The following is a 99,924-nucleotide window of genomic DNA, read 5'->3' as shown; positions in this document are numbered from 1 at the left end:
TTTGAGCAATTTTGCAATAAAAATGCAAGCCCAATTACTAGTGCAAATAAGCACAGATTAAGTTTCTTTTTCATAATATATTAAATTTAAAGTTTCTGCATTTAGCAATTATTTGGAGTATACCTGAGAGGAAGATTGTAAATTCTTACTTAAAGTTAGTGTTCAAATAGCTGAATTCTAATGACATAAGTCAATAATGATGTTGGTATTTAATGATTGTTATCAGTTATTTAATTGATATTAATTAGTTTTTAGTGAAGTGTAATGACTATTGTGATGCTTTAAAATAGAAGTATTGCGTATCAGAAGCGGCGGGTCTGATGATACCGTTAAGGTCTGCGAATTTCAAACCGAAAACGTCTTTCAAATCGGGTACGGGGTCATTTTTAGCAGCATTTTCTGTCAACTTTTAGCTTTTTTTATTGCCGATTCAACCTGCAACACGCCTTGTGATTCAGTTCACCATTACAAATTCTAATGCATAACATCATGCGTTAGTTATTAGTATTAGAGAACGATTTAAAGTGTTGTTATTTAATAGCTTATGATAATTTAGAGTATGTCACTATAAGCGAATTAAACCCTGCTTAAAACCTGTTATTTGTAAGGTAGATTTTGGGGCTTAAAAAAACTTTCTTTACTGTAAAAAATAACAGTCCAAATGCAATAAAATATTCTTATTTCCACTTTTCATATCTAGTATCTTTAAAAAAAGTAAAAAAAATTTAAACCGATAATTGAATTTTTGTAATTTTGTGCAACACCACAACCTTCAAAGTTGAATTATTTGCTTTAAAATTAGAGTTCGGGGGTGCTGACAGGGGTGCTATAAAAAAAGAACCCTTATAAAGTATTAATTTATAAGGGAATATCTAATTTGCTAGTTGACCCACAAGGACTCGAACCTTGACTGACGATACCAAAAACCGGAGTGCTACCATTACACCATGGGTCATTTTGCGGGTGCAAATTTAGCCTAAAGTTTTAATTCGGCAAATAATTTGAAGTGTTTTTTTATAAAACTTCCTTTAAAAACACTTTAAGAGTTATTTAGCATTGCATATCATCATAACTTTCCATAATTAATTTTTATTTTACTAAATTCGCTTCGGTTTAAAAATTTAATATGAACGCTTTCAATTTTACTAAATGGAACACCATTCTTGGATGGTTTACTTTTGCAATAGCCTTAATAACCTATATATTAACACTCGAACCTACAGTGAGTTACTGGGATTGCGGCGAATATATCGCCACTTCCGTAAAACTTCAGGTTGGCCATCCGCCAGGAGCGCCTTTATTCCAAATGTTGGGTGCGTTTTTTGCTTTATTTACAGGTGATGTGACAGAAATTGCAAAAATGGTAAACTTTATGTCGGCATTGGCCAGCGCGTTCACCATTTTATTTTTGTTTTGGACCATCACCATATTGGCTAAAAAATTAGTGAATAGTGGCTCAGAATTAACCAAAAGTACTTCAATCGCAATTTTAGGAAGTGCTGTTGTTGGCGCTTTAACCTATACTTTTTCAGATAGTTTTTGGTTTAGTGCGGTGGAAGCGGAAGTTTACGCCATGTCTTCATTTTTAATGGCGCTTTTATTTTGGCTGGGATTGCGCTGGGAAGCGGAAATGGATCAGCCTAGAGGAAATAAATGGCTCCTCATCATTAGTTTTGTGGTCGGATTGTCATTTGGCGTGCATATTTTATCATTGCTGGTAATCCCTTCCATTGTATTTCTTTATATCTTCAAAAAATATAAAAATTTAAACTTTAAGCAATTTGTCGTTGCCAATATTGCAGCAGTACTTGTATTGTTGCTTGTTTTTAAATTTTTATTTCCATTTACACTAAAATATTTCAGTGCTTTAGAATTATTTTTTGTGAACTCAATGGGAATGCCATTTAATTCGGGAAGTATTATTGCAGCAATTTTATTAATTGCCTTTTTTTACTTTGCATTGCAATACACGCGAAAAAAACAGCAGGTTGAAGTAAATACGATTATCCTTTCTGTGCTATTTATAATGATTGGCTTTTCATCATGGACGATGCTTCCTATTAGAGCAAATGCCAATACCACCATTAATGAAAATAATCCGTCAAGCGCCCGCGAATTGTTGGCCTATTACAATCGAGAACAATATGGAGACACCAATGTTTTTTATGACACCTATTATTCCATTATTTACGACAGGGAAGCCGACAAAAGCAATCCAACAAAAGACGACAAACCGAAATATGAAAAGGATGAAGAAGCCGGTAAATATATTATTGTAAATAATTACAAAGACGCGTTGACAAATTGGAGTAGCAAACACAAAGGATTTATCCCAAGAATGGTAAATACCGATGCTTCCGTAATTAAAAATTATAAAGCCATTGCCGGTATCCCACAAAGCAGCAAAAGCCGACCTTCTTTTATTGAAAATATAAAATATATGATCGATTTTCAATTTGGTTATATGTATGGCAGGTATTTTATGTGGAATTTTGTTGGAAGGCAAAATGATGAACAAGGGAACCTCGATTTACAAAATGGAAATTGGCTGAGCGGCATTAAATTTATTGACGAATTTAGATTGGGCTCACAAACGGATTTACCTTCTGATGTACTCGATAACAAAGGCAGAAACACCTATTATTTTCTTCCTTTTCTGCTGGGAATTATTGGCCTGTTTTTTCATGTTAAAAAAGACAAGAACGATTTTTATATCTTATTTCTCTTTTTCATTTTCACAGGTTTAGCTATCATATTTTATACCAATCCAAGACCATTTGAACCTCGAGAACGTGATTATGCAGTGGTAGGTTCGTTCTATATTTTTGCTATTTGGGTAGGATTTGGGGTGTTGGCTTTGTTTGAAAAATTAAAAAAATACGCCACAGAAAACTTGGTTGCCATTGCGGTTACGCTTGTTGCCTTGGTTGCTGTTCCTATGCTGATGGCTTTTCAGAATTGGGACGACCACGACCGGTCAAATCGCTATACTTCTCGCCTAAATGCTACGGCTTATTTAGATTCTTGTGCAGAAAACGCAATTTTATTTACTATTGGTGACAATGATACTTTCCCGCTTTGGTATATGCAGGAAGTTGAAAATTACAGAACTGACATTAAATTGATTAATACCAGCCTTTTTCAAACTGATTGGTATATTGATCAGATGAAGCGAAAAACCTATGAGGCCGCCCCTATTCCGTCGCAATTAACCCACGATAAATACAAGTGGGGAACGCTGGATGTTGCCTATTATTTTCCTGAAATTATTCCGCAATTGAAAGATTCTGTGGTGGATATTAAATATTTTATGAAATGGATTGAAAGCGACCAGGACATTACTTACTACGATTTAGATGATGACGGCATTAACGAAAAAATATTGCCAACGAACAAAATCAGAATTCCTGTTGATAAAGAAATGGTTTTAAAAAACGGCATTGTTGCCCAAAAAGATTCCGCTCTTATTGTACCTTATATTGATATTCAATTTAATGGCGCTCTTACAAAAGCCAGAATTTTAATGCTCGACATATTGGCTAATAACAATTGGAAACAACCTATTTATTTCACAGGAGGCGCACAGGCTGATGAGGAATATATTTGGCTGAAAAATTATTTGCAATTGGATGGAATGACCTACAAACTGGTACCAATTTTAACCAAGGATGAAGGAAATTTCTTCGAAATGGGACGTATTAATACCGATGTCATGTACAAAAATGTAAAAAAATGGGATTGGGGGAATATTACAAACGATAACATTTATTTAGATACAGAAACACGAAAAAACTCGGTAACCTATCGCAATAATATGGAGCGTTTGGCTAGAGCTTTAATGGAGGAAAAGAAATTTGACAAGGCTGAAGAAATTGTAGACCTTTCCTTAGAAAAAATGCCTGTAAATAAATTTGGACATTACAGCATGCTCCTAGGTTACGTAGATTTATACTATGGATTAGACAAAAAAGAAAAAGCCAGAAAATTAACTGCGGAATTAAAAATTGTTTTACAGGAAAACTTAAGGTATTACAGCCAGTTTGATGAATCAAATGTTGAAACCATTTTCAATGACATTGAACGCAGCCTATTAATGTATGACCAGTTGATTAAAACAGCCATTAGTTTTGATGACGAAAAATATGCCAATAACCTTAAAGAAGAATATGTTGGTTATCTAAAATTATTTGATTTTTTAATCAGCGATGAAGATGAATAGAGTTTTGACTTCACCTTCCTGCTTAGGAAGGTGAGGTTGAGATACTAAAATAATCCCAAACTCATGAAGCCCTATTTTATAAAAACCCCAAGCCTTTTAAAATTTATTTTTAAAAATTGGGTTTGGCGTTTATCCTCAAAAGATAAAGTGCTTTATCTTACTTTTGACGACGGTCCGACTCCGGAAATTACAGAATGGACTTTAAATGAACTCAAAAAATACAAGGCGAAAGCCACCTTTTTTTGTATCGGGAAAAATATTGCGGAACACCCTGAAATATTCCAAAAAATTATTGAAGAAAAACACGCTGTAGGAAATCACACCAACAACCATTTAAATGGCTGGAAAAACCCAACTTCAGATTACCTCAAAAACATAGAAGATGCTGAAAAATATTTTGAAGGAAACTTAAAACTTAAAACTCAAAACTCAAAACTTTTTAGGCCTCCTTATGGCAGACTTACTCTTAAACAATCAATAAAAATTAGAAAAAAAGGCTATAAAATAGTGATGTGGGACGTTTTAAGTGCCGACTTTGCCCCTGTAGTTTCCAATGAAAAATGTTTAGAAAATGTAATTCGAAATATCCAAAATGGAAGCATCATTGTTTTTCATGACAGCGTTAAGGCTTCAGAAAAACTGCAATTTGTATTGCCAAAAGTATTGGAATATTATACTGCTAAAGGGTTTTCTTTTGAGAGAATTTAGAAAAGAGAGAAGAGAAAAAAGACTGTCTTTTCAATTTTAAACATCAACATTTAACTTTAACCCTTCGGCTTAAAAATACTGTTGCACCAAACTTATTAAGGTATTTGCATCCTGATCACCAGATTGACGCCATTTCATTTCCCCTCCTTTATAAATTATAAAAGTAGGAATTCCTTTGATTCTGAGCGCATTGGCAAGCGTCTCATTTTTTTCAATATCAATTTTTATAACTTTTGCCTTATCTCCAAGAGCTGCAGCCACATCTCGTAAAATATCATTAAAATCATCAGATGTTTCTTCGTCCCATTCTGTGTAAAAATCGATTAACACAGGAATCTCTGAACTAATTAATTCTCCGAATTTTGCCATAACATAACATTTTTTTTGTGGAATGTTTAAAAAATAAATGCCTTATACCTACAAATGTAACATTTTTATTTAAACAAACGACACCTACTTCTTTTTCAGTGTAATTACCGTTATTTCAGGCCAAATTCCTACACGGCCAGGGAAAGCCAAAAAGCCAAAACCTCGGTTTACATTGATGTATTTTCCTAACGCTGTATAAATACCCGCCCATTGTTCGTAAACATATTGTGCCGGGCTCCATTTTATACCGGGAATTTCAATGCCAAATTGCATTCCGTGCGTATGGCCGCTTAAAGTAAGATGGAAATTACTTTCATGGTTTTTTATTTCGGCATCCCAATGAGATGGGTCGTGACTCATTAAAATTTTAAAATCTTCCTTTTTAATTTTTGCTGAAGCCAAATTTAAATCACCTGCTTTTTTAAATCGTTTCCCCCAGTTTTCAACACCAACCAAGGCAATTTTATCGTCGCCTTTTTCTACATAAACACTGTCATTCAACAATAAATTAAATCCAATTTGAGGATGCAAATCTTTTATGTCCTGAAAATTTTTCCTTTTCTCTTCTTCAGAATTAAAATGAACATATTCCCCATAATCGTGATTTCCCAATATAGAATATTTTCCAAGTTTGGCTTTCAATTTGCTAAAATGAGAAATCCATGGAATCATTTCATCGGCGGTATTGTTCACCAAATCTCCTGTGAATAAAATTAAATCGGAGTCCTGTTCATTAATTAATTCAATACCTGCATCTATTTTCTCGGCATCATCAAAACTTCCGCTGTGAATATCAGAAATATGAGTGAGTTTAAACCCGTCAAAATCCTCGGGCAAATCATCAAAATACAAAGTGTGGTTTATGACCTGGTAATTGTATTTTCCGCGAGCCATTCCATACAAAACAGAAGTAAACGGAATTGCCGCAAGCGCCAAAGCAACTTTGCTCACAAATGCCCTTCTATCTGCCAAAAATGTTTTTGACTCTGCCTTTGAAAAGTAATTAAAAAAAACTTTAAAAACCCTGAAAACATCTTCTCCAAACAAAACCGCCAACATAATAATTTTTGGCATAATGAATAAAATAAGCAACCCGAAAGCCAACATCATAGGTTGTGTCAATCCTCTGGAATCATTAAAAACCAATAATTTATAAACCAAATTGATTAATATACCAATGGATACTACCCAATAAAGAATCTTAACAATTTTATTTTTAGTGAGTGTTTTTATGGTTTGGTAAGCATAAAAATCCACGAATAAAATAAATGCCACAAAAATAATCCAACGTATCATAAAGCAAAATTAATTCTATTTTATCATTGTTAAAATAATGAAGAAAAAATTAAGAGGGTTTAACAGTTTCTCCTCATCATTAGTTTTACAAGATAATTAATATCATGTTAAAATTGATTTTAGTACTTTTACTCAAATTATTTATAGCTTATATTGAAACAATGTCAACACAAAAACGCCTTTTCCTTTTAGATGCCTACGCCTTAATTTTTCGCGGTTATTATGCGCTTATTAAAAACCCGAGAATAAATTCAAAAGGAATGGATACTTCGGCCATATTGGGATTTACAAATTCTTTACTTGATGTGATAAAACGCGAAAAGCCAGATCATTTGGCCGTTGCTTTTGACAATGGCGGTTCCCTTATGCGGTCTGAAGCGTTTCCGGAATATAAAATGAACCGTTTACAAACGCCTGAAGCCATTAAAATTGCGATTCCTTATATTCATAAAATTTTGGAAGCCATGCACATTCCAATTATTGAAAAAGAAGGTTTTGAGGCCGATGATTTAATTGGCACACTTGCAAAACAAGCTGAAAAAGAGGGTTTTAAAACGTACATGGTAACGCCAGATAAAGATTTCGCCCAACTCGTTTCCGAGAATATATTTATGTACAAACCTTCACGAATGGGTAATGGTATTGAGATTTGGGGAATTCCCGAAGTTCAGAAAAAATTTGAAGTTGAACGTCCGGAACAGGTGATTGATTTCCTTGGAATGATGGGAGATGCCATTGACAATATTCCTGGATTGCCGGGTGTTGGAGAAAAAACTGCCAAAAAATTTATTAAAGAATACGGCAGTATGGAAAATCTTTTGGAGCATACCCATGAGCTAAAAGGTAAAATGAGGGAAAAAGTTGAAGAAAACAAAGAACTGGGCTTGCTTTCCAAAAAATTGGCAACTATTATGTTGGATTGCCCGGTTGAATTTCATGAAAAAGATTATGAGTTAAATCATCCCGATTTTGAAAAGGTAAATGAAATTTTAAAAGAATTGGAATTCAGAAGAATTGCCGATAGCCTCAATACTATTTTTAAATTGCCTTCTGAAACAAAAAGCATTCAGAAAGAAGATGAAATAGTTGATTCTAATAAACAGCTACCTACAGCAGAACATCAATTCGATTTATTTTCAACATCAGAAAATGTTACCCCAAATGACACCTTTTCCGCAGGAGATAAAACCACCGAAAACACAAATCATTTATACCAATCTGTAAATTCCAGTTTCTCCAGAAAACTGCTTCTCGAAAAATTATTGACCCAAAAGTCGGTTAGTTTTCACATAGAAACCATTGGGGAAGAATTATTTGAAACCGATTTGGCAGGTATCGCATTTTCTTACGAAAAAGGAAAGGGTTATTATGTGTCTCTTCCTGAAAAAAAGGAGGAAACACAAGGGATATTAGAAGAATTTCGTCCGTTTTTTGAAAATAAAACCATAGAAAAAATTGGCCACGACCTAAAAAATAGTGTTAAAGTTTTAAGCAATCACAAAATTGAAATCAAAGGGAAATTGTTTGATATTATGTTGGCGCATTATTTAATAAATCCTGATATGCGCCATGATTTAATAGTGCTCTCTGAAACTTATTTAAATTACAAACCTATTAATATAAACGCTTTTGTTGGAAAAAAAGGAAAAAATAAAATTTCCATTCGTGAATTAGATCTCAAAAACCAAACGGAATATGCGGTTGAAAATACCGATGTTGCCTTTCAGCTTAAAGATTTTTTCGAAAAAGAATTGGGCGAATTAAACCTTGCCAAACTTTTTAATGACATTGAAATGCCACTTCTTCGCGTATTGGCAGCAATGGAGTTGGAAGGAATAAAAGTGGATGCCGAATTTTTAAATTCCCTTTCGGAAAAATTAACTGAAGATATTCAACATTTAGAAAAGCAGATTTACAAAGAAGCTACTATCGAGTTTAATCTGGCCTCCCCAAAACAATTGGGCGATGTTTTGTTTGACCATTTAAAATTAGTTGACAAGCCTAAAAAAACCAAAACCGGACAATATGCAACCGGTGAAGAAATTTTATCAAAATTGGCAGCAAAACATCAAATTGTAAAGGACATTTTAGAATGGCGCGGATTGGTAAAATTAAAAAACACCTATGTTGATGCGTTGCCAAATCAAATAAATAAAAAAACAGGAAGAATTCACACCACCTACAGCCAGGCTGTTGCTGCAACAGGAAGGTTAAGTTCCGTCAACCCGAACCTTCAAAATATTCCTATGAGAACGGAACGCGGTCGTCAGGTAAGAAAAGCCTTTGTTGCCAGAGATGAAAATTATACGTTAGTGTCTGCCGATTATTCTCAAATTGAGCTACGTATTATTGCTGCTTTGAGCAATGATGAGAGTATGATTGAATCTTTTAAAAATATGGAAGACATTCACGCTGCGACAGCTGCTAAAATTTTCGGGGTTCCTTTAAATGAAGTATCCAGGACACAACGTGGTGAGGCAAAAGCTGTAAATTTCGGCATTATTTACGGACAAGGTGCTTTTACATTAGCCGAACAATTAAACAAATCAAGAACCGAAGCAAAAGAACTGATAGACAATTACTACAAAACATTTCCAAAATTAAAAGAATTTATTGCCAGTCAAATGGAATTGGCCCGTGAGCAAGGTTATGTGGAAACAATTTTAGGGCGTCGCCGATATTTGAAAAACATCAATTCACAAAATGCTGTTGTTAGAGCCGGAGATGAACGAAATGCCGTAAATGCCCCTATTCAGGGAAGTGCCGCCGATATTATTAAAATTGCGATGATTAATATTTATAAGATGCTGAATGACGGAAATTATAAATCGAAAATGTTATTGCAGGTTCATGATGAGTTGGTTTTTGATGTTCATAAAGATGAACTTGACGATTTAGAACCAAAAATTAAACAGGAAATGGAACATGCATTTACCCTTGCTGTTCCGTTAACCGTTGAACTGGGTGAAGGAAAAAACTGGCTGGAAGCACATTAATTGTTTAATTGTGGCTGAAAATGGAATAGTGAGAAATTTCAGGAATGCAAATTTTGACTTTCGACTTTGAGAATCAGAAACACTGCAACATTCTGTATTTGTGACTTTTAACTTTTAAACTTTGAAGCTACCCAACGATTCAACAGTTAAACGATTCAACAAATAAACTTTTTTAAAAACACTGTTTGTTATCACTAAAATAGTTTGTACATTTGCACTCCCTTTTTAGGGAGAAAAATGAATGTTTAACTATAACAAAGAATTTAATTGTGAGTAAATTAAGTTACAAAACAGTATCAGCTAACAAAAATACCGTTACTAAGGAGTGGGTATTGGTTGATGCAGACGGCCAAACGTTGGGTCGTATAGCTTCTAGAATAGCGATGCTAATTAGAGGTAAATACAAAACAAATTACACGCCTCACGTAGATTGCGGAGACAATGTAGTTGTTATCAACGCCGAAAAAATTAATCTAACAGGTAAAAAATGGGGTGACAAAACCTATATTCGTCACACTGGCTATCCTGGCGGACAACGATCGTTAACTGCTATTGAAGTATTCGAGAAAGACCCTACGCGTCTTATTGAAAAAGCAGTAAAAGGAATGTTACCTAAAAACAAATTAGGAAGCGCCCTTTTCAGAAATTTATATGTTTATGCAGGTACTGAGCACCAACAAACAGCTCAAACACCAAGAACCATTAACCTTAACGATCTAAAATAATAATGGAAACAATACACAAAATAGGTAGAAGAAAAACGGCAGTTGCTCGTGTTTATGTTTCTGACGGTACTGGAAACATTACTATCAATAAAAGAGAATTTAAAAACTACTTTACAACAGCAGCTTTACAGTATAAAGTTTTACAGGCGCTTAATTTAACAGATCACGTAACTTCATTTGACATTAAAGTAACTGTTTTTGGAGGCGGAATAACCGGACAAGCGGAAGCTATACGTTTGGCGATTTCAAGAGTTTTGGTTGAGTTAAATCCTGAAAACAGACTAATACTTAAACCAGAAGGATTGCTTACAAGAGACCCAAGAATGGTTGAACGTAAAAAATTCGGTCAAAAGAAAGCAAGAAAAAAATTCCAATTCTCAAAACGTTAATCGTTTACTTGAATTGTTACACCAAATTTTTTGGTGGTTCATTGAAATTAAAATTAATAACAAAGTTGTCGTTGATCAGTCAATGATTGACAAAAGTTTAGCATCCAAATAGGTAAGATCGGGTTTCCGCTACTTACCTATTGCTAGCTCAACGGAACGTAAACTAAATTACAAAATGGCAAAAATTGAAATTAAAGAATTATTAGACGCAGGTGTACACTTTGGTCACCTAACAAGAAAATGGAACCCAAATATGGCTCCATACATTTACGGAGAACGTAACGGAATTCATATTATTGACCTTTACAAAACCGCTGCAAAAATTGAAGAAGCTGCTGAAGCACTTCAAAAAATCGCAAACTCAGGCAGAAAAATCCTTTTTGTTGCTACAAAAAAACAAGCAAAAGAAATTATTGCAGAAAAATCTGCCAGTATCAACATGCCTTACATCACTGAAAGATGGTTTGGCGGAATGTTGACAAATTTTGTTACTATTAGAAAGGCTGTTAAAAAAATGACAGTTATTGACAGAATGAAATTAGATGGTTCTTTTGATGCACTTTCAAAAAGAGAAAAATTACAAATTAACCGTCAAAGAGAAAAATTAGAAAAAAACTTAGGTTCTGTTTCTGATATGACTCGTTTGCCAGGTGCAATTTTTGTAATTGACGTTAAAAAAGAACACATTGCAGTAGCTGAAGCCAAAAACTTAAATATTCCAATTTTCGCAATGGTTGACACAAACTCTGACCCAAGAGGTTTAGATTATGTTATTCCATCAAATGATGATGCTTCAAAATCAATCAATAAAGTTTTAGGCTTTATAGTTGATGCAATTGCAGAAGGTTTAGCAGACAGAAAAACAACAAAAGATAAAACTGTTGATGCTGAAGTAGTAGCTGAAGTTAAAGTTAAAGAAACAAAATAATTAATGTATCACCGTTGAATTTTAAAATTCAACAAAAATTATAAAATAATGGCAAAAATTACAGCCGCAGAAGTAAATAATTTAAGAAAATCGACCGGAGCCGGCATGATGGATTGCAAAAATGCACTTGTTGAAGCGGAGGGAAATTTTGATAAAGCAATTGAAATTTTACGTAAAAAAGGACAAAAAGTTGCTGCAAACAGAGCTGACAGAGATTCATCAGAAGGTGCTGTTATCGCTAATGTTAATGACGACAATACGGAAGGTGTTATCGTTTCATTAAACTGCGAAACAGATTTTGTTGCAAAAAACGACTCTTTTGTTGCTTTAGCAACTAAATTTGCTGAAATAGCAAATAACTATAATTCAAAAGAAGACTTTTTAAATGCTGATTTTGGAGGAATGACCGTTGCTGAAAAATTAATTGAGCAAACTGGTGTTATTGGTGAAAAATTGGAAATAGGCGCTTTTGAAAAAGTGACTGGTAAATTTGTGGGATCTTACATTCACGCAGGTAATAAAATTGCTTCGTTAGTTGCATTATCCGAAAACGTTGATGGCGCAAGTGTTGTTGCAAGAGATGTCTCTATGCAAGCTGCCGCAATGGGCGCAACTACTTTATCTTACAAAGATTTCGATCCAAATTTTGTTGCTTCTGAAACTGAAGCAAGAATTGCAGTGATAGAAAAAGAGAATATTGAACTTGGCCGATTGGGAAAAACCCTTAAACATGTGCCAATTTATATTTCTAGAATGCAATTAACCGATGAAATAATTGCCCAAGCTAAAGAAGATTTAAAAGCTGAACTTAAAGCTGAAGGCAAACCTGAACAAATTTGGGATAAAATTCTTCCTGGAAAATTGGAAAGGTTTATTTCTGACAATACTACGTTAGACCAAGAACTTTGTCTTCTTGACCAAGTTTTTATCAAGGACGATAAATTAACTGTTGCGGATTACGTAAAAACTATTGGTGTTACAGTAACCGATTTTAAAAGAGTTTCTTTAGCGTAATTGCACACTACATAAATTTAAAAAACTCGCTTTAAGCGAGTTTTTTTTGTTCTAAATATCCTTACTGAATGGTTTTTCATTTATCCTTTTTTCAAGCCCAATTTATGCCCTGCAAATGCATAATATAAAATGATTAAATAACAAGGAAGTAAAATCCAGTAGCCAGTTGTTGCCGCTTGCGCAGAAGCAGAAGCCTCATTTATTCCCTTCGCAATCAAATCGGCCTTAGTCCCATCAACAAATCTTCCGTATAAAGGTGGAATAATTGCCCCCCCGGAAATTGCCATAATCAATAACGCGGAAGCTGTTTTGGTGAATTTCCCTAATCCCTTTAAAGTTAAAGGCCAAACTGCAGGCCAAACCAATGCATTTGCAATACCTAATAAAGCCACAAATAATATTGACACATATCCTGAAGAAAATACAATCCCAAAAGTAAATACAATTCCTAATATGGCACTTGCTTTCAATGCGAAAGCCTGATTGATGTATTTAGGAATTAAAAATATACCCAGTGCATATGTCGCAACCATTGCCAACAAGGTATAAGTGGTAAAGAATTTGGCATCCGCGGCAGGAAACCCTAAAGAAATTCCATAGGCAATAATGGTGTCACCAGCAATAACTTCTACACCCACATAAACAAAAAGCGTTAAAACGCCCAACCATAGATGTGGAAATTGGAAAATACTTGTTTTGGTTGTTTTCCCTTCTTTTGTTTCCTCAATTGGTTCTGCTTCTACGTGTGGTAGTGGCGCACGTCTTATTAAAATACCCAACACCACTAACATTACCGCCATGACAACATAGGGAATCACAACGCTATCAGCCATAACATCTAACAACTGAGATTTTTCATCATCGCTAACGATACTTAGTTTGTCCTTTATTTCATCAATTCCCGATAACAAAATTGCGCCAAAAATAAGGGAGCCTAAAGCGCCCGCCACTTTATTTGAAATTCCCATAATTGCAATTCGTTTTGCTGCACTTTCAATAGGACCTAAAATGGTTATGTAAGGATTTGAAGCTGTTTGCAACAAAGTCATTCCCAAACCCTGAATAAAAATTCCCGCTAAAAACACCCAATACGTTCTTGCTTCTGCAGCAGGAATGAAAAGCAATGCACCAATTGCCATCACAAATAAACCCAATGACATTCCTTTCCGATACCCTATTTTAGTTAAAATATAAGATGCTGGCAAAGCCATAACCACAAAAGAAATATAAGATGCAGAAGCCACCAAATAGGATTGCGCAGTCGTTAACTCGTTTATGGTTTTCATAAAAGGAATTAACGCACCATTAATCCAGGTTACAAATCCGAAAATAAAAAATAATCCCGCTATAATAAGAATTGGAACAAATGAATTGTTTTTTGCATTGGTGGTTGAACTTACCGTATTTGACATAGTTAATAAATTTTATGAATAAAATTTTAAATTTATCGTATTTTCTTTTAAAACAATACATTTATCTTAAAACATTTTAAGCAATATTTTGAAGAAAACCAATATAAAATTTAAGGTTGATTTTTATATGGAAAAAATGTATTCTTTTATAATTTTGTTATTTTTATTCCTATGCAACATTGCCTTCCTACTTATAAAGTATTTCATATATTTGCATAACTTTCAAATAAATTATGGCTTATAAAAGAATTCTACTAAAATTAAGTGGTGAAGCACTTATGGGTGATCGCCAATACGGTATAGATCCAAAACGTTTATCGGCCTATGCTGAAGAAATCAAAAAAATTGTTGAAAACGGTATAGAAGTCGCCATTGTAATAGGAGGCGGAAATATTTTTAGAGGTGTTTCTGGAGCCAGTAATGGCATTGACAGGGTTCAGGGAGATTATATGGGTATGCTTGCCACCATTATTAACGGTTTGGCCTTACAAAGCGCCATTGAAGCAATAGGTATAAAAACCAGACTGCTCACAGCCATTAAAATGGAACAAGTTGCAGAACCCTTTATCAAAAGAAGGGCAGTTCGCCATTTGGAAAAAGGACGTGTGGTAATATTTGGAGGAGGAACCGGAAATCCTTATTTCACTACAGATACAGCTGCCGTTTTGAGGGCCATTGAAATTGGTGCAGATGTTATTTTAAAAGGCACCCGTGTTGACGGAATTTACAATTCTGACCCGGAAATAAACAAAGACGCCATTAAATTCGACTCCATTACCTATGAAGACGTTTTAAGGAAAGGATTAAAAATAATGGATACAACGGCATTTACTTTGAGCCAGGAAAATAATTTGCCTATTATTGTTTTTGACATGAATAAGGAAGGTAATTTGGAAAAAGTGATTTCAGGAGAAACTATTGGAACAAAAGTTGATAAATAAACGTATAATTTATAGTTAACAAGTTATGAATGAGGAATTAGACTTTATTATAGACAGCACAAAAGAATTAATGGCAAATGCCATTCTGCATTTAGAAAAAGAGTTCAGAAATATCAGGGCGGGAAAAGCAAGCCCGGCAATGCTGGGAAATGTTACCGTTGATTACTATGGTTCCCAAACGCCTCTTGCGCAAATTGCAAACGTAAGCACCATGGATGCACACACCATTACCGTTCAGCCTTGGGAAAAAAATATGTTACAGGGCATCGAAAAAGCGATTATGCTTGCCAATCTAGGATTTAACCCGATGAATAATGGTGACATCATTATTATTAATGTTCCTGTTTTGACAGAAGAAAGACGAAGAGAACTTTCCAAACAGGCAAAAGCAGCCACTGAATTTGCTAAGGTGAGCATCAGAAACGGTCGTAGAGAAGCCATGAGTGAAATTAAAAAAATAGAAGAAGCTTCTGAAGACATGAAGGCAAACGCCGAAATTGACATTCAAAAATTAACAGATGACTTTATTATTGAAGTTGACAATCATTATAAAAATAAAGATCAAGAAATAATGAAAGTTTAATTTTTTTTTCTAAAAGTTAAATTTATCAAAAAAAATAAAAGCACTCTTAAGAGTGCTTTTTTAAAGTTTAAAACGGCTATTTTGAAAGTAGTTTAGCATTTAAACATCTGTTTAAAGGTTTCGGATTAAGCACATTTTACAGATACTGTGCCTTTACAAGCCCCGAATGGGTAATTTGGCCTTAAAAATATCCTACAAAATTAGTCTGGGATTTTAAAAATCAAATACTTATAGCACGAACTATTTTTATACCTTTGCAAAAATTTTTTTAAATGGATTTTTGGTCAAGTCTCTCTCGGTTTATTTTAAAAAGAAGATATATCATCTTAGTTGTAATAGCCGCCATCACCTATTTTTTAGCTTCACAAATGCAGTACATGCGTTTTTCTTACACAGAAGCTAATTTACTTCCAGAAAATCATAAAGTTAACGTTGAATATAATAAATTTCTAAAACTTTTTGGTGAAGAAGGCAATCTTATCATTTTAGCAGTTGAAGATTCAACCCTGTTTACGCCAAAAAAATTCATTGACTGGAATAACTTAACAAAGGAGTTAAACCATTATCCAGAGGTAGATTTTACGGTTGGCATTGGCGATATTAAAGAACTGAAAAAAAATAAAAAAGAAGAAAAATTTGATTTTGTACCTCTTTATGAAGATGTCCCAAAAACCAAGGAAGAAATATTAAAAATCAAAACCGAACTTTTTGAAAATCTGCCATTTTACGACAATATCTTATTCAATAAAAAAACAGGAACTATTAGATCTGTTATTTATTTAAAGAAGGATATTGTAAATACAGCTGCGCGTAAAGACTTTGTTTTCAACGTATTAAATCCTGCTGTTGAGAAATTTGAAGCAGAAAACAATATTAATGTAAGAGTTTCCGGCATGCCGTACATCCGTACCATGAATGCCCAAAATATTATTGATGAAATTGGACTTTTTGTTGGTTTGGCTTTGGCAGTTACCGCATTAATTTTCTTTTTCTTTTTCCGTTCCGTAAGAGCGACCATGATAACGCTTTTGGTAGTGAGTATTTGTGTCACATGGGCATTCGGATTTATCGGTTTATTTCGTTATGAAATTACGGTTTTAATGGCGTTAATTCCGCCTTTAATTATTGTAATTGGTGTCCCAAATGCCATATTTTTAATTAACAAATACCAACAAGAAGTAAAGAAGCATGGGAACCAGGCGAAGTCCTTGCAAAGGGTTATTTCAAAAGTAGGAAATGCCACGTTAATGACAAATGTTACAACAGCTTCAGGGTTTGCAACATTTATTTTCACAAAAAGCCAACTTTTAAAAGAATTTGGGATTGTAGCTTCAATCAATATTATAGGGATATTTTTAGTTGCTTTATTCATTGTACCCATCGTGTATAGTTTTCTACCATTGCCAAAAGAAAAACACCTGAAACATTTGGAACGAAGATGGATTGATACTATTGTTAAATCGATGGAGTCTATTGTTAGAAATCACAGAATTTCAGTTTATGCAGTAACAATTGTGTTGATTATTGTCAGTATGATTGGAATTTTTATGATAAAAGTTTCAGGGAGTATCATTGAAGATATGCCAAAAGGCGAGCAATTCTATAAAGATATTGTATTTTTTGAAGAAGAATTTGGTGGTATTATGCCTTTAGAAATAATAATTGATACCAAAAAAGAAAAAGGCGTCATGAATTTGGGTACTTTGAAGCGAATGAATGAACTGGAAGAAACTATTGATGAAATTCCCCAATTGTCAAAATCAATTTCAGTTCTAAATATTGTAAAGTACTCAAAGCAAGCTTTTTACGGAGGCAATCCGAAATTTTATCAGTTACCTACCAACCAGGAAAAAAACTGGATATTGTCTTATGCCAAAAACGCAACTTCAAATACCAATTTACTAAATAGTTATGTTGATTCTACAGGCAGATATGCAAGAATAACAACATTTATGAAGGATATTGGGACGGATAAAATGGAAATTATTGAAGAGCGAGTGCAACAAAAAATTGACAAAGAGTTTCCCAAAGAAAATTATCAAGTTTCTATGACAGGTAAAGCATTGGTGTTTTTAAAAGGAACCAACTATTTAATCAATAATTTGGTGATTTCACTTACGCTGGCCATTTTTCTGATTGCCATTTTTATGGCGTTTTTGTTTCGCTCCTTCAAAATGATATTAATATCTTTAATTCCAAATATGTTCCCCCTATTAATAACCGCAGGTTTAATGGGCTATTTAGGAATTCCAATAAAACCATCAACAATTTTGGTGTTTAGTATTGCCTTTGGTATTTCGGTTGATGATACCATTCACTTTTTGGCAAAATATCGCCAAGAATTAAAAGCAAACAATTGGAGAATTAAACAATCTGTGTACAATGCCCTACGCGAAACCGGCGTAAGTATGTTTTATACTTCTATCGTTTTATTTTTTGGATTTTTAGTCTTTACCGCGTCAAGTTTTGGTGGCACTATTGCTTTAGGAGGTTTGGTATCTATAACACTATTATTTGCTATGGCTTCAAACTTACTTTTATTGCCTTCCCTATTGCTTTCATTAGAAAAAACAATTGCAAACAAGGACGATTTTAAAGAACCTGCACTTTCTATTCTTGATCCTGATGATGAAACTGGAGATAAATAGTTGTAAATAGTTGAAAGTTGAAAGTTCTGAATTTTTTAATTGTTCATTATTAATTGTTAATTGTCAATTATCAATTGATAACGTATCTTTGCAAGGCTAAAATATTAGAAATATGACAAGAAGCAATGTGGCTGAACTTTTAAATTCAACCAATTTTTTACAAGAAGTAAACCTTAAAGGTTGGGTTAGAACATTTAGGGCAAATCGTTTTATTGCATTAAATGATGGGTCAACAATTAATACAATTCAATGTATTGTTGATTTTGAGAATACTGATGAACGCATTTTAAAACGCATTACAACAGGTGCTGCAATTTCAATAAAAGGAATATTAATAGAAAGCCTTGGAAAGGGGCAACAAGTTGAAATTCAGGTTTCCAAAATTGAAATTTTAGGCGACTCTAACCCTGAAGAATATCCTATTCAACCCAAAAAACATAGTTTAGAATTTTTACGTGAAAATGCGCATTTACGAATAAGAACAAATACGTTTAGTGCCGTAATGCGTGTACGTTCGGCATTGTCTTTTGCTGTGCATAAATATTTTGTCAAAAATGGATTTTACAATTTTCATGCACCGATAATTACAGGTTCTGATGCTGAAGGCGCTGGAGAAATGTTTAACGTTACGACGCTTGATGCCAATAATCCGCCAAGAAATGAAGCAGGAAAAATTGATTATTCTAAAGATTTCTTCGGAAAATTAACGAATTTAACAGTGTCAGGTCAATTAGAAGCTGAAACCTATGCCATGGCATTGGGAAAGGTATATACTTTCGGTCCAACTTTTAGGGCAGAAAACTCGAATACAACACGTCATTTGGCCGAATTTTGGATGATTGAGCCGGAAGTTGCTTTTAATAATTTAGATGATAATATGGACTTAGCAGAAGATTTTATTAAATCGGTTATTTCCTATGTTCTAAAAAACTGCAAGGACGATTTGGCATTTTTAAATGACAGGTTAGCCGATGAAGAAAAATCGAAACCGGCTTTGGAACGCAGTGAAATGCCACTTATAGAAAAACTGAAGTTCATTGTTGAAAATAATTTTATACGTGTAAGTTATACCGACGCAATTGATATTTTAAAAAATTCAACTCCAAACAAAAAGAAAAAATTTCAGTATTTAATTAATGAATGGGGCACCGATCTTCAAAGCGAACACGAACGTTTTTTGGTTGAAAAACACTTTAAATGCCCAGTAATTTTATTTGATTATCCGGCAAAAATAAAGGCATTTTATATGCGTTTAAATGATGATGGAAAAACCGTTAGAGCCATGGATGTTTTATTTCCGGGAATTGGCGAAATTGTTGGTGGTAGCCAGCGAGAAGAACGTTTGGATGTTTTGCAACAAAAAATGCTGGAGCTAGGAATTGACGAGAAAGAATTATGGTGGTATTTGGATACCAGAAAATTTGGAACAGCTGTCCATAGCGGATTCGGACTTGGATTTGAACGATTGGTTCAATTTACAACAGGAATGGGCAATATTCGAGATGTTATTCCATATCCAAGAACTCCGCAAAACGCGGAATTTTAATTAATTATTGCCAAAAAAAATATCATGCAATTAATGCTGTGTTTTTTTGTATTTTTATAAAAAGCTATCCTAATTTATGCTTAAACAGGGTTTACAATTCAAATTATCGCAAAAGCTGTCTCCACAGCAAATTCAACTCATGAAGTTGATTCAATTGCCGACGCAAGAATTTGAACAACGCCTAAAACAAGAATTAGAGGAAAATCCGGCTTTAGAAATCGAGGATGAAAATACTGATGATTATGAAAACTCACAGTTAAGCGACTCTTATGATGAGTATGACGATTCCGGGAATGAAAGCATAAACACTGAAGATATTAATATAGATGAATATTTAAGTGACGATGAAATTCCAAACTATAAAACACAAGCCAATAACTATTCGTCAGATGATGAAGAAAAGGATATTCCTTTTGCTTCCGGTCCTTCATTTACGCAACATCTAAAAAATCAAATGAATACTTACCGTTTAACGGAAGAAGAGGAAATTATTACTGATTTTTTGATTGGAAGCATTGACGACAGCGGTTATATCAGGCGAGATTTGGTCGATATTTTAGATGATTTGGCCTTTACAGAAAATATCTTTACGACCGAAATAGAATTGGAACGATTGCTGAAAATTGTACACCAATTAGATCCAGCCGGAGTTGGAGCTCGCGATTTAAGAGAATGCTTAATCTTGCAATTAAAGCGAAAAGACGAAAAACCCAGCATAAACTTATCTATCGATATTTTAGAAAATGGTTTTGATCATTTTGTCAAAAAACATTATGTCAAATTATTACAAAAGTTTCATGTCTCCGAAGAAGCGTTAAAAGATGCCATAAAACAAATTGAGCGACTAAATCCTAAACCGGGAGGTTCCTTTGTTGGCAATAGTAAAGTAACGGAACAAATTGTACCCGATTTTACCATTAGGATTGTTGAAGGAGAGCTGGAACTTACACTTAATTCGAGAAATGCACCAGAACTTCATGTTTCAAATGAATATAATAATTTAATGCGTGGCTACAAGGATTCGAGTGAAAAATCGAAATCCCAAAAAGAAGCTGTTATGTTTATAAAGCATAAACTTGATGCGGCCAAATGGTTTATAGATGCCATAAAACAACGTCAGCAAACATTGCTTTTAAATATGAACGCTATAATGCAACATCAAAAAGAATATTTTTTAACAGGTGATGAGCGCAAATTAAAACCTATGATTTTAAAAGATATTGCAGATGTAATAGATATGGACGTTTCAACCGTTTCTCGTGTGGCAAGCAGCAAATATGTGTCAACACCCTACGGGACAAAATTAATTAAAGAGTTTTTCTCTGAATCTATGAAAAATGATCAAGGAGAAGATGTTTCAACAAGAGAAATAAAAAATATATTAGAAACCGTTATTAAAGAAGAGGATAAAAAGAAACCGCTAACGGATGATAAACTGGCACTTATTTTAAAAGAAAAAGGATATCCTATTGCAAGAAGAACCATTGCAAAATATAGAGAACAATTGGATATCCCAGTTGCACGTTTAAGAAAAATATTTTAGCAAAAAGCCTTAAAATGACAATAAAATTTTCAAAATTTATTTCCTATTTTTTTCATCCCATAAATTTTCCCATAATTGGCACCCTTTTATTCTTTCTTTTCATCCCGAAATTCATTTTTAAACCACAAGAATATACTATTTTAATTGTCATTTTTATTGGCACCTATATATTTCCTTTGTTGTTGCTTGCTCTTTTAAAACGTTTTGGGATGATAAACAGTTACCATATGATTACTATTGAAGAGCGGAAATTCCCCACATTGCTATTTATTTCCATCTCCTTTATCATTGGAAATTGGCTATACAAATCATCAATAGTAAATCTTTTGGCTTTACTTTTTATTGGTTATGGCTTAAGTTTAATATTCACATCATTATTTTTATACTTAAAACTAAAAATAAGTTTGCATACCTTGGCAATTACCGGATTAATAGGATTTTTATTTTATTTTAGTTATTTCTATAAAATAAATTTAATACCACTTATGGCACTATTATTTGTTTTAAGTGGATTAATAGCCTCTGCCAGGTTAAGGCTTCAGGCACATACGTTAAATGAGGTTATATTGGGGTATGTGGTTGGTGTAGCTTCACAGTTTATTGTTTACATTATTTACATGATGTAAAATTTCAAACCTATATTAATATCTTTTAAATCAAGATTCTTCCCCTCAAAAATAGCATTTTTAAATAAAGGGCTTAAACCATAATAGCAGTAAATGTTCCAGGTGCTATATCCTGCCGCCAATATTACGCCATATTGAATTCTATTTAATTCTGGTATATTTTTAGTGGTTTTTAGAACGTCTGCATCCCCAAATTTAGTTTTATACCCCACTAAGTATGAGAATTTTACACCACCATAAACTCTCCAAAAACTATATTTTTGCGGCGTAGAAGTTCTCCACCTCAATTCAATCGGCATTTCTATAGCATTAATTCCCAATCTATTCGTTTTATAATCTTCGGCAAGTTCAAATACTGTTGTTTGATTGTCTCTGGATATTTTTAAATTTTGCACATAAACTTTATAGGCATATCCTGCTCCTATACCAAGTCCAACATTTCGCTGTTCATTTAGAGGAATATCTTTTATGAACCCCATAGAAAATCCGCCTGAAAACCCATTTTGCGAAATTTCAGCAGGTTTGTTATTTAAAATGGAATAGGTTAATGACAGGTATAACTGATCTTCTAAATATTTTAAATCAATTATTGAATCATTATTAACCTGAGCTTGTGGTTTCACAAAGCAAAGCAGAAAAAAAAATATTAAACAATACTTACCCATACTAACAAAGGTACTTTATAAAAATAAAAAAGGCAATCATAAAATTATGATTGCCTTTTTTATTTTTATTAGAATTATACATTCTAATAGTTACTAGAAATTCTTCGATAAATCTGTGCCTTTTGAAGTTGAAAAACTAATTTTCAAGGCATTAATATCTCTTAATTGCTCTTTAATATCTATAACTGTACCTACACTGGCTTCTTTATCAGCTTTAATAGAAGTCGTCATAAATTTAACATCTTCTTCTGGTCTTAAAGCTCTTTCAGAATAGATAAAACTTGGAACATCATTAACATCGATAATTTTATCATTTACCTGAATTTTATCTCCAGATATTCTAGCATCTTTTGATTTACCGATATAAATAGTGCTTACCAAACTTTTATGTTCTAACTTTTTCACTTCACTAGCGACAGGAAGTGCAGGCTTTTTTATTAATAAATCTGTTTCCCTCATGGTAGTAGATACCATAAAAAAGAATAATAACATAAATACAATATCAGGTAAAGATGCCGTAGAAATTCCAGGCGTTCCTTTTTTCTTTTTTTTAAATTTACTCATATTCTGATATTATTTTATCGGTTCAGGTTCAGTTATGATTTGAGGATATTTATCTTTCAAATCATCAATTTTCACTTTTAAACTTTCTGTAGGATTATCATTATAATCTTGAAGTAAAGCGTCATAGGATCTTCCATACCTTTTTACAGCCAGTTTATTCCTCAACTCGTTATATGCACCTTCAATTTCATTTTGAATTGACACATACATACCGTAAGTTGTGCCTCTATCGCTTTGTAAAGATATAACGGCCTTTGATGGATGATCCGATGAGTTTGGATCCTTATCTCCGCCGCAATAATCACATGGTTCTCCCGGTTTATCATCAATCGGAGTTCCTAATCCACCTCCGTTATCTATAAACTTTATAGCCAAACGTTTCACGTCTGTTACTTTTACATATTCGTTTTCAACTAACAACTGGTTGTTTCTATTAACAACAATATCCAAAACGTTTTTTTCTTTTACAATTACATCGGATTGCTCATCTGTTTTTTCAGGCAATTTACGTGCAATCCCAGAATCTACGTCCATAGTTGTAGTTACTAAGAAAAATATTAAAAGCAAGAACGCAATGTCTGCCATTGAACCAGCATTAATTTCTGCATTTTCTCTTCTTGCCATAATTTAATTAATTTTTTACAAGTGATTTTACAAAGTCATATAAGAAGAATACTAAACCAATAGACCCTAAAATAAAACTGTAATTAATTAAAGCACTTACCCATTTAGAAACACTTCCGGCTTCACCGCCTTTTATTATTTTTCCCATTCCGTCAGTGACAGCCTCATCAGTAGCAAAAAAGTAAGCTAACACTAATAAAACGGCCATAACGGCAACTCCCAGCAATGTTCTTTTTAACACATCTGGATGCTTGGCCATGTTCAGCAATGAAAAAATTACCGAAATCGCAGCAGTCGCAATCAATAAAAATATTGCAAATGATATAAATGGAGACAAAATGCTTGCCTGTAAATCAGCACTTTCAGTTATTGGGTCATCACCCTCCATTACAATTCTAACGAAAAAATAGAAACCTATTAATCCAATTATACCTGTAACGTAAGTTAATATTTTTGATTTTTTATCATCCATGATTATTATTTTTTAAGTCTAACCAAAAGGTCAACTAGTGAAATTGAAGCGTCTTCCATATTATTTACAATGCTATCTACCTTAGAGATAATATAATTATAAAAAACTTGGAGAATAATTGCTACAACTAAACCAAATACGGTTGTTAACAAGGCCACTTTAATACCACCGGCAACAACTGTTGGAGAAATATCTCCTGCAGCCTGAATAGAGTCAAAAGCACTAATCATTCCGATTACAGTACCCATGAAACCAAGCATTGGCGCCAAAGCAATAAATAAAGATAACCAAGAAATATTTTTTTCCAATAGTCCCATTTGAACTCCACCATAAGCCACAACTGCTTTTTCAGCTGCTTCTACACCTTCATCCATTCTGTCTAATCCTTGATAAAATATGGATGCAACAGGGCCTTTAGTATTTCTACAAACTTCTTTTGCTGCTTCTACTCCACCTGAAGATAATGCTTCATCAACATTACTAACTAATTTATTCGTGTTAGTAGTCGCCATATTAAGGTAAATAATTCTTTCAATTGCAATTGCCAACCCTAATATTAAGGTTACCAATACAATTCCCATAAAGAAAGGTCCACCTTCAATAAAACGTTGTTTTAATTCTTGATGAAATGTTTTTGATTCGGTTGCGTCAGCAACTTGTTCAGTTTTTGCGGCATCTTGTGCAATAGCTTTAGGTGCTGCTCCAAATAACAATAATCCTGTAATTGCAAGGATAGTAAATAATCTTTTCATTGTCTAAATAGTTAATTTATTAATTTCACGGGTTAAATATATAATAATTTTCACAAAACAAACAAGTCATCGAAGAGAAAGATTTTAAAGTCAATAACTTATCTAAATACCTCTACGTTTAGACATCTTTTGCGTATGGCAAGTAACAAAAAAATGTTGAGTTGTAAAAATTTTATAACAATTTTAAAATGATTTTTTTTTAGTTGTTAGTTTTTTTTTGAATCAGCAAAAAAATCGTGATTTAAGATAAAATATTAAAAAGATAATTGATAAACACCGACTTTAGTACAAAAAATTCACTCAAATGCGCTTATTTCACCTCTAAGTTGGGTTTCGAAAATTGATTTAAATTCATTTTTAGGAATATTTTCGCCCAATAAATACATAAGTTTTGCCAAAGCAGATTCCGTAGTTATATCTCCGCCATTAATAATTCCAACTTTTTTTAACGCAATACTGGTTTCATATTGCCCCATAATTACATTTCCTCCTATGCATTGGGTTACATTTATTATATGAATTCCTTTATCAATTGTTTCTTTCATTAAATTAATGAACCATTTATCAGTGGGTGCATTCCCTGAACCAAATGTTTCTAAAATTACCCCTTTTAATCCTTCAATATTCAAAATACTGCTCACAACTTTTTCAGTGATTCCGGGAAAAATTTTTAATATCACAATATTATTGTCTAATCTCTTTCTGACCTTAAATGATTTAAGTTCCTTTGGTTTGTAAATTAATTGTTTATAAAATTTTAAATGAACCCCGCTTTCTCCCAATGCAGGAAAATTAGGCGAAGTGAATGCTTCAAAATGTTCTGCATTAATTTTTGTGGTTCTGTTTGCCCGATATAATTTGTATTCAAAATATAAACAGACTTCCGAAATGATTGGCGCTCCATCTTCTTGAGAAGCAGCAATTTCAATAGAAGTAATTAAATTTTCCTTGGCGTCGGTTCTTAAATCGCCTATGGGCAATTGTGAACCCGTAAAAATGACGGGCTTTGAGAGATTTTCAAACATAAAACTTATTGCAGAAGCCGTATAAGACATGGTGTCTGAACCGTGCAATATTACAAATCCATCAAATTGCTCATAATTTTTTTCAATTATTTCTGCAATGAAAACCCAATTATCCGGATTCATGTTTGAGGAATCAATAGGCTCGTCGAGTGAAATGCTCTTTATGGCGCAATTCAATTGGTTAAGTTCCGGAATATGCTTTAAAAGTTTATCAAAATTGAATGTTTTTAAAGCTCCTGTTTTATAATCTTTAACCATACCTATGGTTCCGCCAGTATAAATTAAGAGGATATTAGGGATTTTTGCCATTTTGTCTGTTCCTGAATTTTGGAATAATTTATGATGTAAATTTACCAAAAAAAAACACATTAATTAAAAAGAAACCTATGGGATTTTATATTATTATTGGCTTGGTATCATTAATTAGCTGGTTGGTGAGCCAAAAGTTGAAAAAGAAATTTAAGTATTACTCCACTTTACAATTAGAAAATGGTTTAAGCGGAAGGGAAATTGCCGAAAAAATGCTACATGACAATGGTATTTATGATGTAAAAATTATATCAACACCCGGTCAATTAACTGATCATTACAATCCGTTAACAAAAACCGTAAATTTAAGCGAATCGGTTTATGAACAACGGAATGCAGCCTCTGCTTGCGTAGCCGCTCATGAAGTTGGGCATGCCGTTCAACATGCGCAAGCCTACCAATGGCTGCAAATGCGTTCGTCTTTAGTGCCGGCAGTAAATATTTCTTCAAAATTTTCACAATGGCTGGTTATTGGAGGTTTAATTTTGGGTGCAGTTTCAGGCAATACAGGTATTGGTTTTACCATTGCAATTATTGGACTTGCCATGATGGCGCTTGCAACCTTATTTAGCTTTATCACTTTGCCAGTCGAATATGACGCCAGCAATAGGGCTTTGGCTTGGCTAAAAACGAATAATATGCTCACCAACAGAGAGCAAGATGGCGCTAAAGATGCTTTAAAATGGGCAGCAAGGACATACTTGGTGGCGGCAATAGGATCATTGGCGATGTTGCTTTATTGGGGCTTGACTATTTTTGGATCCCGAGATTAAGAAAGATTGAAATACTATAAAAAAGGCCGTTTTAAACGGCTTTTTTTATAGTTTAATTTGACGGTCAATTTGTTGGTCGAGCGAAATAAACGTTTCTGTTCTTGCAACACCTTCAATAGATTGAATTTCCTGATTGAGCAAATTCATTAGATGCTCATTGTCTTTACATATAATTTTTATGAAGATGGCGTAATTCCCAGTTGTATAATGACTTTCAATAACTTCAGGAATCTCTTTTAATCGAATAAGAGCCGCGGAATATTTACTGGCAGAATCCAGAAAAATTCCAACAAAGGCCAACGTTTTGTATCCCAATACTTTCGGATTGATCATAAATTTTGAGCCTATAATTAACCCGGCCGCTTCTAATTTTCGCAACCTTTGATGAATTGCAGCGCCAGATATTCCAATTTCACGGGCAATACTTAAAATTGGCGTTCGGGCATCCTCCATTAAATGTTTTAAAATAATTTTATCAATCCCGTCGAAGTGTAATTCTTTTTCTTTCATTTTATAAAAATATGAAAGTAAATTTAAAAAAATAAAGGATATGAAAAATCATATCCTTTATTTTTATTTCAATTTTAAATTTTATTTATCTTCCTCCCGTTGAATTTCAAAATCTTCCATAAATTTTGTAGTGTAATTACCGGCTATATAATCAGGATGATCCATTAATTGCCTGTGAAAAGGAATGGTGGTTTTTATTCCTTCAATCACAAATTCGTCCAAGGCTCTTTTCATTTTACTGATTGCCTCTTCACGTGTTTGTGCCGTTGTGATTAATTTTGCAATCATAGAATCATAATTTGGCGGTATTGTATAACCAGCATAAACATGAGTGTCTACTCTAATCCCATGGCCTCCAGGAATATGTAATGTTGTAATTTTACCCGGTGAAGGCCTAAAATCTTTATAGGGATCTTCCGCATTTATTCGGCATTCAATAGAGTGCAATTTAGGAAAATAGTTTTTACCTGAAATAGGAATTCCGGCAGCTACTTTAATTTGTTCATAAATTAAATCATAATCCATTACCTGCTCCGTTATTGGATGTTCCACCTGAATACGGGTGTTCATTTCCATAAAGTAGAAATTTTTATGTTTATCCACCAAAAATTCAATGGTACCGGCTCCTTCATAAGAGATATATTCTGCAGCTTTCACGGCAGCTTCACCCATTTTTTTTCTTAATTGCGTCGTCATAAAAGGCGAAGGTGCTTCTTCCGTAAGTTTTTGGTGACGGCGTTGAATAGAACAATCTCTTTCCGATAAATGACATGCTTTTCCGAAGGAATCTCCAATAATTTGAATTTCAATATGGCGAGGTTCTTCAATCAATTTCTCCATATACATGCCGTCATTTCCAAAACAGGCAAACGCTTCTTGCCTGGCTGCATCCCAAGCATTTTTAAGGTCGCTTTTATTATAAACAGCTCTCATTCCTTTTCCTCCACCTCCTGCAGTTGCTTTTAGCATTACGGGATATTTCATTTCATCTGCCAACTTTTCAGCATCTTCATATAATTCCAATATACCTTCTGAGCCTGGAATAATTGGTACCCCTGCCGCTTTCATAGTAGCACGGGCTGAGGCCTTATCACCCATTTTGCTAATCATATCTGAAGTTGCTCCAATAAATTTTATACCATGTTCTTCACATAATTTTGAAAATTTAGCATTTTCAGACAAAAAACCATAACCGGGATGAATGGCATCGGCATTTGTTATTTCGGCGGCGGCCAATATAGCCGACATTTTTAAATAAGATTCATTGCTTGGAGGCGGTCCAATGCACACCGCTTCATCGGCAAAACGAACATGTAAACTTTCTGAATCGGCAGTTGAATATACAGCCACCGTTTTAACTCCTATTTCTCGGCAGGTGCGAATAACTCTTAAAGCTATTTCACCTCTGTTTGCAATTAATATTTTTTTAAACATACTGTTTTCAATTATTATAACCAACAATCCATTTCAAATAAATTTTGAAACTTATATGATGAAAATTGGAATTAAAATTATATAGGCTCAACTAAAAATATTGGTTGTCCATACTCAACCGGAGTTCCGTCTTCCACTAATATTTTTACTATTTTCCCTGAAACTTCAGATTCAATTTCATTAAATAATTTCATTGCCTCAACCATACATACAATTGTATTTGGGGTTACAATATCTCCAACTTCAACAAAAACAGGTTTATCCGGTGACGGTCTTCTGTAAAATGTACCAATTATCGGTGAAGTAATTTCTATGTATTGATTTTCTTTTCCCGAAACAGAATCTTCATTTGTAGATTCTCCAGAAGGCGTAACCGGCAATGCTTGTAATGCTCCCTGCAACTGAGGAATCCCTTGAGGTGACTGTTGAACAATTGTTGTTTCTGTTTTTTCAACTCCAGTTTTTATGGTGATTTTAATATCTTCCATTTCTAACTTAACTTCACTTGCGCCAGATTTGGCTACAAATTTTATCAGATTTTGAATATCTTTTAAATCCATACTCATTTGGTTTTAATTGTTAATTGATTAAGAATTGTATGCCCATTTAAAGTAAATTGATCCCCAAGTGAAACCACCTCCAAATGCTGCGAAAATTATATTATCTCCTTTTTTAAGTTGTTGCTCATAATCGGCCAAAAGCAATGGCAATGTTGCCGATGTTGTGTTACCATAATTTTGAATGTTCATCATTACTTTTGAACTGTCTAATTCAATTCTGTTTGCCGTTGCCTCAATAATACGTTTGTTTGCCTGATGGGCGGCAAGCCAATTGATGTCGTCTTTTGTTAAATTATTGCGTTCCAAAATTTTAACCGTTGCGTCTGCCATATTGAAAACTGCATTTTTAAAAACAGTTTTGCCGTCCTGAAAAACAAAATTTTCCTTATTGTCTATAGCTTCTTTTGTCATTGGATACATTGAACCGCCAGCTTTTACTTGTAAAAACGCTCTTCCTGTACCATCGCTTCTCAAATATTCGTCCTGCAATCCTAAACCTTCTTCATTTGGTTCAAATAAAACTGCTCCGGCTCCATCACCAAATATAATACAAGTCGCCCTGTCTGTATAATCAATCATGGAAGAACATTTGTCGGCTCCAATAAGCAAAACCTTTTTGTATTTTCCAGATTCAATATATCTTGCAGCAACAGTCATTCCATATAAAAAACTTGAACAAGCCGCTTCCAAATCAAAACCAAAAGCATTTGTTGCACCAATTTCGGTAGCAACATAAACAGCCGTTGCTGCTGCCTGCATATCTGGTGTGGCTGTTGCCACTATAACCAATTCAATTTCTTTTGGATCTAATTTTTTCTTATCCAGCAACTGTTGGGCTGCTTTAATTGCCATAAAAGAAGTTCCTTTACCCTCTCCTTTTAAAATTCTTCGTTCTTTAATTCCGGTTCTGGCCATAATCCATTCATCATGAGTATCCACCATTTTTTCTAACATTTCATTTGTTAGAATATCCTCAGGAACATATTTTCCAACTGCAGTTATCACCGCGGTAATTTTCGCCATATTTTGCTTTCTTTTAATCAAAACAGCGTTTCAAAGAAATGAAATTTATTTCGATTTTTTAGTGTTTTTTATCAATTTTGATTGATTTTAACCTAAAAAGTAAAAAAAAACTCTCAAAATGAGAGTTTTTTAAATTTTTACATGAAAATGATTAAGCTTGAACTACTTCTGCTGAATCAATTACTATTTGACCTCTGTAATACAATTTTCCTTCATGCCAGTGAGCTCTGTGATATAAATGAGCTTCACCTGTTGTTGGGTCAATAGCCACTTGTGGAACTACTGCTTTGTAATGAGTTCTTCTTTTGTCTCTTCTTGTTTTTGATATCTTTCTTTTAGGATGTGCCATTGCTCTTATTTTTTTCTATTTGTATATTTCTTAATTTATTCCACCTCGGATCGTTTTCCTTGGTTTTATTCTCTTCTTGTTCTTCTTCTTCTTTTATTTCAAGTTCTTTTAACTTCTCTAAAACTTCCGAGTGAAGTGATCCGTCAATTACTCCTGGATGGACTCTTTTTAATGGCACCGACAACACAATTGCTTCATAAATGTATTGGGCAACATTAATTTTATTTTCAGAAAACGGTATGATTAATAGCTCTTCGTTTTCATCATTAAATTCGTCTCCAAATTTCACAACTAAATGAATGTCAGTTTCTATTGGTTGATGAAATAACTCTGTGGTTACATCACAAGCTACCTCAACCCAGCCAGAAAAAGCAAAATCCAATTCAAAAATTGTCGTATTTTTTAAAAATGACAATTCCACTTTTACGTTTGAATCGTAAAACTCATCATAATTAAAAAAATCAAAGAACTTCTTGTCAATTGTATATTCAAATTGATGAATTCCCTCTTTTAAACCAATAAAAGAAATGTCAAACTCCTTTAAATCTTTCATTTCAAACTTCAATTTGAGCGTGCAAAGATATAAAATTATAAATATATCTAAAATATATTTCGAATATTTATCTATTTTCTTTTGATTGGGTACTTTTTAAAGCGTTTTCTGTCAATCTCTTATATTCTCTCCTTGTTTTAAAAATTTGAATTCCGCTAAAAACCGCTTCTTTAAACGAGTTAATATTTGCCTCATCTTTCCCTGCTAAATCATAGGCTGTGCCGTGATCTGGCGAGGTTCTTACTTTATCCAAACCTGCTGTAAAGTTGACTCCTTCTCCAAATGATAATGCTTTAAATGGCGCCAAACCCTGGTCATGATACATGGCTAAAATAGCATCAAAATTTTTATAATTTTCTGAACCAAAAAAGCCATCAGCAGCATATGGTCCATAAACTAATTTCCCTTCATTTTGAATTTCAGCAATTGTTGGACGTATCATGTCATCATCTTCATTTCCTATAACGCCATGATCACCACAGTGCGGATTTAATCCCAATATGGCAATTTTAGGTTTTGAGATGGCAAAATCCTCTACCAAAGTTTTGTATAATATGGCTACTTTTTTCTTAATTAATTCAGGGTTTATTGATGCTGCAACTTTTGAAACAGGAATATGGCCTGTAATTAATCCTATTCTTAAACTTTCAGACATTAAAATCATTAAACTTTCGCCTTTCAATTTTGATTCCAAATATTCTGTATGACCTGGAAATTTAAAATCTTCCGACTGAATGTTCTCTTTATTAATAGGGGCGGTTACCAGCAAATCGATTTCTCCTTTGGCCAATGCATTTGTAGCTGCTTCCAACGATTCAAATGCGTGTTTTCCTGATTCTGCCGTTGGTTTTCCTAAATTTACTTCAATATCGTCTTTCCACAAATTTAATACATTGAACCGACCTTGTATAGCCGCGTCAACTTGCCTTATCCCATTAAAAAGCAAATTAATATCCATATTTTTTTTATAGGCTGTAATCAATTTGGCTGAACCAAAAAGAACCGGCGTACAAAAATCGAACATCCGTTTATCCAAAAAGGTTTTCAAAATAATTTCTATTCCAATACCATTAAAATCTCCTATAGAAATTCCCAATACTATTTTTTCAGATTTGTCCATTAATCAGGTTTATTATACTTAATTTTGAATCATCAAAAGTAGTCAATTAAATTGAAAAAAATATGTTTACCGGTATAATAGAAAGTGTAGGTATTGTTAAAAACCTAAAGAAGGAAGGAGAAAATCTTCATATTACTATTGAAAGTAATTTTACTCCCGAATTAAAAATAGATCAAAGTATTGCGCACAACGGCGTTTGTTTGACCATTGTAAATCTTAAAGGCAAGGAATATAAGGTTACCGCCATAAAAGAGACCCTTGATAAATCCAATTTGAAATATATTGCGGTTGGTGATAAAATAAATTTGGAACGCGCTATGATTCTTGGTGCCAGATTGGACGGACATATTGTTCAAGGACATGTTGACCAAACTGCAGTTTGTACAAATGTTATTGAAGAAAATGGCAGTTGGGTATTTAGTTTTGAATACGACAATACTTATAACAACATTACCATTGAAAAAGGTTCCATAACCATAAATGGGGTGAGTTTAACTGTGGTAAATTCCAAAAAAAACAGTTTTTCGGTGGCGATTATTCCTTATACCTATGAATTTACCAATTTTCACACATTCAAAACAGGAACAGTGGTTAATTTAGAATTTGATGTTATTGGAAAGTATGTAGCGAGGTTGCTGGAAAAGTAATTATTTTTTTCTTTTCAATTCATATATTCCATAAGCCACTCCAGAAACTAATAACAACGATAATCCGCCGTCTATTGGCAAACCAGGAGGAGGAGGAGGAGGACCCGCAGCAGCATTCTTAGGAGGATAAGGTGGCTTCTTAGAATATGCCACAACACTTATGAGCATAAAACAGAAACTCAACAAAAATATGTTAATCCTTTTTTTTTTCATTGTGGGGTTGAATATGATACATACTTAAAAAATTTAATTGAATAAAACGATTATTTTAACAATTGGTGTGTTTTTAACGCGTCGTTTTAAATCTTATTGTGAATCTAAAAAAAACCAGAATTGTTCACTTTAATTTATTAATGGCCAGCGCTTAATTTTGACTCCTAATTTATACCTAAAAGTAATTTTATTTTAACAAAAATCACATTGCTTTTAGTATCATCTCTCAAGGCAAATCAATTCTTGCGGCAAATATAAATTTATTAATTACATACCTAATAAAAATTAAAATAAATAAACAAATCGCCTCCTTTTTAACACAAATGGTTTTATGATAGCAGAAAAATTGATTTTCACTTTATTTCTGATTGAAAGCATCTCATTCTAAAACATTTCTTATTTAAGTTATCACTCAAATTATATTTTTTATTGGCAGCTAAAATAAAAACCCGCCTTATCTCTAAAGCGGGTTTTTAAAATTATGCTATTTAACTGATATTAAAAATACCAAATGTGTTTTTTAAGCAGTCGGTATCATTAGCACTATTGGCTCAATGGTATTAACAGCTCCAACACTTACTGTTATTGGTGTTGACACATAATCATCATACGCTTCCTGATTCATTATTTTTAATATGTAATCTCCGGAAGCAAGTCCTTGAATTAAAAAATCACCATCAGCAATTGTTCTGCTTTCTGTTACATAAACATCAGGCTCACCAGCAACTGCATTAGCTGTATAAACCCCAACTGTTAAATTCTCTAAAGCGGGAAAAGTACTCAAACCATCGACTAAAACTTCACCCGATACATTGCCAGCAATAGACCCTGAATTCACTTCAGCATTTACCCTTATTACAGGTTTCAAATTGTACATGCCAGAAGTTCCTGCCATTACAACCGATTTTTGAACATCCCAGTCAAGTATAAATGAATAAGTATAACCTGGCTCCAAGATGGTATTCATCTTTAATTTTAAACCAGACTGCATGGCACTTGGCGTGTTAAGGGGCATCATTTCTCCTTGACCTTCAACTTCCCCTTCTATTTTAAGCGTATTGCCGTCTCCTAAAACAAGTCTTATTTGTTTTAACATCCCTGAAGGAATAATTTGATCTGTCAATAAAAGGCTATTCCCAGCAATAAGTGTCGTTAAGTCAACATTAATAGGATAATCTTCCGGCTCTCCAAAACTCATCCAACCTTCTTCGCTGTCTCCACTGTTATACTGAATATCTACAATATTAACATTCACTTCTAAATAATTTCCAGGTGCATCAACTAACTTTAATTGAACTCTCGCAGTGTTGTTGCTGTCATCAGTATTGTCACAACTTTGAAATCCCAGCATTACAACCATTGCTCCAATGGCTGCAACATAAATTCTTTTTAACATCATCTCTTTTAATTTTTAATTAAAAATTTATTCTTAATACAAAGATGGACTCTTCTTAAGAGAAAACTGTTACACAATTTTATCATAGAGTTATATAATTCACACATCAGATTCACCTTAAAATTAATTTAATAGTTTATTCCTTTTGTGTACAAATAACTACCATCTATGTTATATAACAAACCATTCAGCAAAAACTCTGCCAATAAATAAAGAAATGTTTTATAATTTAATTTTTACTGTTAATGTTTTATAATCCAGTCAGGACTTGAGTCAGGATCACCAATTACCTCCATAAGTTTTGTCCCACTACCTAAAAGTAATACTCCGGCAACGTGAGGTGTTGCCATTGAAGTTCCTGAAATGGTATTATATCCACCATCTATCCAAGTAGACTTAATGCTTACTCCCGGAGCGCACCAATCAATTGGTGGATTTCCAAAATTAGAAAAACTCGCAAAGTTATTATTGCTATCTGACGCTGAAACGGTGACAATATAAGTACCATTCGCGCTGGCAGGTGAATGATTATTGGCATCATCGCTTTCATTCCCTGCAGCAAGGCAAAACATTACACCTCCGCTTGAAGCAGCCACAACAGCATCATTCAAAGCCTGTGAAAAAGAACCTCCAAGACTCATATTTGCTACATCACCAGAAGAACCATTTGCTCCAACATAATCTACTCCAGCCATGACACCTGAATAACTGCCGCTCCCTCTTCTGTCTAAAACACGTACCGCAACAACTTTGGCGCCTGCCGCTACACCAATTACGCCTTCTGAGTTATCAATTGCAGCAATAGTACCTGCAACATGAGTTCCATGTCCGTTGGCATCATTTGGATCGTTAGCATCTTTTCCTCCAAGAAAAGATCTACTTCTTAATACATCAACATTTAAATCTGGATGTGAAAAATCAATTCCGGTATCAATAATCCAAGCTGTGCCTGTGTTAGTTCCATTTACACCTCCATTAACCCTTGCAATACCCCAAGGCACTTCCTGAGGGGTGGTTGTGCTGCCACCACCACCTGCCCAAGCGGGCTTTCCGAGCATCATTAACTGATCTTGCTCAATTAATTTGATACGACTGTCTTTTTTCAGCAGTTGAAGTTGATTTTCATCAAGCTTGGCTGCAAATCCATTTATACTATATCCATAAGTTTGAATAATATTTTCTTTGGCCAACTGAATATTAGAAAACTTAGAAAAAATTTCATCAGTTAAAACGCTTTTCATCTGGCTGTATTTTAAATTGGCCTTTTTAGCGGAAGACTCTCCATTTAAAATAACAATGTACTGGCCTTCAATAGGTACTGATTTAAAATTAACAGGAGCATCCATTTCCTGAGTTACTATTTGCCCGTCATCATTTTGACATCCAATAAAAAATAATGGTATTGTTAAAACAAAAAATAAGACAATTTTTAATAAGAATTTAGTTGTTTTCATGTGTATGAATTTTTAAAATTGGTAGTCGTAAATACTAAATTACAAAAAATAAAATAATAAATGTTAATTTCTCATTGAAAATGCCAAACTTTATAATTAAGTAATATAAATAGTGACCTTAATGCCACAAAAATAAAATTTGGGCACAAAAAAAAGCCTTTCAAAAATGAAAAGCTTTCTTTTATTTTGTGGTCCCACTTGGGCTCGAACCAAGGACACCCTGATTATGAGTCAGGTACTCTAACCAGCTGAGCTATGGGACCTAAAACTGGTTTGCAATATTACCACTATTTTCGTTTATGCACAATGATTTTAATCAATTTTTAAAATTTTTTAAATCTAACCTAACCACTTGTATGTTAGCTTTTATATTGTTTTAACTGAATTAAATTTTTTCAAAATTTTGCTTAAACCATACTTTCTGGTATTCTCTTTTTAAAACCAAATAGGTTATTTCCTCAATACTCGTCGTTAAATCATCATTCTTCAGTTTGGCCAATTCACTTTCGGGAACATCAATTCTGTACAACAGGCTTAAATAATTATCATATTGATTGGTGATTAAATTATATAAAACTTCAAATAATCTTTTTTTAAGCTGAACCGGTGAATTTGTAATGTCAAAACTTAAGGCCACATTTGCCAATTGGAAATCTTTATTTAACTGCTCAATTAAGCGCTCGTATAAATTTTCAATTGCTATTGATTTTAATAACTCTAAAGATTTTTTTGCTGGTAACATTAAATGGTACGTTTCATTAAACTGATTCCGAAATTTTTAAGAATGGCTTTTTTTTCATTAGAAATCGATAATTTATCTAAAATTTCAAATGATTTATTTGTAAACCTTTCAATTTCCTGAATTGTAATTTCTGCAATGTTGTTATTATTGAAAATTTGAGTCACTTTCGCAATCTTATTGTCATTTTTGGCATTGGCATCATAAAAGTCCATCAGTTTTTCTTTATCATCAATCCCGCAAACTTCGATGGCCTTTAAATACAAAAATGTCTTTTTATTTTCGGCAATATCCCCTCCTATTTGTTTTCCAAACAGCGCTTCATCACCAAAAGTATCCAGATAATCATCCTGTAATTGGAAAGCAATTCCCAGATTTAAACCGAAATCGTAAATGAGTTCAGCTTCAGCATTGTCAACTTTCGCAATAATAGCGCCCATTTTCATGGCTGCAGCCACCAAAACCGAGGTTTTGTAAGTGATCATTTGTATATATTCAGGAATGTTGACATCCGTTCTGGATTCAAAATCAACATCCAGTTGCTGGCCTTCACAAACTTCAAGGGATGTTTTGCTGAATAATTTTAATAACTTCTTAAAAACAGGTTCTTCATAATTTTCAAAGCATTGATAAGCCATAATTAACATGGCATCTCCCGATAAAATTCCGGTATTGATATCCCATTTTTTATGAACAGTTTCATGGCCTCTTCTTATTGGTGCACTGTCCATAATATCGTCATGCACTAATGTGAAATTATGAAATATTTCTATGGCCAAAGCCGCATCGTACGCATTTTTTACATTTCCATGAAACAGGTCACAAGTCATTAAAGTTAATACCGGACGCAGGCGTTTTCCGCCTATTTCAAGTATATAATGTATAGGCTCATATAAATTGGCAGGCTCTTTTACACCAATTTTTCCGTTTAAATAACCAACGAAATTTTCTTTATAAGTTTCAATACGCTCCATTTTTGATACAAATTTGACGTAAAAATACATCATTCGAGGCTAATTAAAAAAATGCCAAAAAGATAAAATCAAATAATTTTACAAAAACTTTGGAAACTTTTTTTGTGTTTGAAGTTTCCTTTATTATATTTGCACCTCGAATTATAAATGATGAAAGAAACAATACTTAAAAAAGCTGGAGATATATTTTTAAAACTCGGATTTAAAAGTGTAACCATGGATGATATCGCTAATGAGTTAGCCATATCAAAAAAAACTATTTACAAGTATTTTAAAAACAAAGAAGAACTTGTAGATGAAACGGTATCTCTTGTCCATGAAACCATGCACAATGAAGTGTACTGTATTTGTGATAAAGGTTATAATGCCATTCAAGAAAATTTTGAGATTAAAAATATGTTTAAAAATATGTTTAAGAATTCCGATGATTCTCCTATGTACCAACTTGAAAAATACTACCCAAAAACATTTAGCAAAATTATGGCTAACGAATTTTCAATGTTTAAAGATTGTATTTCAAATAACCTCAAAAAAGGAATGGCTGAAGGCTTATATAGAAAAAATATTGATGAAGAACTTGTTACTAAATTCTACTTTTCCTTAGCAATGAGTGTCCATAATTCCAAATTACATGCCTACAATAAAAATACTTTAAACAAATTAGAAACCAGTGTTCTTGAATATCACACAAGAGCTATAGCAACAGAGAAAGGAATAAAAATTTTAGAACAACAATTAAAAATAAATATAATTTAAAAATGAAAAAAATACTAACGCTGTTTATTGGAATACTTTTTAGCATTGCCATAAATGCACAGGAAAGCACTTCATTATCACTTAAACAAGCTATAGATTTCGCATTGCAAAATAGTTACGCCTCCATAAATGCAGATAGAGATGTAGCAATTGCGAAAAAGAAAAAATGGGAAACTACAACAATTGGTTTACCACAAATTGACGCCAAAATAGATTATACTCAATGGTTAAAGGAACAACTCATATTAATTCCTGCAGCGTTTATTGGGGGTGCGCCAGGTGAATTTACAGAGGTTTCGTTTGTTACTAAACACAATATGAATGCCACAGCAACTTTAAATCAGTTGATTTTCGACGGATCTTATTTAGTGGGATTGCAATCGGCAAAAACATATTTAAAGATTTCAGAAAACGCGAAAGTAAAAACTGAACTCGGTATTAGAGAAGCGGTTATTAATGCCTACGGAAATGTGCTTGTAAGTGAAGAAAGCATTTTAATTATAGAAAAAAACCTAAAAACGTTAGAAAAAAACCTGGAAGAAACCACTCAAATTTTTCTAAATGGATTTATTGAAGAAGAAAATGTTGAACAACTAAAAATCACTTTGTCATCTGTTAAAAGTCAGCTTTCCAAAACTAAAAATTTAAACCTGATTGCCTACAAAATGTTAAACATCACTTTGGGATTAGACATCAATACTTCCATAATATTAACAGATTCGTTAACCAATCTTACCCAAGAAAATATTAATTTGGAATTGCTTTCCTCCGATTTAACTATTGAAAACCATATTGATTATAAAATTGCAAAAAACACTGAAAAAGCCAATGAACTGTTCGTGAAGCTGGAACAAAGCAAAGCATTGCCCACTTTAAAAAGTTTTGTAAACTTTGGTTATGCCGGATTTGGTCAAAGTTTTGACTTTATGAAAAAAGAACAAAAATGGTTCGATTCTTCTTTGCTTGGCGTTAGTTTAGATATTCCTATATTCAGCAGCCTTGCGCGAAGTTCAAGAACACAACAAGCCAAAATTGAACTTGAAAAAGCAAAAACAAACCTTACCGAAACTGAACAAAAATTATCGCTTTTATTAGCTTCGGCCAAAACAAATTACAATTTCAGTATTGAAGAGTATGAAACCTCCGAACAAAATTTGTCTTTGGCTGAGCGCATTGAAAAAAAACAACAAATCAAATTTTTTGAAGGAATTTCAACAAGTTTTGACCTGCTGGAAGCGCAAAGACAATTATATACGATGCAACAAAGTTATTTGCAGGCGATGCTAAATGTTATCGCCAATAAAGCAACTTTAGACAACGCACTTAACACACCAATCAACAACTAGAAAATTGAATACAATGAAAAAAATAACATTCCTTTTTATTGCTGCCATCATTACTATATCTTGTGGAGATGACGTAAAAAAATCTTCCTTAGAAGAATTAAATGCCCAAAAAACAATATTGGTTTCTAAAATAGACAGTTTAAACGCAGCATTAAAATCTGTGGAAAAAGAAATTTCCAAATTAGATTCCGATAAAAACCTTCAATCGGTAACAATTCTTCCGGTTAAAAATGATGTTTTTAAACATTTTCTGGAAGTTCAAGGCGTTGCCCAAGCCAACAAAAACATAGAAATAAGTCCGGAATTAGGCGGAACCGTAACTGCCATTTTGGTAAAAGAAGGCCAAAAAGTGGTTTCCGGCCAACTTTTAATTCAACTGGATGATTCCTCCATAAGAAACAGCATTAATGAACTGAACACGCAATTAACCTTGGCAAACACAACCTTTGAACGTCAGGAAAGGCTTTGGAAACAAAAAATTGGTTCAGAAATGCAATATCTTCAGGCAAAAGCCCAAAAAGAAGGTTTAGAAAATAATTTATCATCCTTAAGAACTCAGGCAAGAAAAATGAAAATTACTGCGCCTTTTAGTGGAACTGTTGATGAAATTTTCCCAAGATTGGGAGAACTAACCAATCCCCAAATGCCAGCCGTAAGATTGTTAAATTTGGACAATGTGTATGTGGAAGCGGATGTAACCGAGACCTATTTACCCATAATTAAACAAGGAACCGAGACTGTTGTTCATTTCACCTCCATAAATAAAGAAATAACTTCAAAAATATCACAGGTAAGTAATTATATAAATCCGGCAAACCGAAGCTTTAAAATCAGAATTAACTTAAACAATCCGGATCAAAGTATTAAACCCAATTTGTTAGCTGACATTAAAATAGTGGATTTTGAAACAAAGGGAATCATTATCCCCACATCATTAGTGCAACAGGACCAAAATGGCAATAATTACGTTTTTACCCTTGTCGCTGAAAATAATGAGCAAAAAGTGGTCAAGAATATGATTACCGTTGCCAATGAATACAATCATGAAATATATATAAGTGCCGGATTGACTAAAAATGACATCCTGATAAATGCTGGTGCTAGATTTGTAAAAGAAGGAGACATTGTTAAAATAAGTAAAGAGTAATTCTGCACCAAACCTAGAAAAGCATCTAAAATGAGTAAAGTATTAAAAGAATTCAAACTTTCAACTTGGTCAATTAACAATAAAATGACTGTGTTTGTAATTATTGGAATGATTTTTTTGGCAGGAATTTATTCTTATCAAAGTATGCCAAGAGAAGCTTTCCCTGAAATTGTTGTGCCCGAAATATTTGTATCAACCGCTTATCCCGGAAACTCTGCAATTGATATTGAGAAATTAATTACGCGTCCGTTAGAGAAAGAAATAAACGGAATTTCAGGTGTAGATGAAATTACCTCCACTTCTATTGAAGGGTTTTCATCCATAAAAGTGACATTCGATTTTAGCGTTACGCCAACCGAAGCCTTGCGAAAAGTAAAAGATAAAGTTGACGCCGCAAAATCTGATAACGATTTCCCAAAGGATTTACCCGCCGACCCCAATGTGAAAGAATTAAACTTCGCTGAATTAATGCCTATTATGAACATTAATTTATCGGGTGATTTTTCTATGGATGAACTTAAAGAATACGGGGAATATTTAGAAGATGAAATTGAAAAAGTTCCTGAAATTTCAAAAGTTGACATCCGCGGAATTCAAGACAAAGAAATGGAAATCAGCGTTGATTTATACAAAATGGAAATTTCCAAAATCAGCTTTTCTGATATTGCACAGGCCATTCAAAATGAAAATATGACTGTCTCGGGCGGCGATTTATTGGAAAATGGTTTGCGAAGAAATGTTCGTGTTTTAGGAGAATTTAAATCGGCTGATGAAATTGCAAATATTATTGTAAAACAGGAAAACGAAGAAATTGTTTACCTGCGCGATATTGCAACCGTTACCTTTAAAGAACAGGAAAAACAAAGTTATGCACGTGAATTTTCACAGCCTGTTGTTATGCTTGATGTTACCAAACGCGGCGGTGAAAATTTAATTATCGCTTCCACGCAAATTGATGAAATTATCGCCAAAGCCAAAGAAAGTTATTTTCCTTCCAATTTAAGCATTTCTAAAACCAACGACCAAACAAACGATACAAAAACCATGGTTTCTGATTTGGAAAACAGCATTATTCTGGGAATTATTTTAGTGGTAGTTGTGCTGCTTTTCTTCCTTGGAATAAGAAATGCCCTTTTTGTTGGAATTGCAATTCCATTGTCCATGTTTATGTCTTTCATCATATTGAATGCTTTGGGCGTAACCTTAAATACCATGGTGCTGTTCTCTTTGGTAATTGCATTGGGAATGCTCGTGGATAACGGGATTGTTGTCGTTGAAAATGTTTACCGTTTATTAGATGAAGGCTGCTCAAAAATTGATGCCGCTAAATATGGCGTTGGTGAAGTTGCCATGCCTATTGTTGCTTCAACGTCAACAACGCTGGCTGCCTTTTTACCGTTGGCTTTTTGGCCTGGAATGATGGGGGAATTTATGCGCTATTTACCCATTACGCTCATCATCGTTCTAACTTCCTCGTTATTTGTCGCTTTGGTGATAAACCCAATGCTGACTTCCGTTTATATGAAAATAAAAGAAGACGAAGTTAATTTTAAAAAAATAGTAATTTTCAGTGCCATTTTATTTTCCTTAGGTGTTATTTTAATTATTGCCGGATTAATTTCAGAAATAAAAGGACTAAATGCTGCCGGATTGCTATTGATGATTGCAGGGCTGCTCCGCATTATTAACACAAAATTATTATCCCCTGCAACCGACTGGTTTCAGAATAAATTACTGCCCCGTTTAGAAAATTATTATGAACGCTCTTTAAAATTTGCATTGAAAGGCAAAAGACCAAGGATCTTCTTTTTAGGAACATTCGGCTTATTGCTATTTTCAATACTGCTTTTTGGGGTATTTTCGCCAAAAGTACTTTTCTTTCCAGAAACGCCTCCAAAACAAGTTTATGTTTATCTGGAATATCCTATTGGAACAGATATAGAAATCACCAACAAACTTTCCATAGATCTTGAAAATAAAATTCAGCAGTATTTAAAAAAATATGAAGTAGATGGTAAAAACGTTTTGATTACTTCAGTAATTGGGCAAGTTGGTGAAGGAACAAGTGATCCAAATCGCGGACAAGATGGTGGAACAACACCCAACAAAGCACGAATAACCATTGATTTTGTTAAATTTATTGAACGAGGAAGCGTTGATACCCAAGATGTTTTAATTGAAATTAGAGCATTGCTGAAAGATATCCCAGGAGTAGATATTATCGTTGATCGACCATCCGACGGTCCGCCAGCCGGATCGCCAGTTAATATTGAAGTTGCCGGCGATGATTATCAACAATTATTGGCTACCGCTGAAGACATCAAACAATTTATAAAAACCAAAAATATTTTAGGCATTGAAGAATTGAAATTAGATGTTGAACAGGGAAAACCCGAATTACCTATCATCATAGACCGCCAAAAAGCACGTCGTTTAAATGTTTCAACCGGCCAAATAGGTGATGCGCTTCGAACTTCATTATATGGAAAAGAAATCTCCACTTTTAAAGACGGCGAAGATGATTACCCCATAAACATGCGTTTAGCGGACAAATATCGTTACAATAAAGAAGCCTTAATCAATCAAAAAATTACTTTTAGAAATCAAAGCTCTGGTAAAATTGTTCAGGTTCCAATTTCATCAATTGCCCACGCCGAAACTTCATCAACATTCAGTTCCGTTAAACGGAAAGATTTAGATAGGGTCATTACTATTGCATCAAACGTTCTTGAAGGTTATAATGCTACGGAAATAAATAATCAGATTAAAATGGAAATGAAAAATTATGATTTGCCAAAAAACACTTCAATTTCCTTTACCGGTGAGCAAGAAAAACAGGCTGAAGAAATGGCTTTTTTAAGCAAGTCTTTATTAATTGCGGTATTTTTTATTTTTCTGATACTTGTGGCACAATTTAACTCAACTTCAACCCCAATCATCATTTCATTAACCGTATTATTAAGTTTAATTGGCGTTTTACTTGGCTTAATTGTCTTTAGAATGGAATTCGTAATTATGATGACCATGATTGGGATTATTTCGCTTGCGGGTATTGTGGTGAACAATGCCATTGTACTTATTGATTACACCAACTTAGTGATGGTGCGAAAACGATTGGAATTGGGATTGGAAGCAGGTATTTTAACCAAAGAAGTTATTTATGAAAGTATTGTTGAAGGCGGTAAAACGCGTTTAAGACCTGTTTTGTTAACCGCAATAACAACTATTTTAGGCCTGTTGCCTTTGGCCATTGGAATAAATATTAACTTTATGACCTTGTTTACGGAGTTTGATCCGGAATTTTATATTGGCGGCGAAAACGTTGCATTTTGGGGACCTATGTCCTGGACCATTATTTTTGGTTTAACATTTTCAACTTTCTTAACGCTGATTATTGTTCCCGTAATGTATTCGTTGTTAAATAACTTAAAGTTTAAGCTGAACAGAAAACAATAATTTATTAAAAGCGATTAAAACACCCATTAAACATTCAAATTCAATTGGTATAACAGCGTTGCTTTTTTTATTTAATTTGTAGGATATGAAAAATGAAAAATCTTATACGGTAGAAGAAGCAACCAAATTGATGGAGAACTTTTGCGCCTATCAGGAACGCTGCCACAAAGAAGTGGATCAAAAACTGTACGATTTGCATATGATACCTGAAGCGAGAGAAAAAATAATGCTTCATTTGTTACAGCACAATTTTTTAAATGAAGAACGCTTTTCAAAAGCTTTTGCCAGGGGTAAATTCTCCATAAAAAACTGGGGACGAATTAAAATTGTAAATGAATTAAAATTCAGAAATATTTCATCCTATAACATAAAAACAGCTTTAAATGAAATTGATGATCAAGAATATTTTAAAACCCTTCAAAAAATTGCAGAAAAAAAATGGGTCTTGATTAAAGAACCCAATGCATTCAAAAAAAGAGGCAAACTTTTAACTTATCTTAGCTCAAAAGGCTATGAATCTGAATTCATTTATGAGGTTGCAAAAGGATTCATTTAATGGATTATTCTACTGGTTAAGTTTGCTTATAAATACGGAATCCATTTCTTTTTTTATGGCAATAACATCGGTGATATGGGTATTTGGGACGGTTACCGAAAGCACATAATGTTCAATTTTCCAGGTATTATCGGTTTTATTTAAAACTCCCGAACCTCTGCAAACCCCCATCCAAGTAGTCAAAAGTTCATCAAACCAAGCAATATTTCCACCGGCTGAAACATAAATATTTCGTTTAAGCGGCTTAAAATCCCATGCTTTACCCCGATCAAAAAATGGTTTACTGAATGCTTTAAAGTCCTTTTTGTTCCAATTTTCTTGAGCATCGGTTCCAATAAAAACACTGTTGGCCGTCATCGAATCAAAATACGATTCATAATTTGACTCTGAAGCGTTTTTATGCCAGGCATCCAACATGGTGTTTATAGTCTCTTTTTCAGAACTGACCGTTATCTTTTTTGTTTCAGATTGTTCATTTTGACAGGCGGAAAAAATCGCTAAAAAAATAATTAATAAGATTTTTTTTGTCATTGCTGTTTATTTTTTAAAAGTCTTTTTCGCTGCATATTTTCATAGCGTGGCGGAGTGATGGTTTCTTTGACTTCAACAGGGTTTTCCGTATCAACCTCTAATGCATTTTGAATAGTTTCAGCCTGATAAATAGTGTTTATTTTTGAATTGATTGCCGAATAAATTGACACTATATTGCTAACTTCCTCTTTCACTTCTTCTTTTGAAATGGAAGGAATTATAGCCATATCGGCCAATCGCAACGTTTCATTGTGCAATACATTGATTCGTGCTATGATATTCGGTTTTTGTAATTTCTCAACCCTTAAGGAATCTTTCATCAACTTAACCAATTCCGAAAGTTCCTTTGCGCTGCTTAGCGCTTCAAAAGTGGTTATGCTATAATATTTTAACAATAGTTCATCAACATCCTGATATTCTTTCCAAGTATCCAGGCCTGATTTTGCTTCCGGAATTAATGTTTCACCAATCTTATTTTCTATTCGATTTGCATCTATTTTTAAAGAATCAGATTTATCAGAAACGGCTGCCGTCTCTTTATTTCTATTGCAAGAAAAATTGAACAATAAAATCATTAATAAAAAAGGATATATATACTTCATTATAAAACTTATTAACGCCAAAAATACTAATTATTACACTATTTTATTATAAAATTAATAATTTGATAAAAAACGATTCAGAATAACCCAAAAATTTAATTTTCAGTATATTTGCATCCGTGATAAAAGGATATATAACTCTATGGATAAAAGCATATTAATTATAGGTGCATGCGGTCAGATTGGTACTGAACTGACACTAAAATTACGCAAAAATTATGGAAAAAACGCCGTAATTGCATCAGACATCAGCGAAGGAAGCGAAGAATTAATGCAGTCTGGTCCTTTTGAGTTTATAAATGCACTGGATTATAACCAAATTTCTGCCGTTATTGATAAATATGCGATTACTGAAGTGTATTTGATGGCAGCAATGCTCTCGGCAATTGGCGAAAAATTCCCGGCAAAAGCATGGGAACTCAACATGAATTCGTTATTGAACATCCTTAATTTGGCGAAAGAAGGAAAAATTAAAAAAATATTTTGGCCAAGTTCAATCGCTGTATTCGGGCCAACAACGCCAAAGGAAAATACACCTCAAAAAACAGTGATGGAACCAACCACCGTTTACGGAATAAGTAAACTGGCCGGAGAACGCTGGTGTGAATATTATTATGATAAATACGGCGTAGATGTAAGAAGCATGCGTTATCCGGGAATCATAAGCTGGAAAACAAGTCCGGGAGGAGGAACAACCGATTATGCCATAGAAATTTACCATAAAGCGCTGCTTGATGGCAATTACGATTCTTTTTTAAGCAAAGACACCAAATTACCGATGATGTATATGGAGGATGCGATTGACGCCACCTTAAAAATAATGGAGGCCCCTGCCGAAAACATAAAAATCAGATCTTCCTACAACTTGGCAGCTATCAGTTTTACGCCTGAAGAAATTGCCGAGGAAATTAAAAATTTCATTCCCAAATTTGCCATTTCTTACCATTCAGACTTCAGGCAAAGTATTGCCGACAGCTGGCCAAGCAGTATTGACGATTCCGAAGCCAGAAAGGATTGGGGATGGCAGCACAAATTTGATTTAGCAAAACTCTCTGACAGCATGTTAAGGAATTTGCAGGTTAAATTTGATGAGATTAAAACTCAAAAATAGCTACTAAAAAAAGCCCCGAAAATATATTTCGGGGCTTTTTTTTAAAAGTCTTTTTTTCGCAACTTTAAGTTCATTCTGAAAACCGGTAAAATTACCCACAGCATTAAAACACCCATTGAAATAAACATTCCAAAATTTGTTCCAAAAAATTTACGGAACACAGCACCTGTGTATCCAAGCAGTGCAGAAATATCAAGCTTCAACAAAATTAAAATCCGTGATAAATCAATCGGATTGAGCATTGTTGCCATCAATGAAAATTTATCCAATGGATACTCATTTAGAAGCACCAATGATATTAGAAAAATTCCATCGTAAATGACGGCCAAGAACAACCACATTAAAATGGCATAACCAAATCCCTTGATTTTATTTTCGGTTGAAAGGGCAATGTTGTAGGACAAAGCCACAAAAATAAAATTCAGAAAAGTGCCGACAACCAACAACAGGCTAAAATTAAAAATAGCGGCCGATTTAAATATTCCATACAAAACAAATGGTATTCCCAACCCCAAAAGCAAACTTAGGGTCAAAGAAATTGAAATTCCCAAATACTGTCCCATAAATATTTTTTTTCGGTTTATGGGTTGTGCCAATAACAATTCAGTAAATTCTTTTGAATCATAATAGTACATTACGCCAAAAATAGTGCCTATTAAAGGCGTTAAAACAATGATGATGTTCATTAATGTGATTACGGCTTTATCCACGTCGTTATTCAGAAATAACAACACAAAACCCAGTATCAAATAAAACATAAAGTACACATAACTCCACCGACTTCGCATTAAATCGTAAAAACTGTATTTTAATATTTTAAGCATCTTGTTTGGATATTAAATTGGCGATTGCATGTTCTAAATTGTCATTGTTCGTTTGCTTTTTCAAGGCTTCAATGGTTCCCTTAAAGTAAATTTTACCATCGAGCAAGAAAACAATTTCATCTGCAACTTCATCAACAAAACTCATAATATGCGAAGTGATTAATATGGTTTTGCCCTTCTCTTTCTCTTTCTGAATAATTTCTTTTAAACGAATGAGCGCAATTGGATCTAAACCATTTGTAGGTTCATCCAAAATAATTAGTTCACTGTCAAACATAAATGTCAGCACAATGTTTACTTTTTGCTTTGTTCCTCCCGATAAATTTCCAAGTTTTTTGTCCAAAAAGTTTTTCAACCCAAAAAGTTCAATGAGCTCGTGATCATTGGCCTCTTTTGGCCTAAGGTTTTTAACCATATTTATGAGCTCAATTACCGTTAAGTTCGCAGGAAAATTGGCTATTTGCGGTAAATAATTTAAGTTATTTCGGTATGCCCACTGCTGAAAAACACTTTTTTTATCGAAAATTATTTCGCCTTTATTTGGGATTACCATCCCAAGCAAACATTTAATTAAGGTGGTTTTTCCAGAGCCGTTAGGTCCTAGAATGGCAAATATTCCTCCTTTACTAATTTCGAGGTCTAAACCGTCCAAAACGACTAATTTTCCAAATCGTTTGTGTAAATTCTTAAATTCAATCATTTATTCTTTTCATTAGCGGGTTGATGTCCATTAAATCGTCGGGCGTAAAAACCGGCGAAACTTTTTCTGAAAAATTGACAATATCTACAAACAAACTTCTTAGTAATATCAAGGCTTCCGGTGTTTTATTCACAATGTAAGAAAAAAGTTTTACAGGCCTATAAGGCACATCACCAATGCCATTTTTATCTAAATCATATCCGGTATATTCACTCCAATAATTATTATTGAACTTATTGTCATTAATGTTAGAATTGTAAGCCAAGTCTAACGAATTGTTCATAAAGTCATTATTGATAAAAATGTTCGAATAACAGGCTCCCCTAATTTTAACAGCCCAGCCATTTCGCAAAAAAATGTTGTTTTTATAATTAATGCGGGTTGAACCTTCTGCATTGATACCAATTGTATTTTGTTCAAACAAATTATCATAAATTTCTGCATCATAAATTTCTTTTAACAGTAAACCATAGGAAGCAGATCCCCAATTAAGCCTAAATTTATTATGGTGCATGGTAATATATTTAGAAAACATAACCGCAACGCCGGCTCCGTTATTTCTAAACTCATTGTGGTGATACACATTATTGTTCGAAAACATAAAATGCAGCCCATAGCGGATATTGTTATGGCTGAAGTTTTTATATACCATACTTTTTTTTACAAATTCGAAGTAGATGCCGTCGCGGAGGCCATACATTTCATTGTTGTAAACTTTCATATCATCGCCACTCCAAATATGAATGCCGTTTCCTGAGCCGGCTTCGTTTTTGCGGTTGCTTGAGATTTTATTGTTTCTAATAATGCCTCTTTTTGATTTTTCAATTAAAATTCCAAAGTAAACATTTTCCAAAATGCAGTTTTCTATCATAAAATCAATACCCTTTATCACTTTTATTGCAGCATATTCTACGGTATAGCTAGCGCCCACATTAATAATTTTCAAGCCTTTAATCTTAAATTTATTTGTTTCAAAAATTAATATGCCTCCCACATTTTGACCGTCAATAATGGCTCCTTCTTCGCCTATTAAGGATATAGGCTTATTAATGACAATATTATGCTCTTTATAAACTCCTTTTTTAATAAGAATCTCATCGCCATCCTTTGCGACTTTGATGGCTTCTTTAATGTTTTTAATGTCACAGCTTTCGCAAACTACAATTTGTTTAGCGGTAACTGCAATAGAAATAAAAAAGAAAAATAACAGGATTTTACACTTCATTATTTATCGGAAAGTTTTTGTTTCAGTGTTTCCCAAGTGTAGATTTCCCCTGAGTGTTTTTGCTGATATTCTTCAGCAGTATTTTTTAATGAAAACGCAGAAAGATTTGCGCCCATAGGACTTTTTATTTCAGTACTTATTAAATAGGCGGCTGTTTCAGCATCTGTCATTTCTCCCGGATTCCCATAATCCGCCACCAATAATACCGCTATTTTTTCTTCACTATTTTGACCTACATAATTAACCACACACTCAATGGCGTCAAATTTGAACTGCTTGCCCTTTGCTGTAACAAATTGCGCTGCATGGGTTTTATCCACAATATTCATTTTACAAAAATCACATTGATCTTTGCCAAATTCAATGGCTTCAGGTTCCACTTTACAAGAAATTGTGAGCAACAAAACGATGGTCCCAAGAAATAGTTTGAGGAATTTAGTTTTCATTATTTTTTGATTTTAATAGTTCTCAAATATACAGTAAAAAGTTTTGAGTTTTAAGTTTTGCGTTTTGAATATTTAGAATTCAACCTCTTAGTTACCGGTTTATTAATTAATAAAATATTTGATTCAATATAAAACGAGTATAAGAACATATACCCGTTTTATCTGTTGAACAACAATAAAAATATTTATGCTTTTGTTTCTTTTTTACCGACAAAAAATGCAACCAAGGTTAACATCATTCCCGCAAACAAAAAATAAGCTCCGGTTCTTGGATAGGAATGTGCCTTAAAATTAAGAATGTCCTTTGTGCCGAAAAGAGGCGGTTGAAATCCCATCACCGAACCATCAGGGTTCGTGAATTTCATAATTGCTTTCGGATTTAAATTATGTCCATAATCGTACTCCCACAAATAGAAATCATACATCCCGGCAATCCCTAAAACACACATTAAAACAAACCAGGCCAGAAATAATTTATGGTTGCCAAAAAACCCGATAATCACACCTAAAACCGCCATGACACCTATGGCTATGGGAAATATTTTAAACTCGGGAATGGTTTCGGGAATATATTGCATCCCCACGTAGTGGTTCATTAAATTGATATTTTTGATATCAAATTCATGAGTATCCTTGAATTTATTGATGTGGATATCCATCCCTAATGGAATTGGATATTGCGGAGCTTCCAGCGTTATATTCCATAAAGGAAATACAAATAGCCCAAGTAATAGCAGAGAGCCCACTATCATTAATATTTTAGATTTTTTCATCATTTAAAAAATTATTGCTTTTATTAGATGTGCAAAATAACTGACACATTTTACACGAAACACCCTACTTCAAATTATCAAAAAATTTATAACTCTTCGATTTTAAGAATTCACGAAATAAAGATTAAAAAACTTAAGGTGAAGATTCATGTAAACAGCAAATAAATTTTTTCATTCGATTTTTATTTAAAGCGGGCAAAATTTTAAAATAATGCCCGCTTATTTAAACTATTTAAAGTTTCATTTTATAAAAGTTGTATTATTCAGCATCAACAGCATCACCATCCAAAGTATATGTTAACGGAACGTTAGATCCTTTTGGAGATACCCTGATATAACCCTGCATTTCCTGGTGCAAAGCTGAACAGAAATCTGTACAATAAAACGGCCAGACACCAACTTGCTTAGGTTCCCAAATATTGGTTTCTGTTTGACCAGGCATAATCAACAACTCAGAAGTTTGAGCGCCAATTACGGCAAATCCGTGAGGCACATCATAATCTTGCTCAAGGTTTGTTATGTGGAAAAACACTTTGTCGCCAACTTGGATACCTTCAATGTTGTCCGGAGCAAAGTGAGAACGTATCATGGTCATATACACATGAACTTCGTTTCCTTTTCTTATCACTTTAGCAGCAGCCTGAGACTTGGTAGCAAACGGGTGTTTATTTTCTTCTAATTTGTATATTTTTTTAGATTTAGGCATTATTAATTCCGCTGGGATTCCTGCGGCATAATGTGGCTCTCCAATTGTTGGGAAATCTAATAGCAACTCCATTTTCTCTCCTGTAATATCAAATAATTGCGCAGATTGGGTTACTTCAGGACCCGTTGGCAAATAACGGTCCTTTGTAATTTTGTTCATCGCCAACAAGTATTTACCGAAAGGTTTTCTTGAATTTCCTCCAGGAATCATTAAGTGACCCACAGAGTAATAAACTGGTTTTCTGTCGATAACTTCCCATGTTCCTAATTTCCATTTAACCACTTCAGAAGAAATAAAGAAGGTAGTATAGGCATTTCCTTTTCCGTCAAACTCGGTATGTAATGGTCCTAAGCCAGGTTGTTTAACTGCTCCGGCCAAAGTTGCTTCGTATTGCAAAATTGGAATGCCATAAGCATCGCCGTCAAATTTTTTCTCTTCAATCGCTTTAAGCATTTTACTGAATGAGTGGATTGTTAATTCAGCAGCCAATTTTCCGCTTCCAACAATATATTCACCTGATGGATCAACATCGCAACCATGAGGAGATTTTGGTGTTGGCATAAAATAGATAGCACCAGGAACGTCACTTGGGTTCACAATTAATACTTCTTCTTTTATCGTAGAAGTGGCAGAATGTGTTTCATCCTTATAAACATTGTGCGCATACCTGGTTGGCGCTTTTGTACCGCCTCCATTATTTACATATTCTTCAATTTTTTTCCAGTTGATGGCAGCAATAAAATCCTTGTCATTTTGAGAGGCATTTACCTCTAACAATGAATTTGCTTCTTCTGTATTATAAGTTGTAAAGAAAAACCAACCATGTGAATCACCTCTTCCAGGGTGTGATAAATCATAGTTAAAACCAGGCATCATTAATTGGAACTTAATATCCATACCGCCATCTTTAGGATCAACTTTAATAAAAGTTAAAGCTCCTTTAAAGTTTCCTTTATACTCTTTAATAGGCATATCTCTTTGAGGAAAAGGAATACTAAAACGTGTTCCTGCCACAACATATTCTGTATTTTCGGTAACAAAAGAGGAACTGTGGTTACCTGCTGAGTTAGGAATTTCAATAATTTCAGTAGTTTCAAAAGTTGTTAAATCAATTTTTGCAATACGAGGTGTATTGTTACCATTGATAAATACCCAACGTCCATCCAATTCACCTGCGGTTTGAGAAATATCAGGGTGATGTGAATCATCCCATGGAATAAATCCGTGAGAAGTATTAAGCATTGGTTTTGTTTCTTCATTAAATCCGTAAGCTTTTTCAGCATCTACCGAAAAAACAGGAATTACTTTAAATAAACGTCCTGACGGAAGTCCATAAACAGCCAATTGGCCACTGAATCCTCCTGATACAAAAGCATAGAACTCATCATATTCACCTGGAGCCACGTACACTTTTTCGGCAGCATTACTGGATAAAGCGCCATTTTTCTTTGAGTCTCCTTTTCCACAACTTCCCAGTACCATTGAAAGTACCGTAATTGCAAGTAAAGATTTAAAAATTGTTTTCATATTATAGTATTTTATTGTTTGGTATTCATCTTATTCATCCGTTGCAGATGTTTTTGTTCTAAAGTATTCTAATATTTTTCTCGCTTCTTCTTCTGTTAAACTTTGATTGGCCATTGGAGCGATATATTCAGCAAGCAATTTTTTAGCTATTGGATTTTCAACAACCATTACTTCCGGGTTAAGAATCATATTCATAATCCACTCTGGTGTACGTCTTTCAGTTACCCCAACCATAGCCGGCCCAATAAGTCTTTTGCTGATTTTATGACAGGCAGCACATTTTGCTGCAAAAATAGCTTTTCCTTCATCGGCCATATTTTGGTCAATATCACCAAGTTCAATGCTGGTTATTGGTCCAATACCTTTATCTTTCATAGGGTCGGTTTCCTCAACCACTGCTTTTTGTTCTTCAACAGGCGCTGAAACTTTTTCCTCCTTTTTGCCATCACCTCCACAGCTTGTGATTACTGCTGCTACAAGTGCTAATACTACTACTTTTAAGTTCATCTATAAAATTTATTTCAGTTAGGGTTATATAAAACAGCCTCTTTTAAAGTTTTCAATAAGAAATCCTGGCTATTCAATTTTTTTTGTTCGTTTTTTTTTCAAAATTATTCGGTAGGCACCAATACATTGTCGATTACATGAATCCAGCCATTGCTCACATTTACAGTTTTTAATATTTTAGTTCCGCCAACATAAACGCCATCTTCTTTATCTTCAACAAGTAAATATTTACCAGAAGCCATATATAATTTGCGGCCCTTTTTAGCTTCCTTTTTAAGTTGTTCAATAGGATAATTCGCCGGAGCCACATGATTGACTAGAATAAAAGCCAGTTTTTCCTTATTTTCAGGTTTTAATAATGTTTCCACAGTTCCTTCGGGAAGCTTATCAAAAGCTGCATTTACAGGAGCAAAGATTGTTAATGGGCCAACATTTACAACAGCATCTTCAACACCCGCGGCTTCAATAGCTACTACCAATGTTTTGAAGTCATCTAATGATTTTGCCACTTGTAATGCGTTTGCCGCCGAAACATCGTCGGAAACAGCTGATTGCCCTTTCCCTTCTGAAGCAGTTTCTGTTTTTGTTTCAGTTACTTCTTGTTTTTTTTCTCCGCCATTGCACGAAACAATGAATAGTGCAAATACTGCTAAAAGTGAGGTGGTTAAATTGATTTTTTTCATAATTTATGGTTAATGTTAATAAATACTCAGCAAATGTAATGTTCCAAAATTAGCTAAATTATGACTAATATCATAATTTAGCGAATAAAAGATATTTTTATCTTTATATATTGCAACCAATGTTACCTTTGTTACCAAAATAAAATTCTAAGTTTGCCTTTTGAGATTTAAAAAATGCTAAATGCCGTAAGAAAAAATCTAAAAACGCGACAAGAATGACAATAAATTTAATAAAAAAATGGATAACTTTCTAATAAAAAACAGTTTAAATAAAACAATTTCCTATTTGTCCTATAGAAGCTTCATAAAAAAATTAATTTCTGAAGGAAAATCAACCGGAATTAAACAAACTGATGAACATCTGAATTTCAGTAGATTGAATGATACAAGAATGGACCGCCTAGATAAAACGTTGAAAATATCGGATGAAACTCAAAACTCCCTGGACAATCTGAACAAGGGTTTTACTTTTTTAGTTATTACCGAAGGCTGGTGCGGCGATGCTGCCCAAATTTTACCTGTCATCAATAAAGTTGCAGAAGCATCGGACAAAATTGATTTCAAAATTGTTCTGCGCGATGAAAATGAGGCTTTGATGAACCAGTATTTAACAAACGGCAGCAAATCCATTCCTAAAGTCCTTATTTTAGATCAGGAAAATAATGTGTTGGATTCCTGGGGGCCCAGACCTACTATTGCGTCAAAGATGGTGGTGGATTATAAATCCAAAAACGGAAGTTTGGATGAAGATTTTAAAAAGAATCTGCAAATTTGGTACAATAAAGATAAAGGCAACAATACGCAGGAGGAACTCTTAAGCTTATTGAAAGCTTCTTAACTTTTTTAATTAATAATTATTGGTGAACTGTTTTCGGTTATGTTTAACTGTTAATTGTTAATTCAATTGCTTTTAATCCCAGCATACAGTTATCGGTTTATTTTGAATACCTTTGCGGCCTAAATACAATCCATGATTACAGATTTTAACAGCATCCCCGAAACCGCAAAAATTTGGGTATTTCCGGCAAGCAGAAAATTTTATCTACAGGAACTTCCAGAAATAATCACCAAAATTGAACAATTTTTAACGGACTGGGAAAATGAGAATCAGCCTATTTCAGCGGCATTTGTTATAAAATACGACCGTTTTATTATTGTTACCGCCAACGATACAGAACAAAGCCTGAGTTTGGAAGCCCAGGATAAATTGGCAAGCTTTATTCAATCACTTGAAAACAGCTACGAGCTTATTTTAATGGACAGGATTAATGTGTGTTACAAACAAGGAGAATTCGTACAGTATAAAGCACTTCCCGAGTTCAAAAAAATGATTAAGGACAAAGGTGTTTCACAAAACACGATGGTATTTAATTCCATGATTAACCTTAAAGAAGAATTGGAATTTGGCTGGGAAATTAATATTATGGACAGCTGGCTGGGGAGATTTGTGAAATAGCAAACCCAATAAATAACAAAACTGTTTTTTTAACCGCAATGAGCGCAAAGCTTTACGCAAAGTTCGCGAGAATAAAAAACACATAAATGAACAAATTATTGGCTAATTGGCTAATAATGTCATTGGCTAATTATTTTTTCAGCTTAAATAGGCATCAATATACGCTAAAGGTTCTGTAGCGCTTTCTACACTGAATTCACCGATTTTTGTACGTCTTAGTGCCGACAAATGTCCGCCTGAATTTAACGCTTTGCCAAAATCATATGCTAAAGACCGGATATAAGTTCCTTTGCTACATACCACCCGAAACTGAATTTTCGGCAAATCGATATTGGTAACCTCAAAGGTTTCAATGGATATTTTCCGCGATTTTATTTCGGCCGTTTTTCCTTCACGCGCCAGGTTATACAAACGTACTCCTTCCATTTTTATAGCAGAAAACATTGGTGGAATCTGACTAATTTCCCCAATAAATTGCCCGGTAGTTTTATAAATTAAGTCATCAGTAATATGATCAACAGGAAAAAACTCATCAACTTCAGTTTCCAAATCATAGCTTGGAGTTGTTGCCCCTAAGGTTATTTCACCCGTATATTCTTTAATTTGCCCCTGATATTCATCAATTTTCTTTGTGAAGCTTCCTGTACAAATAATTAACAACCCGGTCGCTAAAGGATCTAACGTGCCTGCATGGCCCACCTTTATTTTTTTGAGGTCAAATTTTTGGCGAATATGCCAACGCAATTTGTTGACGACCTGAAAGGAAGTCCAGTTTAAAGGTTTGTCTATCAACAAAACCTGTCCGCTTTTAAAATCTTCAACAGTTAACATTATACAACAGTTAATGGCATGACAAAATAATGAATCAGCAATAAAGCAAGGCCCAAACCAATCCGGTAATAACCAAACAATTTAAATCCGTTTTTACTTAAATAGTCTATAAAAAATTTGATGGCAAGCAACGCTACAATAAATGAAATCACATTTCCCAGCAGCAAATAATTAATTTGGTCATTGCTTAAAACAAATCCGTTATTGTAATAATCGAACAGTTTTTTTGAAGTTGCGCCAAACATGGTTGGCACCGCAAGAAAAAATGAAAATTCGGCCGCTGTTCTTCTGTTTAATTTTTGGGTCATCCCTCCTATAATTGAGGCGCCGCTTCTGGAAGTTCCAGGAATCATCGCCAAACATTGAAAAAACCCAATTTTTAGTGCAGTGGCATACCCAATCTCCGTATGAATATAGGGTTCGTTTGGATCAATAATTTCATTCGTTTTAAACCAATCATCAACTTTTATTAAAATAATTCCGCCCAAAATTAAGGTAACCGCAACAATTATAGGACTTTCCAGCCAACCATCTATATAATTATTAAGAAGCAATCCGAAGAAAACAGCAGGCAAAAACGCCACAAATAGTTTTAAATAAAAATCGACACTTTGAAAAAAACGTTTCCAATATAAAGCCAACACAGCCAAAATACCACCCAACTGAATAACGATGGTAAATAATTTGGTGAAATCGTCGCCGGCAATGCCAAAAAAGGATGAAGCGATAATTAAATGGCCAGTTGATGAAACCGGTAAATATTCAGTAATTCCTTCAATTATGGCTAAAATAATAACTTCAATTAAATTCATTCTTATTTTTTAGGTTTCGTCATTATGGCATAAATTTCAATGCCCAAACCAATTATTACCAATGTTGGTGCTAAACGAATTCTTCTAAAATTATAAATATCTGCATTAAAAATTTCGGGATTGTCGCTTCCGCCTCCCGCCATTAAAACAAATCCGAGCCCAATAAAAGCAATACCGATTAACATGATCACATAATTCCTTTTTCCGAAAAGGAATTCGCTTTTAACTTCTTCGTTTTTTTTCTTCATTATGAAGGTTTTATAGTTTTTAAAGTTTGAATAAAATCAACTTGAATTTAATTTTGGTTTTAAACAGTGTTCAACACCCCTTTATTATCAATAATAAAGTTCGTCGCTTCTCAGGTTTAAAAATCGTTGGGTCGCAAAAAATGTACTTAACCAGGTAATTAGAATACCCAAACCAATAATGCCAAAAAACACCATGGCCAACATGTTAATATCACTAAACAGCTCCAATTCCGGAATATTTTTGTTTAAATAGGAAATAAAAACAACCAGACCCACAATAGAAACCAACGCGCCAATAATGCCTAATTTTACGCTTTGCCAAATAAACGGATTTCTTATAAAACCTTTCGTAGCACCCACCATTTGCATTGTTTTGATGGTGAATCGCTTTGAATATACCGAAAGTCGAATAGAACCATTAATTAAAACAACCGCAATTAAGGTAAACAGCGCGCTAAACAGCAGCATCCAAAAACTTAAACGATTGATGTTTTTCGATAGCAATTCAATCAGTGGTTTGTCGTAAGTAACTTCCGAAACAATGCTTCTAAGCACCAAATTTTTTTCTATGCCAGCCATAATTTCGGGCGTTACAAATTCTGATTTCAACAAAATATCAATGGCGTTTTTTAGCGGATTTTCACCCAAGAATTCTAAAAAGTTTTCACCAATGTCTTCGCTGTATATTTTCGCGGCTTCCTCTTTTGAAATATACGTGACCGTTTTCGCATATTCCTCCCTTTTTAATTCGGCCCGCAATGTTTCCACATCACTGTCATTGGCATTGTCATTTAAAAATACGGTAATGGCCACTTTTTCTTTAAAATGTTTCGTTATGCTATTGGTTTTTAGCACAATAAGCCCTAGAAGACCCACTAAAAATAACACCAAAGCAATGCTTACGATGACAGAAAGATAAGAAGAACGCAATCTTCTTTTTTGATATTTATCGAACGAATTATTCAAAAGAAACTGATTTTAAAGCGCCTGCAATATACAATTTTGTTGTTAGTTTTTGGTTGTTGGTTGTTGGTTTTTTTACTGTATACTGATGACTTAAAATTTGTCTTGCGGTCGTGCTGTCGTGCTGTCGTTTATTGTGGTCATTGACTTAGTTACCATGAGATTACTTCGTCGCAATCGCTCATAGTAATGACCATTTTTTAGGCGGGGTGTTATAGCGACTATAACACTACTATATCACTATGTATGGAGTATCCTCCCTTTACCCTCCCTTTTGCCTACCTGCAGACCACGTTTTGACTGGTCATTTGACCCGTCCTAAAATAACTATACAGTTTAATAAATAAATCCTGCTTTAGCTATACAAATATAATTTATGCTTATCTTTAAACTAAATATTAACCGACAAACATTCAACTAACGATTTGCTACAACCGAAAAATTTATTAATTTTAAATATAAATCGATTATCATTAAAGTATATTCACACAATAAATACATACAACTATGAGTGATTCAAACGAAAGCAAATGTCCTTTTCATAACGGACAAGCAATACAAAAACAAATTACCAATAAAGATTGGTGGCCTAATCGACTAAATTTAAACATCCTGCGTCTCCACTCTTCTTTATCTAATCCAATGGGAGATGAATTTAATTATGCTGAAGCATTCAAAAGTTTAGACTTAAAAGCAATAAAAAAAGACATTAACAAACTAATGGTCGATTCACAGGGATGGTGGCCAGCAGATTATGGCCATTATGGTCCCTTATTCATTCGTATGGCCTGGCATAGTGCAGGAACCTATCGCATTTCAGATGGCCGTGGTGGCGCATCAACAGGCAATCAACGTTTTGCCCCTTTAAACAGCTGGCCAGATAATGTGAACCTTGATAAGGCTCGCAGGTTACTTTGGCCTATTAAACAAAAGTATGGTAAAAAAATATCTTGGGCAGATTTAATGATTCTTACAGGGAACTGTGCTTTAGAATCAATGGGATTTAAAACATTTGGATTTGGAGGTGGACGTGAGGATATTTGGGAACCAGAGCAAGATATTTATTGGGGAGCAGAAACTGAATGGCTAGGAGATAAGCGTTACACAGGTGAGAGAGTTCTAGAAAATCCTTTAGCAGCAGTTCAGATGGGGTTAATTTATGTAAACCCTGAAGGCCCTAATGGAGAACCTAATGTAATTGCTTCAGGTAAAGACATTCGTGAAACCTTTGCTCGTATGGCAATGAATGATGAAGAGACCGTTGCTCTTGTTGCAGGAGGCCATACCTTTGGTAAATGCCACGGTGCTGGTGACACTTCACACGTAGGCAGGGAACCGGAAGCTGCTTGCATTGAAGAGCAAGGACTTGGATGGATAAGTAGTTTTGGAACAGGTAAAGGTGTAGATACTATTAGCAGTGGCATTGAAGGTGCATGGACTCCCACTCCAATAAAATGGGATAACAGTTATTTTGAAACCTTATTTGGTTATGAGTGGAATTTAGTAAAAAGTCCAGCTGGAGCTTGGCAATGGGTTCCAACTGATCCTAAAGCAGCTACTGCCGTTCCAGATGCACACGATTCATCAAAACGACACGCTCCTATAATGACTACAGCTGACCTTGCGTTAAGAATGGATCCTATTTATGAACCAATCTCAAGACGTTTTTATGAAAACCCTACTGAGTTTGCTGATGCATTTTCAAGAGCTTGGTTCAAATTAACTCACCGTGATATGGGACCTATTTCTCGTTATTTAGGCTCAGAAGTTCCTCACGAAAAATTAATTTGGCAAGACCCAATTCCAACAATTACACACGAATTAATTAACGATAAAAACATCGCTACATTAAAAGATAAGATTTTATCTTCTGGATTAACTACCTCTCAATTAGTTTCTACGGCCTGGGCTTCAGCATCTACATTTCGTGGTTCAGATAAACGTGGTGGTGCAAACGGTGCTCGTATTCGTTTTGCTCCTCAAAATAACTGGGAAGTGAATAATCCTGCTCAATTAAAAACCGTTTTGGCAAAATTAGAAGCTATTCAAAAAGAATTTAATGACGCTCTATCAGGAAACAAGGCAGTTTCTATGGCGGACTTAATCGTTCTGGGTGGAGCTGCAGCTATCGAAAAAGCTGCAAAAGATGCCGGTAAAACTATTGCCGTTCCATTTACACCAGGTAGAGCAGATGCGAAATTTGAACAAACAGATGTAGCATCATTCGCAGCTCTTGAACCAAAATCAGATGGATTCCGTAATTATAAAAATGCAACCTATACAGCAATAACAGAAGAAATGTTAGTTGATAAAGCTCAGCTTTTAACGCTAACCGCTCCTGAAATGACTGTACTTATTGGGGGTATGCGGGCATTGAACACTAACTTTGATGGCTCTAAATACGGAGTGTTTACAGAGCGTCCAGAAACACTAACAAATGATTTTTTTATAAACTTACTTGATATAGGTACAACTTGGAAAGCAACCTCTGAAGCTGGGGAAGCATTTGAAGGTTTAAATCGTACAACAGGTAAGCAAAAGTGGATTGCCACACGTGCCGATTTAATCTTCGGTTCTAACTCGGAGTTACGTGCTTTAGCAGAAGTATATGGATGTAAGGATTCACAAGAGAAGTTTTTACAAGACTTTGTAAAAGCTTGGACAAAAGTAATGAATCTTGACCGCTTTGATTTGGTTTGATATGTTGATACTTAAAATATCGTAATTGATTAAGAATTAAGCACGAAACGCTAACACATGTGATGGTGCTGGGCTTCATGGGATATGCGAGGTTTTTGGCTCGTAAATAAGTCGGCGTAAACTGACAGGAAATCCCTTCGTAATCCAGCACGACACCATGCCACAAACCCTTGTGTGTAATTAAAAGACACATCGCTCTATTAAATTAATTACGATTATCTTCTGAACCCCATTTATCCAAACTTCTTAAAATATTTTCCAGAGATTTTCCTTTATCGCTTAGTTTATATTCAACCTTAGGAGGAACAACGGGAAAAACTTTTCTAAAAATAAGATTGTCTTTCTCCAATTCCCTTACAGTTTGGGTAAACATTTTATTAGAAATTCCCGGGATTTTCTTCTGTAATATTCCAGAACGCAAAGCACCCTCCAATAAATGAAATAATATTAGAGGCTTCCATTTTGTACCAATTAAATTCATTGTATAATTAAGAGGACAATAATTATTTTTATTCAAAATTTAATATTTAAATTATTCATATCCATTATTTTACTCGTTTTAGTAACTATACTACTTTTTGGTTAGTTATTGTTATTAAGACAAATATAACCTAATTTTGCAATCTAAAAATATAACCAATGACAACTATTAAAAATTATCCAAAATCATTTTCTCATATTGGAATTACAGTTCCAAATATAAATGAAGCTGTAAAATTCTATTCAGAAGTCATGGGTTGGTACATTATTATGGAACCCTCAAAAGTCAAAAAAGAAAAGGAAACTGCCATTGGTCAAATGTGTATTGACGTTTTTGGAGAAGACTGGGAAGAATTTGAAATTGCACATTTAGCAACTTCAGACGGAATTGGAATTGAATTATTTTCCTTTCCGAACGGCGTTAAAGAAGCTCCTGAATTTAACCCATTCAATACCGGTCTTTTTCATTTTTGCGTGCAAGACCCAAATATTGAGGAACTCATTGATAAAATTTTGTCTTATGGAGGAAAGCAAAGAATGCCAATTAGAGCATATTACCCAAACGACAAACCATTTAAAATGTGCTACGTAGAAGATCCTTTCGGGATTATTTTTGAAATATACACGCATAGTTATGAGTTGACTTATTCTTCTGGAGCTTATTCAAAATAATATGGCGCCTCTAGGGAAGAATGCGTATAAAAATTGCTAAGTTTTACAACAAAATGAAGCAAATAATAAATAAAAGGCAACTGTTAATTTGCAACCGCTACCCTATTTCCTGGCACAGCTCAATTAAAACACCATTGGTAGATTTTGGGTGTAAAAAAACCACCAATTTATTGTCGGCTCCTTTTTTTGGCGTTTCGTTTAAAACAATAAATCCTTCTTTTTTTAAACGCCTCACTTCACTTAAAATATCGTCTACGGCAAAAGCAATATGGTGAACGCCTTCCCCTTTTTTGTCAATAAACTTAGCAATAGGGCTGTTTTCATTTGTGCCTTCCAGCAATTCAATTTTGTTTGAACCCACTTGAAAAAAAGAAGTTTTCACGCCTTCACTTTCCACTTCCTCCACTTTATAATGCGCTTTTCCAAAAATTGCCGCAAACAATACATTCGATTTATCCAGGTCTTTTACGGCAATGCCAATGTGTTCTATTTTTTTCATAAATTAAGTAGAATTGAAATAAGTATCCCCTCAAAGTTACTGAAATTTAAACGCATAAAATCTGTAAAATTTGTATTTCGAATAAAAATTTTTACCACTTAATTTCAAAACAATCAAAAACAAAAACAAAATTTATGTATATTTAATACCTATTTTTGCACTATGGAAACAAACAGACAAAAAAAAATTGCAGGTGTTTTACAAAAAGACTTGGCCGATGTTTTACAACACGCTGCACAGGATGGAATGAAAGGTATCATTATATCTGTATCTAAAGTTCTTGTAACCAGCGATTTATCGAACGCTAAAGTTTATATCAGTGTTTTTCCTCAAGCAAAAAGAGACCTCATTCTTGAAGGTCTTAAAGAAAATACGGCAACCATTCGCTATGAAATGGCAAAACGAACCCGGGAACAGTTAAGAAGAATGCCCGAACTATTTTTTTATATGGATGACAGTTTGGATTATATTGAAGATATTGACAATGCTTTAAAAGGCAAACAGGAAAATCCAATTACAAATCCTGATATTTTAAACAAACGTCAAAAGCGATAATTTGAACTTTTCCTTATATATAGCCAAGCGATATTTATTTTCTAAAAGCAGCAACAATACCATAAATATTATCACCATTATCGCCGCTGTAGGCGTAATCATTGGAACTTTGGCTCTGTTTATTGTGCTTTCAGGATTTTCCGGATTGCGAACTTTCAGCATTGGTTTTTTAAACACTTCAGATCCTGATATTAAAATTACCTCCATAAAAGGAAAATCGTTAGACTTCAATACAAAAATTGAAAACCTCATTAACAAACAAGCCGGCATCGCATCCTATTCAAAAGTCATTGAAGAACGCGCTTTTTTCGATTTTAATGAAAAAACACACATTGCCTATATAAAAGGCGTTGATCTAAACTACACAAAAGTAAACCGCATGGACACCACTGTTTACTCGGGATCCTGGCTAAACGAAAATATGCCGTCAGGAGCAGTGGTTGGCAATGGAATTTCGAACCTGTTGTCTATTGGTGTTTATGATTTTTTGGAACCTTTAAAAATTTATGTTCCGAAACCTGGAAGCGGCTATATCACCAATCCCGCAAACGCTTTTACTAAAATTAATGCACAACCTATTGGGGTTTTTGCTTTAACGGATGAGATCGATAAAAAATACGTGTTTATTTCTTTGGAATTGGCTCAGGAGTTGCTGAATTACAATCCGACCCAAATTTCGGCAATTGAGTTAAAAGTTGAAAACGGCGATGAACGTGCAGAAATTATTGATCAGTTAACAACTGGTTTGGGACCCGAATTTAGTATTGAAACCCGGGAGCAGTTAAATGCCGTGTTTTATAAAATGCTGAATACAGAGAATTTGGCTTCCTACTTAATATTTACGCTTATTTTAATTATCGCATTGTTCAATGTGATCGGTGCCATTATTATGATGATTTTAGACAAAAGAGACAATCTTAAAACATTGTACAATTTGGGAGCAACCATCAAAGAGATTAAACGCATTTTTATTTTTCAAGGATTTTTACTGACGCTTTTTGGACTCTCGGTTGGATTAACGGCCGGTATTGTGCTGGTTTTGCTTCAGAAAAAATATAAATTGTTTATGATTACGCAACATTTGGCTTATCCGGTTGAATTTACCTTTTTAAATGTCGTAACAGTACTTGTGACCATTCTTGTTTTAGGCTTGCTGGCTTCAAAAATTGCCAGCAGCAGAATTTCTTTAAAATTAGTCGAATAAACGATTGAAATGTTTAATTCCTGAAGAAAATAAAAATTGCTGAGGACTTCTTTTTTATCAGGAAAATTTCTGTAAAACCTCCTCAAAAACATCATAAACATCTTGCGCAGCGTCTGAAGTTACCATTTTCATTCGGTACTCTTTAAAGTCAGGGATGCCTTTAAAATAATTGGTATAATGACGGCGTGTTTCCATAACACCCACAATTTCAACACCTTTCCATTCAATTTCCATTTGTAAATGTCGGCGAGCCATTTCAACTCGATCGGCAATAGTGATGGTAGGTAAATGTTCTCCTGTTTCAAAAAAGTGTTTCACCTGTTTAAAAAACCATGGATTTCCAATACTTGCCCTGCCAATCATAGCGCCATCCAGTCCAAATTTATCACGCATTTCCATAGCACGTTCGGGTGAATTTACATCGCCATTTCCAAAAATAGGAATGTGCATTCTCGGGTTATTCTTTACTGCTGCAATGTGACTCCAGTCTGCTGCACCTTTATACATTTGAGCCCGTGTACGACCATGAATTGAAATTGCTTTACAACCCACATCCTGCAAGCGTTCCGCCACTTCAACAATTTTTATGGAATTTTCGTCCCAGCCCAAACGCGTTTTAACTGTGATAGGCAAATTGGTGTGTTTTACCATGGCCTCAGTCAAACGCACCATCAAATCGATATCTTTTAAAATACCGGCTCCGGCACCTTTGCAAACCACTTTTTTAACGGGGCATCCAAAATTGATGTCGATAATATCCGGATTCGATTGTTCAACAATCTCCACTGTTCTTAGCATAGATTCTAAATTTGCGCCAAATATTTGGATACCAACCGGACGTTCTTTTTCATAAATGTCCAGTTTTTTCCTGCTTTTTGCCGCATCGCGTATCAATCCTTCCGAAGAAATAAACTCGGTATAAACCACATCAGCACCCTGTTCCTTGCACAAAGCTCTAAACGGCGGGTCGCTTACGTCTTCCATCGGCGCCAGCAACAAAGGAAAATCGCACAATTCTATGTCTCCTATCTTTATCAAATCAAAAATTTAAGTGTGCAAAAATACACAATTTTAATTATTTCAATATTTATTCATAAAATTGTATTTTTGAATTCATTAAAACAACACCCATGAAATTAAGATTATCATTTCTAATTTTAGCAACACTCTTTTTAGGTTGTAAATCTTCCCAGCATAAAACTGCATACGACGGAAAATCGGGTGCCACAAAAATTGTAAATACACTTCATTATCCGCAGGAAAAACATTTAAAAAATATAAAACAACTCACTTTTGGCGGCGATAATGCCGAGGCGTACTGGAGTTTCGACAGCAATAAACTAGTGTTTCAGGTAAATAATATTTGGGGATTGGAATGTGATCAAATTTTTACAATGGGCATTAATGATGATTTAAGCAAAGGACAAAAACCGCAACTTATAAGTACCGGAACCGGGCGTACAACGTGCAGTTACTTTTTGCCTGGAGATGCTACTATTATTTATTCTTCCACACATTTAGCTTCAAAAGAGTGTCCTCCTGTTCCAAAAAAAGAGGATTACGGAAACAAATACATTTGGCCCGTATATAAAGGGTACGACATTTTTGTAGCTGACACCAAAGGAAATCAATTAAAACAATTAACTTTTGAAGAAGGTTATGATGCTGAACCTACCGTTTCTCCAAAAGGTGATAAAATTGTATTCACCTCAACAAGAACAGGCGATTTGGAATTGTTTACGATGAATATTGACGGAACAAACGTAAAACAAGTCACTTTTGAATTGGGTTATGATGGCGGTGCCTTCTTTTCACCTGACGGCACAAAGTTAATATTCCGTTCTTCCCGCCCAAAAACAGAAGAAGAGATCAAAGAATATAAAGACTTATTGGCTGAAGGATTGGTGCAACCAACAAATATGGAATTATATACCTGTAATGTTGACGGCAGTAATTTAACCAAAATCACCAATTTAGGAAGCGCAAACTGGGCGCCGTTTTTCCACCCTTCAGGAAATAAAGTTATTTTCTCTTCCAACCATAAAACCAAACACAGTTTTAATTTATTTATGATTAATGTTGATGGAACCGGTCTGGAACAAATTACTTTTGATACTGTTTTTGATGCCTTCCCTATGTTCTCTCCCGATGGAAAAAAAATCGTTTTTTCTTCCAACAGAAATAATAATGGAACGCACGATACTAATTTATTTATTGCCGATTGGGTTGAATAGCAAACATTTAAACATGTCGTATTTTTAACCCTTATTTAGTTATCTTTGCGCAACTAAAAGTAGAAAGGAATACGAAGTATGAAAAACATTCGAAATTTTTGCATCATCGCACATATTGACCACGGTAAAAGTACGCTTGCCGATAGATTATTGGACGTAACAGGAACAGTTACGTCAAGAGAAAAGAAAGAGCAGTTGTTGGACAGTATGGATTTGGAGCGCGAACGCGGAATTACCATAAAAAGTCACGCCATTCAAATGGAATATATGTATGAAGGCGAAAATTATATCTTAAATTTAATCGACACTCCAGGCCATGTAGATTTCTCTTATGAAGTTTCCAGATCAATTGCCGCCTGCGAAGGCGCTTTGCTCATTGTTGATGCCGCCCAAAGCATCCAGGCACAAACGATTTCCAATTTATATTTGGCTTTGGAACATGATTTAGAAATCATTCCAATTTTAAACAAAGTTGATTTGCCAAGTGCCAATCCGGAAGAAGTTACCGATGATATTGTTGCATTACTGGGTTGTAAACCTGAAGAAGTTATTCACGCGAGCGGAAAAACAGGTTTTGGGGTAGAAGATATTTTAAAAGCGATTATTGAAAAAATTCCTGCACCTAAAGGAGATGTAAACGCACCTTTACAAGCATTAATTTTCGACTCGGTTTACAATTCATACCGAGGCGTAGAAACTTATTTCAGGGTTTTTAACGGGGAAATTAAAAAAGGGCAGCGCATTAAATTCATGGCAACCAAAAATGAATATAATGCCGATGAGGTTGGTACTTTAAAATTAACGCAAGTTGCAAAACAAAGTGTAAAAGCAGGTGATGTAGGTTATTTAATTACGGGCGTTAAAACTGCCGTTGAAATTAAAGTTGGAGACACCATAACCGACGCCGTAAATCCAACCCAAAATAGAATAGATGGTTTTGAAGATGTAAAACCAATGGTCTTTGCAGGTATTTATCCTGTAGATACCGATGAATATGAAGAGCTTCGTTCTTCTATGGAAAAATTGCAGTTGAACGATGCTTCTTTAGTATTCGTTCCCGAAAGTTCCGCCGCATTAGGTTTTGGTTTTCGATGTGGTTTCTTAGGAATGCTGCATTTGGAAATTATTCAGGAAAGATTGGAACGTGAATTTGATATGACGGTAATTACCACCGTTCCAAACGTATCGTACCACGCTTTCAGCAATAAACATCCCGATGTTCCTATTTTAGTGAACAACCCAACCGATTTGCCTGAACCTTCAAAATTAAATCGGGTTGAAGAACCTTATATTAAGGCGAGCATCATCACCAAATCCGATTTCATTGGTCAGGTAATGAGTTTGTGTATTGAAAAACGTGGGCAAATCACCAATCAGACTTATTTAACACCCGAGCGTGTTGAACTTACTTTTGAAATGCCTTTGGCTGAAATAGTTTTCGATTTTTACGACCGATTAAAAACCGTTTCTAAAGGATATGCCTCCTTTGATTATCATCCTATTGGCTTGAGAACTTCAAAATTGGTCAGGCTTGATGTTTTATTGAACGGTTCTGTTGTAGATGCCCTTTCCTCTTTAATTCATGCAGACAATGCCTACCACATTGGTAAAAAAATGTGTGAAAAACTGCGTCAGTTAATTCCTCGCCAACAATTTGACATTCCGATTCAGGCGGCGATTGGCGCTAAAATTATTTCGCGTGAAACCGTAAAAGCACTTAGAAAAGATGTTACCGCAAAATGTTATGGAGGTGATATTTCACGTAAACGTAAACTTTTGGAGAAACAAAAGAAAGGTAAAAAACGAATGCGACAAATAGGAAATGTTGAAATTCCACAAGAAGCCTTTATGGCAGTATTAAAATTGAACGATTAAAAACCGATAAACATACAAACTAAAAAAAGCACCGTAAACGGTGCTTTTTTTATGACTTTTAGCGGAATTATTCTCCGTGCATCCAATCTTTTTTTGCTATTAATTGATCTTCAGTTTCTACATGCTCTTCATCTAGAATACAACAATCTACCGGACAAACTGAGGCACATTGCGGTTCGTCATGAAAACCTTTACACTCTGTACATTTATCAGTTACAATAAAATAAAATTCATCAGATATTGGTTCGTTTCGTTTATCAGCTTCAACTTCTTTACCGTTTGGTAAAGTTATCATTCCTTTCAATGAGGTTCCATCTGAATACGACCAATCTCCATCCGGTTCGTAAATTGCATTATTTGGACATTCTGAAATACATGCATCACAATTAATACATTCATCTGTTATTCTTATAGCCATGATTACTAATTTTTATTATTATATTATTATATTAATTCACAAAAATATATAAAATTTATGCAACTCTAAGTGATAAAAGTCATTTCCATTTCAAAAAAGTAAATATACCTTTGAGCCCTTATGTTGAACTTACAATAATTTTCAATAAATTTAAACAAAATTTTTTAATTTACATTAATTATGATTACAACAAAAACAATTCTTCAACCCGAGATACTGGAAGCAGTAGTAGTGAGGTTTGTTGGGGATTCAGGAGACGGAATGCAGCTTACAGGAACCCAGTTTACTGATACCTCCGCCATGTTTGGTAATGATATAGCAACTTTTCCAAATTATCCTTCTGAAATTAGAGCTCCTCAAGGAAGTTTATATGGTGTTTCAGGATTCCAAGTTCATATTGGGAGCGTTGAAGTTAGCACTCCGGGCGATAATGTAGATTTATTGGTGGCGATGAACCCTGCCGGTTTAAAAACCAACTTATATGCCGTAAAACCGGGTCACACCATTATTGTGGACACGGATTCATTTACAAAGAAAAATTTAGATAAAGCGTTATACGAAACCAATCCATTGGAAGATGGAAGTTTGGAAAACTATCGTGTTATTCAAGTTGACATGACTTCTATGACAAAAGAAGCCCTAAAAGATGTTGAAGGATTAGACAACAAATCCATTACACGAAGCAAGAATATGTTTTCTTTAGGAATGGTTTATTGGATGTACAACCGTTCATTAGAGCATTCGATTGATTTTTTCAATAAAAAATTTAAAACAAAACCGCATTTGATTGAGGCAAATACAAAAGTGCTTAATGCCGGTTATTATTTTGCAGAAACTTTAGAACTTATCCCTAATGCCTATACCATTTCTCCCGCTAAAATGGTGCCGGGAACCTATAGAATTATTATGGGGAATGCCGCTACCGCCTGGGGATTATTGGCTGCTGCAGAAAAATCCGGTTTAGAGTTATTTTTAGGATCTTATCCTATAACTCCTGCTACCGATATTTTACATGAATTGGTAAAACACAAACATTTTGGTGTAAAAGCTTTTCAGGCAGAAGATGAAATAGCTGGTGTTACCTCGGCCATTGGCGCTTCATTCGCCGGTGATTTAGCCGTTACAACAACGTCAGGACCAGGATTGGCTTTAAAAGGTGAAGCAATAGGCTTGGCGATGATGGTTGAATTACCATTGGTTATTATTAATGTACAACGTGGTGGACCTTCAACCGGTTTGCCTACAAAAACGGAGCAATCAGATTTATTACAGGCAATGTACGGAAGAAACGGTGAAAGTCCGGTGATTGTTATTGCCGCCAGTACTCCTGCCAACTGCTTTAATTTTGCTTATGAAGCAGCGCGACTTGCTTTGGAACATATGACTCCGGTAATATTACTAACAGACGGCTATATTGCAAATGGTTCGGCACCTTGGAAAATTAGATCAGTTGCTGAAATGCCTGCAATTAAAAATCACAAGATTACGGAAGTTAAAGAAAACTGGCATCCTTATGACAGAGATGAAAAAACTTTGGCACGTAACTGGGCAGTTCCCGGAACGCCTGGATTAGAACACAGAATTGGTGGTTTAGAAAAAGACCGTGTAACAGGTAATATTTCTTATGAACCGTTAAACCATGAAGAGATGACTTTCATTAGAGCCGAAAAAATCAGACTGGTTGAAAATAACATACCTGAATTAAAAACCGAATTTGCAGATTCAGGGGATTTATTAGTGATTGGATGGGGAGGAACTTATGGCTCTTTACATTCTGCCGTAAAACAAATAAATGATGAAGGCTATAAAAAAATTGGGTTTGCGCATTTCAATTATATAAATCCAATGCCAAAAAATACGGAAGAAATTTTATCTAAATTCAAAAAAATTATTGTTTGCGAATTAAATAGTGGTCAGTTTGCCGGTATTCTAAAGATTAATTTCAGCAAATTTGAATTTTCTCAACATAACAAAATTCAAGGATTGCCATTTTCTAACGACGAACTAATTCAACAATTTAAACTATTAGTATAATTATGGAAACTACAACAGCTGTAAAAAAATATACATTCAAAGATTTTACAAGTGACCAAGAAGTTAGGTGGTGTCCCGGTTGCGATGATTACGTGATTTTGCGATCCATGCAAAAAGCCCTTCCTGAAATGGGGGTTAATAAAGAAGACGTCGTATTTATTTCAGGTATTGGATGCTCCTCTCGTTTTCCGTATTATATGAACACCTACGGAATGCATACCATTCATGGTAGAGCACCCGGAATTGCTTCTGGCGTAAAATTGGCCAATCCTAACTTAAGTGTCTGGATTATGACCGGTGATGGCGATTCAATGGCTATTGGCGGAAACCATTTTATTCATTTATTAAGAAGAAACATCGACTTAAATATGGTGTTGTTCAACAATGAAATTTATGGTTTAACCAAAGGACAATTTTCTCCAACTTCCCTTATAGGTCAAAAAACCAAATCATCTCCATACGGAAACACACAACCTCCTTTTTCTCCAGGAGAACTTGCATTAGGTGCTAATGCTCGTTACTTTGCCAGAATTGGTGGTAACAATCCTAAAGATATGACGCAGATTTTTATTGATGCCCATAAATTTAAAGGAACTTCATTAATTGAAGTGCTTCAAAATTGTGTAATTTTCAATGACGGGTGTTTTACCGATGTAACTGATAAAGATGTAAAAGAAGAAAAACAAATTTTTCTTGAGCATGGTAAACCAATGATCTTTGGTAAAAACAAAGACAAGGGACTCATTTTAAACAAGTTGAAATTAGAAGTGGTAACCATTGGAGAAAACGGTATAACGCGAGAAGATATTTTAGTTCATAATGCCAAAGAAGAAGATAAAACGCTTCATCAAATGCTTGTAAGATTAGCGTATCCTATGGCAACAGGGGTTATCAGAAGGTTTACTGATGTTACCCTTGAAGAAAGAGAAGATGCGCTGACAGCTCAAGTTAAAGCAAATTCAAAATTCAAGAAAACAGACGACCTCTTCTTTTCAGGAGAAACATACGAGGTAAAATAGTCGTAATAAATAACAAAAATAGCTGATTAATGTCAGCTATTTTTTTTTTAAAAACCATAATTTTGTCCACGAATTAAAAAGTATATAAAAAATGGGTTCAGAAGCCATCATTGTATTTTTACTGGCAGCTATTGTATTGGTTGCCGGAGCAAATTTTTTATCAGATTTAATATCACCAAAATCTGATAATCCTCAAAAAAGAGAACCTTACGAATGCGGGGTACCAACTATTGGTCCAACCTGGATTCAATTTAAAGTGGGGTATTATCTTTTTGCCATTCTTTTCTTGATTTTTGATGTCGAAGTAGCATTTTTAGTGCCTTGGGCTGTAGTTTATAAAGAAGTAGGCACTGTTGCTTTGGTAGAAATAATTGTATTCCTTTTCATATTAGGATTGGGTTTGTTATATGCATATAAAAAACGAGCTTTACAATGGGAGTAGATAAAAAACGATATTTAAGTCAGCTTGAAGAAGAAGGGATGAAACAAGTTGTTCCTGCTGATTTTCCGGGAAAAATAATTCCGGGAGGCAATGGCGGAAACATTGTGGTAACCACATTAGACAGCGTCATCAATTGGGGACGCGCAAATTCACTATGGTCATTGTATTTTGGCACAAGTTGTTGCGCCATAGAAATGATGCAAACAGGTGCTGCCCGCCACGATTATTCAAGATTTGGTTTTGAGGTTGCAAGAGCTTCAGCACGTCAGGCAGATTTAATTATTATTGCCGGTACCATTGTTAACAAAATGGGGCCTGTATTAAGACGATTATATGATCAAATGGCGGAACCTAAATATGTAATTGCTATGGGTGCCTGCGCTATTTCAGGAGGTCCATTTTACTACAATACCTATTCTGTAATTAAAGGCGCTGACCATGTGATTCCAGTTGATGTATATGTTCCTGGATGCCCACCAAGACCGGAAGCTTTATTGGAAGGAATGATTATGCTTCAACAAAAAATTAAAACTGAAAACATGGCCAAAAAGGTGAATCCTATTGATGGTTTTGATGAAGGAAAATAATTTGTATTAAATCATAAAAGACCATGACAAACGAAGATTTACAAAATATAATTACAGGTTTGGGAACCGATTTGGAATTTACGACCGAAGCGTCTGAATTTCTAAATGTGATTGTTCCCAAAGAACAACTTCACTCTATTTGCAGCCAGTTAAAATCGCATCCCGAATTAAAATTTGATTATGCATTTTGCATAACAGGTATGGATTGGGTTCCGGCATTGGGTGTTATTTACCATTTAGAATCAACGGAATTAAAACATCAAGTTGTTGTTAAAGTTATGGTTGATGACCGGGAAAATCCAACCCTGGATTCCGTTCACGACATTTGGCAAACAGCAGACTTTCATGAATTGGAAATATTCGATTTTTTCGGCATAAAATTCAACAATCATCCAAAATTAAGACGCCTTTTTTTAACGCCTGAGTGGGAAGGTTTTCCTTTGAGAAAAGATTATGTAGATGAAGCAAATATGATTATTAAATAGCCTTATAAATGACTGATCAAGAAGTACAAAATAAAATAAAAACTGAAGAGTATTTTATTAACATGGGGCCTCAACACCCGGCAGCTCATGGGGTGTTACGATTAATTTTAACCATTGACGGCGAGCTTATAAAAAATGTAGAACCAGATTTAGGTTACATTCATCGTTCTATTGAAAAAATGTGCGAACGCGACAGTTACCAGCAAATTGTTCATTTAACAGACAGAATGGATTATTTGTCTTCACACATCAATAATGAAGCAGTATGTTTGGCCGTGGAAAAAGGGCTTGAAATAGAAGTTTCTGACAGGGTTAAAGTAATAAGGACCATTATAGCTGAGTTAACTCGTATTGCATCTCACTGCTTATGGTGGGGCGTAATGGGGATGGATTTAGGTGCGTTAACCACTTATTTCTATGCTTTCAGGGATCGTGAAATGATCAATGATATTTTTGAAGAAACCTGTGGTGCCCGTTTAACAATGAATTACAATGCTCCCGGCGGATTGATGTTCGATATTCACCCGAATTTTGTAAAACGCACTAAAGATTTTATCACACATTTTAAAACCAAGATTCCAGAATACAATCTTTTATTAACCGACAACGTGATTTTTCAGAAAAGAACAAAAGGTGTTGGTATTATTACCAAAGAAGACGCAATTTCTTTTGGGGTTTCAGGACCGGTTGCCAGAGGCTCAGGCTTTTCAAATGACGTGCGTAAACACCATCCTTACAGCGCTTATGACCGTGTTGATTTCAAGGAAATTTTATTTACGGAAGGCGATACCTTTGCCCGTTATCAAGTTAGAATGATGGAATTATGGGAATCCGTTTCAATTATTGAACAATTGATTGATAACATTCCAGAAGGTGAAACGAAAGCTGCCACAAAAGCAGTCATCAAATTGCCAAAAGGTGAATTTTATCAACGTGTTGAAACAGCAAGAGGTGAACTTGGCGTTTATATAAACAGTACCGGAAACAAAAACCCATATCGCGTAAAATTCCGCTCACCAGGATTTTCTAATTTATCTATTTTAAATCACATCTCAAAAGACGTATTAATAGCCGATTTAGTGGCAACAATGGCTTCATTTGATTTTGTAATTCCAGATATAGACCGTTAATCATAGACCATGAATTTTTTACAAATGAATATTCCATTGAACATTACAAAAACAATCTCAGATTGGATTTTTTCAATAATGCCTGAAACTGCAGCAAATTATACTATTATGGTTGTAATTGCCGTTGCTTATTTGGCATTATTCGCTGTAGCAGGTTTGTATTTAGTGCTTTTAGAACGTAAAGTTGCCGCTTGGTTTCAATTGCGTATAGGGCCAAACAGAGTTGGACCCTGGGGGCTTTTACAAACAATGGCTGATGCTTTAAAATTGGTTTCTAAAGAATTGACAAGCACCATCAAAATTGACAAATTTTTATACAATCTAGCGCCTTATTTTGTGATTGTTGCGGCATTAATGGCTATGGCCGTTTTTCCGTTTTCAAAACAATTTCAGGCATTCGACATTAATATTGGTGTGTTTTTCTTAATTGCCATTTCCTCTATTGGCGTTATCGGAATTCTTTTGGCCGGTTGGTCGAGCAATAATAAATTTGCTTTAATTGGAGCCATGAGAAGTGGCTTGCAAACCATAAGTTATGAATTATCGGTAGGACTTTCTATTTTAACTATGGTATTGTTAACGGGAACTTTACAACTTTCAGAAATAATAGAAGTGCAACGCACCGGAGGGTGGCTTATTTTACAAGGCCATATTCCTTCTATCATTGCTTTTATGATTTTTATGGTTGCAGGTACCGCCGAAACCAACAGAGCGCCATTTGATTTGGTTGAAGCTGAATCGGAATTGGGAGCCGGTTTTCATACGGAATACTCAGGAATGAAATTCGCCTATTTTTTCCTGGCTGAATTTATAAACATGTTTATAATTTCATCCACTGCTGTTGTTTTATTTTTTGGAGGTTGGTTATCGCCTTTCGGAATTACAGAAAATATTACCTGGTTTCCTGAAGTATTTTGGTTTTTAATTAAAGTTTTAGGTCTCATCTTTTTAATGATGTGGTTTAGATGGACTTTCCCGAGATTAAGGGTCGACCAATTATTAACCCTTGAATGGAAATATTTATTGCCTTTAAATTTGATGAATTTAATGCTGATGGCAATAATAATATGGCTGAATTGGACAATTTAATAAATGAAATGCTACTAAAATGAGTTATTTTTCAGATATATATAAAGGAATAAAAACCTTACTTACAGGAATGTCGGTTACAGGAGGTTACTTTATTCGCGCACGAAAAGGTGTTATTACACAACAATACCCCGACAACCGAGAAACACTTAAAATGTTTGATCGTTTCAGAGGTGAAGTGGTGATGCCGCACAATGCCGACAATCGTCACTATTGCACTGGTTGCCAGGCTTGCGAAATTGCATGTCCAAATGGTTCCATAGAAATTATTTGGGACAGGGTTGTTGTCCCGGAAACAGGTAAAAAGAAGAAAGAAATAGACAAACATATTTACCATTTAGCCATGTGTACGATGTGTGGTTTATGTATTGAAGCTTGTCCTACCGACGCCATTGTATGGGCTCAGAATTTTGAAAATTCAGTGTATGACAGAAGTAAATTAACTAAAATTTTAAACCAACCAGGTTCATCTGTTTTAGACGGAATAGAAGATTAATATTATGGAAACAATTATATTTTATATACTCGCTGCGGTCATCATTTTATTTTCAGTTGCCTCAGTAACCAGCAGAAAGATTTTAAGGGCAGTTATTTATTTGCTGTTTGTCTTAATAGGCATCTCCGGACTTTACTTTTTAATTGATTACAACTTTTTAGCCGCCATTCAACTTACGGTTTATGGAGGCGGAATTATTGTATTGTTCATTTTTGCCGTGTTGCTTATTCATCATGTTGAGCTGGAATTGGAAAAAACACCTTTAAAGAAAAAAATCATTGCAGGACTTTTAAGCGCATCAGGTTTAGCGGTTACGCTTTGGGCAATATCCACCTATCCATTTCCGGAAACTTATCCCGCATATTCCTCTATAGAAGTTGCTGATATCGGCAGAATTTTATTGAGTGTTGAAGATGGCGGATTTATATTGCCATTTGAAGTAATAAGTGTGCTGTTGGTAGCCGTTATGATTGGTGCTATCATCGTTGCAAAAGGAAGTCGATTGTCGGAAGACCGAAGTCAGAAGACCGAAGTAAAAAATTGACATAAAAAATGGAAATAGGATTTAAATTCGAGAAATTAATTATATGGCAAAAAGCTATGGATTTTGGAGAGGACATTGATGCCTTAGCTAAAATTTTTCCGACCAATGAGCTGTACAATTTATCTTCACAAATAAAAAGAGCTGCAGATTCAATTGCTTTAAATATTTCTGAAGGCGCTATTGGGCAAACAAATCCAGAATTTAAAAAATTTATGGGATATTCGATTCGTTCTTTGGCTGAGGTTGTCACATGCCTGCATAAAGCTTCAAAAAGAAAATACATTTCCGAAATTGAATTTAATGAACAATATGAAAACGCTTTCAACTTAATGAATATGATGGTCGCATTTAAAAAGAAAATACAATGAAAAAACTTCCGACTTCGGACTTCGGTCTTCTGACTATTAAAAACAACAAACTATGATTGCAGGTATTAGCATTTACGAAATTTTAACCCTAACAAGTATCTTGTTTTTTATAGGAGTTTACGGGTTTTTTACACGAGAAAACTTAATAACGGTATTAATGTCGGTTGAATTAATTTTAAACGCCTCTGCCGTAAATTTTGTTCTTATCAACACTTATTTGTATCCGGATTTGCTTCAGGGTGCTGTGTTTTCGGTTTTTATTATTGCATTGGCTGCTGCTGAAACAGCGTTGGCCATTGCCATTATAATTAATTTGTATAAACTCATTTCATCCGTTGAAGTGAAGGATACAGAAATCATGAAATATTAAAAGGTTTTAGTTAAAAATTAAACAGACAAAAAATTTAAATTATAAAAAATGGATTTTAGTTATACCATATTAATTCCTCTGATTCCCTTAGCGCTGTTCCTTGTTTTAGGATTATTCAGCAAAAAAATACCGGCCTCAATTTCGGGTTGGTTAGGGTCATTAGGTTTAGGAACATCATTTGTTTTATCATTATATACCGCCTACCATTATTTTTTAAACGGAAAATTAGAAGGTGTTTATCAAACTTTTATTTATAAAACTACTTGGCTTCAGTTTACAGATAAGCTACATATAGATTTAGGTGTACTGATTGATCCTATCTCTGTTATGATGATGGTTGTTGTGACTACCGTTTCTTTTATGGTTCACATATACAGCAGAGGTTATATGCATGGGGATGATGGTTATACACGTTTTTTCGCTTACCTGGCCTTATTCAGCTTTTCAATGCTCGGATTGGTTTTGGCAACCAACTTATTTCAAATGTATATTTTTTGGGAATTGGTTGGGGCTTCCTCCTTTTTATTGATAGGTTATTATTACACCAAACCTTCAGCAGTAGCTGCAGCCAAAAAAGCTTTTATTGTAACGCGTTTTGCAGATTTAGGTTTCTTACTAGGCATACTTTTGATCAGTTATTATACAGGCACTTTTGATTTTCAAGACCTGACAAGTGAAGAAGGGATGTTGATAACCGGTTGGGGGGCTTCTGCTTCCTTTATGGGATTATCCGTATTTACCTGGGGATTGATATTAATTTATATGGGTGGTGTTGGTAAATCGGCCATGCTTCCTTTTCATATTTGGCTGCCAGATGCCATGGAAGGTCCAACTCCTGTTTCTGCCTTAATTCACGCAGCAACAATGGTTGTTGCAGGGGTATATTTAGTAGCTCGATTATTTCCTGCCTACTATTTTGTGGAAGACGGATTTGCCTTACAGGTTGTCGCTTATGTTGGCGCTCTTTCTTCTTTGGTAGCTGCTTTAATTGCAGTTACACAGACAGATATAAAAAGAGTCTTGGCTTTTTCAACTATGTCTCAAATTGGTTATATGATGTTGGCATTGGGCGTTTCCAAATACGAAGGACATGAAGGATTGGGCTATATGGCCTCTATGTTCCATTTGTTTACACACGCTATGTTTAAAGCATTGTTATTCTTAGGTGCCGGTTCTGTAATTCACGCAGTTCACAGCAATTATATGAAAGACATGGGTAGTTTAAGAAAATATATGCCAATTACACATATTACTTTTTTAATTGCGTCGCTTTCTATTGCCGGTTTCCCAGGATTTTCAGGGTTTTTCAGTAAAGATGAAATATTAGTTGCGGCTTTTGAAAGCAATAAACTCATTTATTTCAGCAGTGTTTTGGTAGCAGGCTTAACCGCATTTTATATGTTTAGATTGTATTTTGGAATTTTTTGGGGTGAAGACAAACAATACAAACACGCTCCACATGAGTCTCCGTTAACAATGACCATACCGCTTATCTTTTTAGCTTTTATGAGTATTTTCGCTGGTTACATTCCATTTAGTCAATTTGTAACAGCGGACCTTACGCCATTTACAGCTCATTTAGATTTGCCTTTAGCGGCGATAGCTTCAACAGTTGGGATTATAGGAATACTTTTAGCGTATGTTTTCTATAAAAAACCAAATAATTTACCGGAAAAATTCGCAAATGCTTTTGGCCTGGTTTACAAATGGATCTACAACAAACTTTATTTTGACGAATTATACATCTTCATCACAAAGAAAATACTTTTTGGAATTGTGGCTTTTTCAGCATCCTGGTTCGATAAAAAAGTTGTTGACAGCTCCATGATTGGCATTGGAAATGTTACTGTTTCCATTTCAAATAAAATTAAAGGAATGCAGTCAGGTAAATTGCAAGATTATGCGATGGCCTTTGTTGGTGGAAGCGTTGTTCTTGCTATGATTGTTTTTTATATATTGATAAATTAATATAATACAATGGATATTTTATCACTTTTTGTAATAGTACCGCTTTTAATTGTTTTGGCTTTAACTTTTTTTGGAAAAGACTTAAAACAGGCAAGACTTATATCGGTAATAGGAATGGGAATTCAATTTGCCATGTCCATAAACTTAATTTTTGCTTACCTAAAAGAGCGTGCCGTAAATACTGGTATTATGGTTTTTACCAAAGATGTTGTTTGGTATGAGACTTTTAATATTCATTATAGTATTGGCGTCGATTCCATTTCGGTGGTTATGATTGCCTTAACTGCTATTGTGTTATTGGCCGGTATCTTTATTTCCTGGAAAATAGACGATTTACCCAAAGAATTTTTTATCTCTCTGATTGCCCTGTCATCAGGTGTTTTTGGATTCTTTATTTCTACGGATTTGTTCACCATGTTCGTGTTTTATGAAATAGCCGTAATACCAATGTATTTGTTAATAGGTATATGGGGCTCGGGGCCAAAAGAGGATTCTGCAATGAAATTAACTTTAATGTTAATGGGTGCTTCAGCACTTCTGTCTGTTGGTATTTTAGGGATTTATTTTAATTCCAATGCCGATGGAGGTGCTTTAACTTTTAATATATTTGAAATAGCCCAGGTCAATATACCTGAAGCCGCACAAAACATATTTTTTCCATTGACATTTATAGGTTTTGCGGTAATCGGAGCCTTATTTCCATTTCATACCTGGTCGCCTTCAGGTCACGCTTCTGCACCAACCGCAGTTTCTATGCTACATGCAGGTGTGTTGATGAAATTAGGTGGTTACGGGGTGTTTAGAATTGCCATGTACTTATTGCCTGTCGGCGCTTTGAACTGGTCCGATTTTTTCTTGGTATTGTCCGCTTTCGGGGTAATCTACGGAGCATTTGCTGCCATTATGCAAAAAGATTTAAAATATGTGAATGCTTACGCATCTGTAAGTCATTTGTCGCTCGTTTTGTTTGCTTTATTAATGTTTAACAGGACCGCTTGGACAGGTGCTATTATCCAGTCCTTATCGCACGGATTGTTAACAGCCATGTTCTTTGCTTTAATAGGCATGGTTTATGGAAGAACACATACCAGAGAAATTTCAAAACTTGGCGGTATTATGAAAACATTGCCTTTTATTGGCGCCATTTATGTAATAACCGGTTTGGCTTATTTAGGTTTGCCTGGATTTAGTGGATTTGTAGCTGAAATGACCATATTTGTCGGAGCTTTTCAACACCCGGATTTATTTCATAGAATATTAACCATTGTTGTTGTTTCTTCCATTGTGGTAACAGCCGTTTATATTTTAAGAATGGTAGGCAAAATTATGATGGGACCATTGTCAAATGAAGACTATAAAGATTTGCCTAAAGCAACCTGGTTTGAAAAAACCGGATTGATATTATTGCTGATACCTGTTATTATGATTGGTGTTTTGCCATTAGGTTTAAGTGAAATGTTAAAAGAAAGTATCCAACCATTTTTGGAAAGGTTATTATAAAAATTAAATAAAATGAACTTAGAAAGTTTTCTATTAATGCGCTCGGAAATAGGATTATTGGCAATTTTATTATTGTTGATTATATTCGAAATTTTTTCTAACAAAAAACAAAAAGCAGCTGTAATCCCATTTGCACTAATTTTATTGGCTGTCAATACCATCCTTGGGTTTTTACCTTTAGCATCGGGTGAATTATTTGGCGGAATGTTTAGGACAAATGCGCTTTTATATTTCTTTAAAACAACCTTAAGTTTGGGTGTTTTAATCTTATTGTTACAATCGGCCGACTGGCTTAAAGAAAAAGTAGTTGACGAAAATAAAGCGCCAGAATTTTTTATGTTGATCATTTCATCCTTGCTTGGGACTTATTTTATGATTTCTGCAGGTGATTTTTTAATGTTTTTCATTGGTCTTGAATTAACAACGCTTCCTATTGCCGCTTTAGTTGCCTATGATACTTATAAAAGAATATCAGCTGAAGGTGCTGTTAAATATATTTTATCATCGGCATTAGCCTCTGGCGCTTCATTATTTGGCATTTCATTATTATATGCAACCACGGGAACTATTTATTTTGATGCGATGGCTGAAATTTTAACAAGCTCTAATTTAGCAATTCTAGGTTTTGTGTTTTTCTTTTCAGGATTGGCATTTAAAATATCTTTGGCGCCATTTCATTTTTGGACAGCAGATGTGTATGAAGGTGCACCCATTAATGTTACTGCCTACTTATCAGTAATTTCAAAAGGAGCGGCGGTTCTTATTTTAACGATTCTTTTATTTACGGTATTTAAATCTTTAATGCCTGTTTGGAATATCATAATTTATATCGTTATTATTGCCACCATGTTTATTGGTAACCTGTTTGCGATAAGACAACAAAATTTAAAACGTTTCATGGCCTATTCATCTATTGCACAGGCTGGTTTTATCTTATTGGGCTTAATGTCTGTTGACCAATTGGGAACAGCAACCATCGTTTATTTTATCGCGGTTTATATTTTCTCAAATTTAGGTGCATTTGGCGTAATCCAGGCAGTTTCTTCCGCTTCGAATAAAGAAAACATCAACGATTATGAAGGCTTTTACAGAACCAATCCGAAATTAAGTTTGTTAATGATGCTGGCGTTGTTTTCATTGGCAGGTATACCGCCATTGGCTGGTTTCTTTGGTAAATTCTTTTTATATACCGCAGCTGCAAGTAAAGGGTATTACATACTCGTATTTATTGCAGTGGTGAACGCCACTATTTCCTTATACTATTATTTATTGGTAGTTAGAGCGATGTTTTTAAGAAAAAACGAACAAGCCATTCCTTATTTTAAAAGTCCGGTTTATATGCGTTTAGGATTAATCTTAGCCGCAATCGGTATTTTAGTGGCGGGTGTATACAGCCCAATTTATGACTATATATTTTCAATCAGTAATACTTTTTTAAATTAATACACTATGGGACTTGGAGGAAATCATTTATTTGGAAGCATTGGAGAAACAAGAGTTACTTTTGTTGAAAAAGGTGTGGATGAAAACCGTAGGGATTTTTTAAAAAATCTGTTGGAAGTAAACGGCTTTGAAGTCGTGATTGGTGAAGACAAAATAAAAACAGAAGGAGATCCGCAAATGTACACGGTTGCTGTCACGGATATGACTTTTAACCCTACTGTTTCGGTTTTTGAACGGCATTTAAAAACCCCTGACGGAAGAATCGTATCCCAAGATTATTGGAATCAAAAAACCGAAGAAACCAATCCGCATTACTGGAAATATTGTAACTAATTTTAGATAATTGTAAAATTTCTTCTGCAATAAAATCAAATAAAACAACATCTATTATTTGTTGTGTTTCATTTGGGAATTGCCACTAAATTTTCTGTTTCTTAATTATTGCATGCTATTCAATCAAAAATTCAGCTATTTTATTTTTACAGTGATGGCAATATGCTGGTGGCCTATTAACTTTAATTTTTTATAAATAACAACGGTTGTCAAAAATCCTGACAAAAAAATATTTAACTTTTAAACTAAGGTTTTACCAATATACATTAAAACGCTTCCCTTTTCTATTTTGAAGGATTTATTTAGGGAAGAAATAATATGAATAAAACCGCTGTTGTCCTTTAAAAATAACGGAATCGAATGTAATTCATCGTTTATTTCTTTTAAGAGGCTGGTATAATGCTCGTGTGAATTAACGGTGACTTCGTTCACAAACGGAAAATCACGAACTATTTCACTTAAGTTAATATAATCATCTTTATGCGTAAATAAATATGCCTCCGGTTTTTGATTTCCTTGAGTAATTTCATCAGTTGAAGCAATTCTAAAAGCACCATTTTCTCCAAAAATATTTGAAAATTTGTCTATCGCATACTCATTTAAGAATGAACTTCCTGTTACAGCGAGTAAAAATCCGATATCATTTAATTCAACATCATCCAACAATTCATCAGAATAAACATTGCCTTCCATAGCTTCTAAGCCAAGCAATTTTGCCCTTTCAATATTTTCTACATTGTTGTCAATTAAAACAACCCTTCTACCGTTTTTCTTTAAATAATCGGCTATTAAACGCGCAAAGTCTGAAGCACCAATCATAATAATTCCATCAGAAGACTTTAAAAATACGCCAACTATTTTGGCGAATAAGCGGGCTGTGGTGGCATTTAACAATACAGTGCCCAGAACAATCATAAACACCAATGGGGTAATATATTCTGCCCCTGGTTCACCTAGCATTGCAAGCCTAAGCCCGAATAATGAAGCAATACCGGCCGCCACAATTCCTCTTGGGCCAACCCAACTGATAAATAATTTTTCATTAAAATTTAAACCGGAATGTGTTGTACTCATAAAAACTGCCAAAGGTCTTAATACAAAAACTACAATTCCAAACAACAGTACTGTTTCCCATCTATACAGCAACATCATATCTTCAATATTAATATTGGCTGACAATAAGATAAACAATATTGAAATTAATAAAATACTCAGAGATTCTTTAAAATGAAGTATTTCCTTTAGTCTATCAGTTTTCATATTTCCAAGCATCATTCCCATAATAACTACCGACAACAATCCCGATTCATGGGCAAATAAATCGGAAATTACAAATACTGCAAGTACCAATGCTAAAGAGGCAACGTTTAGTAAATAAAAAGGTATTACCTTTTTTTTAATTGAATAATACAGCGCATAAGCGGAACTAGATCCAACAGAAAATCCTACGACTATAATTTTTCCAAATTCAACTAAAGCCTCTACAGTATAGTTGTATCCTTCACCAACTCTTATAAATTCAAAAATCAATACGGCGACAAGCGCTCCTATGGGATCAATTAATATTCCTTCCCATTTTAATACTGCTGAGACATCCTTTTTCAGGGGAATATTTCTCAATATTGGAGCGATAACAGTTGGACCGGTCACAATTATTAAAGCAGAAAACAAAAAAGAAATTTGCCAATTCAAATCAAAAATAAAATGGGCGGCAATACCACCGCCAAAAAAAGTAACTGCGGAACCCAGCGTAATCAATTTAAGTATGGCTGGCCCAACATTTAACACTTCTTCTCTTTTTAATGTTAACCCGCCTTCAAAAAGAATAATACCGATTGCTAATGAAACAAAATTATATAGACGCTCCCCGGGGAATAAGCCCTCTGTACCGTTCCAAACGGGCTCCAGCCATTTTGTGCCGTCATTAGAAATTAAGGTAGAAACCGGACCTACAAATAATCCGATTAAAATTAAGGGTAGAATAGCGGGAATTTTCAATTTCCATGCAAACCATTGAGATAAAATCCCTAAAACTATAATCCCAGCAAATTCTAGCATATTTTCATCATATTTTTTTAAATTGCTTCAGTTTAAAATTTCAACAACACTGCAATATAATTATAATTTACCAAATATTAAATGGCTTTTCAGACAACATAGAATTATAGTATTTTATTTGACCGGTAACTTCCTCGCCTAGCAAATTTGGTTTTGTGAATTTTGTGTTTTCGTTGGGGAGTTCCATTTCGGCGATTAACAATCCGTTATTTTCGCCAAAAATTCATCAACTTCAAAATACAACTTGTCATTTGCAGGAATAATGCACCTTATTTTTTCTATAATTGCTGGTTCACAAAGCAGCAATAAATTTTCGGCTTCCTATAAGGGAATTTCCTTTTCCCATTCAAAACGGGTAGTTCCTGAAGCATTACTTATTCCTTTTATAGTGATAAAACCTTGATGTTTTTAATTCTAAATCGACAATATCTGGAAATTTAACCCCTAAGGAACGTAAGTCTTCCCATAGAAAAAAAACGAAGAAACGAATATGAGATACTGAAAAAAGCAAAATAATTTTAGTAATTGCAACATTTCTTAATTTATAGCTCCGATTTATAAACCGAGCCTCGACTTAAGATGTATAAAATATTATATGTTTTAGATCAACATATTCACTTTTCACAAACTTAATTTTTTCTTTAATTATACAGTAAAAAGTCTTGTGAAAACACGGATTACAAATCTGCCCAATGGGATTAAAGTTAATATAAAATTGAAAAGCGCAATGGAAAACCCCACAATTTGTCAATATTAAAGGAAATAAGTGTTTACTTTATTACAATTAAAAAAACTATTTTTGATAAATTAATGATAATCAACTTACGGTGTTAGGAATGAATATTATAGTGAGTATAAAAAAAAATAAACACAACATTTAATGTAAAATATTTACAAAAATCTTTTGGGCTTGCTATTTTGGTACTTCAACTTTTTGGATGCTCATCCAATAACAATGTTACTGAATTGGGAGAACAAATAGAATATACAACTTTTAATATATGTTTAAACTTCGATGACTTTTATGGGTGGGTTGATGCTTTCCAAAACTTGAATGGTGTTATTAATTACACTACAAAGGATGGTGTATTAAATATTTTTACAAGAGCTAATACTTGGGATAGACCAAAAATAAGGACAGTAGAAACTTACACTAACGGAAAATATTCTTGGCGGGTTTTTATTCCCGAAATGGGCACTGGAGATATGGCAAGTATTGGCGCATTTCTCTATTTTAATGATTCACATGAATTAGACTTTGAAATTGGTTATGGAAAAGCACTTGTTCGCCAAAAACTAAATGCTAAAGTTGACGACTTAATTTTATATACAAATTCACAAGGGAATCCAAATAAATCTGAGTTTATTAAAATAAGAAGAAATCAATGGTATACTTTATAAATTGAACTAATCATTGTAAATAATAAATACCAAGCAGTTTGGTATATTAACAATACTGAATTATACAGATTAAATCTTGAGTATGGCAAATCAATTCCTTTTTATATTTTTTGCAGTGCAGAAAATTTAACCTTTATTGGCGATCATATACCAACTCAAAACAATAATGCCTTGTTTGATTATGTGGAATTTAAGAGGTAAAAAAAATTATTTTCATAAATTTAAACACTTAGTCTTTGGCTAAAATCATAATTTTTTTTGTGTATATTTATTCCTTTTATCAAATAAGTTATCTTTTTAACAAAAACGATTTTAACTATGGACAATAAAATTGACGAACAATTCTCCTTTAAAAAAAGAATAGAGAGTTTTGGCTATGCATTTAAAGGATTCGTTTGGTTATTTCGTTTTGAACACAATTCCAGAATTCATCTTTTTTCTTTAATTATTGCGGTAATAGCAGGATTTTTCTTTCAAATTTCAAATGAAGAATGGTCAATGCTGTTTATTGTTTCCGGATTTGTTTTTTCTGCGGAAGCCTTTAATTCTTCCATTGAGTTTTTAGCGGATGAAGTTTCACTTGAAAAACGCGATAGAATTGGAAAATCAAAAGATCTTGCCGCTACCGGTGTGCTTATCGCCGCTTTTGCAGCAGCAATTGTAGGTTTAATCATATTTCTCCCAAAAGTAATCTATCTTTTAAATTAATATAACTATGAAAAACAAAATTCAGTCAATAATCTTATTCTTATATCTTTGGTTGTGCATTGGTTTCCCTTTGGGATTATGGGTATTATTGGCCGGACCTTCAAAATGGCTTGCTGAATACGCGCGCTCAACGGAAATGGAAATGTCTAAAGAAAATATAATTGGGAAAATTATTATCATTCTTTATGTTATTGTTGCTTTTTTACTGGCACTTCTACTCCATTGGTTGATAAAAAGATCAAAAAGCAAGGCTGTAAAATGGTTTATACCAGGAATATTAACACTGATTTTGCTCACTTCAGTATATATTTTTAGTTTCAATCCTCAATGGCTAATCAGCTATTCAGGAGGAGATCCCATACAAAATATAGAAAATCACCAACAAAAAAACAAAGACCAGCTAGCATTTGTTTATGGTGCCTATCCTAATGAAGAAATGATAAAATCCCTTAAGGAACAGGGGTACGACGGTATCATTTCATTGTTGCATGAAATGGTCATTCCGGCGGAACCCGCTTTGATGAAAGACGAAAATGAAATTGCTGTAAAATATGGCATCAAGTTAATTAATATGCCTATGATGCCATGGATTTCAGGAAATGAAAAAACGCTGCAAGCTGCTAAGGAATTTATTGAAAATGAGAAAGGGCTTTATTATGTGCATTGTTATCTTGGGCGCGACAGGATCAATATTTTTAAATCGGCCGCTAAAAAATATGGGGTTAAAACCAGCTTAGATAAAAATATAACTACCCGCACAATGGAAGACCAACCTAACTGGGAAAGAGGCGATTATTTTAAGTTAGAAGAAGGCATTTATTTAACGCCCTACCCAACCGATGATGAGTTCACGATGTTTGTTCTTAACGACTATTTTAAAACAGTCATTTCACTACTTGATAATAATGTGGTAGATAACCAACCTTGGATTGCAAAAGAAGAAAAAATTTTTACGGATTACCCTATGAATTATGTTCATTATCCGCTTGCTTCAACTTTTAATCAAAAGGATTTGGATGCCTTAAAAGCTTTAATTAATTCAAAGGAAAAACCAATTCTTTTACATGGATTCCTGACAACTGACCCGATTTCAAAATTTATTGTTGCTCATTATTAAGTAAGTTTAACTGGATAAGAATTCTTGACTATTATACATTTTATATTATAATTTCGCCAACCATTTACTAAATGGCATTGCAGCCAAACTGGCATTGTAGTATTTTAATTGCCCTGTTACTTCCTTGCCCAGCCAGCTTGGTTTGGTAAATTCTGTATTTTCATTGGGAAGTTCAATTTCGGAAATAATCAGTCCTTTGTTCTCTCCAAAAAATTCATCAACTTCAAAATACAGGTTGTCATTGGCGGGGATAATATGCCTTATTTTTTCAATGATTTTTGGTTCACAAAGCAACAATAAATTTTCAGCTTCATTAACGGGAATTTCCATTTCCCACTCAAAACGGGTTGTTCCGGAGGCATTACTTATTCCTTTTATGGTTATAAAGCCTTGATGATCGCGTATTCTAACGCGCACCGTTCTTTCGGGCACTGTCGATAAATAGCCTTGTGCAATTTTATAGCTTTTTACAGCTTGTTTTTTAAAATCACCTGTCACCAAAAATTTTCGTTCTATTTCCTTGGTCATTTTATACTTATCTGAATTTCAGTTCCCAATTGAGTCCGATGGAATAAATCCAAAAGTAATTTCCCGGGTTGAAACTAATTTCCTGATGCGTAACGCCCAACAACGTTCCCCAAGCATTTTGTTTGTTTGCAGACGTAAAATAATAGCCCAAATTAAATTTTTGGGACTGTAAATCTATGATGGTCTCTTCATTTCCTCCCAAACTAAATCTTTCAAATTCAGGAGAAAAACCCATTCCTATTGAAACACTAAAATAATTGTCGGCATCACTTCTATATTTTCTGTAATTTAATACGCCCGATTTGCTGGTTCCGGAATCTCTGGGCGTTAAATAAGGTCGAAAATTCCAATAACTGTTTCCAGTGTACCAACCAACAGAACCTGTATAAATAGTTGTTGTTGATTCATATTTTAAGGCTCTGAAACCCAAAGAAACCTCAAAACTTTTTGGCAACGACTTATACAATTCTGCGCCATATCTTACATCCGGATAAAGGTAAGAGTTTGAAAATCCAAGATTTACATACGCATAAAGTCCTTTTGTTATTTTTGGATACATATCTACTTCAAATTGAAGGCCATTATCATTAAACCTCCTGCTGAAATTCATCTTTCCAATAATACTTCCGTATTTCGTTTTTCGACTATAATTAAACGAATAATACTGCATTGGGTCAAAAGTTTCTGAATAGATATCTACTGATGATTTAATACCGATGGCGTTATAGCTCAGCGTATTTGTCAACTTCTTTTTGTAATCTATCGCTTTTTGGTCCTTCGGATTTTGGTCCAAAACAAGCTGTAATGTTTGTAATGCCTCTTCAGGATTATTTGATTTTTCCTGTGCAGATGCTTTCAAATATAGTATTTCCCCATCCGAAGGAAAATATTTTAAGCCATCATTTGCCATTTCCAATGCGACAAATGGTGCTTCTGCCCATAACTCATTATTTATGGCGGCAATCCAATCAGTTTTTCTTTGTTTGTCTTTTTCTAAAATATAGGAAAACTCAGCTCTTGCTTTTTTGTATGCTCCATCCCAAGAGTACGTACTTGCCAAAAATGAGCGAATGTCATGATAATCGGGGTATTTGGTTAAAATAAACAATAAGGAATCCTGCGCTTGTTTACGTTGTTCATTAAACGCCAGTTCGCGCGCTTTTTCAAATGCTTTATCAGGATCACTGGTAAAAACCTTTTGCTGAGCATAAATTTGAAAAACTGATAAAAACACTAATAATGATAAAAATTTAGATTTTGATAACATCATTCTCAAGATTATTAATAGGTTCTGTAATTTTGATTCTCTGGATGTATTATCAATATACTACCCATTCGTTTATTTGTTCTTTCCATATTATTCATTTATCAAAAAACTTTAGGGAGTTTAAAAATCATATCCGTATTTTCTAATTTATTTTTAAATGCTTAGCCTCCTATTTATATTTACTTTTTTAATTAAATTAATCACTTATATTTTCAATTTCAGTAAGACCCTTTCTCTTCATTTCTCCCCATTTTGCATCTTTATTAAAAAAATAATCAAAATTTCCTTTGATTGCTGCGTATAATACAAATGGATGAATGATAAAAGGTTCTAATAAAATTGTTGTAATTAACTTAAGACCAGTTCCTTTCTTTTTATATTGATGGTATGTTTTTTCTTCAGAAATAATTGCAACTAAAGAAAAAACAACCGTAAATAAATAAGCGGCGAGGAAAAATACAAATGCATAATCCCACCTTAATTCTTTAAAGGCTATAAGAATGCATAAATAAATAATCCCAATAACTTCTATGATTGGGGCCATTCTTTCAAATATAAACCAATATGGAAAACTAAGAAGCCCTAAAGATTTGTATTTAGGATTCATTCCTATTTTTTTATGTTTCCTTAGCACTTCAATCGTTCCTCTAGCCCATCTGTTTCGTTGGGAAATAAATATTTTATAATTATCGGGAGCTTCTGTCCAGCATAAAGGATCTGGAATATATGCTACTCTGTAGTTTCGTTTTTCTTCTTCCATATACCTTCTCATTCTTACAATAATTTCCATATCTTCTCCTACGCTACTGGTATCGTAACCTCCTACTTCAATGGCGATTTTTTTATCAAACATTCCAAAAGCACCAGAAATTACCATCAAACCGTTCAACCTGCTCCAAGCCATTCTCCCTAATAAAAACGATCTAATATATTCAAGAATTTGCGATCTTTCAAGCATTGATTTTGGCATATTTACATCTAATAATTTACCTCCTTTAATGGTACAGCCATTGGCAATTCTTAAAACTCCACCTGTGGCAATTACAGTTGTTTCTGTTAATTCTAAAAAGGGTTTTATCATTTTTTGTAGTGCGTCTTCAAGCAATAAACAATCTACATCTATACACGCAATGTATTTATTTGTACTTATATTTATTCCAAAATTTAAAGCATCTGCTTTCCCTCCATTTACTTTGTCTACAACTATGAGTTTTTCAAATGCTGGGTTTTTAGATTTATAAACTCCTCCTCGTACTGGTTTTGTTGGAATTTGCTGATTTATTAGGTAATTTACTTTCACTAAATTGTAAGCTTCAATCAATTTTTCCAGACTATCATCTGTACTTCCATCATTTACTATAATCACATCATAATTTGCGTAATAATTGGAGAGCAATGAGCGTACATTTTCAATAATATTTAAACTTTCATTATAAGCTGGTGCAATAATAGAAATTGAAGGAGAAATATTTGAGGATAATATTTCTTTGTAATTAACAAATTTATTTTTTTTCTTATATTCAACAGTTTCAACTATAGAAATTATTGCTAACAAAATATAAAAAGTTATTATTACGACAGTGTAGACAATAAATAAATAATGGAATATTAGTAATATACTATCAATGGCACTCATAATTAATTATTTTCTATAAATTTAACTATTTTTACAAACTCAGATTCTGATGGAACTAGTTCTAAACTCTTAAATGTATTGATGTTACAATTTTTTAATATTTTCAATGCTGAAAATTTAATTTCAAAATTTTCATGATGAATATGTTCAAGTATAAAAGGTTCATCATTTACATCTGCCAAATTCTCTAAAAGTTTAAAAAAAACAATTTTCTCATCAATACTGCTTTTGCTAAAGTTGTTTTTTAAAATTTCTTTGGCATCAACAACATATAAATGACTTAATACAGGAATTAACTCAAGTCTTACTTTTTCACTTTTATGATTTAACAAATCTAGAAGCACTTCACTCATTTCAAACTGATTGTATATTTTGGCTAGTTTCAACGCAAAAATTACAACATACTCATTTTTTGACTTCAACCATAAAGTAATGTCTGGTATTTGTTGGTTTTCAAACTTCTGCAATTCTTCCAGCAGTTGAATTTGATCCCACTCTGATAAAGAGGTTTCTAAATCATTTAAGAAATTAAGTCCTTCAAAACTAAATAAACTTACTAAATATAATTGTACTTCTTTACGAACTTCTTTTCTTGGATGATTTGAGAATTTTACAATTTTGGAATGCGCTTCTTTTACCTGAAATAATGTGAGTTCTCTAATTCCACTGGCAATAGCATACCAATCTCTACTATTTAATTTTGCTTCAGCATAGCTTTTAAGATTTGTTTGATTGTAGAGGTTTTGGATAGATTCTTCCATTTCACCAGATATTTCATTCTTTAATTTCAATAAAACCGAAACAAAAATTTTTCTTTTAAATGAATCTAATATACCCGTTTTCATTTTACTGATGATTGCAAATTGTTCTTTACTAATCATCTCTTCTTCATTTCCTGAATATAAATAGGCTATAAGATTTGACTCATATTCATTTTCAAATTTTGATATATTTTTTTCGTTTTTTCTAAGATGACTTCTAAGTGTTTTTAAATAAAGAATTAAAACTATAGCGGTTACAAATAAAACACAACTCAATAACCATACTACTTGAATTATGATTGGTTCTTCATTAAAATATTCTATTAAATACAAAAATTTATTCATTATTTGAGGTTCTCATGTTATTTTAACGCAACAATCTTTTTACGCGAATCACCAATTCATTTGGACTAAAAGGTTTTCCCATAAAATCGCTAGCGCCTAAATCAAATGCTTTAAGCACCATTTCTTCCTGGCCGGCTGCTGAAAAAACGATGATGGGCGTTTGCAGGTTCAACTTGTTTCTCACATGACTTATTACTTCTAACCCACTAATAAAAGGCATCATAATGTCGGTCAAAATTAACTCTGGGTCATGTTGTTCTATCAACGCAACGGCTTCCTTTCCGTCAGCTGCGATTAAAAGCTTATAGCCTTCTTTTTCCAACCTGAACTTCAGCAATAATGAAAGCGTAGAATTATCTTCCGCTAAAACGATTTTTTTAGCATCACTCATTTTTTAATAATTTTAATTCAATTAATAATTCATCTTTAACAAATTTATATATCTCTTTGAAGGAATTAAGAAGTTCTCCAACATCCTCCAATTGTTTCTCTTCCCTAAATTTTTGCGCCAACAAATGTATTACTGGTCCCATTTCTGAAATTCCAAACATGGTAATGCTCGGTTTAATTTTATGGGTTGCCTCATATAATACCTTCCAATTTTTATTTTTATATTCTATATTCACTACTTCAAAAAACTCTTCAAGATCTTTTAGAAATGATTCAATCAACAAAATTAATATGGAGCTTTCATGTTGCGTTTCTTCATATAAAAAATTAAGATCTATATGTTTTTTTTCTGTTGTTGTTTCAGTATCGCCAATATTAACATCGGCATATTTTAAATTCCGTTCTTTGGAAGGTTTACCGTACTTTTCCAATATGGCATAGAATTCTTTTGGCTTAAAAGGTTTGAAAATATAGTCATCCATCCCCGAATTTTTTGCCCGTTTAATGTCTGCATTAGTTGCGTAGGCCGTCATGGCAATTACAGGAATTCCTGCGGCTTTTTTTGATATGTCATTTTTTATAATTTTGGTGGCCTCATAGCCATCCATCACAGGCATTTGAATGTCCATTAAAATGAGGTCATATATTTTTTGTTGTGCTTTTTTCACCCCTTCAATACCATTGTTTGCAATATCAACTTTGCATTTCCAACGTTCTAACCTTGTTTTTGCCAGCAACTGGTTTGTTTTATTGTCTTCCACCAATAAAATAGAAAGCTCTAAAGGTTCTTCCATGAAAATATCTTTTCCTTTTTCCTCTAAATTGATATTTTCCAAGTCTTTTTTTAAGGGCAACGTTATTTTAAAAACGCTTCCTTCACCGAATTTACTCTCAACTTTTATCACGCCATTTAGCAACACAACCAATTTTTTAACAATGGTAAGTCCTAAACCCGTACCCCCGTAAATTCTTGAAGTATCACTCTTTGCCTGTGAAAATGCGCCAAAAACCGTATTTATTTTATTGGAAAGGATGCCAATACCCGTATCCCTAACTTCAAAATAAATTTCTGAAGTGTCGGCTGTTTCATTAAGTTGTTTTACGTTAATATGTACGGAACCCTTATTGGTAAACTTAACTGCATTGCCAATTAAGTTCAGCAGAATCTGTTCTAATCGGGTAGGATCACCAATAACCTGAATTGGCGTATTTGGTTCAATTTTAAGGTCTAGAGAAATTCCTTTCTCATCGGACTTTAATTTCATTAATTTTAAAATGTTGTTGAAAGACTTGTGCAGGTCGAAAGGAATTTCCTCAATTTTAAGTTTATCGGATTCCAACTTTGAAAGATCGAGCACATTGTTTATAAGGGAAAGTAAGATTTCACCCGAATTTCGCATGGTTTCCAAATGCGATCTTTGTTCCTCAGTGATTTGAGATTCCAGCAATAAGTCTGTAAATCCAATGACCGCATTTAGCGGCGTTCTAATTTCGTGGCTCATATTCGCCAAAAATTCATTCTTAACTTTTAGGGATTGCTCGGCCAATTCCTTTGCTTTTTTTAATTCAATTTCCGTCGCTATTCTTTGGGTAATATCCGTGCCAATTGAAATGTAGGTTCCGTTATCTCCTTTTGACAATTGCCACTCAATCCATTTATAATCGCCATTCGCCGTCTTAATTTTCCTTTTAGAAATATCGATAAAATCCTTTTTGTTTAAAAAAACGTAGTTATAGATGGCTTCTTTTACCTGAAGGGCTTCTTGCCGATTTTCATAGGTTAGTTTCCACCATTTACCCCCCATAACCTCATCTGCCCGATAACCCAACATTTTTTCTACAGAAGGAGATGCGTAAATTATATTCCCTTCTGTGTCACTTACCATTAACATAGAATCCACACTATTTAAAATAGTTTCGGATTGTATTTTTATTTTTTCGGTTTTTTTCCATTCCGTAATATCAACACCCACTGAAACAAAGATATTATTAACTCCAAATGAGTCACGCCACTCAATCCATTTTAAACTACCATCTTTACATAGCAGTTTTCTGTCATATGGCTTAGGATTTACCTTTGTTTTTCCAGAAACTATTTCGAAAATTCTGTTTTTAGAAAACTGTCCTTCTTCTTTTGAAAAAAAAGTCAAATCCCACCATCGTTCTCCCAACAGACTATCGACTTTATAGCCAATAATATTCTCAGCTGCCGGAGAAACATAGGTAACCTGTCCATTTTCATCACAAGAAATAATTATTAAATTAACCTTATTTAATAATAATTCAGAAAATGTTAATTTTTCAAATTCAGTACTTTTTTTCAATATACTATTATATTTAAAAATGTATTTATTCTTTTATCCCTGTTTTTATTTCTGGTAGAACAGAAGTGTTCCCGTTTTTGTAAATATAATTAAATAATCGAATGAATTCCGAATTTTGCGATTTCTATTTTGAAGTTTTTTAACAAGTACTTTACGTTATCATTTCTTAACAAAATGAGGATAAAAACACAACCGCCAAATAAAATTTCAGCAGGGTTTTTTACTCAGGAAATACGAAAAAATTCAGTCAGTTTTCGAAATAAAAACAACCATCCTAAATGAGAAAAGGAACAAATAAAATGTTAAAAATCAGACAGTTTAAATGCCAAACATCAGAATTCCCAAAATCACAGAAGCTACACCAACGGTTATTCCCATAAAACCAAAAATACCGGAAGCCTTTTTATTTTGTCTTTCAACTTTCAAAACCTCTTCTTTTAAAAGTGCCGTTTTTAATTTTTCACTATATTGAGTTTTTACGCCGTAATATATTCCATCGCCAAGCTCAATAGATTCATAAATATACTCATCACCATTCACCATAGTCACTTTCACAAATCCTTTTTCTTCAGTTTTAGCAGCCTGCTCTAAACTGGTGGGGCTTTTATAAGCTTTACAACTTTGAAACAGCATTAACACGAACAATAGCCCAAAAAAATTTCGAAAATTTTTATTGAATGATTTTTGAAGAATGATCATTTTTGAATGAAAGTTTAAAGTTTGGTAAATTTTTCACAATTTACATTTAATTCCATAAAAAACAAACTGTCGGCCCATACCAAACTCCACTGTTATATTTTGTCAAAAAAAATAATTGCCTTTTTATAGATTTTCCACTTTTCTTTTAAAAAAAAATACAATATCACACTTCATATAAGCACTATTTAAGGGGTAAAACATATTAAATTGGCTGATGAAATAATTTAAATGAATTTTACACAATTTCTGAATTTTGGTCTATATTTGTTATCCAAAATGTACTTAAAAACATTTCATTATGTGAGAATTAACAGCTTTAAATATGGGTGATGTTGGCCATTACAAAAGTTATTATTATTTTTTCCTATGCTGCCTAAGCTATTAAAAATAGTTAGTATTTAATCCTATTTTAAAGTTGAATTGTATTCATAAGAAAATTATTATTCCATGAAAGAAGGTGCTTTATTGAGCTTTTTACCGCTATTGCTAATTTCTAAAATATTAAATTTAGTGCAGGGAAATTAAATTTTTAAAAGCTTTAATCACATTATTCTTCAAAATCACAGATAAAAAAATTAAAAAAAATTACCTAAAAAATGAGTAAAGTAATTAAGCCGTTGAAAGAAGGCGCATCCCATTTAAAAGTAAACGGAGTAACAACTGTTAAAAGAAACTTCCTGTTTATTTCACGCTGGGGTGAATCTTTGGATATTGCCTATGCCACCCTTTTAGAGGGAAATGACGTAAAATTATATATTGAAGAGAAATCCTGCAGAGAAATAGGCTATGGTTTTGTAACCAAAGTTTTGGATTGGAAAAAACATGTGGATTGGGCTGATGTCATTATTTTCGACTATACCGGCTATGGAAAAGTTTGCAAAGAATTGCGGGCTGCCGGCAAGGTGGTATTTGGCGGTTCAGAATATACCGATAATTTAGAGTTAGACCGTAATTTTGGGCAGGACGAACTTAAAAAACATAAAGTAAAGACCTTGCCATGGAAAGAGTTTTTGAATTTTCAGGATGCCATAAAATATGTTCAGGAAAATCCGGATGCTTATGTCATCAAACCCAGCGGAGAAACACAAGAATTTAAACAACTGCTTTTTGTAGGAAATGATGATGAAGGATTAGACGTTATGAGGGTTTTAAAAGCTTATGAAAAATCATGGGGAAATGATTTTGGCACTTTTCAACTGCAACGAAAGGTTAAAGGCGTTGAAATTTCAGTATCCGCATTTTTTAATGGCACCGCATTCATTTATCCGCTTAATGTTACTTTTGAACACAAGAAACTTTTCCCAAAAGAACTGGGGGTTTCAACCGGAGAAATGGGAAGCAGCATGTTTTGGGTGAAACATTCCCCCATATTTGAAGCGACTTTGAAGAAATTTGAGCCTACTTTGGCCAAAAGTAATTTTAGGGGGCATATTGACATTAATTGTATTGTAAACGGAAATGGTATTTACCCATTGGAATTTACATCTCGTTTTGGGTTTCCCCAAATATTTATACAACGTGCCGGTATTCTCGAACCTTTTGGAAATATGCTTTATAAAATAGCAAAAGGCGAAAGTTTTACCATTAATGTAAAAAAAGGATTTCAAATAGGCGCTTTTGTTGTGGTGCCTCCATTCCCCTATGAAGATAAAAAAACCTTCAATCTGTTTTCCAAAGATTCCGTGGTTATTTTCAAAAAGGAAATGAAAGAAGGCATTCACCCCATGCATTTAAAAAAGATTCATGAGGAATGGCTCATTACAGGCGACACAGGTATTGCATTGCTGGTTACGGGAACGGGAATAACCATGAAAGACGCCCAAAAAACGATGTACAACCGCATTGGCAATCTTATTGTGAATAACTGCTATTACAGAACCGATATTGGCGACCGCTGGCTGGAAGATTCTGACAAGCTATGGTCCTGGGGGCTTTTATAATAGTTGTTCTTTGAGCTTTCGCAACCAAAAGTTACTATGAAATATAGGATTTCAATAACCTATACCAATTCAACATTCAAATGTCATATAAAATTCAACATTTAAAAATTCAATTGGTATTAAACTAACCGCTAAGACAGCTAAAAAAATACGCAAAGACCGCAATGTGTGAATAGCAATCCTAAAGAAATTTGTGCAATACCTCGCTAGCCTTTCGTTTAAAATTGGCAGCAAATTGATTACTGCACATAGATTGCTTATTACAAAACTGATTAATTAAAAACTTTTTAAAATCATGAATATAGAATTTAGCAATGCAACCGATACTCCGGAAGCGTTTTTTAATATGTTGCCCGATGACTGGAAAGTGCATATTGTTCCCTATTGGGATAATTACAAGGATTCTGCAAAAATTTACATTCTAAAAGAAGGCCATGAAGTGGTTGCCGGCGGACTCGTTTTATCTAAAAGCCTTCCTGATATGAGTGACTTTGAGCATTCGCTTCAACATTTATTTTCTGAAGGCTATTTGTATATTGGTTTTATTTGGGTTCCCGAGCACAATAGGAATCGGCAATTGGCATCACGATGGTTGACTTTGTTGAAAAACCATGATCCAAACCAAAAATACTGGCTCACCATTGAAGAACAACCCTTGAAATATTTTTATGAAAAAAACGGGTTTAATTTAATCAAAGAAAGTAACGATGGGGATGATAAGGAATGGCTTTTTACTTATGAGCCAAAGCCCCCTAACCCCCAATAAGAAGAAAAAGGCAAGAGGCAATAGCGAAAAGCTAAAGGTAAGACCGCAAGACCGCAAGACAAAAGCGAAAAGCGAAAAAGGCTACAATTAAACGGTTAAACAACATCTTTAACCTTTTAATCTTTTAACAACGACATTATTTTTTTTCTTAATGGCATAAATGCCGTAAGCCGCACCTGCAATCAACAAGAGAGAAATACCGCCGTCTATTGGCAATCCGGGTGGCGGAGGAAT

Annotated in this window: 97 protein-coding genes and 2 tRNA genes; 49 read left to right on the top strand and 50 right to left on the bottom strand. The window is 34.0% G+C overall.

Annotation, left to right across the window (positions count from 1 at the left end; all coding sequences use genetic code 11):
- Positions 1-884: 884 nt before the first annotated feature.
- Positions 885-955, bottom strand: a tRNA-Gln gene (locus ABY285_RS01685).
- Between the two features lie 171 nt (positions 956-1,126).
- On the opposite strand from ABY285_RS01685, the gene ABY285_RS01680 reads away from it, so the two are divergent.
- On the top strand, positions 1,127-4,219 hold the full coding sequence (locus tag ABY285_RS01680; RefSeq protein WP_372766356.1) for a DUF2723 domain-containing protein: 3,093 nt from the start codon (positions 1,127-1,129) through the stop codon (positions 4,217-4,219).
- Between the two features lie 63 nt (positions 4,220-4,282).
- Positions 4,283-4,927, top strand: coding sequence for a polysaccharide deacetylase family protein (locus tag ABY285_RS01675; protein ID WP_372766354.1), 645 nt, complete (start codon positions 4,283-4,285; stop codon positions 4,925-4,927).
- Between the two features lie 69 nt (positions 4,928-4,996).
- Here ABY285_RS01675 and ABY285_RS01670 read toward each other — a convergent pair whose 3' ends face one another.
- Both ABY285_RS01670 and ABY285_RS01665 read right to left on the bottom strand, forming a co-directional pair.
- Complete coding sequence (locus ABY285_RS01670; RefSeq protein ID WP_372766352.1) at positions 4,997-5,296, bottom strand: thioredoxin family protein; 300 nt, start codon at positions 5,294-5,296, stop codon at positions 4,997-4,999.
- Positions 5,297-5,380: 84 nt separating this feature from the next.
- On the bottom strand, positions 5,381-6,592 hold the full coding sequence (locus ABY285_RS01665; RefSeq protein ID WP_372766350.1) for a metallophosphoesterase: 1,212 nt from the start codon (positions 6,590-6,592) through the stop codon (positions 5,381-5,383).
- 161 nt (positions 6,593-6,753) lie between these two features.
- Between ABY285_RS01665 and polA the strand changes: the two genes are divergently transcribed.
- From polA to tsf, 5 genes are all read left to right on the top strand, one after another.
- Positions 6,754-9,588 (top strand): DNA polymerase I, encoded by a 2,835-nt coding sequence (gene polA, locus ABY285_RS01660; protein WP_372766348.1) that lies wholly within the window; start codon positions 6,754-6,756, stop codon positions 9,586-9,588.
- 269 nt (positions 9,589-9,857) lie between these two features.
- Complete coding sequence (gene rplM, locus ABY285_RS01655) at positions 9,858-10,313, top strand: 50S ribosomal protein L13 (RefSeq protein WP_372766346.1); 456 nt, start codon at positions 9,858-9,860, stop codon at positions 10,311-10,313.
- Between the two features lie 2 nt (positions 10,314-10,315).
- On the top strand, positions 10,316-10,702 hold the full coding sequence (gene rpsI / locus ABY285_RS01650; RefSeq protein ID WP_372766344.1) for a 30S ribosomal protein S9: 387 nt from the start codon (positions 10,316-10,318) through the stop codon (positions 10,700-10,702).
- A 175-nt stretch (positions 10,703-10,877) separates the two neighbouring features.
- Positions 10,878-11,630, top strand: coding sequence for a 30S ribosomal protein S2 (gene rpsB / locus ABY285_RS01645; RefSeq protein WP_372766342.1), 753 nt, complete (start codon positions 10,878-10,880; stop codon positions 11,628-11,630).
- Positions 11,631-11,678: 48 nt separating this feature from the next.
- On the top strand, positions 11,679-12,644 hold the full coding sequence (gene tsf / locus ABY285_RS01640; protein ID WP_372766340.1) for a translation elongation factor Ts: 966 nt from the start codon (positions 11,679-11,681) through the stop codon (positions 12,642-12,644).
- An 80-nt stretch (positions 12,645-12,724) separates the two neighbouring features.
- Here the strand turns inward: tsf and ABY285_RS01635 are convergent, their stop codons facing one another.
- The gene (locus tag ABY285_RS01635; protein ID WP_372766338.1) at positions 12,725-14,056 is read right to left on the bottom strand and encodes a sugar MFS transporter; all 1,332 of its coding nucleotides are present in this window, start codon (positions 14,054-14,056) and stop codon (positions 12,725-12,727) included.
- A gap of 233 nt (positions 14,057-14,289) precedes the next feature.
- Here ABY285_RS01635 and pyrH point away from each other — a divergent pair, with 233 nt between their 5' ends.
- The 6 genes from pyrH (at position 14,290) to ABY285_RS01605 (ending at position 21,943) form a co-directional block, all read left to right on the top strand.
- Entirely contained in the window at positions 14,290-14,997 is a 708-nt protein-coding gene (gene pyrH, locus ABY285_RS01630) for a UMP kinase (protein WP_372766336.1), read from the top strand.
- Between the two features lie 25 nt (positions 14,998-15,022).
- Positions 15,023-15,580 carry a ribosome recycling factor gene (gene frr / locus ABY285_RS01625; protein ID WP_372766334.1) on the top strand — a complete coding sequence of 186 codons (558 nt, stop codon included), beginning with the start codon at positions 15,023-15,025 and terminating at the stop codon, positions 15,578-15,580.
- A 272-nt stretch (positions 15,581-15,852) separates the two neighbouring features.
- A complete protein-coding gene (locus ABY285_RS01620; protein WP_372766332.1) occupies positions 15,853-18,228 on the top strand; it encodes an RND family transporter in 2,376 nt (791 codons plus the stop codon).
- 112 nt (positions 18,229-18,340) lie between these two features.
- Positions 18,341-19,774 (top strand): asparagine--tRNA ligase, encoded by a 1,434-nt coding sequence (gene asnS / locus ABY285_RS01615; RefSeq protein ID WP_372766330.1) that lies wholly within the window; start codon positions 18,341-18,343, stop codon positions 19,772-19,774.
- Between the two features lie 76 nt (positions 19,775-19,850).
- On the top strand, positions 19,851-21,317 hold the full coding sequence (gene rpoN, locus ABY285_RS01610; protein ID WP_372766327.1) for an RNA polymerase factor sigma-54: 1,467 nt from the start codon (positions 19,851-19,853) through the stop codon (positions 21,315-21,317).
- 14 nt (positions 21,318-21,331) lie between these two features.
- Complete coding sequence (locus tag ABY285_RS01605) at positions 21,332-21,943, top strand: hypothetical protein (RefSeq protein WP_372766325.1); 612 nt, start codon at positions 21,332-21,334, stop codon at positions 21,941-21,943.
- On the opposite strand, the gene ABY285_RS01600 is transcribed toward ABY285_RS01605, so the two are convergent.
- The 6 genes from ABY285_RS01600 to ABY285_RS01575 all read right to left on the bottom strand — a co-directional run bounded on the left by ABY285_RS01600 (position 21,931) and on the right by ABY285_RS01575 (position 26,354).
- Positions 21,931-22,566, bottom strand: a complete 636-nt coding sequence (locus ABY285_RS01600; RefSeq protein ID WP_372766323.1) for a porin family protein — start codon at positions 22,564-22,566, stop codon at positions 21,931-21,933. The two genes, ABY285_RS01605 and ABY285_RS01600, sit on opposite strands and share 13 nt — an antisense overlap.
- A 135-nt stretch (positions 22,567-22,701) precedes the next feature.
- Positions 22,702-23,172: an ExbD/TolR family protein gene (locus ABY285_RS01595; RefSeq protein ID WP_372766321.1), complete on the bottom strand. Its 471-nt coding sequence runs from the start codon at positions 23,170-23,172 to the stop codon at positions 22,702-22,704.
- 9 nt (positions 23,173-23,181) lie between these two features.
- The gene (locus ABY285_RS01590) at positions 23,182-23,796 is read right to left on the bottom strand and encodes an ExbD/TolR family protein (protein ID WP_372766319.1); all 615 of its coding nucleotides are present in this window, start codon (positions 23,794-23,796) and stop codon (positions 23,182-23,184) included.
- A 7-nt stretch (positions 23,797-23,803) separates the two neighbouring features.
- On the bottom strand, positions 23,804-24,268 hold the full coding sequence (locus tag ABY285_RS01585) for a hypothetical protein (RefSeq protein ID WP_372766316.1): 465 nt from the start codon (positions 24,266-24,268) through the stop codon (positions 23,804-23,806).
- A 5-nt stretch (positions 24,269-24,273) separates the two neighbouring features.
- Positions 24,274-25,020, bottom strand: coding sequence for a MotA/TolQ/ExbB proton channel family protein (locus ABY285_RS01580; protein WP_372766314.1), 747 nt, complete (start codon positions 25,018-25,020; stop codon positions 24,274-24,276).
- Positions 25,021-25,316: 296 nt separating this feature from the next.
- Entirely contained in the window at positions 25,317-26,354 is a 1,038-nt protein-coding gene (locus ABY285_RS01575; protein WP_372766364.1) for an asparaginase, read from the bottom strand.
- 77 nt (positions 26,355-26,431) lie between these two features.
- Here ABY285_RS01575 and ABY285_RS01570 point away from each other — a divergent pair, with 77 nt between their 5' ends.
- The gene (locus ABY285_RS01570) at positions 26,432-27,127 is read left to right on the top strand and encodes a zinc metallopeptidase (protein WP_372766312.1); all 696 of its coding nucleotides are present in this window, start codon (positions 26,432-26,434) and stop codon (positions 27,125-27,127) included.
- Positions 27,128-27,172: 45 nt separating this feature from the next.
- Here the strand turns inward: ABY285_RS01570 and ABY285_RS01565 are convergent, their stop codons facing one another.
- The 7 genes from ABY285_RS01565 to pdxA all read right to left on the bottom strand — a co-directional run bounded on the left by ABY285_RS01565 (position 27,173) and on the right by pdxA (position 32,676).
- Positions 27,173-27,637: an Lrp/AsnC ligand binding domain-containing protein gene (locus tag ABY285_RS01565; RefSeq protein ID WP_372766310.1), complete on the bottom strand. Its 465-nt coding sequence runs from the start codon at positions 27,635-27,637 to the stop codon at positions 27,173-27,175.
- An 81-nt stretch (positions 27,638-27,718) separates the two neighbouring features.
- Entirely contained in the window at positions 27,719-29,071 is a 1,353-nt protein-coding gene (gene accC, locus ABY285_RS01560) for an acetyl-CoA carboxylase biotin carboxylase subunit (protein WP_372766308.1), read from the bottom strand.
- 77 nt (positions 29,072-29,148) lie between these two features.
- Positions 29,149-29,631, bottom strand: a complete 483-nt coding sequence (gene accB, locus ABY285_RS01555) for an acetyl-CoA carboxylase biotin carboxyl carrier protein (RefSeq protein ID WP_372766306.1) — start codon at positions 29,629-29,631, stop codon at positions 29,149-29,151.
- A 27-nt stretch (positions 29,632-29,658) separates the two neighbouring features.
- Positions 29,659-30,654, bottom strand: coding sequence for a beta-ketoacyl-ACP synthase III (locus ABY285_RS01550; RefSeq protein WP_372766304.1), 996 nt, complete (start codon positions 30,652-30,654; stop codon positions 29,659-29,661).
- Between the two features lie 151 nt (positions 30,655-30,805).
- Complete coding sequence (rpmF, locus tag ABY285_RS01545; protein ID WP_372766302.1) at positions 30,806-31,003, bottom strand: 50S ribosomal protein L32; 198 nt, start codon at positions 31,001-31,003, stop codon at positions 30,806-30,808.
- Positions 30,990-31,556 carry a DUF177 domain-containing protein gene (locus tag ABY285_RS01540; RefSeq protein WP_372766299.1) on the bottom strand — a complete coding sequence of 189 codons (567 nt, stop codon included), beginning with the start codon at positions 31,554-31,556 and terminating at the stop codon, positions 30,990-30,992. Before ABY285_RS01540 ends, rpmF begins: the two co-directional genes overlap by 14 nt.
- Positions 31,557-31,623: 67 nt before the next feature.
- Positions 31,624-32,676, bottom strand: coding sequence for a 4-hydroxythreonine-4-phosphate dehydrogenase PdxA (pdxA, locus tag ABY285_RS01535; RefSeq protein WP_372766297.1), 1,053 nt, complete (start codon positions 32,674-32,676; stop codon positions 31,624-31,626).
- A 62-nt stretch (positions 32,677-32,738) separates the two neighbouring features.
- Between pdxA and ABY285_RS01530 the strand changes: the two genes are divergently transcribed.
- A complete protein-coding gene (locus ABY285_RS01530) occupies positions 32,739-33,323 on the top strand; it encodes a riboflavin synthase (protein ID WP_372766295.1) in 585 nt (194 codons plus the stop codon).
- Here the strand turns inward: ABY285_RS01530 and ABY285_RS01525 are convergent, their stop codons facing one another.
- From ABY285_RS01525 to ABY285_RS01500, 6 genes are all read right to left on the bottom strand, one after another.
- A complete protein-coding gene (locus ABY285_RS01525) occupies positions 33,324-33,536 on the bottom strand; it encodes a PID-CTERM protein-sorting domain-containing protein (protein WP_372766293.1) in 213 nt (70 codons plus the stop codon). It abuts the gene before it with no gap.
- A gap of 520 nt (positions 33,537-34,056) precedes the next feature.
- Positions 34,057-34,935 carry a DUF4382 domain-containing protein gene (locus ABY285_RS01520; protein ID WP_372766290.1) on the bottom strand — a complete coding sequence of 293 codons (879 nt, stop codon included), beginning with the start codon at positions 34,933-34,935 and terminating at the stop codon, positions 34,057-34,059.
- A 239-nt stretch (positions 34,936-35,174) separates the two neighbouring features.
- On the bottom strand, positions 35,175-36,386 hold the full coding sequence (locus ABY285_RS01515; protein ID WP_372766288.1) for a S8 family serine peptidase: 1,212 nt from the start codon (positions 36,384-36,386) through the stop codon (positions 35,175-35,177).
- 189 nt (positions 36,387-36,575) lie between these two features.
- Positions 36,576-36,649: transfer RNA gene (locus tag ABY285_RS01510), tRNA-Ile, on the bottom strand.
- A 122-nt stretch (positions 36,650-36,771) separates the two neighbouring features.
- Positions 36,772-37,128 carry a hypothetical protein gene (locus ABY285_RS01505; protein ID WP_372766286.1) on the bottom strand — a complete coding sequence of 119 codons (357 nt, stop codon included), beginning with the start codon at positions 37,126-37,128 and terminating at the stop codon, positions 36,772-36,774.
- Positions 37,128-38,099 carry a polyprenyl synthetase family protein gene (locus ABY285_RS01500; protein ID WP_372766284.1) on the bottom strand — a complete coding sequence of 324 codons (972 nt, stop codon included), beginning with the start codon at positions 38,097-38,099 and terminating at the stop codon, positions 37,128-37,130. The genes ABY285_RS01505 and ABY285_RS01500 overlap by 1 nt, the downstream gene beginning before the upstream one ends.
- A gap of 147 nt (positions 38,100-38,246) precedes the next feature.
- Here ABY285_RS01500 and ABY285_RS01495 point away from each other — a divergent pair, with 147 nt between their 5' ends.
- The 5 genes from ABY285_RS01495 (at position 38,247) to ABY285_RS01475 (ending at position 45,360) form a co-directional block, all read left to right on the top strand.
- The gene (locus ABY285_RS01495) at positions 38,247-38,855 is read left to right on the top strand and encodes a TetR/AcrR family transcriptional regulator (protein ID WP_372766281.1); all 609 of its coding nucleotides are present in this window, start codon (positions 38,247-38,249) and stop codon (positions 38,853-38,855) included.
- A 2-nt stretch (positions 38,856-38,857) separates the two neighbouring features.
- Positions 38,858-40,201 carry a TolC family protein gene (locus ABY285_RS01490; protein WP_372766279.1) on the top strand — a complete coding sequence of 448 codons (1,344 nt, stop codon included), beginning with the start codon at positions 38,858-38,860 and terminating at the stop codon, positions 40,199-40,201.
- Between the two features lie 13 nt (positions 40,202-40,214).
- On the top strand, positions 40,215-41,348 hold the full coding sequence (locus ABY285_RS01485; protein WP_372766277.1) for an efflux RND transporter periplasmic adaptor subunit: 1,134 nt from the start codon (positions 40,215-40,217) through the stop codon (positions 41,346-41,348).
- Between the two features lie 30 nt (positions 41,349-41,378).
- On the top strand, positions 41,379-44,804 hold the full coding sequence (locus ABY285_RS01480; protein WP_372766275.1) for an efflux RND transporter permease subunit: 3,426 nt from the start codon (positions 41,379-41,381) through the stop codon (positions 44,802-44,804).
- A gap of 85 nt (positions 44,805-44,889) precedes the next feature.
- On the top strand, positions 44,890-45,360 hold the full coding sequence (locus ABY285_RS01475; protein WP_372766273.1) for a regulatory protein RecX: 471 nt from the start codon (positions 44,890-44,892) through the stop codon (positions 45,358-45,360).
- A gap of 9 nt (positions 45,361-45,369) precedes the next feature.
- Here the strand turns inward: ABY285_RS01475 and ABY285_RS01470 are convergent, their stop codons facing one another.
- Together ABY285_RS01470 and ABY285_RS01465 are read right to left on the bottom strand one after the other, a co-directional pair.
- A complete protein-coding gene (locus tag ABY285_RS01470) occupies positions 45,370-45,891 on the bottom strand; it encodes a nuclear transport factor 2 family protein (protein ID WP_372766271.1) in 522 nt (173 codons plus the stop codon).
- Positions 45,888-46,493 carry a hypothetical protein gene (locus ABY285_RS01465; RefSeq protein ID WP_372766269.1) on the bottom strand — a complete coding sequence of 202 codons (606 nt, stop codon included), beginning with the start codon at positions 46,491-46,493 and terminating at the stop codon, positions 45,888-45,890. Before ABY285_RS01465 ends, ABY285_RS01470 begins: the two co-directional genes overlap by 4 nt.
- Before the next feature lie 142 nt (positions 46,494-46,635).
- On the opposite strand from ABY285_RS01465, the gene ABY285_RS01460 reads away from it, so the two are divergent.
- Entirely contained in the window at positions 46,636-47,604 is a 969-nt protein-coding gene (locus ABY285_RS01460) for an NAD-dependent epimerase/dehydratase family protein (protein WP_372766267.1), read from the top strand.
- Positions 47,605-47,645: 41 nt separating this feature from the next.
- On the opposite strand, the gene ABY285_RS01455 is transcribed toward ABY285_RS01460, so the two are convergent.
- From ABY285_RS01455 to ABY285_RS01420, 8 genes are all read right to left on the bottom strand, one after another.
- Positions 47,646-48,428 carry an ABC transporter permease gene (locus tag ABY285_RS01455; protein ID WP_372766265.1) on the bottom strand — a complete coding sequence of 261 codons (783 nt, stop codon included), beginning with the start codon at positions 48,426-48,428 and terminating at the stop codon, positions 47,646-47,648.
- Positions 48,421-49,128, bottom strand: a complete 708-nt coding sequence (locus ABY285_RS01450; RefSeq protein WP_372766263.1) for an ABC transporter ATP-binding protein — start codon at positions 49,126-49,128, stop codon at positions 48,421-48,423. The genes ABY285_RS01455 and ABY285_RS01450 overlap by 8 nt, the downstream gene beginning before the upstream one ends.
- A complete protein-coding gene (locus ABY285_RS01445) occupies positions 49,121-50,353 on the bottom strand; it encodes a nitrous oxide reductase family maturation protein NosD (RefSeq protein WP_372766261.1) in 1,233 nt (410 codons plus the stop codon). Before ABY285_RS01445 ends, ABY285_RS01450 begins: the two co-directional genes overlap by 8 nt.
- On the bottom strand, positions 50,353-50,799 hold the full coding sequence (locus ABY285_RS01440) for a nitrous oxide reductase accessory protein NosL (protein ID WP_372766259.1): 447 nt from the start codon (positions 50,797-50,799) through the stop codon (positions 50,353-50,355). Before ABY285_RS01440 ends, ABY285_RS01445 begins: the two co-directional genes overlap by 1 nt.
- Before the next feature lie 185 nt (positions 50,800-50,984).
- A complete protein-coding gene (locus tag ABY285_RS01435) occupies positions 50,985-51,572 on the bottom strand; it encodes a hypothetical protein (protein WP_372766362.1) in 588 nt (195 codons plus the stop codon).
- Between the two features lie 259 nt (positions 51,573-51,831).
- Positions 51,832-53,805, bottom strand: coding sequence for a Sec-dependent nitrous-oxide reductase (nosZ, locus tag ABY285_RS01430; protein ID WP_372766257.1), 1,974 nt, complete (start codon positions 53,803-53,805; stop codon positions 51,832-51,834).
- Positions 53,806-53,835: 30 nt separating this feature from the next.
- Positions 53,836-54,312 (bottom strand): c-type cytochrome, encoded by a 477-nt coding sequence (locus tag ABY285_RS01425; protein ID WP_372766255.1) that lies wholly within the window; start codon positions 54,310-54,312, stop codon positions 53,836-53,838.
- A 104-nt stretch (positions 54,313-54,416) separates the two neighbouring features.
- Positions 54,417-54,995, bottom strand: coding sequence for a fasciclin domain-containing protein (locus ABY285_RS01420; protein WP_372766253.1), 579 nt, complete (start codon positions 54,993-54,995; stop codon positions 54,417-54,419).
- 238 nt (positions 54,996-55,233) lie between these two features.
- Between ABY285_RS01420 and ABY285_RS01415 the strand changes: the two genes are divergently transcribed.
- Positions 55,234-55,833: a thioredoxin family protein gene (locus ABY285_RS01415; RefSeq protein WP_372766251.1), complete on the top strand. Its 600-nt coding sequence runs from the start codon at positions 55,234-55,236 to the stop codon at positions 55,831-55,833.
- A gap of 132 nt (positions 55,834-55,965) precedes the next feature.
- Entirely contained in the window at positions 55,966-56,451 is a 486-nt protein-coding gene (locus ABY285_RS01410) for an ABC transporter ATPase (protein ID WP_372766249.1), read from the top strand.
- Positions 56,452-56,589: 138 nt separating this feature from the next.
- Here ABY285_RS01410 and truB read toward each other — a convergent pair whose 3' ends face one another.
- The 4 genes from truB to ABY285_RS01390 all read right to left on the bottom strand — a co-directional run bounded on the left by truB (position 56,590) and on the right by ABY285_RS01390 (position 59,308).
- Positions 56,590-57,282: a tRNA pseudouridine(55) synthase TruB gene (gene truB / locus ABY285_RS01405; RefSeq protein ID WP_372766247.1), complete on the bottom strand. Its 693-nt coding sequence runs from the start codon at positions 57,280-57,282 to the stop codon at positions 56,590-56,592.
- The gene (locus ABY285_RS01400; protein WP_372766245.1) at positions 57,282-58,094 is read right to left on the bottom strand and encodes an undecaprenyl-diphosphate phosphatase; all 813 of its coding nucleotides are present in this window, start codon (positions 58,092-58,094) and stop codon (positions 57,282-57,284) included. Before ABY285_RS01400 ends, truB begins: the two co-directional genes overlap by 1 nt.
- Before the next feature lie 2 nt (positions 58,095-58,096).
- Positions 58,097-58,342, bottom strand: a complete 246-nt coding sequence (locus tag ABY285_RS01395; protein ID WP_372766243.1) for a DUF3098 domain-containing protein — start codon at positions 58,340-58,342, stop codon at positions 58,097-58,099.
- A gap of 87 nt (positions 58,343-58,429) precedes the next feature.
- A complete protein-coding gene (locus ABY285_RS01390; RefSeq protein ID WP_372766241.1) occupies positions 58,430-59,308 on the bottom strand; it encodes a cell division protein FtsX in 879 nt (292 codons plus the stop codon).
- A 504-nt stretch (positions 59,309-59,812) separates the two neighbouring features.
- Here ABY285_RS01390 and katG point away from each other — a divergent pair.
- Positions 59,813-62,005, top strand: a complete 2,193-nt coding sequence (gene katG, locus ABY285_RS01385; protein WP_372766239.1) for a catalase/peroxidase HPI — start codon at positions 59,813-59,815, stop codon at positions 62,003-62,005.
- A gap of 205 nt (positions 62,006-62,210) precedes the next feature.
- On the opposite strand, the gene ABY285_RS01380 is transcribed toward katG, so the two are convergent.
- The gene (locus ABY285_RS01380) at positions 62,211-62,486 is read right to left on the bottom strand and encodes a winged helix-turn-helix transcriptional regulator (protein WP_372766237.1); all 276 of its coding nucleotides are present in this window, start codon (positions 62,484-62,486) and stop codon (positions 62,211-62,213) included.
- Positions 62,487-62,644: 158 nt separating this feature from the next.
- Here ABY285_RS01380 and ABY285_RS01375 point away from each other — a divergent pair, with 158 nt between their 5' ends.
- A complete protein-coding gene (locus ABY285_RS01375) occupies positions 62,645-63,157 on the top strand; it encodes a VOC family protein (RefSeq protein WP_372766235.1) in 513 nt (170 codons plus the stop codon).
- A gap of 97 nt (positions 63,158-63,254) precedes the next feature.
- Here ABY285_RS01375 and mce read toward each other — a convergent pair whose 3' ends face one another.
- Entirely contained in the window at positions 63,255-63,656 is a 402-nt protein-coding gene (gene mce, locus ABY285_RS01370) for a methylmalonyl-CoA epimerase (protein WP_372766233.1), read from the bottom strand.
- Positions 63,657-63,818: 162 nt separating this feature from the next.
- Here mce and rbfA point away from each other — a divergent pair, with 162 nt between their 5' ends.
- Complete coding sequence (gene rbfA / locus ABY285_RS01365; RefSeq protein WP_372766231.1) at positions 63,819-64,211, top strand: 30S ribosome-binding factor RbfA; 393 nt, start codon at positions 63,819-63,821, stop codon at positions 64,209-64,211.
- Between the two features lies 1 nt (position 64,212).
- Positions 64,213-65,415 (top strand): ABC transporter permease, encoded by a 1,203-nt coding sequence (locus ABY285_RS01360; RefSeq protein WP_372766229.1) that lies wholly within the window; start codon positions 64,213-64,215, stop codon positions 65,413-65,415.
- A 57-nt stretch (positions 65,416-65,472) separates the two neighbouring features.
- Here ABY285_RS01360 and dusB read toward each other — a convergent pair whose 3' ends face one another.
- Positions 65,473-66,453, bottom strand: a complete 981-nt coding sequence (gene dusB / locus ABY285_RS01355) for a tRNA dihydrouridine synthase DusB (RefSeq protein WP_372766227.1) — start codon at positions 66,451-66,453, stop codon at positions 65,473-65,475.
- A gap of 92 nt (positions 66,454-66,545) precedes the next feature.
- Between dusB and ABY285_RS01350 the strand changes: the two genes are divergently transcribed.
- Both ABY285_RS01350 and lepA read left to right on the top strand, forming a co-directional pair.
- Positions 66,546-67,649, top strand: a complete 1,104-nt coding sequence (locus ABY285_RS01350; protein WP_372766225.1) for a TolB family protein — start codon at positions 66,546-66,548, stop codon at positions 67,647-67,649.
- Between the two features lie 78 nt (positions 67,650-67,727).
- On the top strand, positions 67,728-69,524 hold the full coding sequence (gene lepA, locus ABY285_RS01345; RefSeq protein WP_372766223.1) for a translation elongation factor 4: 1,797 nt from the start codon (positions 67,728-67,730) through the stop codon (positions 69,522-69,524).
- Between the two features lie 67 nt (positions 69,525-69,591).
- On the opposite strand, the gene ABY285_RS01340 is transcribed toward lepA, so the two are convergent.
- On the bottom strand, positions 69,592-69,942 hold the full coding sequence (locus ABY285_RS01340; RefSeq protein WP_372766221.1) for a 4Fe-4S binding protein: 351 nt from the start codon (positions 69,940-69,942) through the stop codon (positions 69,592-69,594).
- A gap of 180 nt (positions 69,943-70,122) precedes the next feature.
- Here ABY285_RS01340 and ABY285_RS01335 point away from each other — a divergent pair, with 180 nt between their 5' ends.
- The 15 genes from ABY285_RS01335 (at position 70,123) to ABY285_RS01265 (ending at position 83,750) form a co-directional block, all read left to right on the top strand.
- The gene (locus tag ABY285_RS01335; RefSeq protein WP_372766218.1) at positions 70,123-71,976 is read left to right on the top strand and encodes a 2-oxoacid:acceptor oxidoreductase subunit alpha; all 1,854 of its coding nucleotides are present in this window, start codon (positions 70,123-70,125) and stop codon (positions 71,974-71,976) included.
- A 2-nt stretch (positions 71,977-71,978) separates the two neighbouring features.
- Positions 71,979-72,995: a 2-oxoacid:ferredoxin oxidoreductase subunit beta gene (locus ABY285_RS01330; protein ID WP_372766216.1), complete on the top strand. Its 1,017-nt coding sequence runs from the start codon at positions 71,979-71,981 to the stop codon at positions 72,993-72,995.
- A gap of 91 nt (positions 72,996-73,086) precedes the next feature.
- Positions 73,087-73,437, top strand: a complete 351-nt coding sequence (locus ABY285_RS01325) for an NADH-quinone oxidoreductase subunit A (RefSeq protein WP_372766214.1) — start codon at positions 73,087-73,089, stop codon at positions 73,435-73,437.
- A gap of 38 nt (positions 73,438-73,475) precedes the next feature.
- Positions 73,476-74,024, top strand: a complete 549-nt coding sequence (locus ABY285_RS01320; protein ID WP_372766360.1) for an NADH-quinone oxidoreductase subunit B — start codon at positions 73,476-73,478, stop codon at positions 74,022-74,024.
- A gap of 23 nt (positions 74,025-74,047) precedes the next feature.
- The gene (locus tag ABY285_RS01315; RefSeq protein ID WP_372766212.1) at positions 74,048-74,509 is read left to right on the top strand and encodes an NADH-quinone oxidoreductase subunit C; all 462 of its coding nucleotides are present in this window, start codon (positions 74,048-74,050) and stop codon (positions 74,507-74,509) included.
- 8 nt (positions 74,510-74,517) lie between these two features.
- Positions 74,518-75,639: an NADH-quinone oxidoreductase subunit D gene (locus ABY285_RS01310; protein ID WP_372766210.1), complete on the top strand. Its 1,122-nt coding sequence runs from the start codon at positions 74,518-74,520 to the stop codon at positions 75,637-75,639.
- A gap of 9 nt (positions 75,640-75,648) precedes the next feature.
- Positions 75,649-76,728, top strand: a complete 1,080-nt coding sequence (gene nuoH, locus ABY285_RS01305; RefSeq protein ID WP_372766208.1) for an NADH-quinone oxidoreductase subunit NuoH — start codon at positions 75,649-75,651, stop codon at positions 76,726-76,728.
- Positions 76,729-76,747: 19 nt separating this feature from the next.
- Complete coding sequence (locus ABY285_RS01300; RefSeq protein ID WP_372766206.1) at positions 76,748-77,224, top strand: 4Fe-4S binding protein; 477 nt, start codon at positions 76,748-76,750, stop codon at positions 77,222-77,224.
- A gap of 4 nt (positions 77,225-77,228) precedes the next feature.
- Positions 77,229-77,768, top strand: a complete 540-nt coding sequence (locus ABY285_RS01295) for an NADH-quinone oxidoreductase subunit J (RefSeq protein WP_372766204.1) — start codon at positions 77,229-77,231, stop codon at positions 77,766-77,768.
- An 8-nt stretch (positions 77,769-77,776) separates the two neighbouring features.
- On the top strand, positions 77,777-78,136 hold the full coding sequence (locus tag ABY285_RS01290; RefSeq protein ID WP_372766202.1) for a four helix bundle protein: 360 nt from the start codon (positions 77,777-77,779) through the stop codon (positions 78,134-78,136).
- Between the two features lie 52 nt (positions 78,137-78,188).
- Positions 78,189-78,506: an NADH-quinone oxidoreductase subunit NuoK gene (gene nuoK / locus ABY285_RS01285; RefSeq protein ID WP_372766200.1), complete on the top strand. Its 318-nt coding sequence runs from the start codon at positions 78,189-78,191 to the stop codon at positions 78,504-78,506.
- A 48-nt stretch (positions 78,507-78,554) separates the two neighbouring features.
- A complete protein-coding gene (nuoL, locus tag ABY285_RS01280; protein WP_372766198.1) occupies positions 78,555-80,474 on the top strand; it encodes an NADH-quinone oxidoreductase subunit L in 1,920 nt (639 codons plus the stop codon).
- Positions 80,475-80,483: 9 nt separating this feature from the next.
- A complete protein-coding gene (locus ABY285_RS01275) occupies positions 80,484-81,974 on the top strand; it encodes a NuoM family protein (RefSeq protein ID WP_372766196.1) in 1,491 nt (496 codons plus the stop codon).
- Positions 81,975-81,986: 12 nt separating this feature from the next.
- Positions 81,987-83,417 (top strand): NADH-quinone oxidoreductase subunit N, encoded by a 1,431-nt coding sequence (locus ABY285_RS01270; protein ID WP_372766195.1) that lies wholly within the window; start codon positions 81,987-81,989, stop codon positions 83,415-83,417.
- A 6-nt stretch (positions 83,418-83,423) separates the two neighbouring features.
- On the top strand, positions 83,424-83,750 hold the full coding sequence (locus tag ABY285_RS01265) for a hypothetical protein (protein WP_372766193.1): 327 nt from the start codon (positions 83,424-83,426) through the stop codon (positions 83,748-83,750).
- Positions 83,751-83,990: 240 nt separating this feature from the next.
- Here the strand turns inward: ABY285_RS01265 and ABY285_RS01260 are convergent, their stop codons facing one another.
- Positions 83,991-85,808, bottom strand: a complete 1,818-nt coding sequence (locus ABY285_RS01260) for a cation:proton antiporter (RefSeq protein ID WP_372766191.1) — start codon at positions 85,806-85,808, stop codon at positions 83,991-83,993.
- 966 nt (positions 85,809-86,774) lie between these two features.
- Between ABY285_RS01260 and ABY285_RS01255 the strand changes: the two genes are divergently transcribed.
- The 3 genes from ABY285_RS01255 (at position 86,775) to ABY285_RS01245 (ending at position 89,034) form a co-directional block, all read left to right on the top strand.
- Positions 86,775-87,209: a hypothetical protein gene (locus ABY285_RS01255; RefSeq protein WP_372766189.1), complete on the top strand. Its 435-nt coding sequence runs from the start codon at positions 86,775-86,777 to the stop codon at positions 87,207-87,209.
- A 318-nt stretch (positions 87,210-87,527) separates the two neighbouring features.
- The gene (locus ABY285_RS01250) at positions 87,528-87,917 is read left to right on the top strand and encodes a diacylglycerol kinase (RefSeq protein WP_372766187.1); all 390 of its coding nucleotides are present in this window, start codon (positions 87,528-87,530) and stop codon (positions 87,915-87,917) included.
- 7 nt (positions 87,918-87,924) lie between these two features.
- Positions 87,925-89,034 (top strand): hypothetical protein, encoded by a 1,110-nt coding sequence (locus ABY285_RS01245; protein ID WP_372766185.1) that lies wholly within the window; start codon positions 87,925-87,927, stop codon positions 89,032-89,034.
- Between the two features lie 45 nt (positions 89,035-89,079).
- Here the strand turns inward: ABY285_RS01245 and ABY285_RS01240 are convergent, their stop codons facing one another.
- The 7 genes from ABY285_RS01240 to ABY285_RS01210 form a co-directional block, all read right to left on the bottom strand.
- On the bottom strand, positions 89,080-89,562 hold the full coding sequence (locus ABY285_RS01240) for a CYTH domain-containing protein (protein WP_372766183.1): 483 nt from the start codon (positions 89,560-89,562) through the stop codon (positions 89,080-89,082).
- 7 nt (positions 89,563-89,569) lie between these two features.
- Complete coding sequence (locus ABY285_RS01235; RefSeq protein WP_372766181.1) at positions 89,570-90,832, bottom strand: YaiO family outer membrane beta-barrel protein; 1,263 nt, start codon at positions 90,830-90,832, stop codon at positions 89,570-89,572.
- Positions 90,833-91,025: 193 nt separating this feature from the next.
- Positions 91,026-92,465 (bottom strand): glycosyltransferase family 2 protein, encoded by a 1,440-nt coding sequence (locus tag ABY285_RS01230; RefSeq protein ID WP_372766179.1) that lies wholly within the window; start codon positions 92,463-92,465, stop codon positions 91,026-91,028.
- Positions 92,466-92,467: 2 nt separating this feature from the next.
- A complete protein-coding gene (locus tag ABY285_RS01225) occupies positions 92,468-93,571 on the bottom strand; it encodes a HEAT repeat domain-containing protein (RefSeq protein WP_372766177.1) in 1,104 nt (367 codons plus the stop codon).
- Positions 93,572-93,593: 22 nt separating this feature from the next.
- Positions 93,594-93,962: a response regulator transcription factor gene (locus ABY285_RS01220; protein ID WP_372766175.1), complete on the bottom strand. Its 369-nt coding sequence runs from the start codon at positions 93,960-93,962 to the stop codon at positions 93,594-93,596.
- Entirely contained in the window at positions 93,955-96,285 is a 2,331-nt protein-coding gene (locus ABY285_RS01215) for a PAS domain S-box protein (RefSeq protein ID WP_372766173.1), read from the bottom strand. The genes ABY285_RS01220 and ABY285_RS01215 overlap by 8 nt, the downstream gene beginning before the upstream one ends.
- Positions 96,286-96,603: 318 nt before the next feature.
- Positions 96,604-96,984 carry a hypothetical protein gene (locus ABY285_RS01210; protein WP_372766171.1) on the bottom strand — a complete coding sequence of 127 codons (381 nt, stop codon included), beginning with the start codon at positions 96,982-96,984 and terminating at the stop codon, positions 96,604-96,606.
- Positions 96,985-97,580: 596 nt separating this feature from the next.
- Between ABY285_RS01210 and ABY285_RS01205 the strand changes: the two genes are divergently transcribed.
- Positions 97,581-98,924, top strand: coding sequence for a phosphoribosylamine--glycine ligase (locus tag ABY285_RS01205; RefSeq protein ID WP_372766169.1), 1,344 nt, complete (start codon positions 97,581-97,583; stop codon positions 98,922-98,924).
- A gap of 295 nt (positions 98,925-99,219) precedes the next feature.
- Positions 99,220-99,690, top strand: coding sequence for a hypothetical protein (locus ABY285_RS01200; protein WP_372766167.1), 471 nt, complete (start codon positions 99,220-99,222; stop codon positions 99,688-99,690).
- Positions 99,691-99,798: 108 nt separating this feature from the next.
- Here the strand turns inward: ABY285_RS01200 and ABY285_RS01195 are convergent, their stop codons facing one another.
- A complete protein-coding gene (locus ABY285_RS01195) occupies positions 99,799-99,906 on the bottom strand; it encodes a PID-CTERM protein-sorting domain-containing protein (RefSeq protein ID WP_372766358.1) in 108 nt (35 codons plus the stop codon).
- Between the last annotated feature and the right edge of the window lie 18 nt (positions 99,907-99,924).

Source organism: Lutibacter sp., from assembly GCF_041555395.1.
Taxonomy (GTDB): Bacteria; Bacteroidota; Bacteroidia; order Flavobacteriales; family Flavobacteriaceae; genus Lutibacter.
This window is presented reverse-complemented; position numbering and strand designations above follow the sequence as displayed.

Bases quoted from the DNA above. Each gene is read 5' to 3' on its own strand.
- ABY285_RS01680 (WP_372766356.1), top strand. From the start codon at position 1,127: ATGAACGCTTTCAATTTTACTAAATGGAACACCATTCTTGGATGGTTT.
- ABY285_RS01675 (WP_372766354.1), top strand. From the start codon at position 4,283: ATGAAGCCCTATTTTATAAAAACCCCAAGCCTTTTAAAATTTATTTTT.
- ABY285_RS01670 (WP_372766352.1), bottom strand. From the start codon at position 5,296: ATGGCAAAATTCGGAGAATTAATTAGTTCAGAGATTCCTGTGTTAATC.
- ABY285_RS01665 (WP_372766350.1), bottom strand. From the start codon at position 6,592: ATGATACGTTGGATTATTTTTGTGGCATTTATTTTATTCGTGGATTTT.
- polA (WP_372766348.1), top strand. From the start codon at position 6,754: ATGTCAACACAAAAACGCCTTTTCCTTTTAGATGCCTACGCCTTAATT.
- rpsI (WP_372766344.1), top strand. From the start codon at position 10,316: ATGGAAACAATACACAAAATAGGTAGAAGAAAAACGGCAGTTGCTCGT.
- rpsB (WP_372766342.1), top strand. From the start codon at position 10,878: ATGGCAAAAATTGAAATTAAAGAATTATTAGACGCAGGTGTACACTTT.
- tsf (WP_372766340.1), top strand. From the start codon at position 11,679: ATGGCAAAAATTACAGCCGCAGAAGTAAATAATTTAAGAAAATCGACC.
- ABY285_RS01635 (WP_372766338.1), bottom strand. From the start codon at position 14,056: ATGTCAAATACGGTAAGTTCAACCACCAATGCAAAAAACAATTCATTT.
- pyrH (WP_372766336.1), top strand. From the start codon at position 14,290: ATGGCTTATAAAAGAATTCTACTAAAATTAAGTGGTGAAGCACTTATG.
- frr (WP_372766334.1), top strand. From the start codon at position 15,023: ATGAATGAGGAATTAGACTTTATTATAGACAGCACAAAAGAATTAATG.
- ABY285_RS01620 (WP_372766332.1), top strand. From the start codon at position 15,853: ATGGATTTTTGGTCAAGTCTCTCTCGGTTTATTTTAAAAAGAAGATAT.
- asnS (WP_372766330.1), top strand. From the start codon at position 18,341: ATGACAAGAAGCAATGTGGCTGAACTTTTAAATTCAACCAATTTTTTA.
- rpoN (WP_372766327.1), top strand. From the start codon at position 19,851: ATGCTTAAACAGGGTTTACAATTCAAATTATCGCAAAAGCTGTCTCCA.
- ABY285_RS01605 (WP_372766325.1), top strand. From the start codon at position 21,332: ATGACAATAAAATTTTCAAAATTTATTTCCTATTTTTTTCATCCCATA.
- ABY285_RS01595 (WP_372766321.1), bottom strand. From the start codon at position 23,172: ATGAGTAAATTTAAAAAAAAGAAAAAAGGAACGCCTGGAATTTCTACG.
- ABY285_RS01590 (WP_372766319.1), bottom strand. From the start codon at position 23,796: ATGGCAAGAAGAGAAAATGCAGAAATTAATGCTGGTTCAATGGCAGAC.
- ABY285_RS01585 (WP_372766316.1), bottom strand. From the start codon at position 24,268: ATGGATGATAAAAAATCAAAAATATTAACTTACGTTACAGGTATAATT.
- ABY285_RS01580 (WP_372766314.1), bottom strand. From the start codon at position 25,020: ATGAAAAGATTATTTACTATCCTTGCAATTACAGGATTATTGTTATTT.
- ABY285_RS01575 (WP_372766364.1), bottom strand. From the start codon at position 26,354: ATGGCAAAAATCCCTAATATCCTCTTAATTTATACTGGCGGAACCATA.
- ABY285_RS01570 (WP_372766312.1), top strand. From the start codon at position 26,432: ATGGGATTTTATATTATTATTGGCTTGGTATCATTAATTAGCTGGTTG.
- ABY285_RS01565 (WP_372766310.1), bottom strand. From the start codon at position 27,637: ATGAAAGAAAAAGAATTACACTTCGACGGGATTGATAAAATTATTTTA.
- accC (WP_372766308.1), bottom strand. From the start codon at position 29,071: ATGTTTAAAAAAATATTAATTGCAAACAGAGGTGAAATAGCTTTAAGA.
- accB (WP_372766306.1), bottom strand. From the start codon at position 29,631: ATGGATTTAAAAGATATTCAAAATCTGATAAAATTTGTAGCCAAATCT.
- ABY285_RS01550 (WP_372766304.1), bottom strand. From the start codon at position 30,654: ATGGCGAAAATTACCGCGGTGATAACTGCAGTTGGAAAATATGTTCCT.
- rpmF (WP_372766302.1), bottom strand. From the start codon at position 31,003: ATGGCACATCCTAAAAGAAAGATATCAAAAACAAGAAGAGACAAAAGA.
- ABY285_RS01540 (WP_372766299.1), bottom strand. From the start codon at position 31,556: ATGAAAGATTTAAAGGAGTTTGACATTTCTTTTATTGGTTTAAAAGAG.
- pdxA (WP_372766297.1), bottom strand. From the start codon at position 32,676: ATGGACAAATCTGAAAAAATAGTATTGGGAATTTCTATAGGAGATTTT.
- ABY285_RS01530 (WP_372766295.1), top strand. From the start codon at position 32,739: ATGTTTACCGGTATAATAGAAAGTGTAGGTATTGTTAAAAACCTAAAG.
- ABY285_RS01525 (WP_372766293.1), bottom strand. From the start codon at position 33,536: ATGAAAAAAAAAAGGATTAACATATTTTTGTTGAGTTTCTGTTTTATG.
- ABY285_RS01520 (WP_372766290.1), bottom strand. From the start codon at position 34,935: ATGATGTTAAAAAGAATTTATGTTGCAGCCATTGGAGCAATGGTTGTA.
- ABY285_RS01515 (WP_372766288.1), bottom strand. From the start codon at position 36,386: ATGAAAACAACTAAATTCTTATTAAAAATTGTCTTATTTTTTGTTTTA.
- ABY285_RS01505 (WP_372766286.1), bottom strand. From the start codon at position 37,128: ATGTTACCAGCAAAAAAATCTTTAGAGTTATTAAAATCAATAGCAATT.
- ABY285_RS01500 (WP_372766284.1), bottom strand. From the start codon at position 38,099: ATGGAGCGTATTGAAACTTATAAAGAAAATTTCGTTGGTTATTTAAAC.
- ABY285_RS01495 (WP_372766281.1), top strand. From the start codon at position 38,247: ATGATGAAAGAAACAATACTTAAAAAAGCTGGAGATATATTTTTAAAA.
- ABY285_RS01490 (WP_372766279.1), top strand. From the start codon at position 38,858: ATGAAAAAAATACTAACGCTGTTTATTGGAATACTTTTTAGCATTGCC.
- ABY285_RS01485 (WP_372766277.1), top strand. From the start codon at position 40,215: ATGAAAAAAATAACATTCCTTTTTATTGCTGCCATCATTACTATATCT.
- ABY285_RS01480 (WP_372766275.1), top strand. From the start codon at position 41,379: ATGAGTAAAGTATTAAAAGAATTCAAACTTTCAACTTGGTCAATTAAC.
- ABY285_RS01475 (WP_372766273.1), top strand. From the start codon at position 44,890: ATGAAAAATGAAAAATCTTATACGGTAGAAGAAGCAACCAAATTGATG.
- ABY285_RS01470 (WP_372766271.1), bottom strand. From the start codon at position 45,891: ATGACAAAAAAAATCTTATTAATTATTTTTTTAGCGATTTTTTCCGCC.
- ABY285_RS01465 (WP_372766269.1), bottom strand. From the start codon at position 46,493: ATGAAGTATATATATCCTTTTTTATTAATGATTTTATTGTTCAATTTT.
- ABY285_RS01460 (WP_372766267.1), top strand. From the start codon at position 46,636: ATGGATAAAAGCATATTAATTATAGGTGCATGCGGTCAGATTGGTACT.
- ABY285_RS01455 (WP_372766265.1), bottom strand. From the start codon at position 48,428: ATGCTTAAAATATTAAAATACAGTTTTTACGATTTAATGCGAAGTCGG.
- ABY285_RS01450 (WP_372766263.1), bottom strand. From the start codon at position 49,128: ATGATTGAATTTAAGAATTTACACAAACGATTTGGAAAATTAGTCGTT.
- ABY285_RS01445 (WP_372766261.1), bottom strand. From the start codon at position 50,353: ATGAAGTGTAAAATCCTGTTATTTTTCTTTTTTATTTCTATTGCAGTT.
- ABY285_RS01440 (WP_372766259.1), bottom strand. From the start codon at position 50,799: ATGAAAACTAAATTCCTCAAACTATTTCTTGGGACCATCGTTTTGTTG.
- ABY285_RS01435 (WP_372766362.1), bottom strand. From the start codon at position 51,572: ATGAAAAAATCTAAAATATTAATGATAGTGGGCTCTCTGCTATTACTT.
- nosZ (WP_372766257.1), bottom strand. From the start codon at position 53,805: ATGAAAACAATTTTTAAATCTTTACTTGCAATTACGGTACTTTCAATG.
- ABY285_RS01425 (WP_372766255.1), bottom strand. From the start codon at position 54,312: ATGAACTTAAAAGTAGTAGTATTAGCACTTGTAGCAGCAGTAATCACA.
- ABY285_RS01420 (WP_372766253.1), bottom strand. From the start codon at position 54,995: ATGAAAAAAATCAATTTAACCACCTCACTTTTAGCAGTATTTGCACTA.
- ABY285_RS01415 (WP_372766251.1), top strand. From the start codon at position 55,234: ATGGATAACTTTCTAATAAAAAACAGTTTAAATAAAACAATTTCCTAT.
- ABY285_RS01410 (WP_372766249.1), top strand. From the start codon at position 55,966: ATGATTACAGATTTTAACAGCATCCCCGAAACCGCAAAAATTTGGGTA.
- truB (WP_372766247.1), bottom strand. From the start codon at position 57,282: ATGTTAACTGTTGAAGATTTTAAAAGCGGACAGGTTTTGTTGATAGAC.
- ABY285_RS01400 (WP_372766245.1), bottom strand. From the start codon at position 58,094: ATGAATTTAATTGAAGTTATTATTTTAGCCATAATTGAAGGAATTACT.
- ABY285_RS01395 (WP_372766243.1), bottom strand. From the start codon at position 58,342: ATGAAGAAAAAAAACGAAGAAGTTAAAAGCGAATTCCTTTTCGGAAAA.
- katG (WP_372766239.1), top strand. From the start codon at position 59,813: ATGAGTGATTCAAACGAAAGCAAATGTCCTTTTCATAACGGACAAGCA.
- ABY285_RS01380 (WP_372766237.1), bottom strand. From the start codon at position 62,486: ATGAATTTAATTGGTACAAAATGGAAGCCTCTAATATTATTTCATTTA.
- ABY285_RS01375 (WP_372766235.1), top strand. From the start codon at position 62,645: ATGACAACTATTAAAAATTATCCAAAATCATTTTCTCATATTGGAATT.
- mce (WP_372766233.1), bottom strand. From the start codon at position 63,656: ATGAAAAAAATAGAACACATTGGCATTGCCGTAAAAGACCTGGATAAA.
- rbfA (WP_372766231.1), top strand. From the start codon at position 63,819: ATGGAAACAAACAGACAAAAAAAAATTGCAGGTGTTTTACAAAAAGAC.
- ABY285_RS01350 (WP_372766225.1), top strand. From the start codon at position 66,546: ATGAAATTAAGATTATCATTTCTAATTTTAGCAACACTCTTTTTAGGT.
- lepA (WP_372766223.1), top strand. From the start codon at position 67,728: ATGAAAAACATTCGAAATTTTTGCATCATCGCACATATTGACCACGGT.
- ABY285_RS01340 (WP_372766221.1), bottom strand. From the start codon at position 69,942: ATGGCTATAAGAATAACAGATGAATGTATTAATTGTGATGCATGTATT.
- ABY285_RS01335 (WP_372766218.1), top strand. From the start codon at position 70,123: ATGATTACAACAAAAACAATTCTTCAACCCGAGATACTGGAAGCAGTA.
- ABY285_RS01330 (WP_372766216.1), top strand. From the start codon at position 71,979: ATGGAAACTACAACAGCTGTAAAAAAATATACATTCAAAGATTTTACA.
- ABY285_RS01325 (WP_372766214.1), top strand. From the start codon at position 73,087: ATGGGTTCAGAAGCCATCATTGTATTTTTACTGGCAGCTATTGTATTG.
- ABY285_RS01320 (WP_372766360.1), top strand. From the start codon at position 73,476: ATGAAACAAGTTGTTCCTGCTGATTTTCCGGGAAAAATAATTCCGGGA.
- ABY285_RS01315 (WP_372766212.1), top strand. From the start codon at position 74,048: ATGACAAACGAAGATTTACAAAATATAATTACAGGTTTGGGAACCGAT.
- ABY285_RS01310 (WP_372766210.1), top strand. From the start codon at position 74,518: ATGACTGATCAAGAAGTACAAAATAAAATAAAAACTGAAGAGTATTTT.
- nuoH (WP_372766208.1), top strand. From the start codon at position 75,649: ATGAATTTTTTACAAATGAATATTCCATTGAACATTACAAAAACAATC.
- ABY285_RS01300 (WP_372766206.1), top strand. From the start codon at position 76,748: ATGAGTTATTTTTCAGATATATATAAAGGAATAAAAACCTTACTTACA.
- ABY285_RS01295 (WP_372766204.1), top strand. From the start codon at position 77,229: ATGGAAACAATTATATTTTATATACTCGCTGCGGTCATCATTTTATTT.
- ABY285_RS01290 (WP_372766202.1), top strand. From the start codon at position 77,777: ATGGAAATAGGATTTAAATTCGAGAAATTAATTATATGGCAAAAAGCT.
- nuoK (WP_372766200.1), top strand. From the start codon at position 78,189: ATGATTGCAGGTATTAGCATTTACGAAATTTTAACCCTAACAAGTATC.
- nuoL (WP_372766198.1), top strand. From the start codon at position 78,555: ATGGATTTTAGTTATACCATATTAATTCCTCTGATTCCCTTAGCGCTG.
- ABY285_RS01275 (WP_372766196.1), top strand. From the start codon at position 80,484: ATGGATATTTTATCACTTTTTGTAATAGTACCGCTTTTAATTGTTTTG.
- ABY285_RS01270 (WP_372766195.1), top strand. From the start codon at position 81,987: ATGAACTTAGAAAGTTTTCTATTAATGCGCTCGGAAATAGGATTATTG.
- ABY285_RS01265 (WP_372766193.1), top strand. From the start codon at position 83,424: ATGGGACTTGGAGGAAATCATTTATTTGGAAGCATTGGAGAAACAAGA.
- ABY285_RS01260 (WP_372766191.1), bottom strand. From the start codon at position 85,808: ATGCTAGAATTTGCTGGGATTATAGTTTTAGGGATTTTATCTCAATGG.
- ABY285_RS01250 (WP_372766187.1), top strand. From the start codon at position 87,528: ATGGACAATAAAATTGACGAACAATTCTCCTTTAAAAAAAGAATAGAG.
- ABY285_RS01245 (WP_372766185.1), top strand. From the start codon at position 87,925: ATGAAAAACAAAATTCAGTCAATAATCTTATTCTTATATCTTTGGTTG.
- ABY285_RS01240 (WP_372766183.1), bottom strand. From the start codon at position 89,562: ATGACCAAGGAAATAGAACGAAAATTTTTGGTGACAGGTGATTTTAAA.
- ABY285_RS01235 (WP_372766181.1), bottom strand. From the start codon at position 90,832: ATGATGTTATCAAAATCTAAATTTTTATCATTATTAGTGTTTTTATCA.
- ABY285_RS01230 (WP_372766179.1), bottom strand. From the start codon at position 92,465: ATGAGTGCCATTGATAGTATATTACTAATATTCCATTATTTATTTATT.
- ABY285_RS01225 (WP_372766177.1), bottom strand. From the start codon at position 93,571: ATGAATAAATTTTTGTATTTAATAGAATATTTTAATGAAGAACCAATC.
- ABY285_RS01220 (WP_372766175.1), bottom strand. From the start codon at position 93,962: ATGAGTGATGCTAAAAAAATCGTTTTAGCGGAAGATAATTCTACGCTT.
- ABY285_RS01210 (WP_372766171.1), bottom strand. From the start codon at position 96,984: ATGATCATTCTTCAAAAATCATTCAATAAAAATTTTCGAAATTTTTTT.
- ABY285_RS01205 (WP_372766169.1), top strand. From the start codon at position 97,581: ATGAGTAAAGTAATTAAGCCGTTGAAAGAAGGCGCATCCCATTTAAAA.
- ABY285_RS01200 (WP_372766167.1), top strand. From the start codon at position 99,220: ATGAATATAGAATTTAGCAATGCAACCGATACTCCGGAAGCGTTTTTT.